Origin of the sequence: Nodosilinea sp. FACHB-141 (genome assembly GCF_014696135.1) — a bacterium.
Lineage (GTDB): Bacteria > Cyanobacteriota > Cyanobacteriia > Phormidesmidales > Phormidesmidaceae > Nodosilinea.
On record NZ_JACJPP010000018.1, the window covers coordinates 115344 to 230142 of the forward strand.

A 114799-nucleotide genomic window follows, 5' to 3' on the forward strand; every position below is an offset into this window, starting at 1 on the left:
GGTTTCTAGCAGCGGCAGCCTGACGACAAAGGTGGCGCCCAGCCCCAAGCCGGGGCTGGTGGCGGCGATGGTCCCCCCGTGCATTTCTACGATGTGGCGGGCGATCGCCAGCCCCAGCCCCAGCCCCCCAAACTGTCGGGTGGTGGCGCTGTCAGCCTGCCGAAAGGTGTCAAACACATGGGGCAGAAACTCCGGAGCGATCCCCTGACCACTGTCGGTGACTTTAATTTGGGCAGCTTGAGCCGGCAGCGCGGGGGAATCGCCGGGCGATGGGAGGGCGCTCCAGGGCCAAGGGCTGTTGTCCATCACCCGCTCTAGGGTGACCTCGACTCGACCGCCGGAGGGCGAAAATTTAACCGCGTTGGAGAGCAGGTTCCAAACCACCTGCTGCAACCGGTTCGCATCGCCAGACACCCGGCCCACAGCGACGTCAAAAACCGTTTGAATCTCCACGGCTTTGGTGTTGGCCGCCAGCTGCACCGTTTCGATGGCGGCCTGAATCGTGGTTCTCAAATCAACCGCCCGGTAATCTAGCTGCAGTTTGCCCTGAAGAATCCGTGAGACATCGAGCAGGTCGCCAATCAGCTGGGTTTGCAGCTGGGCGTTGCGCTCGATGGTCTCTAGGGCCCGATCGGTCGTGGCGGCATCGTACTGGCGCGATCGCAGCAGTTTAGACCAGCCCAAAATTGGGTTGAGGGGAGTGCGCAGCTCGTGGGAGAGCACGGCTAAAAACTCATCTTTAATGCGGTTGGCCGCCTCCGCCTCGGCCCGAGCGGCCCGCTCAGCGGCCAGGCTGCGGGTCAGCTCCAACTGAGCCTGGCGCTTGGCTGTGATGTCGCGGACGGTGATAATGGCCAAAATGATGCGGCCCTGCTTATCCTGCACCGGAGTGCCACTGTAGCTGCCAATCCAGGTCTTGCCGGTATCGCGGCGACGCACCTGAATGCCGTAATCGCTAAAGGTTTCGCCCCGCAAGGCCATCACCATCGGCCACTGCTCTAGGGAAATGGACTGGCCCTGCAAATCTTCGGCCTCAAATAGGTCTGCAAACTCGGATATGGACTGCTGCACCTGGTCGACGCTGTCGTAGCCATGCAGGGCCAGCGCCACGGGGTTAAACGTCACGATGTGGCCCTCTGGATCGGCGATGACCAGGCCCTCGGTCATGCTGTTGATCACGGCTTCGAGCTGGCCCAGGCTGGTCTCTAGGCGATGCAGGAGTTGTTCTCGTTCAAGCTCGGCCTGTTTGCGATCGCTGATGTCTAAAAAAGCCGCCACCGACCCTCGCACCTGACCCTGGTGATCGAGCACCGGTTTGGCGTAGCCAAACAGATTAAACTGGCTGCCATCGCCTCGAACTACATCGATTTCAGTTCCTTTGATTTCGGTGTTGTGAATCGCGGCGTGGCACAGGGGAAATTCGTGGGGGGCGAGTTCTCGGCCTTCTCTCAAGATTTTGTAGGCTGGTGGCGAGGTCTCGACGGGGGGGTAAGACACATTCTCCTGAGGGTCAAGCCCCAAAATTTGGGCAAAGGCCGGGTTCGACTTGACCTGCCTAAACTCGGCGTCTTGGGCGATTAAGACCCCGATAGGAATCACCTCAAAGAGGGTTTGCATGTCTTGGTTGAGCGCCGCGATCGCCTGTTCTCGCGCCTCAAGCGCCACGGCCATCTCGTCAAACGCCTGCGCCAGCTGACCTAGCTCCCCAAACTGGTCAGACAGCTCGGTGCGAGTTCCCAGGTTGCCCCCCCGCAGCTGGTGGGCGGTCTTCACCAGAGACTTGACCTTGCGCGTCAGAAAAACGTCGCCCCCAATCCAAGCGGCCGCCAGGGCTAGCGCCGTCACCCCGGCTAGCGCCAGCAGGTTTTGCAGCAGCAGCCAGTTGCTTTCGGCCACGACCAGGCTTTTGGGCACCCCAATGCGAATGTGTACCGCCTGATCGGCGGGGCTATCGCCTAGGGTGGTAAACCCATATAACCGCTCGACGCCATCGAGCCCCCGGGCCACCGCTGTACCCTCTTGCTGAGCCAGCATGATCTGGGTCATGGGCGAATCTGGTAACGATACGCCTACCCAACTGGGGGAAACTGGGTAGCGCACCAGAACAGTGCCGTTGCGATCGGTGACGGTCATGACCGCCTCCTTGGGCAGGTCCACGGCGGTAGCCAGCTGGTTGAGCCAGGCCAGATCGAGCGCGGCGATAACTACGGCCTGCACCTGTCCAGCGTCATCGAGAACGGGATAGCCAAAACTGAGGTCGGCCTGTTTTGTAATGCGCCCAACCTGGTAGTTGCCAATGGCAAAGTCACGGGTGTCGCGGGCGAGCTGAAAGTACTGGCGATCGCCCACGTACAGCGGCGACTCAGCCGGTGTACTACAGATCGTGTAGCCCTCTCGATTGGCGACGGCAAGGCCCGCGTAGGCCTGATATTGCCGGAGCAGATTAGCCAAGAGCTGATTGCAGGCCTCCGCGTCGCCCTCGCGCAGGTCGGGCATTTGGGAAAGCGCGATCAGCAGTTGCCGAGCCCCTTCACTCGTCTGCCGCTGGTGGGCAGCCGCAAATTTAGTTAGCCGCAGCAAATTTTCCTGGGCCTCGACGGCGGCCGTGCGCCGCTGCACCGCTGCCGTGTAGAGAATCAGCCCCAAGGCTGGAACTACGGCTAGGAGAACCAGCAGCACCAGGCGAGCACGGAAACTAGATATTAGGTAGCGGAACCTGGTCTGCATTGCGATAGCGATCGCTCTCCCATTGCCTGAATTGAGGTGGACTGAACTAAGGTAACAGCTGCGCTCCCGTGCATCCCAGCCTAAACTAACACCCGCTAGATTCCACCAGGATACGCAGAGAATGCCCGGTGGCCACTGGGTCAGAACGGAAGAACTTCGCCATACTCTATTAATTAGCCTGTCTGACCGCCAGCGATCGCCCGCTCCTAAGCCTTTCGCTGCCGCAAACTCCCCCTTTACTGTACTGCTACCGGAAAATCTGATGCGACTAACCGCTGGGTGTGAGCTTTTGTTCGAGACCACTGAGCCTTCGCCGCTCATCCTCATGCTGCGCCCGCGCGGTGGGGCCGCCCAGCAGGTAATTCAAGACAGCCTAGAGCTTGAGCCCAATGTGCCTGTGGTCGACTATGTCGATAGCTACGGCAACCTCTGTCAGCGGCTACTCGCCCCGGTCGGGCAGTTGCACGTGCGCAGCACCTCCACCGTTGAGGTCGCCGACGCCATCGATGTGCAGTTTGGCGCTGAGTTTGTGCCTGTGCAAAACCTGCCCGACTATGCGCTTCAGTTTTTGTTGCCCAGCCGCTACTGCCAGTCTGACTTGACGGCCGATTTAGCCAACAACATCGTGACCAACCTTGAGCCCGGCTACGACCAAGTCGAGGCGATTCGCCACTGGATTCACACCAATATTGAGTACCGCTACGGCACCAGTGATGCCTCAACCTCAGCGATCGAAACCGAACAAAACCGCGTTGGGGTGTGCCGCGATTTTGTGCATTTGGGCATTGCCCTATGCCGCAGTTTGACAATTCCGGCCCGCATGGTGGTGGGCTATTTGCACCAGCTGGAGCCCATGGATCTGCATGCCTGGTTTGAGGCCTACGTAGGCGATCGCTGGTATACCTTTGATGCTACTCAGCCTACGGCCAAAGGCAATCGCATTGTCATTGCCTACGGTCGAGATGCCGCCGATGTCGCTCTGGCCACCCAGTATGGACCTATAAACCTAACTGAAATGGAGGTCTGGGTGACCCCGTCAGAGCTGTGACTATTACAATAGAAAGTATTCCAGCTACGGCGCTATGCGTGGCGGGCATTTCTACTGGTGGCCTACAGGGGTTTAAGCCAGTACCCAAAATGTCTAAAGCGTATTGGGCATCGCCTAATTTCACTAGCTAGCTCTTTATTGGTCAAACACCATGGGCAAGGAAAAGAAAAGCAACAAAGAAGTCAAAAAGCCTAAGTCCGAGTCGAGTGGGGAGAAGAAACAGAAGAAAGACCCTAAACGCTACGACTAGATGTTCTGGCGTTGTCAGGTTTTTCAACTGCGATGATTACTGTTCACCACTTAAATAACTCGCGTTCCCAGCGGGTGCTCTGGCTGCTTGAGGAACTGGGCCTGCCCTACGAGGTTAAGCGCTACGAGCGCGACCCGGAGACTATGCTGGCTCCCCCCGCCCTGCGGCAGGTGCACCCCCTGGGCAAATCGCCGGTGATTACCGATGGCAATCGCACCCTAGCGGAATCGGGGGCGATCGTCGAATATTTGGTCGATCGCTACGGCGAGGGGCGACTAATCCCGGCCTTGGATAGCCCAGAACGGCTGCGCTATACCTACTGGCTGCACTACGCCGAGGGCTCTGCCATGCCGCCGCTGCTGCTGAAGCTAATTTTCGACAAAATTGAGCAAAGCCCGATGCCCTTTTTTGCCAAGCCAATTGCCCGAGGCATCGTCAGCCGGGTCAAAGACTCATTTATCAACCCTCAAATTACTCAGCACCTCGATTTTATGGAAGCGGAGCTGGGAAAAAGCACCTGGTTTGCCGGGGAAGACTTCACTGCCGCCGATATTCAGATCAGCTTTCCCCTAGAAGCCGCCGCGACGCGGGCGGGGCTAAACGCCAGTCGTCCTAAACTGATGGCGTTTTTAGATCGCATCCACGCTCGTTCCGCCTACCAAAAAGCGCTGGACCGAGGTGGTAAGTATGAGCTTTTGGGTTGAGCGCGCAACTTCGGCTGTAACCGGCGGGCCTTGGCAGACTCTATGGGGCAAAGCAACTCGACAGTCCTACGAGCCGGACGCTTCATAGCCTTGATGCTGGCTGCGCTCAGTCTCAGTTTGTCGATGGCTCACCTGTTAGAGCTGCCGCAAAGAATGCAATTTGACCAGCAGCTCTGGGTTGAGGTAACGATTGTTGAAAACGTCTATCGGCTGTTTGGCTCGGTGGGCGCGGTGTTTGAAATAGGGGCCATTTCATCGGCGATCGCGCTAGCGTTTTGGGTGAGAAGGCGCGGTGCGGCATTTTATTGGACCCTAGGTGGAGCGGTGCTTCTAGGGATAGCATTTGTGGGCTGGCTGCTCTTTGTTTTGCCCATGAACACCGAGTTTGCTACTTGGTTGACCCAGCCCGTGCCCGCCGATTGGACGCGGTATCGCAACCAGTGGGAATATGCCCACGCAGCGATCGCGCTGATCAAAACCCTTGGCCTAAGTTGTCTTCTCGTCTCTGTACTCCTAGATGCGCCGGGAAAACTAGCGGTGAATTCTGGGTTTGATCGGCCGCACCAAAATAGCTTGCCAGCAACCACCTTACCCTCTGTGCCTGTTAGAGCTAAGTCTGCCTGGCTATGGCCAATGCGGCTGGTGGGGGTAATCGTCGCCAGCGCAGTCTTCTTTGGTTTGATAACCTACGTTTTCCACAGCGTTTTGGTGGGGACGATTTTATCTATCGCAGGCATTCTGGGACTTGGCTCTTCCATAAATAGATGAGGCAGTTCGTTCGTCACCACCGGCAACCTTAGGTCTTTGGAGCGCGCGAACTCAGCGGGCAGTGAGGTTAAAGAGCGACAAGGGCGATCGCGCCTCAGGGTACAATCCCGCTCGTATTTTTTCGCAATCAGAGCATTCCGTGATCTAGTTAAAATACAAGCATCCCTTTCTCTCTAGCGGTTACACCGACTCCATTTGTGCAACAGCCCTCTAAACAGCCCCACCCTGACTCAGCCTGGCGAGCCGATCCTGGCTTACAGCGGATCATTACCCACCTCTCGACGACCCTGGAGCGGGATAGTCAGATCGTGGATACCACACGCGATCTACAGGAAAAACTTGGCGCTGACAGAGTGCTGTTGTATTACTTCTACCGTCCCTGGAAAGGGCGGGTGACCTTTGAAGCCCTCAGCGATCCGCAGTTTTCGATCTTTGGTTCCACTGGGCCAGATGAATGTTTCACCGACGAATATGCGGCCCTGTACTTGGCTGGACGGATAAGGGCGATCGCCGATATTGAGACAGAGCCCATTGCCGAATGTCACCGCAATTTTTTGCGCGAGCTGCGAGTGCAGGCCAATTTAGTCGTGCCGGTGCTGGTGAATGACGATCTCTGGGGACTGCTTGTGGCCCACCACTGCCAATCTCCCCATGTTTGGACAGATGGAGATATTGCGGCCATGCTGTATGGCGCAGAAACCCTGGCCATTGCACCCGCCATCCGAGGCCAATAGCGGGTGAAGGTTGGGGTTAGAACAGCCCTAAAACGCCAGCTTCGAGTTTCTGAAGCGCTCCGATGGAAGAACTGGGTCACGGTTGTGGCTTAGGAATCGGACAACGGTGCTCAGCAGTTTTTATCAGATTGGCCACGGGCTGCACTGGCAGCGGCCCCGGTTGTCGAGCGACGGTGCGGTCTGGGGCAGCACGATCGCGATCGCCCTCTAGGTTCGGCCCTTGACCATCGCCGACCAGCTGGTGATAGATCGCCTCATAGCCATCAACCATGCGCTCAATATTAAAATTGACCGCGACATGCTCTCGGCAGGCGCGGCGACTGAGGCGATGCACCTGGGTCACAGCCTCAACGCAGTCGTCAGTGCTGTGGCAGAGAAAGCCCGTCTTGCCGTCAACCACCACCTCCGGGGCCGACCCCATAGCCGCAGCAATGACTGGGGTGCCGCTGGCCATCGACTCCGTCATCACCAAGCCAAAGGGTTCTGGCCAGGTGATAGGAAACAGGGTAGCGGTAGCGTGGCCAATCAGAGCTTTTTTCTGGGGCTGGCTAACCTTCCCTAAAAACTCAATTTGCTCTCCGTCAATTAGGGGAGCCACACAATGCTCGAAAAACCCTTGGTTTTCAAAATCGATTTTTCCCGCCATTTTGAGCCGCCAGCCGCTGCGCTTGGCAATCTCGATCGCTAAGTGGGGGCCCTTTTCCTCCGACATGCGACCGAGAAAGGCTAGATAGGGCGGCTCCTGGGGTAGAGGATGAAAATCAAATTGGTCAATGGCGATCGCGTTGTGGATCGCAGCTACATAGTTCAGCCCGATCTCGGGCCGCTGCTGCGACCTAGACACCGTGACTAGGTTTTGCCGCCGATATTGGTTAAAGATGTTCTCAAAGGCGGGGGTGAGCAATCCGTGCAGGGTGTGAACCACTGGCGTCGGGCTGAGGTGGGCGTAGGGCAGCGCCACCGCATCCACATGGGAATGAATGATGTCAAAATCTCTAGCGGATTGAAAGACGTTCTCTAGCTGTCGCTGCTCATAGCGGGCATACTCTAGCGGCAGTAAGCCCAGGGGGCGCAGGGCACGATAACAGCCCGGCACTAACCGGGCCTGGGTCTGAGAATCGCCTGAGGCAAATAGCGTCACCTGGTGTCCACGGCGCACTAGCTCTTCGGTGAGCAAACTCGCCACCATCTCAGGGCCACCGTCGTCTAGAGGCGATGCTCTATTCCACAGGGGTGTAACCTGGGCAATTCTCATATCAGCCCCTCCAATTTTGGTATGACGCTAAGCGCATCAGCACTAGGTTAGAAGTCTTAGTCAAAAAGTTGTGAAAATGTGTGGTCCTAATCGCATTACTCGACCTAGAAATTTTGGTGCCAAATGATTGTCAAACCTAGGAAAAATGCGTATTTAACGTACCGTCATCCTAAGGCTCTGATCTAGCAGTAGCCTATACCATTGTGACGATTGGCCTACTCAAATATCTCTGCCCAAAGGTTTGTCTAAGCTACCCCTTTGGTACAGGAGAAATTGATTTATTCTTGATGGAAATTTAGCAACAACAGCAGAAAGATTTAGACCAAAAAATAAGGCTAAAACACAATCGTTTTTAGGGTAAGGAGCTCACCCTAAAAATGAACCCAAACTGTGCTAGGTATTGATGAATCTGTTGGGCAATACCATCAAATTTACGCTTCGGAAAACCGTAGGCCTTGGTCTAGCGCTCCAGAGCCTGATCAGCCCAGGAAGCCGGATCCTCTAAGGGTTCTAAATGGGTGAAAACAAAGGTGCCGGGTAACGATCGCGCGATCGCCGCCTCAATATCTTCACAGAGGTCGTGCCCTTGCTTGACCGTCCAGGCCCCCGGCACCAGCACATGCAGCGAAACAAACCGCCGGGCACCGGCCACCCGAGTTCTGAGGGCGTGAAACTGAATACCCTGGGCCTCAAATGGCTGCAACGCCTGGGCGACAATCTGACGTTCTGCCTTAGGCAGCCCCGTATCTAGAAGGCCTAACCCGGTTTCGCGCATCAGCTTGAGCCCAGCCCACACAATGTTTGCCGCCACTCCCAGGGCAATAATCGGATCGAGAATCAGCCAGCCCGTCAGGGGAATTAGAATCACCCCCGCCCCCACCCCCACCGAGGTCCAGACGTCGGTCAGCAGATGATGCGCATCTGCCCGCAGGGTAATGGAACGCAACCGCCGACTGGCCCGCAGCATGATAACGGCCAAGGCTCCATTGATGACGGTCGCCACCAGCGAGAGAATGAGGCCAAGACCAACCTGCTCTATAGGTTGTGGGTCAAATAGGCGACCCCAGGCGGCAAAGGCAATGCTGCCAGCGGCTATCAAAATCAAGACACTTTCGGCACCGCTCGAGAAATATTCTGCCTTGTAATGGCCAAAGGCATGGTCTTCATCGGCCGGTTTAGCGGCAAAGGTGACGGCCCAGGTGGCAACGATCGCGGCCACCAGATTCACCACCGACTCAGCCGCATCGGATAGAAGTCCGACCGAACCGGTCAGCAAATAGGCCGTTGTTTTAAGCAGGATAGTTAAAACAGCGGCTCCGATGGAGAGCAAGGTGTAAAACCGAGCTGAGCGATCGCCCATGGTCAGTCCAAAAGGCAGTAGAGAGGCTAACCCTTTCGCTAGTCTACGGCCAGTTGTCCCTCGGTAAACGGCTCCGGTTGTTTTTGCTGGGCTAGAGCGATCGCTCCGAGTTGAGGGGTTAAGCCCATGGCTACCTCACCCTCGCGTTTCAGTTCCGGTAACCGCCCCAACAACCCCTTAGCCCCTGGAGAAAATAGGAGCTGAACCCTAAGAATCCATGGCCTACCATGCGGAATTATCCCGCTGGCAGCTGAAGGATCTGGAGCGATCCTGCGGCTTTAAGAAGCATGCGATCACCCTACCCAATCACCTACTGCCCACTCTGCCCCCGACGTTGACCCTGCCACCACTCGATGGGGCGCAACGTCCTTCTGACTCTATGACCTATGAAAATCCCAACGCGCTTTCCGACTTTAGTCGGCATCAGTTTACTCACTACGGCTCTACTGGCCTGTTCCGCAAGCCCCCCGTCAACCCCACCAACGCCGCCCGAAACGCCGGCTTCTCAAACCGACCCGGCCACCCCATCCGGCTGGGCCGACCTTTTAGGGCCTGTTTCTGCTCCCCCAGAGTGGCAGGTCGAGCCCTGCGTCAACGCGGTGCTGCTGTGCGTTGAGGCCGACGGTGAACTGATTGGCACGGTAGAACGCTTTAGCCATCCAATCAGTGAGGTGCCCATGCAGGGCGGCTTACCGCTGCCTGAAGGATCAGAACTTGATTTTCTTCAAGCCTGGGTGAGCGACCACTACCGCGTCATCGAAGAAGACCGGCAGATCGCTGACCCCGCCCTCAAGTTTGTCGGAGAAGCGCCGGTAGCCATTTCTGTGGGCACCCTGCCTGGACTGCGCTACGACTACACCATTAACCATCCCAACGGAGCGTTGTTTGATCGCGGCATTGGCTATGTGACCACCGACGGCACCATGCTCTATGTGTTTGCCACCGGGGTAATTAGCGGCGACCCCAGCGGCTCGTTCTCTGACGAGGGTTTATTTGAAACGTTTTTACCCCACCTCAACACCATCATCCAGGGACTAAGACTATGATGCGAGGCAATATGAAGCGACTAAAACGGCTGGCCTATTTGGCCCTGGGTCTGGTGCTGGCAACGACATTGAGCTGGCCGGTGAATTCTCTCAAAGCTCAGGTCGACCCGACCGCACAGCAAACCAACTGGGCCCAGGCTCAAGCGGTAGATGTGGAGGCACTGCGATCGCACCTAGCCGCCCAAGACTGGCCCGCCGCCGATGCCGAAACCCGCCGTATTTTAGACCCTTGGATTCATCCGGGGGGCGATATTCTGAGCCGACCGCTGGCGACCAACATTCCCCCAGAGGTGCTGCAAACCCTCGACCGGCTCTGGGTTGAGGCCAGCGACGGTCGATTTGGCTTTAGCGTGCAGCGGAAAATTTGGGCTGAGGTGAGAGCCCAGAACCCAGAAGATTCGGCAGTGGCGGCCAAGGCCTTCGGCGATCGCGTCGGCTGGACCCGCCCTCCCGGTATGGAAGACCCCACCTTTATTGCTGGAGAATGGCTGACCGAGCTAGAAATTAACCCATCCCTAGATGCGCCCGTGGGCCACCTGCCCTGGGCCGGGGTGAGCTGGGAGCAAATTAGCAAAATTCTGTCGGTCGAAAGCTGTGGCAGCTGCACTATTGACGCCATGTATCTCCAGGGCGAACGGTTCAATCAGCATCTGCCGGTGCTGTTTAACTGGGTCGACACAGCGCTAGATCTGCCCGTTCCGGCGGTGGGCTCTTGGCAGCAACCCCAGTTGGCAAGCAGCATCGATCTAAAATCCCTCTACCCCGATTCCCCCTGCCCGATTTACACCGCGTCTTCAGCCATTAGCCCCAACGGGGCGGTGATTGCCATCGGCAGCTACAGCTACGAGCGATCATGCATTCGGGGAGAAAGCGCCCTGGCCCTATGGAACGCTGAGCGCGGCAACCGCATCATTACGCTGCACCGGGGGCCAGCCCTAGAGGCTTCCGCCCAAGGGAACCCGCCCCAGGAACCCGCAAGCCAAAGAACGCGCATCGTTGGGGATGTGGCCAATGCCGTGGCGTTTACCCCCGACAGCCAGTTGGTCGCGGCGGGCATGTCCTACGGTGTGGTGCGGCTCTGGTCTGCGACGACCGGCGAGCCGGTCCGCACGTTTCAGGGGCATCGGTACGCGGTGCGGGCGATCGCCATCAGCCCTGACGGCAAAACTTTGGCCAGCGCCAGCGCCGACCAAACCCTAAAACTGTGGAATCTCCAAACCGGGCAGCTGTTGCGGACGATATCGATGAATGCCGCTGATGGTATGGTGCACACTCTGCGGTTTAGCCCCAACGGTCAGCGGTTGGCCACGGCAACTGACCAAAACACCCTCCAGCTTTGGGATGTCACCACTGGGCAACAGGTGCGTACCCTGGTGAACCGGGCCACAAACCGCTACCCCCTGCTGCCTCTGGCTTTTAGCCCCGATGGGCAAGTTCTGGCAACGGGCGATCGCGACAACAGCGTCAAGCTTTGGAACGCCACCACTGGCGCTCGCCAGCTTACCCTCACCGGTCACACCGAGCCAGTACGGCACCTGGCCTTTAGCCCAGACTCTCAGCGTCTGGCCACCAGCGACGGTGAAACGGCTCGCCTGTGGAACCGGCAAACCTATGAGACGGTTCACACCCTTATGCTGAACCAAAGCGTGGGGCACCCCATTCAGCCGACCAATCTAGGCGAAGTGGCTTTTAGCCCCGACGGACAGACCTTGGCCACCAGCACTCTGCTGTTGCCTCTAGTGCAGAGCGAGCCCATTCCTGGTCAGGGCATTACCCTCTGGTCGGTGGCGACTGGGCGATCGCTCGCGCAACTCCACGACGTGGGCCAGTTTCAGTTCAGCCCCAATGGTCAGTTTTTGATGGCCCAGGGTCAGCGGGTGCAGCTCTGGCATCCCTATCGTGGCCTAGTGCAGTAGCTAATGTAGCCGTTGCGATCGAGGGTTAATCCGAAATCCGATTTGGTAAACCCTGGTTCATAACCAGGAACCCCGTAGGGGCGTAGCATGCTACGCCCCTACAAATTGTGGGTATTCATTTGGAATTTGATATTAGGCCGCAATCGCAATGGTTGTAGGCTAGTGCGTTACCCCAGTTTCAAGATTGAACTGGCGGGCTGAGGGCAGGTGGTACCAAGGCAGATGGGGATATTCGTGGTGCTCCCAGTGGTAGCCGAAGTAGTAACAAGTCAACAGCGACAGCACGAGCGGATAGTTGCTGCTAGTCGCATAGTGAGAATTGGCTTGCCCCGCTCGGTGCGGCAAGTAGGTGCCAAACAAAAACAGCTGCATCGAGCTTAGGACGATGGGCAACAGCCAAAACAAGCCCAGGTTGCTAACAGAAGTTTGAAATCCAATGATGAACGTTAGACCAATGGCAATTAGCTTTACCAGCATGACCATCTTTTCTCGGCCGTTGAGATAGCCCGACATAAATTTCCAATACCAACGGGCAAAGCTGCGGTGAATGCCGTCGTGAAAATCGGGATCTTGAGCTTGACCAGGATACCGATGATGCCGCCAGTGGTTGATAGTCAGTTTCTGATAGGACAAGGGGGCATATAGGCTGACAGCCAGTCGCCCAATGCCGTGGTTTAAGCGGCGATCGCCCGGCACCACGACCCCGTGAATGGCGTCGTGAGCCACAATAAATAGCCCAGTTTGAATATAAGTACGCCCCAGTATGGCCGCAACAATCCACAACAGGTTGAGCTGGGATATATCTACCAGCAAAAGCCCTGCTAAACTGCTCAGCCAGAGCGCCACAATTACTAATGCAACAAAAATACCCATGACAAGAAATGGCCTATAAAAATAGGCTATAGAGTTCAGTAATTAACACTTAGAGCTGTGGGCTAGACGCTGTCGCTGCGACCGAATCGAAAGTCGCTTAGGTTTTGCGTATAGTTCGGATCTTGGGTGCCCAGCAGCCGATCCCAAAACGTGAAATAAAGCCCATAGTGCACAGCATATTTGAGGTGGTGAATAGAGTGATGGGCGGGGCCAATCACCCACTCTCCTAGCCAGTGGTGAGGGAACAGAGCCGGTAGGCGATCTGGCCCCAAATGGTTAAGCACAGCCCACACCGTCATCGTTGTGAGCACGGCAAGCACTGTAATAAAATGCAGCGGCAGCACAAAGACAATGCCGACTAAAAAGAGCGCTTGAACAACGGCCTCCAAAGGGTCAAAGGCAAACGAAGTCCAGGGGGTAGGGTAGCGCGATCGGTGGTGTCCCCGGTGGAGCCAGGGAAACAGCTTGGGGTGGTGAAACAGTCGGTGGGTGAAATAGAAATAGGTATCTTGCAAAACCAAGACTGCGCTATAGCTAACCCCCAAATACCACAGTCCATATTGTCTTGGGTCGGTGTAGAGGCGAGTGGCTCCGTCTTCGTAGGAAGAGAGAATAAAGCCAGCGGCCAACGCAAACACCAGGGCCGACAGCGCCGAAAGATTGATATCGTGACGAATCGCTGGCCAGGATGGCACCCGATGCCGCAGCCGAGGGTTGATAAATGACCGACTGATGGGCGAGTAAAAGACCCAGTAGGTGATGCCTGCCACTAAAAAATAGCGGAACATAATGATTCCTAAAAAGGCGATGCTGTAAAACTCAAAGGATTGTTCTCTCAAGTCGATTTAGTTCCTTTTTAGGCCCTTGATGGTGCAGTGGTATCCGCCCGAGGTGCGTGTTAACGCTTTAGAGATCGCTTGGACTGCTCGATGTAGACCGAGCTTACAGCAGGTCAGCTATTGAGTCTGGCGATCGCTCGCCACACCTAAGGAGTGATTGCCGCTATCGCCAGGTCAGTTAAGACATGCTGTACATCCCTAGGTGGCGCTAGGACGGCAGCGTGCTACCTCGGTTTTTCCGGTGATAGGCACCTATGCCTCAAGCGAGTTGGTCAACCTACCCCATTGGCATTACCCTATCCTGCCAAAGACAAATTACCACCCGTCGTTTGGGCGGTTTTTAAGTTTTTATAAGAAAGATCGTCAATGAGTCTTCATGCTGCACATCCTCCAATTTGTAGCTAGCAGTTGCGTTGGCGATGCGAGCCTTTGACCCTCGCGGTGCAGCAGCCAGAGACAATAGGAAGGTCGCAGGTTGACTTACAGGCTAAAAATTAGTTGTTGATGTTGCCTGCCACCATAGCTATCTCGCATCGCGGTCTTGCACGAAGACGTAGCCCTGGAACCATCTAATCTGATTTTTAGTGCAAGTAGTTCGCTAGCAGGCGAGGGCTATATTGACAGGTCAATTTGAGATATTGCGGCCTGCATCGGCAGTTTGTTCTCTGAAGACATTACACTGCTGTGCCACTTTGCTTTGCAGCAAGGTCAGTAAGCCATACAGCTGTGCCACTTCGCTATACAGCGACGTGAATAAGCCATACAGCTGTGCCAGTTTGCTATGCAGCTGTGCCACTTTGCTTTGCAGCGACGTCAATATGCTAAACAGCTGTGCCACTTCGTTATACAGCGGCCTCAATACGCCAAACAGCTGTGCCACTTTGCTATACAGCGGTCTTAGTTTGTTAAACGGGCTGCTCAATGCGCCAAGTTGCGGGGGCAGTGTGCTTGTTTTTGGCGATCGCAGCCCCCGACGGCAAAATTTATGCAGTCAGGGACTGGCAGGATGCGTTATTCGATCAGCACGGTTTTGGTGGCGATCGCCATCCAGATCCCGGTGCCGCTGGATGCTGAGCCAAGAATGTCACTGATAGGTGGCACAGGAATAGGGTCGCTCCAGTCGTTGGGATCGGTGTAGCTGTGGGCATGGAGGATTTTGATGGTGCGGTCTATGCCGGCGAGGCTGCCGTAGAGCATGTGTCGCACTCGCTCGGGGCGAGGATGGGGATGCGCGGGCTGGGCAGGCGGAAGATTTGACGCGCCGGATGCGTCGGGATTGAGGTATTCAAACATCGGTTCTGTCTCCAGTTGTGGTTTAGGAAGACAGAACACGAAAACCTTAGCCACCCGCTGAAGTGCAAATTGGGGTGGCTAAGGTACGATCCCCTTAGCCTTGCAATCTGCCCGAGAGATTTGCGGGGTTAGCTGTTCGTAGGTGTACCACCATCTGCTTAGGAATCAACTAAATGCTATGGCTTGTTGTACCCCTTGGGGTAGTGATCGGAGTAGTTGGGTTTGGAGCAATTTATCAAGCACTTGCCACAAGTCGCGATCGCCGGAAATTTCCACCACCTGGAAAAGTAGTTCAAGTCAACGGTAAAAAGTGGCACTATCAAATGATGGGCGAAGGTCTCCCAACAGTCATTGTGGATAGTGGAGCCGGGGGTACTCACCTAGATTGGCAATCAGTACAGCCTGAAGTTGCTAAATTTACGAGAATCTTGACCTACGATCGCGCAGGCTATGGCTGGAGCGATGTCAGTTCAGAACCGCGTACCGCTGAGCAAGCTGTTGACGAGCTGCGACAACTTTTAAGAAAGGTTGAAATTGAACCACCTTATATTTTAGTGGGAATGTCTTTAAGTGGTTTATTCACCCGCTTATTTGCCTATCACTATCCTGAAGAAGTGGTTGGGATGGTTTTAGTAGATGTTGCTCATGAGCGAATGTATGAGGACACACCCGTCGAATGGGTGGAATTAAACAAGCGGCTCGAAGGACTGTTGACCTACGTAGTGCCAATTATGGGACGTACTGGTCTGCTTCGTTTGCTGGTCACTTTTGATTCTTTGCCCATGGCAGCTGGTTTATTCCAAAAGTTTCCACCTTCAATTCGCTCTCTAGCTAAAGCACTCTATTCTCAAACGCAGTTTGGGAAAACCTTTGCTCAGGAATCGGCGGCGGTATCAGTCAGCATGCATCAAGTCGAACAGGTTCGCCAGACAAAGTTGTTTCCTGATATTCCTCTCGTTGTTTTGTCGGCTGGAAAACCAGATTTTGACATAACTAAAGAGGTAGTTGAAAAGCTGCAAACATTACATGCAGATTTAGCCAACCAGTCACCCCAAGGCGTTCACATTGTTGCCCATGAAAGTGGGCACGCAATCCACCTCGATAAACCACAATTCGTTATTGATGCAATTCGTCAAGTTGTTGAAATAGTGCGTTGCAATGGTGTCCCATGACAATACCTATGCACACCAACCGTTTAAAGATCGCTTATAGGCGCTCGAGGTCACCTGCGGCGGGTGATGGACATCGTTAGCTGGTTTCACCTCGATGCATCAGTATCTGACACTCACCTTACAAGGGGGCAATGAGTCCGTAAGCACTCAGAAGGCTACCGCCAATCTCCCCTAAACCCCTTTGAATTTTGGATTCTAGATTCTGGAGTGGATGGTGTGGCATGGCTGTGAAACATGAGCGGCGGTGGATTAGGCGGTTGAGGTTGAGCCTGTGGTGCATAGTTCTGTTGGGGTGCGTGATGTTGGGGACTGGGGGATGCGATCGCTATCCCGTTCGCTCCAAAGACATCACGCCACAGACTGGGCAACTACTAATCGGTCGCTGGTTCGATTCCGCTAATAGCTTTCACGAAGGGTTGGCCCTAGTCGCGCCGGTGTTCAATCAAGGCTATGGCTACATCAATCGCGAAGGGAGACTGGTAATCCAGGCTGAGTTTGAGCTGGCTCAAGACTTTTCAGAAGGCTTAGCAGCGGTCATGAAAAATGGGCTATATGGCTTTATCAATCCGTCCGGTGATATGGTAATCAAACCTCAGTTCCAGCGAACACCGTTGCCACGGCCACAAACCATGAAGTCCATTGCTGACTACCAGTTTCAGCAGGGCATGGCCTCGGTGTACCAAAACGACCGCTGGGGCTACATCAACCGAGATGGACGATGGGTAATTCCCCCTCAGTTCGATGCGGCAGATGGTTTCGTGGATGACCGTGCGGCGGTGCTGGTGGGCGATCGCTGGGGCATCATCGATCGCACCGGGCAGTGGATCGTCTCCCCCAAATTTACAGACCTACACCCATTTCATGAAGGCTTAGCCGCAGCGCAGGACGGTGACTATTGGGGCTTTCTCGACTTAACTGGGAACTGGGTAATTCCGCCTAAATACCAATCAGCAAGCGCATTTTCCGAAGGGTTGGCGGCTGTTGCAACCCATGAAGGTGGGGGCTACATCGACACCACAGGAGCTTGGCGTATTGCTCCTCGCCCCGCTCGAACAATGGCCTTTTCCGACGGCATTGCAGTTGTAGAATCCGAAAAATCTGGCTACATCGATAAAACTGGAAAATGGATCATCAAACCTCGATTCGATGGTGCGTCGGAGTTTCGGTTAGGACTGGCGGCGGTACGGGTAGATGAAGACGAGCAGGGGTTTGGAGGTCATTGGGGATTCATCGATCGCAAAGGCCGCTGGGCGATTCGTCCTGTGTATGATGATGCCTATTCCTTTTCCGACGGGTTTGCCCGCGTCTGTTTTGGGGGCGATCATTGCGACTTTATCTACCGCTAAGGAGAAATCCGTCTACCCCAACACAAGATTTGTTTCATTATTGAAAAGGAGTATTGCCTGTATGAGCTTTGGCCCCCAAACCCTCAACCTTGGGGGCTTCAGATCCCCCCAGAATTGGGGGGCGGGAAGGCAAAGCTACGACATAGTTTTCCTCTTCGAGCCTACAACCTGAACCAATCGGCAGTAGCTCGCTAAAATGAGGTTTTCAGTTTTGATATGACAACTATCGGAACCGTCGAAAGCCTGTGGTGCTACCCAGTTAAAAGCATGCGCGGCGTGGAAATGCCCGAAATCTTTATGGGATTTTCTGGTATTTATGGCGATCGCTGCTACGCCCTCAAAAGCTCTGCTGCTCGCAAAGGCTTTCCTTATTTGAATGCGAATGTGCAACAACAAATGTTGCAATACCAGCCGCAATATCGCTACCCAGAACGAGCCTCAAAACCACCGAACTTAATAGAAGCAGCGAGCATAGCACCTGGGGTAACACCTGCTAACAGTGACCCAGAAGACATGCTTTTAGATGTTGTCACTCCGGCAGGCAAAATTATTTCTGTCGAGGACCCAGAACTGATTCAAATACTGGGTGAAGGACTCGACGCGAAGACCCAACTAAAACTTGTGCGTTCAGACCGGGCTTTAACCGATTGTCGCCCGATTTCGTTAATCAGCTTATCCACGATTCGACAAATTGAATCAGAATGCTCAATCCCAGTTGATAAGCGGCGTTTTCGAGCAAACGTCTACTTCGATTTTGCGTCAGACGAAATTGGATTTCCTGAAGATAACCTTGTCGGTCGCCGTCTACGGATTGGTTCAACCGCGATGGTTATGGTGCTTGAGCGCGACCCACGTTGTAGGATGATTTCGCTCGATCCAGATACAGGTGAACACAACCCAGAAGTCTCACAGAAAGTTGCCCAAGCAAACGGCAACTTTGCTGGAGTTTACTGTGCGGTTTTAGTCGAAGGAGTATTAAAAAAAGGCGATCTTATTGAATTGGAAGCAGCTTGATCTCAGTTGTCGGCTGCGTTTTCTGCTGGCAGTATTTAACCTATTCAAAGCTCAGGCAATACTGTAAGTTGGGCGGCGCCTTAGTAGAAGTAGGGCGGGCCAGTACCCACCCCACAGGTACTTTGCTTATGGATTGGCAGTGCGCGGCATTTGAATATAGCCCCACTTGCCACCCCGGAGCTGGCTGGAATAAAAGCAACCGTCACTTTGGGTACAGCCCGTCTGCACTCGTGTCCAAGTGCCACCCACATTGACCCGAGCCATGCCATCTGATACCCGATCAGCATCTACAAACTGAGTTGCGATCGCATATCGCCCCGTGCGGTCAATAAATCCAGCCTGTTCGCCCCGGCGCACCATGGCAAGGCCCCCCGAAAAGGGCGTCGTCACCGGGCCTTGATACTCTGAATGGGCAAAGAATTGAGGCTGAATTGCAGTTTCACCGGTGCGGTTAATGTAGCCCCAGGTGCGTCCGTCACCATTGAGGCCAAGAACGGCAGCCAACCCCTCAGAAAAAGGCTCGGCATCGTAGTACTGAGGCTCGATCACAAAAGCCCCGGTGCGATCGATATAGCCCCACAACGCACCAGCCGTGGGAGAAGGGCGCACTTTCACAGCAGCCAACCCGTCTGAAAACGCTCTGACTTGCTCAAACTGAGGCTGAATCATGATCGCCCCCGTTTTATCCATAAAGCCAGATTGACCATTAACTGAGATCGCGGCCAGCCCTTCCGTAAACGAGGTCGCGTAATAGGGCTGAGGCTGAATTGCGATCGCACCCGTCTTATCAATAAATCCAGTTAGCCCACTCGCAGTGCGGATGGCGGCCATGCCATCAGAGAAGTCGTCAGGGCGAGTCGTAAATTGCAGGGGAATGACGTAGGCTCCCGTGCGATCGATAAAGCCCCATTGAGCCCCTACCCGCACAGCCGCCAACCCGTCTGAAAACGTCCCCCCCTCGTCAAACTGCGGCGCAATTACAGTTGCCCCCTGTTGATTCATATAGCCAACTTTTCCATTGACTAAGAAGGACACTAACCCCTCTGAAAAGCGATCAAACCCTCCCATTTCAGGAGGAATCGTAAACACCGTGCGATCGCCTGCCACATACTGCACAGGCACCGTCCGAGCGAGGTTGAGGGACTGGCAGATCAAAGCCGCTACCTCGCCCCGAGTGATGGCCCGATTGGGCTGTAATTGTCGCGGGTTCGGATAGTTCACGACCAAACGCCCAACCGTTCCAGCTGCGATCGCATTTCTAGCGTAGGGTGGCACCTGCTGAGCATCATCAAAATATCGCGGCAAGACAGTTTCCGCTGCTTCCGGGCTGCTCATGTGAGTGGCATTCGCCAAAATTGCGATCGCCTGCACTCGGGGAATGGCTTCTGTCGGTCGAAACGTGCCATCCGGATAGCCCGAGAAAAATTCGCGCGCGTAGGCGTCTTGAATAGCTCGATAGCCCCAGAAGCCAGAGGGCACATCTCGAAACGTCGGCGCACTGCGAGTCGGCTCAACATTGCCAAACGAATTGAGCATGAGAACAGCAAATTCAGTGCGAGTAAGGGTTGCCTGAGGGCGAAAGCTACCCTCGGGATAACCACTCACCCGACGTTGCGCCGCTAATTGGTCAATACAGGTGGCTGCCCAATGAGACTGAGTATCTGAAAAAGCAAGGGCGCTAGAAGCAGCTAAAGCCCAGGTGACAGTTGCGGTTGCTGAAAGGGTAATGGAGCGAAGCAGTTTGAGAGCAGTCATTAAATAGTTAGGTCAATGAAATGGAATACAGCTTTAAGAATTATCCGCAGACAAAAGATGATCAACGCCTAATTGTTTCATCTGTTAAAACTATTTCAACCTCTGTAGCTGCGGTCAGGCTCAAAATGAGAGGAGATACTTCGAGAACACTCTGTTTCATCCAACCTGCTTCTAGCTGTCCCATCTCCACCTATCTCCTATGCCAGATCAAGCTGCACCAGAAATCGAGCTGCTACGCGCAGCGTACGCGGCCTTCAACGCGCGCGACATTGATGCCGCCCTCGCCCTCATGACTTCCGACGTAGTGTGGCCCAAGGCGTTCAAAGGCGGTTTTGCTCGTGGGCCTGAGGAAGTCCGTGCTTACTGGACTGAGCAGTGGAGCGAGATCAATCCACACGTCGAGCCGGTTGCCTTTCACCCTGAGGATGCTGGGCAGATCTTGGTCAAGGTGCATCAAGTCGTGCGCGATCTGGTCGGAGCTGTGCTTGCCGACGAACACGTTGGCCACCGTTTCACCATCGAGCATGGCTTGATTCAAGCCATGGAAGTCTGCCCATTTCCGTCGTCCGAACCTAGTGCTTAACCACGCCCTATAGCCCAATTTTTTAAGTTGTGCCATGGGTAAGATGTCGCAGCAGCATCGGTCTGGTTTAGTTTAATCAGATCCTATGAGGTGGATGATGTTTCCAGCCTGGTTAGTAATTGCGGTGGTGGGAGCGGCGATCGCGTCTGCGTCCAGCCTGATTAGGCCTCGCGGCATTAAGTGGTTTAAGCGGCAGCGTCGCCCCGACTGGCTAAAGTTTGAGTTTGCCATTCCTGTCGTGTGGATGGCGGTATTTATCTGCGGTGGCTGGTCGGCCTACATTGTCTGGAAACAAACCCAGAGCTGGTGGTTTATGGCTGGGTACATCGTGCTGGAGCTGCTGATTGTGAGCTATAACCCGGTCATGTGCAACTTGCAGAATTTGCGAGTGGGCACGGCGATCGGGGGAGCGGGATTTGTGTTTGGGTTAGTGCTGGCCTTGTTAGTCGCGCAGGTAGACGGCAAAGCCTTTCTCTTGTTGCTCCCCTTCCTGCTATGGAGCCCGGTAGGAACGCTGATTACCTGGCAGATGACAAAGCTGAATCCGGGCCAATAAATTTGGTGGTCTGTCCAACTTAAATGTGTAAGTTGGAGTCCGTTTTACTGCCCCTAACTCATAAGAACCCTAGTCTTTAGGGTTGATGATGTACTAGGAAAGTTGGCGATCGCCTATAGCAATTTGTTGTTTTTGGTTGTGTTAAATAGTAGTGCGATCGCCGCTAAGAACCTCAGCATTCCATCTCGTATCTGAATCTGAAAAGCTCAGTAGAATCTGTCAATTATTTAGAGCTTGCCTTCAAATTTATTTGAACTCAAACTAAAACAACTTGAGCACCAAAAGTTTGTTCTCCATTTTATTTGTCAGCCATCTTAGCTGAAACTTATACATTTAGATTATAGAAGTTATGTCTCAGGACAGAGACCAATCTCCTGCTTAAAACCCTAGACTAGTCTAGTTATTTTATAGAGAAATATCATGAAAGCAAGCTGGATGGTTTTACCGTTGGTGCTTGGACTTTCTTCCTTAACCGTTGCCTGTGATGCTGGCGGAAATACAGAAGGCGAAGAGCAGCTAGAAACAGAGCCGAACGGGACTGAGTCTCTCGAAGGTGAGGAAGAAGAAACTGAAGAGGGCGAAGGTGGCGAAGGCAACGACTAAAGGCTTCTACCCTCTTAGTTATCACACAGGTTGGGTGCGCGTTGGCAGAACTAAGTAAGACTTAGTTTGGGTTAGATTGCCATTCGTTTATTCAACCTGCTGCCCAAAAATTTATGAGTTAATTGAGAGCAACTTCATCGCTCTCTTTGTATAGAAGAATGAGCAGTACAACAATCTAGTTCTACTGCTTAAATGACCGAAATTAAATGTCAGAAGGTGAGCTAACTAATCTGACATTTTTGTATCATAACGCAATTAGAAATTAGAGTGCTGACAATGAGTCCAAAACAGGTTTGGCGACTACTCAAGGAGGCTTTTCAGGAGTGGAACCAAGACCAAGCTTCGCAGTTGGCCGCTGCGTTGGCCTACTACACTTTATTTTCTCTAGCGCCTCTGCTGATTTTAGCGATCGCGATCGCCAGTCTATTTTTTGATAATGGTGCTGTGCGTGACCAGCTCATGGGTCAGGTCGAATCTCTGATGGGTGGAGCCAGCGCTGACTTTGTGCGCACCGTGCTCGACAACGCTAATCGCCCTGGGGAAAGCTCTGGCTGGCTAGCCTCAGCCATAAGCGTTGTGCTCCTGATAGTAGGCGCTACGGGGGTACTGTCTCAACTACAACTGTCGCTTAACACAATTTGGAATTTGGAAGCTCGACCTGGCATTGGCCTGATCGACCAGCTTCGTAAACGCTTGTTGTCGCTGGGGATGGTGATCGTCATTGGCTTCCTGCTACTAGTGTCGCTGATTGCTAGTTCGGCGATCTCTGGGTTTTCAGGCTACCTCAACACGCTCATGCCGGGTTTAGACAGCCTAGTTCAGCTCTTCAATTTCCTGCTTGCCTTTGGCCTGACCACTCTGCTCTTTGCCATGATGTTCAAGTATTTGCCCGACGCAATTATCGCTTGGCATGATGTTTGGTTTGGGGCTGCTGCTACTGCTATTTTATTTTCGGTAGGGAAATATCTAATTGGTCTCTACTTAGGCAACAGCAGTTTTGGCTCATCCTATGGGGCGGCAGGCTCCGTAATAATTTTGCTGGTTTGGGTGTTTTATTCAGCCCAAATTCTGTTCTACGGGGCAGAACTCACCCAGGTCTACAGCCGCCGCTTTGGCTCACAAATTAGGCCAAATAAATATGCCGTTCAGCAAAAGCCACTGCCCGAAGAGTCCTGACTCCTATTGAAGATACTCAAGGCCCTAAAATCCATCCATAGGATGATCAATTGCCGCTGACAAGATTGTTACGCTGGATCAATTCCTCAGGGTTAATAGCAGTAGTAGCACCAGATGGTTGATTACAAGCGTTTTTGCTTTGATGTCAACTATCTGCTGCAGTCCAAACGGTATGATGCGGCCTTAAATTATGGCTAACAATAAGTCGATGAACTCACAACAATCTGATCTCGCTGATAAGCTCCTCCATGAAATAGATGCAGCGCCACCACCGTCTAACGAACCCGTAATTCACCTGCCGCCTAGTCAGGCCGAGGTTGAAGAGGCTCGCGTTGGGCAGAGCGACGACAGCGCGCACCTTGGAGCTGAGGTGACAGCTGAGAGCGCTCTGGAAACGAATAGCCCTCTGACTGGAGGCGACCCCGATGCCGTTGCAGAGCGAGCCGAGACGGTTGGTGAAGAGGCCGTGGGCGGCACTACGCCAACCCCCGAGCAAAATGATGTTGACGGTCTCACTGACGCTGTAGGCATCAGCAATCAGCCCGAGCACCCCGTTGGAGTCCTCAACGAAATGAATCGTCGGGATGACCAGCGGTTTGAACTCGATCCGGATTCCAAGGATCCTGAGTATTAATTGTCACAGCTATGGCCTATCGATTTTTCACCGACAGCACCGTTGAGGCCAATGTTCAGCGCATTCTTAATGAGCAACTTGAGAAAGCAATCCAAGAACTGAGCGAGGGCATTCAAAAAACTCCTGAGCAGGCGATCCACAGCACGCGCAAGCGGTTAAAAAAAGGGCGAGCGGTGCTGCGGCTGGTGCGAAAGTCGATAGGCGAAAAGACTTACCAACGAGAGAACGATCAGTTGAGGAGTATTGGGCAAGCTCTTGCTCCAGCTCGTGATGGTGCTGTCTATCAAAAGACTCTGAATGACCTGATCGAAATTTATGGAATATCGCTTGAGAATAAGGGACTTGCTGACCTGCAAGATAGCTTGGCAGATCTCTATAAGTCCGAACTCAAGGCACTGATTGATCGCGATGATGCGATCGCGCCCATTCTGGCTGACTTAAAAGAGAGTAGGGCTCGGCTAAGTAACCTCACCCTTCATCAGACGGGGTGGAAAGCGGTCTCCAAAAGCCTAGAACAAGTTTATCGTCAGGGACGAGATCGCTTTCACGCTGCGTACAAAGACGGTAACGACGAAACGTTTCACGACTGGCGCAAGCGAGTCAAAGATCTGTGGTACAGCTCCTGTCTGCTAAAGCAGATTTGGCCCCCCGTTATGGAAGTCTTAGGCTCAGAAGCTCACTACCTCTCCGAACTGCTGGGCGACGGCCACGACAGTGCCGTTCTGCAACACTTTTTGCGACATCACCCCTCTGAAGTGGCGCTCAGTGACACTTATTTGCAAGTGCTTATGCCCCTACTGGTTCATCGGCAAGATAAGCTGCATCAGCAGGCTAAGGGTTTAGGCAAAAAATTCTATAGCGAGGAGCCCAAAACGTTTATCAAGCGTATTCACAGCTATTGGCGGTCTGAGTTTTCGGGTTCAAATTAGTCCTAGATTAAAGACAGTCGGTAGTTTCAACTTTACTTAACCCATTACTCATTGGGTTATTTGAATTTCAAGTGGAATAAGGGCCATTTAAACAGAGCACTATGACTTTTGCCCCGCCAATGATTAGGGGCGGTGAAACAGAGTTTGCGATCGCCCACCACACTAATTTATCTAAGCATCGTTAGTCTGCTTGGGTAAGCGAAAGATATCAGAAAATATAGACTTAGGGTCAGGGCGACGCTCGTCGTCTGGTGAATCGTAGACCACCATTAATGCATCGTCGTAGCCTAGGCAAGGCACCAATGTTAGACCCTCGGCATGATCAGTACCGATGATAAACGGTATATCAAATAGAACCTTGAGTCGACCAGATTCTTGGCCCCACAGTGTATCGTTGGTGTGCTCAAGCACGTCTTCAAGGCGAAACACCTGCATAGCACCCTCCACCTCCATAGTCGGGCCGGCCAACAGCAGCATATCCCCTTCGTGCAAGCATAGTTCGCGAACGCCTTGGCCATTGAGGTCAAGAAAGTGCTTGCGATAGAGACAACCTCCCCCTAAATCTTTGAGCGTGAGCGTACCGGGCTCGGCATCTTCTACTTCAATTTCAAGAATAATTGCCCACCCGCGCAAAACAGGGCCGCGCAAACCTAAAAAGATTTTGTTGCCGCTAACGGCAATGCCTTCGACATCGAAGCCGTTGTCTTTTGAAGGCAACTGCATCTTTAAAAACAGCCCTAGGTGTTCGTCTTCGGCGAGGGCTTCTAGCAGCAAATTGTGGCCGTTCACCTGCTTTAAGCTGGCTGCGGTGAGGGTATTGCCCTTGTTATCAGAAAGGGCATAGGTGTGCACAATTTCGCCATTGAGAATTGGTAGCCGAGCCAGCAGCGATCGGTTGGGATCATGCTCGATTTCGGAAAGTCGTTGAATGTCCTTGTGCTGCTTTTTGCCCTTAGCTTGGGGACGCTTAAAGCTGTGGGAGCCCACCACCCAAAGATAGCCATCGCAGTAGTCGAGGCCTTCAATATCGATTTCAGACTCGTTATCAGAGAGCTGAATAAAGTCTTGAAGGTGAAAGGTTTTGTGGTTGCCATAGACCCCATCGCCCATAGGGCTCAGCCGCTCCAGAGTAGTAAATTCATCGGAACCGAGCCAGAGATTACCATCTGGGGCGCGGGTCACAGCGGATAGCTCAGCTAGTAAACCTTCAGAGTCAGTTTGAAACTTAAGTAGAGCGCGACTGAGCAAGAATCCATTGGGCATGGTGACCTCAAACGCCTTTTAAGACTACTACTTTATATAATTCGGCTGATGGCGCCCTCTTTCAAAGGAGAGGAATAGTTCTGCGTAGGGCTAACATTCTATACAGGGATAGAGGACTAAAAATTTATCTCTCCCGTAGGTTTGGGGAACATATTTTTTTGGGAGAGTATTTGAGCTGGCGATAGGTCACTTAGTGAAGGCATCTAAGCTGCACGCTTAACAGCACGATGTCCTGTAACAATTGCTTCAAGGGCGCAGTGTGTTATCGTGCGCTCAGCTTCTTCCCCCATTCTCGTCAGGTTCAGATCTCAAGCTTGCCCCCTAACCGCTTTAACCTTTTCCCTCCCCATGTTCAACTGGATCACGACCTGGATTGAGTCTCTTGGCTATGTCGGCATCTTTGGCCTGATGGTGCTTGAGCATCTGTTTCCGCCCATTCCCTCAGAGTTGGTAATGCCGCTGGCAGGGTTTGTCAGCCGCGACAGCTCTGACATGAACCTGGTCGGAGTGATCTTGGCGGGGTCCCTCGGCTCGCTAATTGGGGCGTCAGCTTGGTATGTGTTGGGTCGGCTAATTAGCCATGAGCAAATGATGGGCTGGGTGAGACGCTACGGCCGCTGGCTAACGCTCAAGCCTAAAGACATTGAAAAGGCGATGGATTTTTTTCAGAAGAGTGGCGGCAGCTGGATAGTAGGGGTCGGCCGCATGGTACCTGGGGTGCGCACCTATGTGTCGGTACCAGCAGGGCTGAGCCACATGCCGCTGCTGCCCTACCTGGGCTACTCTGCCCTGGGCACCCTGCTGTGGACAGGGGCACTGGCAGCGGCAGGCTACATTTTGGGCGCTCAGTTTGAGCGGGTGCAGGTGTGGCTGGGCCCAGTTAGCAAAATTGTGCTGATTAGCTGTGCGATCGCTTTTGTTGTCTGGGTTGCCGATCGCCGTCGTCGCCAGGTTTAGTCTTCTATTGAGACTTTTGACGAAAAATTCTGTTAGTTGATTTAATTGAGGCATTTTGGCAAGCGGAACCCTCTAGGGCATTGCAGTGCAATGCCCCTACGTCGAACCTGTCCTGACCCGATGGACGTTTGCAGTAGTATAAAAGCCACCACCAGATCAACTCCACCCGGCTGAATTAGGGGTTCACCAAACCGAATTTGGTATCAGTACCCTAGTTTTCGACCTCACTGCGGCTATAGAGAATCTGCACCACGCGTGAACCGGGTTCGCAGAGGGCATCGCGGGCGACTACGGCAATTTCGCCAACTACGCTGGCCCGATACTCGGCCACCACATCGCCAAAGGCATTGCGCTGGATCGCTATTGGTTGGTCAGGGATGACGCGATCGCGCAGATCTACCAGCAGCTCCAAAAAGCCGCCCGTGGTGGCGCGAATTGTCTCTAGAGCATCGCCATAGACCGTGCCCACCTCGGCGGCGGTGCGCCCCAGGGGACCATCGCTCAGGCCATAGTGCTTGAGCACGTTGCAAGTGCCCTCCACCGCCCGGGCAATTTTGCTGGCGTCGAACCGTCTGGGGCCACCAATTTCCACCGTCAGAGCCGGAATGCCCGACGCCACCAGGGCGGTTTCTAGGGTGCCGACCAACCCCGGATCATTTTGAATCTGCTCGGCTGGAAACAGTTCTGCCATTTGCCGCACCGTGGGTTGCCGCAGGTCGGCAAACAGAAATAGGGTAAAATCGCTGCCGGTTGTCACCGTGTGGTAGTCGATCACCATATCGACGTTGGTGATCAAAAGGCGATTCCACAGCAGCCCGGCGTGGCGGGTGGCAGCGTTGACGCCGGTTTCATCGCCGGGCCAAACCCGGTTCATATCCACCTGGGAGCCGCCACCCTGGGCCGTCAGCCAATGCGATCGCGTATACTCCACCGCCGGGCGCGACACCCCCAGCACCGCCACCACGCTGCCTGCCATCGCTGTGGGGTCGAGCTGGGCCATCACCCGCTGCGCCGCATCGATGCCGCTCACCTCATCTCCATGGATGCCCGCCACCAGACCGACGCAAGGACCAGGGCGATCGCCCTTGGCGACCAGCACCGGCACATACCAGTGCTGGCCCGTCGCCATCTGCACTCCCTCAAAGAAAAACCGATGGCTGTGCCCTGGAGCCAGGTCGCCCACGCCCAGGTGGCTGATCACCGGCACCCCCTGGAGAATGTCGCCGGTATAGATGGTCTTAGCAACGTCAGAGACGGAACCTGGGTTAATGAGAGTCGTCATAGTGGCTTAGCGGAGTTTATGGACACCAGCGGTTGCGTAACTGCCCTAGCCTAAAGCGCCTCGGCGGCAGAGCCAAAGGCGGTGAGCAGCTTATCAATTTTGAAGCCCGTAATGCCGTAGAGCAGCGACAGAATGGGGCTGGCGATGTTAAAAACCGCAAAGGGAAAACACAGAAATGTAGAGACTTCCAGCGTTACCGCCATGAACGCACTGCAAGAATTCCACGTCAGGGCTGAGGTAGCAGTACCCGCATCGGCGGTCAGACACGACAGATTTTGGGGCTGCGACCCTCGTTGAAACTCGATCCGAGACACGTGGAGGGGCAGCACCAGGGCAGTGTACTGGTCACCCGCAAATAGCTTGCCCTGGGGGCGCGCCCGCAGCAGCACTGGGTTAATCAGCTTGGTCAGCATGCCAAACTTTTCCATGATGGCGCCAAAAGTCATGGCCCCAATCATAGTCCACAGGGTGTAGAGCATGCTGTCTATGCCGTCACAAGAAATCAGGCGATCGCCATGGCAGTGCCAGAGGCTCCGCTAAGCCTGCGCTGGGCCATCAATGGCTGCCAGCCCAAGGAGAGTAACCGCTCCGCCCATCAGTACGACCGTAGGAAGGAGGGGACGCGGGGCGCGCGAACTGCCAGAGGGCTGGGTCATAAATGGTTTGAATAACTACACAATCGGGGTGTGGGTCTTGAGGTTGTAACGGTAGCCATGGGGCAAAATGTGCAGCTTGACATCGCATAGGGCAATGGGTTCATCCTTGAGCAACCCTTCCAGGTTGTTGTGGGTGGCGGTGGTTTCATCGACCACGGTGATGGTGCCTGCCCCCACGACTTGAAACTCATCGCCAGTGACGATGATAGCCGTGTTCTCATCGATGCCCAAGCCGAGGACAGCGGGTTGGAGCACCAGGGCCGCCAGCAGCCGACCTAGTCTTCCCCGCTGAGCAAAGTGCTGGTCGACCACAATACCGGGCAAGAACCCCATGCCTGGGCCCATTTCTACCGCACCGACGCTGGGGTTTGAGACCGAATCGCCCTCTATAATCATCTCGTCGGGCATCATGGCGGCCCCGGCGCTGGTGCCGCCAATCACGGCCCCTTCCTGACGGCGTTGCTGAATTGCGTCGTTGAGGGGGGTGCCTTTGATATATTCAACGATGCGAGATTGATCACCACCGGTAAAGAAGATGCCGGTAGCCCCTTTGATTTTTTCTAAATTGTCCTCGCGTTCAGAATCTTCTCGGCGGTCGGTGTGTACCACATCGACTCGCTTGGCCCCCAGCCGCTCAAACACGCGAGTGTAATCATCGCCCACTTCGTCGGGCAGGCTAGTGGCAGCCGTCATCACGGCAATCTCGGCATCGACCCCACCAGCGGCTCGGACAAATTCTCGCAGGACGACGCAGTCGCCTTCTTTATCCTCCGCGCCGCCAATAATGACCAGTGCGCCTAGCTGTTGTTCGGTACCCATGGTGATTCTCCTTAAGGTGTCTGTTGTTACAGAATCCCAGCATCCCAGATCGACGGGCTGGTCGTGCTATATCCACCGGCTGAGACCTGCGGTCAAATGCTGACAAAAGCAGCGTTTGACAGGCTGAGAAAGGAGAGCTTGAGCGATCGCGTCCTCCCCAGCCACCATCCCAAATAGGCACTAGCCCCTAAAATCAAGGGTGTCAAATCACCTCTGAGGATGAGTTGTGGCCCACAAGCGACTAATTATTGAAATGGGTATGGGCGTCGATCAGCACGGCCAAGACCCCACCGTGGCGGCAGCGCGAGCAGTGCGCAATGCGATCGCCCACAACGCCCTTCCCGGCGTCTGGGAAGTCGCCGGCCTCAGCCACCCCAACGAAATGCTGGTCGAAGTGCAGGTCGCCGTCCCCTTTCCCGATCAGGTGCGGCAAGATGAGGTGCTAGCGGTGCTGCCCTTTGGCCAAAAGACCCTAGTGCTCAAGGAAGGCGGCATGGTAGTAGCCGGACGCGCCATCCCTGAGCTAGACGATAAGAACGACGATATGTATGTAGCGATCGCCGCCGTTACCGTCTCGATTCCCGGTGAGTGAGGGAGTAGGGGAGTAGGCAGGTAGGCGAGTGAATAAGTAGGCAAGTAAGAGAGTGGGAAGTAATGCATCTCGATCACACCGTTACCCCATTACTCCATCACTCCTCACTTCCCATTCACTCCCTACCTCAACCTCGCCCCCCGATACCTCATTTCCTTCTTCATTGCGTTCTGCTGAGCAAAGTTAGGCATATCCCCCTGGTGGCCCATCAAAATAATCGAGTCGCCCAGGGCCAGATAGGTAGCCCGGCTGGGGTGAATGATCACCTCACCATCGGCTCGGCGCAGGGCCACGGTAATAAATGTGCCCTGGCCCTTGACCTCGATGTCGCCGATGGTGCCGCCAATTAGCGGTGAGGCGGCATCAATCACCAGCTCATTCAGCTGAATATCTAGCTCCGCCAAAAACTCATTGAGCCCGTGCTGGCCATCGGTCTGCGCCAAAAAGTCCACCGCTGACGGGTGACTAATCAGATGGGCCATGCGCAGGGCGCTAATGCTGGCGGGCAGCACCACGTGGTCGGCTCCCGCCAGCCGCAGCTTTTTCTCGGTGGAGGGCATTTCACCCCGAGCCAAAATCATCAGGTCTGGGTTCATCTCTCGCGCCGTGAGGGTAATGAATACGTTGGCAGCGTCGTTGGGCAGCACCGTCGCCAGCGACTTGGCCCGGAGAATGCCCGCTGCCTCCAGGGCGGCTTCGTCGGTGGCATTTCCCTGATAAATTAAATAGCCCTGCTCCTTGGCCAAGGCCACTCGTTCCAAATCGTTGTCAATAATGATGAACGGCTGGCGATCGCGCTTTAGCTTGCGGGCCACCAGCTGGCCAATGCGACCAAAGCCACAGATAATCACGTGGTCTTCCAGGCTGGCAATCTCGTTAGTCATGCGTTTTACATTCAGGGCTCGATGAATTTCCCCTTCGGTGATCATCTGCACGAAGCCCGACACAATGTAGGCCACCGACAGCGCTCCCGCGATAATCACAAAAATCGTAAATACCTTGAGCGGCGGCGAGGTCAGGGGCTGCACTTCCCCATAGCCCACCCCAAAGATGGTGATCACTACCATATAGATGGCGTCGAGGAAATTCCAACCCGCCACCATGTAGCCAATTACCGCCGTCACCACCGTCAGCGAGAAGAAGATAATCCCCGTGACAATCCGCCGAAACGAGCTATTTAGCATCAACACCTCAGACAGGGCTCAGGCCTCGACAGAAATCGGCTCAGTCCTCAAATAAAGGCTATGGTAATTGACAGCCTGCCCCTCAAAGAGTGCGGCACATAGCAAATTGAGATACACTATAAAGCAAACTCATAATGACTTCGACTAAACCCATTACTTACTAAAATGTTTGCCGTCTCAATGACGGCTTTATGGGCTTTGGGGCGTTGGCAAAGCCTCTCCTAAGGAGAATCGCCCGGCCCGGTCAGTTTTATCGTTTTTGTCCCTCCTACCTCCATTGATTCTGCGACTATGACAGCTACCGTTTTGCAAAACCCCCTCCTAATTGGTGCCGGTCTACCTCCCTTCGACAGCATCGACACAGCCCACATCGTGCCGGGCATCACCACCCTCATTGACGACCTCACTACCGCTCTAGAAACACTAGAAACCCAAGTTACCCCCACTTGGGACGGCCTGGTTGAGCCCCTCACCCGCATTGAAGAGCGCCTGGGCTGGAGCTGGGGCATTGTTGGCCATCTGATGGGTGTAAAAAACAGCCCTGAGCTGCGCGCTGCCTACGAAGAAGTGCAGCCGCCCTTGGTGCAGTTCGCCACCCGTCTTGGCCAGAGCAAGCCCATTTACGAAGCTTTCAAACAGCTTCGCGCCAGCGACCAGTGGGCCAGCTTCGACCCAGCCCAGCAGCGCATTGTCGAGTCCTCAATTCGTGAGGCTGAGCTGTCAGGGGTAGGCCTAGAGGGGGCCGAAAAAGACCGCTTTAACGAGATTCAGCAGAGTCTGGCCGAACTGACCAACAAGTTCTCCAACAACGTGCTCGACGCCACTAAGGCCTTTAGCCTCACCCTCACCACCGCTGAAGAAATCGACGGGTTGCCCCCCAGCCTGCTAGCCCAAGCCGCTCAAGCCGCCCGCGACGCCGGCGAAGAAAACGCCAACGCCGCTGCTGGCCCCTGGCGAATCACGCTGGATTACCCCAGCTTTGGCCCGTTCATGCAGCACAGCCGCCGCCGCGACCTGCGCGAGCAGCTCTATCGCGCCTTTGTCACCCGCGCCTCTGAGGGCGATCTCGACAACAGCCCCAACATCGAGAAAATTCTCGAGCTGCGCCACGAAATGGCCAACCTGCTGGGCTACGCCACCTATGCCGACCTCAGCTTGGCCCGCAAAATGGCCCCCTCTGTGGAGGCGATCGAAAAGCTGATGGGTGAGCTGCGGGTGGCCAGCTACGACACCGCCGTCAAGGAGCTGGAAGAACTCAAAGCCTTTGCTCAATCGAAGGGAGCGGCCGAGGCCGACAGCCTCACCCACTGGGACACCGCCTTTTGGGCCGAGCGCATCCGCGAAGAAAAGTACGGCCTCAATGATGAAGAGCTGCGCCCCTACTTCCCGCTGCCCCAGGTGCTCGACGGTCTGTTTGCCCTAGCCCACCGCATTTTTGATGTCACCATTGCCCCTGCCGATGGCGAAGCCCCGGTATGGCACCCCGACGTACGCTATTTCCAGGTGCTGAATAGCAGCGGCGACCCGATCGCCCACTTCTACCTCGACCCCTACAGCCGCCCTGCCGAAAAGCGCGGCGGTGCCTGGATGGATGACTGCATCAACCGGGGCAAGATCAACGACCAAGTACGGCTGCCCGTGGCCTACCTGGTGTGCAACCAGGCTCCCCCAGTGGACGGCAAACCCAGCCTAATGACCTTCCGCGACGTGGAAACCCTGTTCCATGAGTTCGGTCACGGCCTTCAGCACATGCTGACCAAGGTTGATTTCACCGGAGCCGCAGGCATTAGCAATGTGGAGTGGGACGCCGTCGAGCTGCCCAGCCAGTTTATGGAGAACTGGTGCTACCACCGCGATACCCTGCTCACCCTGGCCCGCCACGTCGATACCGGTGCGCCTCTGCCCGAAGATCTGTATCAGAAGATCGTCGCTGCCCGCACCTTTATGACCGGCAGCGCCATTCTGCGCCAGGTGCGGTTTGGCTGGACTGACATTGAGCTGCACCATCGCTACCGCCCCGGCAGCGGCGAAACGGTGACTACCGTCAGCCAGCGGATTGCTGAGCAGTCCTCCATTCTCAAGCCCCTGCCCGAGGATGCTTTTCTCTGCGCCTTTACCCACATTTTTGCCGGGGGCTACGCGGCAGGCTACTACAGCTACTTCTGGGCCGAGGTGCTGAGCGCCGACGCCTTCGCCGCCTTTGAAGAAGCGGGGCTAAACAACGAGGGCGCGATCGCCGCCACCGGTCGCCGCTTCCGCGATACCGTACTCGCCCTAGGCGGTAGCCGTCATCCGATGGAAGTGTTCAAGGCCTTCCGAGGCCGTGAACCCAGCACCCAAGCGCTGCTCCGCCACCGCGGTCTAGTAGCCGCTTAGGGACTACCGCTCGATCCGATCGAAAGAAAAGAACCCAGGGTTGGCAAAAACCCTGGGTTCTTTTCGGGTTTAAGAATGTTCGCCAGGGCGATCGCGCTGGTGAAACCCTTCGATCGCGCTAGGCAGCGTAAAGAAGATGTGCTCGGTGCCGATCAGCTTTAGCAGCCCACAGCGCTCTAACTGGACGTAGAGATCCTGTTTAACCCGCGCCAGGGCCAGGGTAATGCCTTGCTGCTTCAGGGTTTCGTGCAGTTCTACCAACATGTCGGCGGCGGTAACGTCAATCCCGACCATGGCCTCGGTATTGATCACAAACCACTCCACTGGCGTGGCTTCAGCTTCGATCACCGCCAGGGCGCGACGCTGTAAATTTCCAGCGTTGGCAAAAAACAGCGGTGCATCATAGCGGTAAATCACCAGCCCCGGGATGGTGGTTGCTCCTGGCCAGTCTGTCACATCGTGCAGCCCAGCAATGTTAGGCACCCTACCCATAACCGCATCGTGGGGGCGGGCAATGCGGGCAAAGAGTTCGATCACAGAGAGGCCGACGGCGATCGCCACCCCCACCAGCAAATCCGTCGCCAACACCCCTACCGTAGTTGCCAGCGCCAAGGCAAAATCACCCTGGCGAAATGCTCTCAGCCTCAGAAATTCGGGAATATCTACTAGTTTAGTGGCGGCAAAAATCACCAGCGCCCCCAGTGCCGCCGTCGGGAACATCGCCAATAGCGGTCGCAGAAACAACAGCACCCCCAGCACGACCCCAAAGGCTGCTAGCGAATACACCTGGCTCTTGCTGCCCATAGAGTCGCCAATGGCCGCACGGCTAGCGCTGCTGCTCACCGGAAAGCCCTGCATCAGCCCGCCGCCCAGATTGGCCACTCCCAAGGCAAACAGCTCCTGATTGGCATCTATGCTTTGGTGGTTGCGGGTCGCCAACGCCCGCGCCGTCAGCACATTGTCCGAGTAACCGACGATCGCAATTCCCACTGCCGCCGTCAAAATTTGTTGCGCCTCCTGGCGAGAGGTCAACGGCACCACAAAACGAGGTAGCCCCGCCGGAATTTCGCCTACGACTTTGACCCCCTGCTGCTCCAGCCCCAGCAACACCACCATGCCGGTTGCTAGCAGCACTGCCAGCAGCGGCCCAGGTAGCTGCGAAAACCGAGCCTGCACCGCAAACAAAAACACCAAAACAAAGCCCCCTACCGCCAGCGTTGGCCCGTGAGCCTGGTCCAAGTGGCGCCAAAATTCTGCCAGCTGCCCCACCACCGATTCAGCCTCAATCGGTATACCGCTCACTCGGCTGAGCTGTCCGGCGATCATAATGACAGCGACTCCAGTCATGTAGCCAATTAAAATTGGCTTTGACAGCAAATCAGCTAAAAAGCCCAGGCGGGCCACATACCCTATTAAGCACAGCACTCCCACCGCACAGGCCAGCAGAGACGCCAAAACGGTGTAGTCCGTGCCAGAGGTTGCCGCCAGAGGGGCGATCGCTACTGCCGTCATCACCGCCGTGCTCGACTCTGGCCCCACCGAGAGCTGAGGTGACGTGCCCACCAGGGTGTACAGCAGCAGCGCCGGCAAAATGGCCCACAGCCCTTGCACTGGCCCCACTCCCGCCAGTTCCCCATAGGCCATGCACTGGGGAATGAGGTAGGCAGCCACGGTGATACCCGCCAGACTGTCCTGCCGCAGCCAGTCCATAGGGTAATGGCGCAAGCGCGCTAGCCCGGGCAATAGGGCAGAGAAACGAGAATACTTGGGTTTTGCAGTCAACTTAGTTTTTGGGAGTTAAGGAAAGGACTAAGTAGCTTACCGCTTGATCCAGCCCAAAACGAAAGCCCTTAACCAAAATGCAGGATCTGACACGGCAGACGATTCCAAAGCTGCAAAAATCTTGGCTGCTGTTGCTCTCGCAGCTGCCAAAAGCTCGGCTTCTGAATGAGTAAGTTAGCCGTTAGTCCACCCTCGAAGCTAACCCAGTGCAACTCTAATTACAGCAATACCCGGTTCCATCACAAAAGCTGCAACACTAAATAGAGACGTAGCGTTACAAAACGAGTCAGACTAGGAACAAAAAATGTATGCCTATTGAAAACGAAACCGTCCTTCCATTGACCGATAAGGCTAATTGACCTGGGCTCTACCATGACAACAAGTTAAGTCTCAGGAGGACTCAAATATGGCTTTGTACCATCTCAAAGATTACTACCCTAATTATCAAGACACCCTTGCCGACGGACAAATGGGAAGTATTGATTCCTACTCCGTTTATGCCCAGGGCGAAGACAAAGTTGGCACCGCCAAAGATCTGCTCGTAGACGAATCCGGTCGTTTCCGCTACCTAGTAGTTGACACCGGCCCGTGGATCTTTGGGAAAAACGTTTTAGTCCCGGTTGGTGTAGCCCGGTTTGACTATGACAAGAGCCGCGTTTATGTGAACGGCCTGTCTAAAACTCAAGTTGAGAACCTGCCTGAATACAAAGACGATACCGTCGTAGACGAACGCTACGAAGAGCAAGTTAGAGGTCAGTATCGACCCTTGGCTCAGGGCCGCTCTAGTCGTCAGTTTCTAGGTAGCACCTATGCTGCACCTAATGACGCCTCCAACATGAATCCTCTGGATTCTGACCGGATGAATCCTCTAGAAGTAGATCAGCAGCGCACTCAAACCACTGTTGGCAATACTCAAGGGGTCAACAAGATCCGCGAGACCATGGCTAGTCAAGATGTTGCCCAGCCAGCTCCTACTACCTACGATCGCGAACCTAGCATCTATGGTCTAAGCGAAGAAGACAACCACGGTCCTCTACGGTTGTATGAAGAGCGCCTAGTAGCTCACCGCAGCCGCGCTAAAGTGGGCGAAGTAGTTGTGGGCAAACGCGTTGAAACTCAAACCGCTGAGGTCTCTGAGCCAATCGAGAAAGAGCGCGTTGTGATCGAAAGACGCGATGTTGTTGACCAGCCCGCCGTAGGCACCGACCACGTCTTTGAGAACCAAGAAGTGGCTCGCATGGAAGTCTACGAAGAGCAAGTTAATGTCGAGAAAGAGGCTTTCGTTCGCGAAGAAGTGGATGTCCGGAAGGAAACCGATCGTGAGCTAATCCGCTCACGGGAAGAGATCCGACGTGAGGAGCTGGATGTCAACACTGACGGCAACCCCAAAATTGATCGCTAGGGTTTGCACCAGGAGATAGACGTTAGTATCTCCGTCTGTTCTAAGAGGGCGTAGCCGCGGCTGCGTCCTCTTAATATCTATGACAAATATTAGTTATTAGCTTACTTGCGTCTTAAAAATGTCTCAACAACATCTAATTAACAATGACGTCTTCGATCGCTCAGGATATCTAATCGGCAATGTGGTTAGAGTTGAGCCTTCGGCCGCAGATTTTTCTCTTATCGTGCAGCTCATAGGCCGTAATGGCGGAAATAACCAGGCCACCATTCCCAGCGCCTCTATTACAGATATAGACTCTGAGAATAAGACTATTTATGTCGACCGAGATCAGAGTGAATTTTCTCCCAACGCCGGTCAGAAAATTCAGCTGGTTGAAGAGCGTTTAGTCGTTAATCGTAAGCGTGTCAAGGTAGGTGAGGTCAGCGTCCGTAGGGTAGTCGAAACCGAGATAGTAGAAGTTCCCGTTCGGCGAGAAAAGCTTGTTATTGAGCATATAGGTAGCGGCAATCCCCCTGTCGAGATGAGCTTGGGAGAGACTCAGCTTCAAGGCCATGAGATTGCTGTTCAGCCCGACAGCAATCGAGATATCACTGCTAGTGGTACCTTTGAAACTATTCAAGGCGCGATGTCTTTTCTTAGTACCGCCGAACAGAGACCAGAGCTTCACTGCGAAAAAATCAGAGTGGCCATTCTTCTCGACGGCGAAAATGGTCTTAAAGGGACCATCTATGAGTTTGAAACTCCCCAGGCTGCAATTCAAAAGCTCACGCGGTTAGAAAAGGTTCTTTTAAACCAACTTAGCCACGTTCGCCTAGAGCTGTTTTTAAGCGATCCCACTATGGTACAAACCTATCAGAACTTAATTTCTGAATGTACTTCCGTTTAAAGCTTCGTCAAAAAAACTAACCAAGGAATGAGCGGCTTAACTGCTGCTCAAGTCCACACTGTTGTAGAGACTCATAGCTTTTTCGACCCCGTCGATGAGGGCTTTTTCAATCGCGCGCAGAGTCGTGTCAACCACCCCATCTAGGGTGCTGCGTTCGGTTTTAGAAAAGTTGCCCAGCACATGGGAAACAACAGCTTGATCCCCAACTCGTTGACTGGCCCCAATGCCAATTCGCAGGCGCGGGAAATCTTGGGTACCGAGGTGAGCAATGGCCGACTTCATACCGTTATGCCCCCCAGCCGAGCCCGACAGCCGCAGTCGCAGCCGCCCTACAGGCAAATCCATATCGTCGTAGACCACTAACACTTGGCTCGGATCTAGCTTTAGCCAGTCGAGTACCGCCCGCATCGATTGACCTGAACGGTTCATGTAGGTTAGCGGTTTGAGCAAATACACCTTCTGACGAGTTGGCCCAAATCCGGCTCCATACTCGCCCTGAAACCGCCGCTCCTCTTTAAGAGAAACAGCCCAGGCCTTGGAAAGGCGATCGACTACCTCAAAGCCAATATTGTGGCGGGTGCCTGCGTACTTATCTCCTGGGTTGCCCAATCCCACAATTAGGCAGGGGAGAGCAGGCGATGCTGCGTCAGCCATAGGTCAACGGCCCCTACTTAAGCAGGAGAATCGGTTTCAGCTGGCTCAGCTGCGGGGCTGCTGCCATTGGTGTCACTCGATTCTAGTGGAGCAACCTCGGGTTCAACCTCAGCGGCAACCTCAGGGGGTGTTAGCACCTTGGGCGATTCGGGTTCTAGAGTCGCCTTCATCGGTGTAGTCACTACCTTCTCAATTTGTTGGGCTTCCTTCTTGAACTCCTCCTCAAACTCCCGAGAAGCCTCTTGAAAGCCCTTGATGGCTTTTCCCATGCTGCGACCAATTTCGGGCAGCTTTTTGGGGCCAAAGACCAATAGCGCCAGCACCATAATTAGCGCCATCTCTGGCAAACCCACACCAAACACGTTCATAGGTCAACTCCCGAGTAACGACGGCTGTGCAAACGACCTGCTACTGTGCACCAACTATGCGTGCATCAAACGGCAAAAGAGGCTGGGTAGTCAAGGGTCTACACCAGCCTCAGATTAATAAATTTTGGATGCCGTATCCAAACTGCGTTGGCAAATCTGAGGGCAAACCGTTGTGGCTTGATCCCCAAACTCCCTAGAGCCCTACGCTGCGCCAGTCCACATCAAAGCTTTCCAGCACGATGGAAGAATTATAAAGCTGCAAAATAATCAGCAGAAACACGAAGAACAGACCGATAAAAACCGCCATCACAGGGGTAGTGCCCCAGCCGGGAGCAACCTTACCGTACTCAGAGTTGAGGGGCTTTAACACGTCTCCTAACCTAGTCCGTTGTGCCATGGATCCTTCCACAATCAACACTTTATAGTTCGTAATATTATAGGATGGGGTGGTTTCCTATTCTCATAAACCCCATGGAACCTGCAACAGTTCTTATCATTTCCGTGGCTGCCGTGGTGGTAGCCGTAACTGGTTACTCAGTGTACATGTCCTTTGGCCCCCCGTCCAAGCAGTTGGCTGACCCCTTTGACGACCACGAAGACTAGGGTTTTCCAGGGCGATGCCGCTAGTTTTGGGCATCGCCCCCGTGACCTCAAGTTTTTGGGTCAAAACCATTGATTGCGCAGGCTTCTGGTGGTAGGATTAGAAACCTGTGGATTTATTTTGGCTGTCCTGCCGCAATCCGTACAGGTCAAAACTTTCAACCTCAACGAATGTTGCTCTAAACCCTATGATTAAGCTTCGACTCAAGCGTTTCGGCAAAAAGCGGGAAGTTAGCTACCGCATCGTAGCCATCAATAGCGATGCCCGTCGCGACGGCCGCCCTCTGGAAGAAGTTGGCTTTTACAACCCCCGCACAGACGAAACTCGCCTCGACGTTGACGCCATTACGCGTCGCTTAGAACAGGGTGCGCAGCCTACCCAGACCGTGCGGCACATTCTTGAAAAAGCCAATTTGATCGAAAAGCGGAAGACCAACTTCAAGACCGAAGTTAAGGCTGAAGCCTAGCTCACCCATTGCTTTTAGCCCCTGCCCCCACCATGGATAGCCCTGATTTTCCAGGACTGGTTCGGTTTTTGGTAGAGCCTTTCTTAGACTCGCCCGATTCTTTGCGTATTGATTGCGAAGAGAATGCTGCGCAGTCTAAAGTTTGGATCCGAATTGCCTTTAAGGGTGATGAGCGGGGCAAGGTGTTTGGCCGGGGCGGGCGCAACATTCAAGCCATTCGCACTATTGTGCGGGCTACGGCAGCGCTGTCGGGTTGGTCAGCCTATGTGGATGTCTACGGAGCCTCAGAGCAGGAAGCTGGGACTGACCATAGGTCTTACAGTAGCCCTGCTCAGCGATCGTCGGGCAAGCCTAAGCCCCAGCTTCGTCCAAAAGTATAGGGTTTAGGCATACGCACTCCAGGCCTGAATTATTCTGGCAATCTTTATAGATGGATTCTCCCCTGCGGATTGAACTGCCTACATCAGAGGGCGCTGTGGCCCTGGCAGGCTACCGAGACGAAAATATTAAACTCCTGGCCAGCCAAACTGGAGCATCTCTAGTACTGCGCGGCCAGGAGTTATTTATTTCGGGCACTGACAACGGTGCGGCCCTGGCTCAGCGGTTGGTTATGGCTCTAGAGCCTTTGTGGAGCCAAGGGCAGCCAGTAACTACCGCCGACATTATGACGGCTCGACAAGCCCTTGATACCGATCGCATCGACGAGCTCCAAGCCATTCACCAGGATGTGGTGGCTCGCACCCGGCGGGGTGAGGTGGTGCGGGCCAAAACCTTTCGCCAAAAGCAGTATGTCAAAGCCTTGCGCAGTCAGGACATGGTGTTTTGCATTGGCCCAGCGGGCACCGGCAAGACTTTTCTGGCAACCCTGGTGGGTATTCAGGCACTGCTCAACAACGAATTTGAGCGCCTGATTTTGACCCGCCCGGCAGTCGAAGCCGGGGAGCGGCTGGGCTTTTTGCCGGGAGATTTGCAGCAGAAGGTAAACCCCTACCTGCGACCGCTCTACGATGCTCTCCATGAGTTGGTAGACCCAGAGAAAGTTGCCAACCTGATGGAGCGCGGCATTATCGAGGTGGCCCCCCTGGCCTATATGCGGGGACGCACCCTCAACAACGCCTTTGTGATTATGGATGAAGCCCAGAACACTACCCCGGCTCAGATGAAGATGGTGCTGACCCGCCTGGGCTTTAAGTCACGCATGGTGGTGACGGGCGATGTCACTCAAACCGACTTGCCGGCAGACCAGACCTCGGGTTTGGCCGTGGCTCAGCAGATTCTTAAAGGGGTAAACGGGATTGCCTTTTGCCAGCTCAACCAGGCAGACGTGGTGCGCCACCCACTGGTGCAGCGGATTGTGGCCGCCTACGAAACCTACGAGAGCCGGGTGACCAAGCGAGAGAGCCGGCCTTGACAGCCTTGTGCCTGGCAGAAGAACGAAGATAGCAAAGCGAGGAATGCCTGACGAGCTCTGAGTTTGGGCTTTTTAGGCTTTTCTAGCTATGTTTGTCGGCGATCGCACCAACCACACTAAAACTCTCCCTTACCCACGGTTCTAGGTAAGGGAGAGTCTTTGATAGAAAACTACTGGCTCAAGTGACCCAGTTTATTAGACGGTAGCGAATTCTGGCGCAGCCGTAACCGCAGTATTGTCCATCGGCACTGAGGCGTAGACTTCGGCGGAGTTGTTGGGGCTTTCGATCAGCTTAACCTTATGGAGGCTGGCACCCAAGTCAGCAATGGGGCCTTGCAGCAGATCGCGAATGTGGACGGCGATATTTTCAGCGGTGGGAACTACTTCAGCAAAGTAGGGGATGTCTTTATTGAGGAAAGTATGATCGAAGGGTTCAACCACGTGCTCATCAATGGCCGCCTGAAGCGCTGCCAAATCGACCAGCATGCCGGTGCGAGGGTCGATTTGCCCTTTAACGGTAACTTCTAGGTGGTAGTTATGACCGTGGCCGTGGGGGCGGGCGCACTTGCCGTAAATTTCGCAGTTTTCTTCGTAGCTGAGCCGAGGCGAGGCCAAGCGGTGGGCGGCACTAAAGTGGGTGCTGACGGTGAGAAAGGCTTCCATGGCATTACCTGAGTAGTCGGACCAGAGTTCGGGGTGTTCAAACAGCTGAATGTTGACGATGGGCAAGTGGGGCGCGAGGCGATCCCAGATCACCTTGGCCAGGTATTCGGTGGTGGGCAGGGTGTGCTGAAATTCTGGCCAGACATCGTTGAGGTAGGCAAAGTCAAGTTGGGACGTGACTTCCTTTTTGATCACATGCTTAACGTCAGACAGGTTAAGCACCATGCCGTACTCGTCTAGGTCACCTTCCATGGCCACATAGAGCACATAGTTGTGACCATGGCCGGGAAAGTTGATGCAGGAGCCAAACCGCTGGGCGTTTTCGGCGTCACTCAGCTCGCCTAGCCAGTAGCGGTGGCTAGCAGAAAACTGCGCCCGGCGATTGATTATGCATTTCATAGAACTGGAAACCCATGCAAGAGGCGATGGTTACGTTAAGCAACCGTTACATACTCAGCATAGTGTAAATTGCTTGCTGTTGCGAAATCGGCGTAAGCGGCGATCGCTGCAAAGAAACAGTAAAGATTTGCCGTAACCCCATCGCCCTCCTAGCTCCTCGAACCCTTAGCTGGCAAGCTATTCCCTGAGATAGATCTTCCTTTAAATTAAATGACATGGCTTGTTGACATCCAAAGGATTTAGTAAAATTGAATACAGAAAGTACGTTGACGTTCATCTGAGGCCACCTGGAGACTACTCCACTACGCCCTAGACGGAAGTAAGGAGATTGGCTCCCGAAGGAACGCACCCTGCTTAGGCAGTTTGTTAAATCCTTTGTCAACAAGAGGCGTGACATGAAACTTTGCTATCGCGGCGTAGATTACGATTACAACCCGCCTTCTCTAGAAGTGCGTGAAAGTGAGCTAACTGGATCCTACCGGGGTCGTCCGATAAAATTTTCCTACGTTAAGCATTTACCGATAACCCAACCTATCGGTAATTACACTTATCGTGGAGTTAGCTATAGCACCAATTGCCACGGGCAAATTGAGTCTTCCACGGCGGCTTCCGATCGTCAGCCTGTGTTGCAGGCGGAGCGGACTGCGGCAGGCAAAGGGCTACCCGCCCGGCGTCACCTGCTGCAAGAAGCGGCTGAAGCTCATCGCACTAGCATTCAGCAGTCGACTCAGCATCGTATTGAAGTGGCCCGTGCCCAGGGTAACGATCAACTGCTGAAGCAGCTTGAGGCTGAGCTACACCAAGTGGTTTAAGCTTTGCGTCAGCAACTCCGTTTTTTGCTGTAGCTGGAGCAGTGAGGGACACTCCCAAGGGGGTGTCCTTTTCTTTGCAATTTTTAGAGCGATCGCCCAAAGTTTCTCGTCTGCTTTGGTATAAGAGCGATCGCCCCCATGGACTGCTACAAAGCTTCCCACATAGGGAAGTGAGCCGGGGATTGACAGCTAAAGTTCTATCCGAAACTGGGCTAGGGCGTCGTTTTTTTGACCAAAGCCCCCAATGTTCCCTCAGTTGCAGTCAGGTAGTCGTTGGGGGCCAACCACAGCATTAGGCCTCGTTTGCCTGCCGATACGGCCACCGTCTCAAAGGTGCAGATCGACTCATCCACGTAGACTGGATAAGCTTTTTTAGTGCCCAAGGCGGTGACGCCGCCGCGAATGTAGCCTGTGAGAGGCTGTACGTCTTTAAGGGGCACAGTGTCGGTTTTGCGATTGCCCGCCAGCACCGCCAGCGCTTTTAGATCAAGCTGGGCGCTACCGGGGATGACGGCGAGGCAAACACCCGTGCGATCGCCTTTGACCACTAAGGTTTTAAACACCTGTTCCGGCGGCAATCCCAGTTTTTCAGCGGTGCTCTCAGCAGCCAGGTCGTCGGGATCCACCTCATATTCCAGCAGTTGGTAGGGCAGCTTGAGGCGATCGAGTATGCGGGCGGCGTTGGTCTTGCTCACGGAACGACGGTAGAACTTTGAAAGGTCAAATTAAAAGGGTTTAAGGTACAAGGTATCAGGTTCAAGGGGTGCGCCCCAAACCGTAAACTCGACACCTTAAACCCTTGCCCTTGGCTTCTTTGACCCTACTTAATAAACAGCATCTCCTGGTAGGTGGGCAGGGGCCAGAGGTCATCAGCCACTTCGCCCTCCAAGGCATCGGCGTACTCGCGCACCTGAACCATCAGGGGGAGAATGGTTTGGGCGCAGAACTGCATGTGCTCTTCCACCGACATGAAGTGCTTGGTCAGCAAGTCGCTTAACTCGTCTACCGAGGCCATCATCGACTTAGTCAACTCAGCCACCTTGGCCACGCTGTCTTTGCCAAACTCAATGCCGAGCCCATTGAGGCTGTCAATGGTCTTGGCGAGTTCGCCCATATAGCGCACGGCGGCGGGGTAAATGATGGTTTTAGCGATGCTGATCACTAGCTTGGCTTCGACCTCAATGTGCTGAATGTACTGCTCAGAGTAGGCCTCAAAGCGGCTGCCCAGCTCCACCGGGGTGAGCACATTCTCTTTGGCAAACAAGTCTTCGATGTACTGTTCGCGCAGCACGGGTAGGGCATCGGCGGTAGTGCGCAGGTTGAGCAGCCCGCGCTCGTTGACGGCCATTTCATGCCACTCAGTGGAGTAGCCGTTGCCGTTAAACACCACAGCCCCGTGGTCGCGAATTACATCGCGCAGAATGTCGTGGATGGCGACGTTGAGTTCGACACCGCTGCCCAGTTTGGCCTCAAGTTGGTCGGCCATCCAGTCGAGCGAGTCGGCCAGAATGGTGTTCATCGCCACCAACGGCCCAGAAACCGACTGGCCTGAACCCACGGCACGAAACTCAAACCGGTTGCCGGTAAAGGCAAAGGGTGAGGTGCGGTTGCGATCGCCCGCATCCTTAGGAAACACCGGCAGGGTGGCCACACCCAGATCCATGTCGCCTTTTGCCTGGGAACCAGTGACCTCACCCGAGGCAATTTGGTCAAACACATCCTGAAGCTGGCTGCCCAGGTAGATGGAGATGATCGCCGGTGGTGCTTCGTTGGCCCCCAGACGGTGGTCGTTGCTGGCGCTGGCAATCACCGCCCGCATCAGCGGCCCATACTTATGCACGCCGCGAATCACCGCCCCGCAGAACACCAGAAACTGCGCGTTGGAGTGGGGCGTGTCGCCCGGATCCAGCAGGTTGCCCTGGGTGGCGTTGCCCACCGACCAGTTAACGTGCTTACCCGACCCGTTGATGCCCGCGAAAGGCTTTTCGTGCAGCAGGCAAACAAAACCGTGCTTTTTAGCCGTGTTGCGCAGCACCGTCATGATCAGCTGCTGGTGGTCGCTGGCCACGTTGGCGGCTTCAAAGAAGGGAGCAATCTCAAACTGGCCGGGGGCCACCTCGTTGTGGCGAGTTTTGGCGGGAATGCCCAGGCGGTAGAGCTTTTCCTCTACATCCTGCATGAACACCTGCACCCGCTCGGGGATAGCCCCAAAGTAGTGATCGTCGAACTGCTGGCCCTTGGCCGGGGCCTTGCCAAACAGGGTGCGGCCCGCCAGCAGCAGGTCGGGTCGGATATTGGCAAAGCTAGCATCTACCAAAAAGTACTCTTGCTCAGCACCGCAGCTGGAGTTGACTGGGGCAACTTCGCTGTGGCCCAGCAACTTGAGCACCCGGGTGGCGGCCTTGCTCATGGCGGCGTTGGAGCGCAGCAGCGGAGTTTTTTTGTCCAACGCTTCCCCCGTCCAGGAGACAAATACCGTGGGGATGCAGAGGGTGACGCCGTTCTCAGTCTCCATAACGAAGGCGGGGCTGGTGACATCCCAAGCGGTGTAGCCCCGGGCCTCAAAGGTGGAGCGAATGCCGCCGTTGGGGAAGGAGGAACCGTCGGGCTCACCCTGCACCAGCACTTTGCCAGAAAACTCTGAAATCACTGACCCGTCGCTCTGCACGGAGATAAAGCCATCGTGCTTTTCAGCGGTAGCGTTGGTCAGGGGGTAGAACATGTGGGAGTAGTACAGCGCCCCCTTGGAGGTAGCCCAATCTTTCATGGCCACAGCCACGACATCCGCCACCGACACATCCAGGGGAGCCCCGGTGGTAATAGTCTTTTGCACCGACTTGAACACCGACTTGGGCAGGCACTCCTGCATCTTGCTGAGGCTAAAAACGTCCTTAGCCCAGAGATCTTCGAGCCGCCCAGGAGCGCTCACTGCTACCTTGGGACGGCAGGCGATGCTAGCAATAGCCTGGGCCCGCAATTCGTTTCCGCTCATAGAAGTCTCCTAGTTGGATGAGAAATTAAGCAAAGCTATCACTGGTGCGGGGTAACTCTCGGCTACGAATATCAGAAGAACCCGCCCTGGAAATCGTGATCGATAAGATTGCTCCTGGGGCGATGGTCAAAGACCAACCCTGAAGAGTCATCGCGATCGCCTCCATTAGAAAAGTCTGAGAGGCTTGACGGCTAGGCATCCTTGGGGAAAACCACATTGCCGAGACAGAAACTGGCAACCCCGTAACGGGAAATTTCTGTTTACAATGCTGATCGCCTAGCAGACAAAACAAACCTCTCAGACAAGCGTGAAGTACCCAAAAGGCTAAGGGTGGATGGCTCATAGGCCTAGACAATGTTTTTGAGCCCTATCTAACGACGCCACCCAAACAGACCTTGAGGAATAAAAAAACCTCGATGTTTAGATCAAAACTAAACCCAAAAGCCGCACTTCTCTAACTAGCTGAAATCACCCTGGAAACTATCAGAACAACAATTTCAGTCTTTGGGTTTTGCCAGCGATCGGGTTAAAAACCCGTAGAAATTTGCATTATGGATAGTAGAGGCAAAGCCTAGGGGGCTTTTGTAGCGACGAATACATTTGTCGGTTAATTTAGGTCCCTACAGATTGATGCTCAATTGCAACTTTGCTGAGGCCAGGCTCTAAGGTGGAGCCTAGGTCCATCCAACCCAGATGATGGGTTAGGAGTATTAGCGCGGCAACGCCGGGGGCGTTATGGGTTGATCTGATGAATCGAGGCTAATCAAAGAGGATTCACCCTTAGGCCCCCGTTCAGCACCGCTCTGGGTCAGAATAGTTAACATTCTGTGTAAACCCACTACAGACCGAGCACGACTATGCCGCGCATCCGAGACATTCTGCACAAAGGCGAACCGGGTCAGAGCACCACCATCCAAGGCTGGGTGCGCACTAAGCGTGAGGCCAAGGGCGTCACCTTTGTGGATGTCAACGATGGCTCATCGATGGCGGGTTTGCAGGTAGTGCTCAATGCCGACCTAGCGGGCTACGACACCGTCGTCAAAGACCTCACCACTGGGTCGTCGGTCGAAATTGGCGGCACCCTGGTAGAATCACCCGGCAAAGGCCAGCGCGTGGAGTTGCAGGGCGATTCAATCACCGTGTTTGGTACGGCAGACGGAGAAACCTACCCGCTTCAGAAAAAGCGGCATTCCTTTGAGTATTTGCGAACGCTGGGGCATCTCAGGTCACGTACTAATACCCTCAGCGCCGTCTTTCGGGTTCGCAATGCCTGCGCCCAGGCAATCCATCAGTTCTTCAATGAGCGCAGCTTTTTGTGGATTCACACCCCCATCATTACCGCCAGTGACTGCGAGGGGGCAGGGGAAATGTTTGCCGTCACGGGGTTAAACCTGGCAAATCCGCCCAAGGATAAAGCCGGCGCAGTGGACTACAGCCAAGATTTCTTTGGCAAGCCCGCCTACCTCACCGTCAGCGGCCAGCTTGAGGCCGAGATTATGGCGATGGCCTTTACCGATGTCTACACCTTTGGTCCCACCTTTCGGGCTGAAAATTCTAACACCTCCCGCCACCTGGCCGAGTTTTGGATGGTGGAACCGGAGATGGCCTTCTGCGACCTGACCGGCAATATGGATTTGGCTGAAGAATTCCTCAAGTACATCTTCCACTCAGTGCTAGAGCAGTGCCCGGAGGATATGACGTTCTTCAACGATCGCATCGACAACTCAGTGTTGGCCACCGCCGACAACATTATCAACAACACCTTCGAGCGCATCACCTACACCGATGCGGTGAAGCTGCTAGAAAAGACAGACCGAAAATTTGAATTTCCAGTCGAGTGGGGCATCGACTTGCAGTCAGAGCACGAGCGCTACCTGGCGGAGGAACTGTTCAAAAAGCCAGTGATCGTCACCGACTACCCCACCGGCATCAAAGCCTTCTACATGCGCCTCAACGATGGCGGTGAAACCGTCGCTGCCATGGATGTGCTAGCCCCTAAGGTGGGTGAGATCATCGGCGGCTCCCAGCGGGAAGAACGGCTGGATGTTCTGGAGCGCCGCATTGTCGAGGCGGGGCTAGATCCAGCGACTTACTGGTGGTACCTCGATTTACGCCGCTTTGGCACCGTGCCCCACGCTGGGTTCGGTCTAGGTTTCGAGCGCCTGGTGCAGTTTATGACCGGCATGAGCAACATCCGCGATGTTATTCCCTTCCCCCGTACCCCGGACAGCATCGAGTTTTAGTGCCTTAGAGGCTCTGACAAAACCGGCTGAGTTAGAGGATTTTTAAGGCAATTATCTTTAAAACACCAGTACCAACTCTATCCACCAATCTTTATCCTGTCGCACGATCTGGATGTTGCGGATGAATTCGCGGAAGAAGAAGCGCCGCTCGGCTTCAGAGAGATCGAGCCAAAACTGGGGAATTGACACTGACTGGGACAGCTCCTGCAGGTTAACGGGGGGTAGCTGAGCGAGCTGCTGGTGCAGGGTGGAAATTTCGCCCCTTAGCTTGTAGCGGCGTAAAGCAGCAGTTTCAGCGTCCAGAACGCCAGATTCTTCTAGGGTGGGCAACTGGGCGATCGCGGCCTCCTTAGCAGCGATCGCACCCTGCAAACTGGTGCTGGGGGCGGGAGCACCGGGGGGAATTCTGGCCGTGAATTGGGCTACCGCCGGGGGCAACTCTTGACAGATCTGATTCACGATGCGATGTAGGGCATCGTCGTAGGGAATGGCGGGGCAGCCGGGAGACCTGGGGCAGCCGCTAGATCGCAGGTAAAGATAGCTTTTGGCCTGACCTCGGGGAGCGGTTTTGGAAATGGTCAGAGGTTGCCCGCATGATTGACAGGTGACGAGGCCGGCTAGCGATCGCGGTGCCCCAGCGGTACGTGGCGGCAGAGGGCGGTTGCGGCGCAGCAGGCGATCGATCTGGGCCGCCTCTTCGCGGCTGATAATAGCGGCATGAGTGTCGCGCAGGACGTTGCCATCCTGGTATTGCAGGTCGCCTCGATACACCGGGTGGGTGAGCCAGCGCCGCCCGGTAGACACCGAAATTCGCTTGCCCAGCTTGCCCTCGATGAACCGCACAGCCCCCCGCAGCGAGCCGTAGAGCAAAAATTCGTTGACAAAGGCGGTGACTACCGGAGCCGTGGCGCGATCGATCAGGTAACGGCCCTGGCCCCGACGGTAGCCGTAGGGTGGCTTGCCCGGGGGCGGTAGCGCCTGTAGACGGCTGCGGGCATGCCCCTCGCGCAGGCGGCGGCGGCGCTGATCGCTAGCCAGGTTGGCCCCCTGCAAGATGCTGTCTAAATCAACGGCGTCATCGGTTAGAGTGACCACTTCAGCCCCGGCAGAGGCCAGGGCCTGTACCCAGTGGCGAATGTCTTCGGGATTGTTGCCCAAGGCAGCAAGGTTGTCCACCAAAACCCGATCGGCGGGATTAGCTTGCAGGTCGGCTAGCAGGCGATCGCGCTCTGGCCGATACTCTAGCTCAGTTGGCAATGCTACATCGGTATATACCCGTTCCACCGATGCCAGCATCTCCTCCTCTAGGGTCTCAAGAAAGGGAGCGGTTGAGGCCCCAACTTCTCGGTAGCAGTAGGCGACAATGCGCATGACCTAGAACGCTTGCTTCAGCGCTTCACGCAGGGCTAGCGCTTGTTCGTCGCTGTCGCTAGCCACCACTACCATCACCGTGGTAGTGGCTGGTGGGTTCTCGACACACACAAACATTGCCGTTGCCGTCTCAGAGCGCCCCGCCACGCTGGTAGCATCGTTTTGCACCGGCTCTAATCCCTGAGATTCTAGCGCTTGTCGAGCCTGGCTCAGACATTGGGCAATATCGATGCCTAAGACCTGCCAGGCGTAGTGCATGCTCGGCGGAGCCGCCTGCATAGCGGGAATCGTGGCCACCAGACCCAGCCCCGTCAGCATCGCTGTCAGCAAATAAGTCATTGAAATCATCGGTGTTTCCTCATCGCTGCGGCTTTGATTTGTGGCCTTGGGCAGGGATGCCTCCCTGTGTCGATAATACTCTGCGGCTTTAGTTTCATACCGTTGGCTCCGGCCATTGGCTCTGGGTCGTGGCAAGATAGGTGGGTAAGCTGGGGCTATGGGCTTGCCCTCCTAGCTCCTCGCGTTTCCCAGAGGCGGTTTCTTTGCAGATTACATTTTTGGGTACCAGTTCTGGCGTGCCAACCCGCGCCCGCAATGTGTCGAGTGTGGCCCTGCGGCTGCCCCAGCGGGCCGAGGTGTGGCTGTTTGACTGTGGCGAAGGCACCCAGCACCAATTTTTGCGCAGCGAGTTTAAGTCGAGCCAAATTCGCCGCATTTTTATTACCCACATGCACGGCGACCACATTTTTGGCCTGATGGGGCTGCTGGCCAGCTGTGGCCTGGCGGGCAACCGACAGCAGCGCATCGATATCTACGGCCCCAAGCCCCTTAATGACTACCTGCAAGCTAGCCGCCGCTATTCCCAAACCCACTTTTCGCTGCCGATCAAAATCCACGCCGTGGAGCCCGGCTTGGTATTTGAGGACGACGACTTTCGGGTGACCTGCGATTTGCTAGAGCACCGGGTGCCCGCCTACGGCTATCGCATTGAGGAGCGCGATCGCCCCGGCCACTTCGATGTCAAACGCGCCCAGGCCCTAGGCATTCCCTCTGGCCCCATCTACGGTCAGCTGAAGCAGGGGCAGCGGGTCAAGCTTGATGACGGTCGCACTATCAATGGGGCCGATCTCTGCGGGCCAGATCTGGTGGGGCGCAAGCTGGTGTACTGCACCGACACAATCTATTGCGATCGCGCCGTCACCCTCGCCATCCAAGCCGACGTATTGATCCACGAGGCTACCTTCTCCCACCGTGACGCCGACTTAGCCTACCAACGGCTGCACTCTACCTCAACCATGGCAGCTCAGGTCGCCCTTAGCGCCCAGGCCAAACAGCTGATCATGACCCACTTCAGCCCTCGCTACGCTCCGGGCAACGATATTCAGCTGCCCGACCTACTGGCCGAGGCCCGGGCCATCTTTCCCAACACTAACCTGGCCCATGACTTTCTGGTCTACGACATTCCGCGCCATGACGAGAAGGTGCTGGCGTCCTCCTCCGTCTAGGTCTGGCGAGGGATTACCTTTAGCGATTGGCGGCGGGCTTACTCGGCGCCACATTTAACCGCTGTCTCAACGCTGTTAAATGGTGCTGGTTATCCACCGCGGTGCGGGGCATGGGAATCTCTGTGTTGGGCCAGGTAGCCAGGTCATTGCAGGGGCAGAGCTCCGTCATCGTACCGGCCGTGGGAATAACAATCGGCATGTCACAACGAGCACAGGGAGCCACATCCCAAGCGGGCGACAGCATCGCCGCAATGCTCTGGCTGGTGCCTTTGAGATAGCAGTCTTGGCCGCTGGTCACCATAATGCGGTGCCAGCAGTCTTCAAAGGCTTGGCTATATTGACCATTTTGAAAAATTGGGTCGGGCAGCTGCTCGCCCCGACCTTCGGCCAGCACGACCGGTTTGCCCAGCTGAAACCAGTGGGCTAAAAAATTTCTAACTTGGTCCTGGGATGCCATGGCGGTGAGGTTCCTAATTACTTTGGCGGGGCCTTCCTGGGGTCTAAACAGGCATTGATAACCTGACACAATGTGCTTCGCCAGGCAGAATGAAGCGTTGCCAATGCTCCTTTGCGCAGCCCCGGTCTATGGTTTCATCCTAGCGGCTGCCTGGCTTGGGCCACAGGTATCTACTGATATTCTTCGGAAATCAGATCTGACAAACCTGCTTCGAGGTAGGTTATTTCGCCTCTCCAGGGCTAGAGAATCTACCCTACGGTCTGCTCAATGTAGTTTTTTGCATAGCAGCCAGAAAATTCAGCTGGCAGAACAGATCTGGGAACTGCTGGCGATCGCCCTCCCTGAACCGCTGCTCAACACGCATTAACTTATGGCCCTTTGCCCTGCTTAACGAAAGTTTGCAGAGTGCCCTTGCCAGCGCTAAAAGTGCCGCGTAACCGGATAAAGTAGCCCTATGTATGACGACGATCTCTCCACACTAAACCCCGAACTGGAGTTTGCCGACCCCCTCGATGCCCTGGGCCCCGTAGACGAGGAACAAGCTCCCCAGTTCGACCCCGAGGCGATGCTGCCCCTGCTGACCGCCGCCGATCCGCAGCAGCGCATGCTAGCGGCGCGGGCCTTTTGCGAGGTAGAAGACAGGCGGGCGGTGGGCCCCCTGACAACGCTGCTGAGCGATCCCTGTCCCCTGGTGCGGGTGAGTGCCGCCTATGCCCTGGGCCGCAACCCCGATCGCTCGGCGGTAGAGCCCATCATTGCCCAGTTGACCACCGACTGGAATGGCTACGTGCGCAAGGGTCTAGTGTGGGCCCTGGGCAACGCCCACGATGCGCGATCGCTGCTGCCCCTAATCGAAGCCCTGCGCACCGATATTGCCGCCGTGCGGCTGTGGGCGGCCAGCGCCCTGGCCCAGATGGCACAGGTCAACTACGAGTCGGTCATTGCCGCCATTCCCCCCCTGATCGAAGGGCTGCGCCGCGACCCAGTTCCGGCAGTGCGCAGCAACTGCGCCTGGACTGTAGGTCAGCTCTGCCGCGAGCTGCCCTCTAACGTGGTCTATCACACGGCGATCGATGCCCTGATCGAAAGCTTCGCTGAAGAAGATGACCTGGGCGTGCGCGAAGACGCCCGCACCGCCCTGCTCAAGGTGGGCGATACGCGCGGTCTACAAACCATCGAAGAAATCGAGCAGGATGGTTTCTTTTTTTAGCAAAGGAGCGGATCAGGGGAGATACGTGAACTCAGTAGATCACAAAGTCCCCGCAGCCCCCGTCCTAAATCCCTCTCCCAAGCTGGGAGAGGGACTTTGAAAGTTTTCCGGCTCCCCTCTCCTTCCTGGGAGAGGGGCTGGGGGAGAGGACTGAATTACGGCAAGAAAGCGTGTTTGTGATTTATTAAAGCTTAGGGTTCTAGTTGAAAAGTTAACGGGTTAGAACGTTCCAACCTAAAACCAAATACTTCCCAATCCCGAACGACGATTACTTAGACGCTCGAAACAGCAGATATAGGCCAATCGCCAACCCCAACAGCGTCGGCAGCCAGGCCGACATAAACGGCGACAGCGCCCCCACCTCGCCCATAGCGTTAGTAATGAACGAGAGCAGGTAGTAGCCAAAAATAATCACAATGCTGATGCCAAAGCTGGTGGCGCGGCTGGTGCGCTGAGGCAGCACCCCAATGGAGGCCCCCACCAGGCCAAACACCACGCAAACAAAGGGCAGCGCATACTTCTGCATAATGCGAATTTGCCAGCGGCGGATCATCTTTTCGTCGCCACTCTGGCGTACCAGCTCCAGTTGCTGGGTGGCCTCAGCAATGTTCATCTCAGTGTCATTTTTGGTGCGGCCCGCCAGATCTAGGGGAGTACGGGGCAGCTGCAGCTTCTGGGTCTCAAAGGTGATGATATTGCGGAAGGAGCCGTCGGGAGCCACTACGTAGATGGTGCCGTTGTAGAAGGTCCAGGCGTTGCTCTCCACATCCCAGTTGGCTGACTCAGCGCTGACCACCTGGTTGAGCCCTTTCTGGGAAAAGTCAAGAATAGTCAACCCATGCATAGTGGTGCCGTCAAAGCGACGGGCATAGAACTGGCGCTTCAGCTCCTGGGCAGCAGGGTCGTCGCTAGCGGGCTGAAACTCCTGATAAAAGATGTTGCGCTCTTGAAACGGAGGCCGCTCTGACTTCAGCGCCTGCTCTAAGGTGATGGCAGCCCGATAGTTGGCGGCGGGAGTAATCAGCTCGTTGAACACAAAGGTGAGCCCCGTCACCAACAGACTGAGCACCACGGCGGGAGTGATGATGCGGCGAATGCTTACCCCCACCCCCCGCAGGGCAATCAGCTCGCTGTCGCTGGAGAAGCGGCTGTAGGTCATCATGGTAGCCAACAGCGTTGACATGGGAAAGGCCAGCACAATGAACTCGGGCAGCTTGAGCAGAAAGATCTGCGCCGCCAGGGTAATGGCCAGCCCCGACTCGGTAATACGGCGAATTAGCTCAAACAGCGCCCCAATCGAAATGCCAATGGAGGAAAATGCCCCCACTCCAAACAAAAAGGGCATGGTCAGCTCTTTAGCGATGTAGCGATCCATCACCGTTAGCAGCGGGGAGCCGAGGCGCTTAAAGGTAGCAGGAGCTGAAGCCATAAGTTAACGGTAAGAGGCCTGACTCTACATTATGGGCAAAGGGGGCCAGGGATGCGTAGTACCCATTGCCCGTTGAGTTTTTGGACCAGGCAGTCGAAGGATGAGGTGGCTAAATAGCGAAGTCTTTGCCCAGGTAGTGCTCACGCACCAGGGGATTGTTGGAGAGATCGTCAGCGTTGCCCGAAGCGAGAATTTGCCCGTCGCTCATGATGTAGGCGCGATCGATAATGCGCAGGGTCTCGCGCACGTTGTGATCAGTGATGAGAATACCCATGTCGCGATCGCGCAGTTTAGCCACAATCTCTTGAATTTCGTTAACGGCAATGGGGTCAACCCCAGCGAAGGGTTCATCCAAGAACAAAAAGCTGGGACCTTCGGGGCCAGAGGCAAGAGAGCGGGCCAGTTCTGTACGCCGCCGTTCTCCCCCTGACACCTGAATGCCTAGGGTGTTGGCTACTTTCTCCAAGCGAAATTCCTTAAGCAGGTCTTGAAGGCGATCGCCATACTCCTCTGGAGGGACGCGTGTCTGCTGCATTACCAGCAAAATGTTGTCGGCCACTGACAGGTTGCGAAAAATGCTTGGTTCCTGGGCCAAGTAGCCAATGCCTAGCCTCGCTCGCTGATGCATAGGCAGGTCAGTGATATCGATCTGGTCAAGGCAAACCTTACCCGCATCAGGTCGCTCCAGGCCGGTCGCCATATAAAAGGTTGTGGTTTTACCTGCGCCGTTCGGCCCTAGCAGGCCAACAATTTCGCCTTGGGCCACTGACAAGCTAACCCGGTTGACCACCTGACGCTTGCCGTAGGTCTTTTGAACGTTGTCAAGTACGATTTTCAAGGGCGCGCCTGGGCCAGTAGAGGTTGATTGAGCTGCGTAAATTGTATCAAAGCTCTTCCCTACTCTAGGCGGCGCCCCCAACAAGCCTGTTGGGGCGCTTCGCCCAAATTGTTAGACCGGTGGGCTTTGTCGAGGTGTCCTTGAGAACCCAGCCCTACACAACCACTGAGGGCCAGGAACAAACTTAGAAAACCCGCCTAGCTTTGGCCACTCTCAACAAAAAGCCGGGCTAGATGGGCAGCCTCAAGGTCGATATTGTGCCGCTGCGCGACTTTTGCCATGCCTGATTTGCCCATAGTCTCTAGCTCTGCTGGGGAGGTATCAAGGGCAGCGCGCATAGCCTTGACCAGCGACTCCACCGATCCGGGCACGACCAGCCAGCCGTTGACGCCAGTTTCGACCAGCTCAGGAATGCCGGCGATTGAGGTAGTAATGACCGGTCGCCCTATGGCCAGGGCCTCCATAATAACAACGGGCAAGCCCTCGGCAAAGCTGGGCAAGACCAGCGCCTGAGCTTTGAGTAACTGGGCCTTGACAACTTCACTGGAGACCCATCCGGTAATTGAAACGCAGTTTTGCAGTCCGTAGGCAGCAATTAACCCTTCGACCTGCGATCGCATTTCGCCATCACCCGCCAGCACAACGGTAAATCGATAGCCTGTATCGATCAGCTGCTTGACAGCCTCCAGCAGCAGCAAATGGCCCTTTTGCCCACTGAGGCGCCCCACACAGACCAGGTGGCGCTGCTCTGGAATAGGTGTAAACTCTTGGGCTAGAAAGTTTTGATCGAGTCCGCAGTGCACGACGTGGACTTTGGGCCAGTCTTCCAGGGCCGTCCAGCGGTACAGTTGGCTCTTGCCGAAGGAACTAATGGCGACGACAAAGGCAGCGCGCCTGATTTTTTCGGCTAGTGAAATCGCCCTCACTTTGTCAAACTCTTCTGGGCCATGCACCGTAAAGCTGTAGGGTGGCCCGCCTAGTACATGGCATAGCATGGCTACGGTCGTCGAGTTGGTGCCAAAGTGGGCGTGCACATGGTCGATATTGGCAGCCTTAAACCAAGCCAGCAGCACACAGGCTTCGGCCAGGTATGCCAAGTGATACAGCGGCCCCGACTCGTCCTTAAAGCCGAGCTGAAAGGCCAAGCTGAGGGCAGTTACAAACGCTATGGGTCGCTGTAGCACAACCCCGGCGATGGTGAGTAGCAGCTCAGACCAGGGATGGTCTAGCACGATCTGAGTTTTGTCTAGCTCTTTGACGTCGTCTGGGTCTACCAGCTCATCAGCGCAGGAGCGAATCGAAAACCTAGCTACCGTTAGCCCTTGGGTTTCAAGGGCAGCAATTTCACGGCGAATAAAACTATGGCTAACCTTAGGGTACTGATTAACCAGGTAGGCTATTTTTCTAGGCTCCTGCTCAGCAGCGTCAAGTTGAGCGATCGACATCTCTATATTTATTCCTAACGGATACGCTTTAACAATTGCAGGCAAAAATGATGTTAGCAAACGCCCTATTCTGAAGGTTAGTTGAGAATAATATGGGCCAAACTCCTGAGGATAAAAAGACTAAGGAGCGCAAACATCACAAACCCTAAAAGTACCAGATGCGGTAGGGAGTAATGCCAAATTCTAGCTGTAGCAGCAGGCGAGGATTTTTAGTGGGTACAGTGCCCTTATGTAGGCAGTAGGGATCTCCCGCAAAGCCCAGTCCAGCGGCACCGGTAACCACCTGAACGCGATCGCGGCCATAGGTTTGAACCAGGGTTTCGTCATCGATCGCCGCGCAGCGCTGACCCAGCCCCTGGTGGCTAAACTTTCTCGTACGGTGAGTGCCTTGCATATAGACATGGGGGCCTTCGTCCTCGCCCACTTCGGTGAGGTAAAAGAAGAATTTGATCGTTTTAAAGTCATTGATGTCACAGTGGTAAACCCGCGCTGTTTTAATTTTGTCGTCTAGGGTAGCAGGAGCCGGAAACCCCCACGCTAGCTCGCCTCGAAGGTACACCGCTGGGTGGTTGAGGTACTGACTAGCGATCGCTAAAAGGTAAGGATCATGCTTAATTTTTTGATAAGCTTGGCACGATTCATGGCTGTCTAAATAGCCAGCCACCAGCAGCGGTGTGTCCAGGTCTTTAACTATTTTGTCTTTGTTCTGAATGTAAAACGGTTGGGATGGATTGCGGTTGGCATAACAGGGCGTCGTCTTGGCAAAGGTTAACAACCCCTGCAGAATGCTGGGCTGTAGCGAAAACCCAACATAGTAGCCGTTGGTGCGAATCAGTTGTGCCACTTGGCCTGGGCTCATTAGAGGACAGGCCCCCTCCGTTGCGTGAATCACTGTCGCATCAAGCACCGCGGGGGGAAGATATCTACCGCGACGGGCAACCCACTCTCGAATTGCAATGAAACGAGCTAGCCAGCTCATTACTAAAAACTTAGGATCGCCCCAAAAGAGCCGCAGAACAATCTTTAATTTGTTGAGCGAGCGTTGCATTAGCCTGACGGCAGAAGCTTCTGACAGAAATGGAACGCAAGGAAAGTGGGTAAGCATATCGATTAGCTCAAAGAAATACTATGCGTGACGATTCCTAGGAGTAAAGACAATTTCTAAGCGCTCACAAAAAAGCGCTAGGGCTGTCTTTAGGGACATCTACAAGCCCCTAAAACAATAAGACTGCATTAGTCTAAAAAAGTGTCGAGTCACCGCAAGCTAGCTGACGCTAAAGACAGATTTAGCATCAAGCTAATATCGCAATATCACGTACTCAAAGGCCTAGAAATCACAGGTAATTTTTTCGGCCCGCACAACCTCACCAGCGTTTCATTCTGGAGGAACCGACTTAGCTTGGTTAATCGTGCAGCAGTCTCTAATAATTCAGGGAACACTTAAAGCATAGCCAGTTTGAACATCAATACCGATCTGACCGATTTGGACAGAGCTACAATACGAATCTTCTACTGCGTGTGTGCATACTTATGTTAGCTAAATCGGAGGTAATAACCTGCGATCGCGCGAAAAGGCTTCTCAAACTATCCTTGATTCGTAAGAAATTGATAAAGTTTAAGGAAACAAATTTAGCTTTACGGTATTAGGTAATTAGCAATCGAAGCTAACGCTAAACAGCTTGTCGAGCGTAACATCGTGATTGTTTACGTCAAGTGGGCCAAACCCCTCACCAATCTAGATACAGCTTTTTGGTAGCAACTGATACTTCCAAAAAGCTTTTGAGAGTTAGGAAACGGCGTTTTATTGAGCCGGATTTAAGGGCTGAGCTCCATCCTCAACGGGGCTAACATCTAGCACCACCGGAGGGCGTGGGGCAGGGGGGCGAGCGCCGGCCCCGCCGCTGTTTGACGTCGGTGCCGGCGGGGACTCAGGCAGAATATAAACCGCCTCAACCTGATCGTTGGGACGAGGGGTAGCCACAAAGCGATCTTCTTCGATCAGGTAAGTGACTACCTCGGCCCGCAGCGTGTTGCCCTTCTGCGTTACGACAACATTGCCACTGAGCACAATGCGATCCTCATTGCTGAAATAGTCAGCCTGGGCCGACGTAGCCTGAATGCCACGGGTTGGGTAATCGATCTGCACATTGCCCCGGGCGGTAATGATGCCCGTGGCCGCATTGGCCTCCTGGATGTCTGAGCGCAGGGTGATGGTGCCGCCATCCTGGGCTTGAGCCGGTGCCCCACCCAACGGAGCTAAAGAACCTCCATCTAGGGCTACCGAGGCCCCAGCCACCGCTGCTACTATCCAAACCCAGCGAGACCTACGCGCCATAGCCCAATATCCAGTTCTGTTGCGGTTCAATGCTTCCATAGCTCCCCAATCTTACTGCATCCCCCTTCTCCTCCTGCCATTCCTGGTCCACTCCCTAGCGCCGTCCACCCCTCTCCCTCAGAAAAGCTGTAGCCCAGAATACCCTGCTTCACCCCTTGATTCCCTCACGCTATCCTCAAAACACCTCCACCCCAAAGCCATCATGCTCACCGTCCCGCCGACTACCCGCCCCCTCCAGTTCGCCAGCGACAACTACTCCGGTATCTGTCCTGAAGCCCTAGACTATTTGCTGCAGGCCAATCAGGGAGATGTGCCCGCCTACGGCGACGACGAATGGACTCAAAAGGCCTCGGATGCCTTTCGCAATATCTTTGAAATTGACTGCGAAGTATTTTTTGTCTTTAACGGCACGGCAGCCAACTCCTTAACTTTGGCAGCACTGTGCCAGTCGTACCACAGCGTTATTTGCCACGAGTTGGCCCATGTCGAAACCGACGAGTGCGGTGCCCCTGAATTCGCTAGTAATGGCTCTAAGCTGCTGCTGGCCCAGGGCGACAACGGCAAGCTCGACCCCGCCGACGTGGAGCGGCTAATCACCAAGCGCACCGATATTCACTACCCCAAACCTAAAGTAATTAGCCTGACCCAGGCTACAGAGGTGGGCACTCTTTACACCACCGATGAGCTAGCGGCCCTCAGCGGTCTAGCGCGCCACCACGGGCTGAAGGTGCATATGGATGGGGCTCGCTTTGCTAACGCCCTAGTGGCCTCTGGCAAAACCCCGGCCGAGCTCACCTGGAAGGCTGACGTTGACGTGCTCTGCTGCTGCGGTACCAAAAACGGCATGGGGATAGGCGAAGCGATTCTTTTCTTTGACCGTAGCTTGGCTGAGGACTTTGCCTACCGCTGTAAGCAGGCCGGGCAGCTCTGCTCAAAGATGCGGTTTATCTCGGCTCCTTGGCTGGGGTTGTTGGAAACGGGCGCGTGGCTGCGCAACGCTGACCACGCCAACCGCATGGCCGCCTATCTTGAGCAGCAGCTGCGGCAAATTCCCGAGGTGAAGCTTCTGTTTCCGCGCCAGGCCAACGGGGTGTTTGTGCAAATGCCTCAGTCCCTCATCGACGAGCTTTATCGTCGGGGCTGGAAGTTTTATACCTTCATCGGCAATGACGGGGCGCGGCTGATGTGTGGCTGGAACACGACCATTGAAGCGATCGATGAGCTAGTCGCAGATATTCGAGATTCGGTGAGCTTATTCCGCTAGAGCCTGCAATCGCTGGTTGGCTGCGGCCAAATCAAACCATTCAGGGTCAAAATCGTAGCCGACTTTTTGCCAAAGAGCATCGATTTCCTCAGGATCATCGCCATCGCCCAAGCGATCGATCAGGTCAACGTAGTCCCACACGCCGTTGCAAAACTCCGGCGGGCATTGCCGCTCTCCGGCAGTGCAGTGGGGAAGGGGATGACCGACGGGGGCGATCGCCTCTAACGTGACTTTGTGCAGCCAGCCTTGGGCGGGAGCATAGTTGTAGATCAGCGCCTCGCCAGGCTGGGTGATGAGGGTAGAGAGCGATCGCTCTTCCCCAGCCGGCAAAACTTTACCCTGGTCCTTAAACACATAGTCAGCCTCCCCCGACCACCCCATCGCCGCTGCCAACACTCGGTGGAGTTCCGCCAAGGAGACATCGCCCCGCACAGTGACTTGTCGCCAGATGTAGGGGTCGCTGTCGAGCAGTTCGACATGTAGGTGGTAGGTTTCAGCAGTCAAGTCAGTTTCCATGGTGTCCATTAGTTTCCTTGCCGCCCTCAACTCGATAATCCGTTTCCGGCCATAGGGCTTGAATCTCCTCGGCCTGGTGGCGGGCGGCGAAGCGCTCCCAGGTAATGCCGTTAACATCCACCTCGGCAGTAAATGCCTGCGCTTCGTCATCTTCCCAGCCCAGGTGGCGTAGCTGTCCTGGCGCTATATCGGGGGTATGGCGAATTGAAAGATTCAGCGTCTCCGTACGCCACAAGGCATAGGTACCCTCAATCACTAGCGCAGGACTGCATCCCAAACGAGCTGAATAATCCGCCACGGAGGCAGCAATATCACTAGATGAGAGCGCTAGGTGGAGCTTTTTCATCGTGGTCTTTTCTGACGGTCTCTCGTCAAACCTGTAAACTAGGGTCAACCTTACCACGATGATTTCTAAACCCATCCATGACCCACGCCACCGACATTCACACCCTGGCCCGCTGGATGGCGGCAGACTTTAGCAACCAGCAGCAGGCCTTCGAAAACCCGCCGCTGTTTGCCCACATCCGTGTCTGCATGCGCCCCCTGCCCACCGAAACCCTAGGTGGCCTAGGGCTTTACATTGAGCAGGCCTACGACTTTATGATCCAGCAGCCCTACCGCGCCCGAGGCATGAAGCTCATCCCCCAGGGCGATCACATTTTGATTGAGAACTACACCCTCAAGGACGCCGAAGCCTTCTACGGAGCCTCTCGCAATCTCGATCAGCTCTCAAAACTCACTGCTGACCATTTTGAAAAAACCCCTGGCTGCGACATGATTGTCCACTGGACAGGCCACAGCTTTAAGGGAGCGGTTCAACCCGGCAAAGCCTGCATGGTTGAGCGCAACGGCAAGACTACCTATTTAGATAGCGAATTTGAAATCGACGCCGACCAATTCGTCAGCTGGGACCGGGGCCGCGACCCAGAAACCCACGAGCACCTGTGGGGATCGTTGGCAGGGCCGTTTGAGTTTAAGCGGCGATCGAGCTTTGCGGATGAAGTGAAGGAGTGATGGGAGTAGAAGGGGTAATGGAGTGATGGGAGTAGAAGGGGTAATGGAGTGATCGGGTAATGGGGTAATGGTGTTCTCACTACTCCCCACCCCCCTACTCCATCACTCCACAACACCAACTTGCCTCCCTGCCGCCACTGATCGCTATGATGGGGAACATCGCACCAGTGCAGCATTAGGAGTCAAGGACGTGGAGTCCAAATATATCCCCGCAGACATCGAGAAGAAGTGGCAGCAGGCTTGGGCCGAGCAAGGGCTAGATCGGGCGATCGAGAATCCCGATCAGCCAAAATTCTACGCGCTGTCTATGTTTCCGTACCCGTCGGGGAACCTGCACATGGGTCATGTGCGCAACTACACGATTACAGATGTGGTGGCACGGGTGCGCCGCATGCAGGGCTACCGAGTGCTGCACCCCATGGGCTGGGATGCTTTTGGTCTACCAGCGGAAAATGCGGCGATCGATCGCGGCATTCACCCAGCCAAGTGGACATACCAAAATATTGCCCAGATGAGAGCGCAGCTGCAAGAACTGGGCCTCTCCTACGACTGGGAGCGCGAGGTAGCTACCTGTGCCCCCGACTACTATCGCTGGACTCAGTGGATTTTCATTCAGATGCTGCAGATGGGGCTGGCCTATCAGAAAGAGGCGGCGGTCAACTGGGACCCCATCGACCAAACGGTGCTGGCCAACGAGCAGGTAGATAGCGAGGGCAAGTCGTGGCGATCGGGGGCGATCGTCGAGAAGAAGCTGCTGCGCCAGTGGTTCCTCAAAATTACCGACTATGCCGAAGAGCTACTGCAAGATTTGAATAAGCTGCCCGGCTGGCCCGAGCGGGTTCGCACCATGCAGGCCAACTGGATCGGTAAATCGACCGGAGCGCGGGTAGTCTTCAAAAGCGAGGCGGGGGATGCCCTGCCCGTATTTACCACCCGGCCCGATACCCTGTGGGGGGCGACCTTTATGGTGCTGTCGCCCGAGCATCCGCTGGTGGAGAAGCTGACTGCGCCCGATCGCGTTGCTGCCGTAGACGACTACCGCAAGGCCGCCGCCGCTAAAAGCGAGATCGATCGCACCGCCGAAGACCGTGAAAAAACCGGCGTGTGGACCGGCAGCTATGCCGTGAACCCCGTCAACGATGCCAAAATTCCCATCTGGATCGCAGACTACGTACTGATGGGCTACGGCACTGGGGCGATTATGGCGGTGCCCGCCCACGACCAGCGCGACTTTGAGTTTGCTCGCAAGTTTGGCCTACCCATCAAGGTCGTGGTGCAACCGGTAGGGGAAACCATTGATGGCGACACCATGACTGCCGCCTGGGCCGGGGAAGGCGTCATGGTCAACTCTGGGCCGCTCAATGACATTCCCGCGGGTAAAGGTGAGGCTGAGAGCGTCCCAGCCGCCATTCACTGGCTCGAATCTAACGACAAAGGCCAAGGCGAAGCCAACTACCGCCTGCGCGACTGGCTGATTTCCCGCCAGCGCTACTGGGGGGTTCCTATCCCCGTGGTGCACTGCCCCGAGTGCGGCATTGTGCCGGTGCCTGACGAGCAGCTGCCGGTGACCCTGCCCGAGGATGTGGAATTTTCGGGGCGAGGAGCCTCGCCCCTGGCGCAGCTGGGCGACTGGGTGAATGTGCCCTGCCCCACCTGCAACCGCCCCGCCCGGCGCGAAACCGACACCATGGACACCTTTATCGACTCGTCCTGGTACTTTTTGCGCTACACCGATGCCAAAAACCCCGAGCAGGCCTTTGCCCAAGCCCAGGCCAACGGCTGGATGCCGGTGGATCAGTATGTGGGCGGCATTGAGCACGCCATTTTGCACCTGCTTTATTCGCGGTTTATTACCAAGGTGCTGCGCGATCGCGGCCTGCTCTCCTGCGATGAACCCTTTGAGCGGTTGCTGACCCAGGGCATGGTGCAAAACACCACCTACAAAAACCCTAAGACCGGCAAATACGTCGCCCCGGAAAACGTCGCTGATCCTACGAACCCTGTGGATCCTGACACGGGCGACGCCCTAGAGGTGTTCTACGAAAAAATGTCGAAGTCGAAGTACAACGGCGTAGACCCCAAATCGGTGCTGGCTAAGTACGGGGCCGACACCGCCCGCATGTTCATCCTCTTCAAAGCGCCCCCCGAGAAGGATTTGGAATGGGATGACGCTGACGTGGAGGGGCAGTTCCGCTTCCTCAACCGCGTCTGGCGACTGGTCACCGAATACCTCGCCAGCGTAGGGGCGAATGGTGGTTCGCCCTCCGGGGATACAGCCGCCGATCTCTCCAAAGATGAGAAAACCCTGCGTCGCGCCATCCACACCGCCATTCAGGCAATCACCGAAGACATCGATGGCGACTACCAGTTCAACACCGCCGTCTCAGAGCTTATGAAACTCAGCAACGCCCTCACGGATTCTGCAGCCAAGAACTCCCCTGTCTATGCCGAGGGTGTGCGCGCGCTAGTGCTGCTGCTGGCCCCCTTTGCGCCCCACATGGCCGATGAACTGTGGCACCAGTTGGATAACACCGACTCGGTTCACCGCGCCCCCTGGCCTGTGTTTGACCCCGTTGCCCTAGTAGTCGATGAAATCACGCTGGTCATCCAAATTATGGGCAAAACGCGCGGCACTCTAGAGGTGCCCGCCGACTCCGACAAAGCGGCGCTAGAAACCTACGCCCGCGAATCTGAGGTCGCTCAGCGTTACCTGGAAGGCAAGGAGATCAAGAAAGTGATCGTGGTGCCAGGCAAGCTAGTGAACTTTGTAGTAGCGGGGTAAAGAGCCTGTTTTACAGTTCACCTTATGCAATACAGCGGCTTTCGCTGCGTGGTGCCGTTATTTAGTTTGGTTTAGCCTCTACCTGTCACGGTGGGCTTTAGCACCAGCATCATTAGCGATCGCCGTATTTCCTCAATCCTCTGGTAGGGGTTAATCGACAGCTTTCGCTGAGTCAGCATTTGTCGTGACGTATCGTGGTACTAGCCTAGTTTTTGCTGATGCTGGTCATCGAAACACTGTATTTCTGCCGCATGGACCGCACCTTTGCTGACGTTATATAAACTCATGCAACTTTCACAAAGCCTAGGGGCACAATGAGCACAATGGCGGATGCGCCAGCTAAGTGAACTGCCCCCGTTCCACAGCCCCTTAATGTCAGACTCAGTCATTCAAGTCGAGAATCTCGGCAAAAAGTACGTACTTGGCCAGCAGCAACAGGGCAGCTCTCGCTATGTAGCCTTACGCGATGTCCTTGCTGATGGAGTCAAATCTTTTAGCCGTCGCCTGCGCCATCCGCTCAAGCCCAATGTCAAACATCAACACGACGAGTTTTGGGCGCTGAAGGACGTTTCTTTTGAGGTGAAACAGGGCGAAGTTGTCGGCATTATTGGCCGCAATGGGGCGGGCAAGTCCACACTGCTCAAAATTCTTAGCCGCATTACCGAGCCTACAACGGGGCGGGTTCGCCTATGGGGACGGGTGGCTAGTTTGTTAGAGGTGGGCACTGGGTTTCACCCTGAGCTAACTGGGCGCGAGAATATTTTTCTAAATGGCGCAATTTTGGGCATGAGCCGGGTAGAAATTAATCGCAGGTTCGATGAAATCGTAGAGTTTGCAGAAGTCTCTAGGTTTTTAGACACGCCGGTTAAGCGCTATTCCAGCGGCATGTATGTGCGACTGGCCTTTGCCGTAGCCGCTCACCTAGAACCTGAGATTTTAGTGGTTGATGAAGTGCTGGCAGTAGGCGATGCCGCTTTTCAAAAAAAGTGCCTAGGAAAAATGGGTGATGTGGCCAAGCAAGAGGGTAGAACCGTTCTCTTTGTTAGCCACAACATGACCGCAGTAGAATCGCTATGCCAGACGGCGCTAATGCTGAGCGATGGGCAAGTGTCGTTTCGGGGCGATGCCCGTACTGCGATCGCTAAGTACGTCTCTGAGACCAATCTAGTTGCCTCAGCCTACGTTGACCTCTCAACCCGCTCAAAAGAGCGGTACGGCCCGAGGCAGTATGCAACCCTAAAAAGCCTCAGTCTTCTAGATGGTGACGGCAACTGTGTCACCACGCTCCAAATGGGGCAACCGGTCAACTTTAGACTTGAGATCGACTTTAAGATGCCAAGCGACAGCTATGAGATTGGCATTGCCATCTGCAATCTGCACGGCGTTAGGCTGCACTACTTAGTTTCTAACTGGGAAGATGATCTGAATGTGACTACTTCAGGTCCATATACGATTGAGGCTTCTGTACCCTCCATTCATTTGTTTCCAGGAGAATACTTGATCAATGTCTGGGTCAAAAAGCAAGGAGAATCCTACGACGACGCCGTCCATGAGGCAACAGGATTTGCCGTTCAAGAGTCGCAAATTACCAATCGCTACGCTTATTTCGAGCGGTATTCCACCAACACGCAAGTCTATACACCTAGCCGGTGGCAAGCTTTTCAAGGCGACAATTTAGACAAGACCGTTCTTGCTCAAACCGAGCTGTAACAAAAGATCGCTACATATCGAAACCATCTACCCATGAAAATTACTGAAGATACATCTATTTTAGTAACCGGCGGCACCGGTTCCTTTGGGAAAAAGTTTGTTGGCACTATCCTCGAAAAATTTCCTAATATCAAACGACTGGTTATCTACTCTAGAGACGAACTCAAGCAGTTTGAGATGGCCCAGATATTTCCTCAGTCAAAATATCCAGGCATTCGATATTTCATTGGTGATGTAAGAGATCAGCAGCGGCTAATTCGTGCCTTTGAACGGATTGACATTGTCATCCATGCGGCAGCCTTAAAACAGGTGCCCACCGCTGAATATAACCCGATGGAATGTATCAGAACAAATGTCTTAGGTGCTGAAAATGTGATCGAGGCATCCCTGAGTACCGGTGTTAAGAAGGTCATTGCTCTTTCTACCGACAAAGCAGCAGCCCCAATCAATCTTTACGGAGCTACTAAGCTTTGCTCAGACAAACTATTCATCGCCGCTAATAACATTAAGGGTATTCGCAACCTCAGCTTTTCCGTTGTTCGCTACGGCAATGTGATGGGCTCTCGCGGGTCGGTAATACCGTTTTTTTTGGACAAGCGCAGGGAAGGTATTTTGCCTATCACAGACCCCGCCATGACTCGGTTTAATATTTCCCTTGAAGAGGGAGTTGATATGGTGCTTTGGGCGATTAAACACGCATGGGGGGGAGAAATTTTTGTGCCGCGCATTCCATCTTATTTGATTACTGACGTGGCCAAGGCCATTGGCCCTGACTGTGAGTACCCAGTTGTAGGTATTAGGCCCGGTGAAAAAATTCACGAAGAGATGATTACAACCTCAGACTCTTTTACCACTGTAGACCTCGGCCATTACTACGCTATTTTGCCGATTCAGGGGGCGTACTCCATCGAAGAGTACTGTAAAAAGATGAATGCTAAGCCTGTAGAACCAGGGTTTAGCTACAACTCGGGACAAAACGAAAAATTTCTCAGCATTGGGGAGCTACAAAACCTCATCAAACTGCATATTGATCCTCACTTTTCTGTTTAACTGATGGCACCTTTTATCCCCTATGGCCGGCAGAGCATTAGCCAGCAGGACATTGATGCCGTGGTTGCAGTGCTGAAGTCTGACTGGTTAACCCAAGGGCCTGCGATCGCCCAATTTGAGCAGGCCGTAGCCAACTACTGCGGCGTTAGCTATGCCGTAGCTGTCTCCAGCGCCACCGCAGCGCTCCACATTGCCTGCCTAGCTGCAGAGCTCGGCTCTAAAGATGCGCTTTGGACTTCGCCCAATACCTTTGTAGCCTCGGCCAACTGTGGTTTGTACTGCGGAGCCACAGTCAATTTTGTAGACATTGATGCTAAGACTTATAATCTCGACGTTGCCCTACTAAAGCAAAAATTGAGCCGGGCGCAACAAGACGGCACCCTACCTAAGGTGGTCGTGCCCGTGCATTTTGCGGGGCAGTCTTGCGATATGGAGGCGATCTCTTCCCTCGCCCAACAGTACGACTTCACCGTGATCGAAGATGCTTCCCACGCTATTGGCGGGCAGTATCGGGGTAGGCCCGTGGGCTGCTGCCAGTTTTCCGACATGGCAGTGTTCAGCTTTCACCCGGTCAAAATTGTCACCACTGGGGAGGGCGGCATGGTGCTGACTAACCAAAAAGCTCTCTACGAAAAGCTCATTCACCTCCGCAGCCACGGTATTACCCGAGAGCCCGAGCAAATGCAGGGCGAAAGCCACGGCCCCTGGTACTACGAGCAGTTAGAGCTGGGATTTAACTATAGAATGACCGACATTCAAGCGGCTTTGGGAACCAGCCAAATGCAGCGGCTGCCCGCCTTTGTGCAGCGTCGTCAGATGCTGGCCGATCGCTACTTCGAACTCCTGCAAGGTTTGCCGATCATGCTGCCTGTTCAGCACCCTGAGACGGCCTCCAGCTGGCACCTGTTTGTGATTCGGCTTATGCTAAATACCCTTCAGCTGAGCCATCGGCAGGTGTTTGAAATCCTGCGGGACAAGGGTATTGGGGTAAACCTGCACTATATTCCTGTGCATACCCAGCCCTACTATCAAACCCTTGGTTTTCGGCCCGGCGACTTTCCAGAAGCAGAGCAATATTACCGCGAAGCTATAAGTCTGCCGCTGCACTACGAAATGAGCTTGGACGAGCAAGATTATATTGTCGATTGTTTACGGGCGTGCCTGACATGACGACAGCTATTATTGTGCAGGCCCGCATGACCTCAACTCGTTTACCCGGTAAGGTGCTTAAACCCGTGCTGGATAAACCGCTGCTGGCCTATCAAATTGAGCGGCTCAAGCGGGTAAAAACCGCCAACAGCATTGTGATTGCCACCACTGAAAACGATTCTGACGACCCAATTGTTGAGCTGTGCAAGGCCTTAGAGGTTGATTATTTTAGAGGCTCTGAGCAGGATGTTTTGTCGCGCTACTACGGGGCAGCTCAGGCCGCCCAAGCAGATATTGTGGTGCGTGTGACCTCAGACTGCCCACTAATTGATCCAGAGGTTATTGATGAGGTCATACAGGTTTATGTGGCCGAGTGCGATCGCTACGACTATGTCTCTAACGCGCTCAAGCGCACCTATCCACGGGGCATGGATACTGAGGTTTTGCCGACTTGGGCCTTAGAGCAAGCCTATCGCGAAGCCACCGAACCACCAGAGCGAGAACATGTGACGCCGTTTATCTACAACCACCCAGAGCGCTATTCTCTCGGCCATGTTATCTATTCCGAAGACCTCAGCCACCATCGCTGGACAGTAGATACCCCAGAAGATTTTGAGCTGATCAAGCGCATGTTAGAAGAACTTTACTCCCTCTCGCCTAAATTCGATTTGCAAGACTGTCTGCGGGTGATCGAAAGCCACCCCGACTGGTCGGCAATTAATGGCCACATTGAGCAAAAGCTGTACGGAATTTAGCTATGCAGGTTTTGTTTCGAGCTGATGCATCTACACAAATAGGAACAGGTCACGTAATGCGATGCCTAGCCTTGGCTCAAGCCTGCCTTGCTGAAGGGGGGCAAGCTCATTTTTTGATGGGGTGTGAAGGGGCTACCCTAGCGCAGCGGCTAACTGGTGAAGGAGTTGCAGTGAGCTATGGGTCTGTGCCATGGGCCAGCGAGGCCGATGCCCAAAACACCATTGCTCTAGCAAAAGATTTGCAGGCTGATTGGGTTATCGTTGATGGCTACCACTTTGGTGCAGAGTACCAAAAATGGCTTAAGGATGTAGGGACAAAACTTTTAGTGCTGGATGATTATGGCCACGCAACGCACTATTGGGCTGACATAGTCCTCAATCAAAATATTACTGCTGAGGAAGAAATTTACGCTAACCGGGAATCTTATACTAAGTTGTTGCTGGGCACTCGCTATGCATTGCTAAGAGAGGAGTTTTGGCCCTGGCGCAGTTGGAAACGGCAGATTACTCCTATAGCATCAAAGGTGCTGGTTACTTTGGGTGGATCTGACCCCAGCAACATTACTTTGGCCGTAATTCAGGCGTTGCAAAAGGCTGAGATTGCGGAGCTAGAGGCAGTTGTAGTAGCCGGAGCTAGCAACCCCCATTGTAGTGAGTTAGCCCAAGCAGTAAAAGGTTGGGAGAAAAGCATTACCTTGAAGCAAAACGTGACCAACATGCCTGAACTTATGGCTTGGGCTGATTTGGCAATTACAGCGGGCGGAAGCACCTGCTGGGAAACTGCTTTTATGGGATTGCCAAGCATGGCGATCCCATTGGTCGAGAACCAGACTGCAATCGTGAAAACTCTCTCTAGCTTAGATGCCGTTGTTAGCATTAGCTCTCATGAAGCTTTTGAGATAAATTCTTTCGCTCATTGCTTAGAGAAATACCTTAAGCAGCAGGAGTTACGTTCGAGCCTATCGAAAAAATTCAGCAATTTAGTAGATGGATATGGCTCTGAGCGATTAGCGATGGTTCTACAGGAGAGTCTTATCAGGCTCAGACCTGTAAATGAAGAGGATTGCTCACTGCTCTGGCATTGGGCTAATGATCCAGTAACTAGAGCTTCTTCATTCTCGTCAGAATTGATTTCTTGGCACGAGCATATCCAATGGTTTAATGCCAAGATTAAATCTGAGAGTTGTACAATGTATATCGCTCTAAACAATAGAGATCAACCTGTTGGTTTAATTCGGTGTGAAGTTGATGCCAAAAATGAAGCCGTGGTCTCAATTAATATCGCTAGTCAATATAGAGGGATGGGTTACGCCAGTTCAATCATTGAAAAATCTTCCTCAAAGATGCTGAGAAACTCAAAACTGCATCAGTTGAATGCATATGTTAAGCAAGATAACTTGGCATCTATTAAAGCCTTCCTAAAGGCAGGATTTAAGCAAACTGACAAGCCGTCTTCAGAGACTAGCAATAGCAAGCCAAGTGCAATTCATTTAATAAAACAAAATCACTATTTTTAGTTTGGCAAACCCATGAAGACGATAAATATTTGCAATTATAAATTGGGTAACACTGCTCAGCCATTTGTAATTGCTGAAATGTCCGGCAACCATAATCAGTCTCTGGCTCGGGCGCTAGAACTTGTGGATGCGGCAGCTAAGGCAGGGGCACATGGTTTGAAGATCCAAACCTACACTGCTGATACTATGACTCTCGATATCAAAGAGGGTGAGTTCTTTATTAAAGACCCTAATAGTCTTTGGCAAGGGAATTCACTTTACAGTTTATATCAACAGGCTCATACCCCTTGGGAATGGCACCAGCCCATCTTCGATCGCTGCAAAGAGCTTGGCCTAGTCGGCTTTAGCAGCCCTTTCGATGCCACCGCCGTCGATTTTCTTGAGACTCTCGATGTCCCCTGCTACAAAATAGCCTCGTTTGAAAATACCGACCTGCCGCTGATTCGCAAAGTGGCCAGCACCGGCAAGCCTATGATTATCTCCACTGGGATGGCAACCATCGCCGAACTAGACGAAGCAGTGTGCACTGCTCGTGCTGCCGGATGCCCAGACTTGATCTTGCTCAAATGCACTAGCACCTACCCGGCCAGTCCTGCTAACGCCAACATTATGACTATTCCCCACCTGCGCCAGCTGTTTGATGTACAGGTAGGTCTGTCAGATCACACCATGGGCATTGGCGTTGCTGTTGCCAGTGTTGCCTTGGGGGCCACCCTGATCGAAAAGCACTTCACCCTCAGCCGAGCCGATGGTGGGGTAGACTCAGCCTTTTCTATGGAGCCGGACGAACTGCACCAGCTAGTCATCGAGACTGAGCGGGCCTGGCAGTCGTTGGGCCAGGTCAGCTATGGGGCCACGAAAGATGAAGAAAAATCGGTAAGATTTAGGCGCAGTCTGTATGTGGGGCAACCTATGGAGGCAGGTGAGGTATTCACCGCCAATAACCTGCGCATCATTCGGCCCGGATTTGGTTTGGCACCCAAATATTTTGATGATTTGATTGGCAAACCCGTCAAAAAAGCCACTCCAGCAGGCACCCCCGTCACTTGGGATTTGATTTTATAAACCAGCGGTTTTATACCTATGGGCTACCCCCCTGACCTAGAGCAGCAGATCAAACGCATCAACACTTTTGAGGAAAAATACCCTGCCCCAGATGCGCACCAGTGCTACGGCTTGGGTAAATGGCTCAAGCGTCATCTAGCCTTGCGCGAGGGTATTCCTCTGCACATTCACATGGATCATGGGGTTCGCATCAGCGAGGCCATGACTAATTGCGATCTGTTTGCTACTCAGCCCATCTTTTTCACCAGTGCTGCCCAGCGGAATGAGTACGTCAAGCAAACTGGCAAGCAGGCCTACGTTAGCGGTTCGCCCTTTGTCGCCTGCCGCATCCTTAACCAAATTAAATCAGACCCAAATGCTAGAGGCACCGTCGCTTTTCCCGTCCATTCCACTCACCTAATTGACGTGGTAATCGACTGGGAAAAGTATGCCGACGATTTGCTCAACCTGCCCGCCGAGTATCAACCCGTCACAGTGTGCCTGTATTGGAAAGATCTGCTGGCTGGGCGGCATACCCCGTTCATCAAGCGGAGCATGACGGTGGTGACCACTGGGCATATGGCTGACCCTGACTTCGCCACCACTTTTTATGCCATCCTGCGGCAGCACCGCTACTGTACTAGCAATATGGTGGGGTCTTACACCTTTTACGCCGTCGAGATGGGGATTCCATTCTTTATTCACGGCATGCCGCCAGTTTTCAACAACCACGGCCACGACCACAACCGCCCAACCGGTACCTACACCGTTGACAATCTGGCAGACGATCGCGAGAAGCGCGACTTTTTAGAGTTTCAAAATCTATTTGAGCTGGATATGAATGCGGAGGTGACAATCAGCGAGCGCACTCGTGCCCTCTGCCTGAGCAAATTAGGCCTCGGCCAAGCCGATAGCAAAGCCACTCTGCGCCGGGTTATCTACCAGGCCTGGGCCAACCATGTGGCCCGGTGGCCCATCAATAAAGCCCATGGCGCTGTGAAAAAGCTGCGGCGGTTAGCCCAACCGACAAAATCGCGGCTGAACCAAGCACTCACCGGCAATATTCGTCAGCTCGAAGGAGTCGATATTCCTGCTAGCAAGATGATTTCGCCGATTATTCGGCAGACCATTAATTCAGGTGTCTACGAGTTTGGCGAGATCAGCCTGCTGAAAAAGTATTTAGACAAGCAAGATACAGTGATGGAAATTGGCGGTGGCATTGGCTTCTTGTCGGGCTATTGCGCCAAAAAAGTTGGTTCTGAGCGGGTGTTTACCTACGAGGCCAACCCGGTGCTGAAAGAGGCTATTCAAACCTTGCATGCTAAAAATGGGGTTAGCCCAACGGTGGCGATCGCGATGGTAGCCAACACCAACGACACCAGCAAAACCGAAAAGTTCTACGTCACCCCAGACTTTTGGAGTTCGTCACCAATACAACCCACTACTGAAATTGTGGATCGGGTGATCGAAGTGCCAGTCAAATCTTTTGAGCAAGAGTTGGAAAAAAATCAACCCACTCTGCTGGTGGTCGATATTGAGGGTGGGGAGTATGACCTGTTTGCCCAGGCCACCCTAAATACCGTACGCAAGCTCATTGTTGAGGTGCACTATGCGGTGCTGGGGCCAGAAAAAGTAGCGGCCCTTAAAACAACCTTTAGCAGTCTAGGCTTTGAGCTGGTTGAGGCGATCGCTAACTGTGATGACCAGATCTGGTATTTGCAGCGATCGCCCCTCTAAACGTTCACTATAGTGAAGCAGATTTCAGGCTGATGCTAAGCTAAAATTCTAAGCACTTAGCATCAAATTTTATTTATCTAAATCAAAAACTAAAGCCTATCAGGTCAGAATAGTTTGCAAGGTAAGCTTTCACTCTGCTCCAAGGGTGCTCATCATGGATACAGCTCCTACTCAAAGGCTAGAACTACTTTACAGAGAGTATGTGAGATTAAATGACAAAGCAGAAGATTTCATAAAAAGCACCTACGAAAACTTTAAGTTACTGGGTGTGGTAGGCGCAGTCATAATTATTTGGAAACCCATTTCGGAGATCATTCTACCTGCAATTCCAAGGCTTGAGTCTAGCCTATTTTTATTTCTAGGCTTTTTAAGCTTGCTTACAATCTTAGGATTGGTGGCATTCACAAATCTAATTAAGCAGTCTTATTCATGGTATTTTGTCCACAACTTACAGGCTTATGAATTAGAAATAAAAAAAGAGCTGAAAGAACTGGAAGGTTCTCAAATCTTTAATTTCAACATAGGCAAAGAAGAACCAAGATTTATCATAGCCTCGTATCGATTGGCTTTTAGATCCTTTCTCTTTTCAACGGCTGCGTTCGTTACGCTAATACCGTTCGCAATTCTTTGCTGTTCGAGTATTTTGTACGCAATACTTTATTTTTTAGTGTCGGTTCTAGGATTTCTAATCTATTTGCAAATTTCCAGAAGAGTTTTGAGGCAATACTCTAACAGTAATTTTCTTTGGTGAGCACAGCAACTCGCGAAGACGATAGATTCAATCAGTTTTGAAGAGTGTTTTTAAGCTTTACGGGTAACTTCGACCATGATTTCGGTCATCATTCCCACCCTTAACCGTGCAGACAGCCTAGCTCTGGCGCTTGAGTCAATGACTCGGCAGCAAGCTCCAGGTAATGACTTTGAGGTTTTGGTGGTGGACAATGGCTCTACCGACCACACCAAGGCAGTTGTCCAAGCCTTTGCGGATGAGCTGGCCTGGGCGCATCTGCGCTACATTTTTGAGCCTGAGCCGGGGCTGCTGTCGGGGCGACACCGGGGTGCCCAGGAGGCCCAGGGCGACATCCTCTCGTTTTTAGATGATGATGTAGAGCTTGACCCAGGCTGGCTAGCGGCTATCCAAAATGCCTTCACCGATGCGACTGTGCATCTAGTAGGCGGGCGCAACCTACCGCACTATGAGAGCGAACCGCCCCCCTGGCTCCAGTATTTTTGGCAAAAATGTCCTGGTGGGCAGCTCTGCACCGAGCTAAGCATACTTGACCTGGGCAACCAAAGCCACCTGATCGACGCCAACTATGTCTGGGGGTTGAACTTCTCAATCCGCAAGGGCACGTTGTTCGAGCTAGGCGGCTTCCATCCCGACTGCATTCCCAAACGGTTGCAGCACCTCCAGGGCGATGGCGAAACGGGGCTAACCCGTCAGGCCAACCAACAGGGCTACAAAGCTATTTACGAACCGTTGGCCCTGCTGCACCACGTGGTGCCCGCCGCCCGCCTGACGCCTGAGTACTTTGAGTCGCGCTACTTTTATCAAGGGGTGTGCGATTCGTACACGGCTATTCGCGATCGCTATCGCAGCCAAGATGCCGGAGCAGACGCCATTGGCAAAGCCCAACGGTTAAATTACTACGTTGGCAAGATCAAAGGAAGATTGGCCAGTTTGGCTAAGGGCAGCGCCGAGTACAGAGCCATTCGGCGGCGCTGCAAGGTTGCCTATACCGCTGGGTTTGCGTTTCATCAACAGCAAGTAGCTCAGCACCCAGCTCTTTTAGAGTGGGTCATAAAAGAGGATTACTGGGATTATCAGCTGCCCAACATCGTTGTTGCATCCCTCAGCTGAGGCGTTTAGTAGCAAGTGCGCCCAAGATCCTGTCGAAAAGCCGCCTTGGGTCGAGGGGTAGCCCCATCTGTTGATTTAATTAAACAGGCTACGCGATCGCAGCCATCCTGGGCAGACTAAAAGCAGCAGGCCGCCTTGCCCTTCCGCAGGCGCTGCTCCTTCTATCCTTTACCCAAAGGCGCTGCCCCCATGCCATCCTCCTCCACCGTCACTGCCGCCCAGCTCTCCCCCGTTCAGCAAATTGTTCACAATAGCGAAATGCTGGCGCTGATTCTCTCCCATCGCTTTGCGGAGCCGGGTATTCACTTCTTTACCCCCAACGAGCTATCGCAGCAGCTCGCCTACATGAAATACGACGCCGGCAAAACCATTCCGGCCCACGTCCACAACCCCGTACACCGCGACGTGTTTCACACCCAGGAAGTGCTGTTCATCAAGAAGGGAAAGCTGCGGGTTGACTTCTATAGCCAGGAGCAGGAGTACCTAGAGAGCCGCGTGCTGGAAGGCGGCGATGTGATCCTACTGGTGACGGGTGGCCATGGTTTTGAAGTGCTGGAAGACCTAGAGATGGTCGAGGTCAAGCAAGGCCCCTACATGGGCGATCAGGACAAAACCCGCTTCTCTGGGATATCGTCTAGCCAGGCCACTATTGCAGGCTAGGCAACACCATGGCGTTTATTCCTGTCAACGAGCCCGCCCTCAACGGCAACGAAAAAAAGTATCTGCTGGAATGCCTAGAGACGGGCTGGATTTCGTCGGAAGGCCCCTTTGTCGATCGCTTTGAGGCAGAGTTTGCCCAGCGGGTAGGTCGCCAGCACGGCGTCGCGGTGGCCAACGGCTCTGCCGCCCTCGACGTGGCGGTAGCTGCCCTAGGACTAGGGCCCGGGGATGAGGTGATTTTGCCTACGTTTACGATTATTTCCTGCGCGGCGGCGATCGTCCGTGCCGGAGCCAAGCCAGTCGTTGTCGATGTCGACCCCATTACCTGGAATATGGATGTGGGTCAGCTCGAGGCCTGCATTACTCCCCGAACCCGAGCGATTATGGTGGTGCACATCTACGGGCTGCCCGTGGATATGGAGCCGCTGCTGGCGATCGCCCAGCGCCACCACCTAGCCATCATTGAAGACGCTGCCGAGATGCACGGTCAGACCTACCGGGGGCAGCCCTGTGGCAGCTTTGGCGACATCAGCACCTTTAGCTTTTACGCCAACAAGCACATCACCACGGGCGAAGGCGGCATGGTGCTCACCGACGATGCGGAGCTGGCGGAACGCTGCCGCTCCCTGCGCAACCTCTGTTTTCAGCCCCAGCAGCGCTTTGTCCACGAAGAGCTGGGCTGGAACTTTCGCCTAGGCAACCTGCAAGCGGCTCTGGGAGTGGCTCAATTAGAGCAGCTCGACGGCTTTATTGCCCGCAAACGCGCGATTGGGCAGCGCTACACCGAAGGATTAGTCGGTGTGCAGGGGCTGCAACTGCCGCTGGCCGCCACCGACTACGCCGAGAATGTTTACTGGGTCTACGGCCTGGTGCTCGACGACGGGGTGCCATTCGATGCGATCGAGGCCATGCAGCGCCTCAAGGCCAAGGGCGTTGGCACGCGGCCCTTTTTCTGGCCCATGCACGAGCAGCCCGTGTTCCGTAAAATGGGGCTGTTTGAGGGCGAAAAGCACCCCGTGGCTGAGCGCATCGCCCGGCGCGGCTTTTACCTGCCCAGCGGCCTAGCCCTCACTGACGGACAGATTGATCAAGTAATTACCACTGTGCGAGAGGTGATGGCGTGAGTGTATTTAATGCCTATGCTCAGTACTACGACCTGCTGTACCAGGACAAAGACTACGCCCAAGAGGCCGACTTTATTCATCAACTGCTCAAAACCCACGCCCCTGCGGCTCAGCATTTGCTAGAGCTGGGCAGCGGCACCGGTCGCCATGCCGAATGTCTAGCGGAACGGGGCTATCAGGTCACCGGGGTCGAGCGCAGTGAAGAGATGCTGGCTCGCTGTGGTGAACGGCAGGCCGAGCAGGCTAGCAAGATCGCCCAGCAGCTCAAATTCCTTCAGGGCGATCTGCGGAAGGTGAGGCTAGAGCAAACCTTTGACTGCGTGCTGTCGTTGTTTCACGTAATTAGCTACCAGACCAGCAACGCCGATTTGGCGGCGGCCTTTGCCACCGTAACCCAGCACCTTAAGCCGGGGGGCGTGTTTGTTTTTGACGTATGGTACGGGCCTGCGGTGCTGCACGACCAGCCCCAAGTGCGGGTCAAGCGCCTGCAAAATGAGAACCTGGCCATTACCCGCATAGCCGAGCCGGTGCTACACCCCAATGACAACGTGGTGGATGTGAACTATCACGTTCTGCTACAGCAGTTGGGCACCGACACCTGGAAAGAGCTGCGCGAGCTGCACCGCATGCGCTATCTGTTTAAGCCCGAGCTGGAGCTACTGCTTCACCAAGCGGGGATGGATCTGGTAACCTGTGGCGAATGGATGAGCGATCGCCCCGCCAGTCTAGACACCTGGGGCGTCTACTTTGTCGCTGTGAAGTTATGAAGGTCGCTATCCCAGTTTCTGCCGCATTTCCGTCAGCCGGCGGTGGTTACACCTTTGAGTCAGAAATTGTGGCAGCGCTGATCGACCTAGCCTCAGAAATACACCACCAGGTCACGATTTTTAGCGGGGCCAAAGGCGACGGGCAGGAGACACCACACCCCAATCTCACTATCCTTCACCCGCCCAGCCAGTTGATGGCGGGAGCTATTCCTGCTGTGCTACGGCAGGGGATGAGTCTGGCCCACGCTAGCGGCAGTCCCAAGCTGGCCAACCAAGCCGATAAAGTTCAGGCCGCCTTTGTGCGACGCTTTATTCTGCAAAACCGCTTTGACTTCGCCTGGGTACTGGCCCCCGCCGCGCTGATCCAGTGCCCTAGACAAATTCCCTATGCCCTAACTCTATGGGATTTACAGCACCGTCTTCAGCCCTACTTTCCCGAGGTGAGCCAGGGGCGCGAGTGGGGCAAGCGCGAGCGGTTCTACCGGGCGAACCTGCCTCGAGCAACCTATGTGGTCACCGGCACTGAGCGAGGCAAGGCTGAGATCGAGCGCTTTTACCAAATCGCACCGGAGCGAATTCAGGTGATTCCATTCCCGACGCCGAGGTTGGGGGATGCCATTGCTAATCACGCCTCCACAAAAGAAGAATTCCTAGCCCAGCACCGTCTACCCAGTCAATACTTCTTCTATCCGGCCCAGTTTTGGCCCCACAAAAATCACTACAATCTGCTCAAGGCATTCAAAACCTTAGTTAGCGAGCACAAAGATGTTGCCCTGGTGTTGACTGGCTCAGACAAGGGCAACGCGAGCTATGTCAAGCAGCTAATTCACGATTTAGATCTCGTTGCCAAGGTTCACATCCTAGGGTTTGTCTCAAAGGAAGAACTAGCTAATCTCTACAAGTACGCCCTGGCGCTGGTGTTTCCCACCCATTTTGGGCCAGATAATCTGCCACCGCTGGAGGCTTTTTCCCTAGGCTGTCCGGTGATTGCATCCCAGGTGCCAGGGGCGGCAGAACAGTTGGGTGATGCGGCCCTGCTGGTCGATCAGCGCGATGCGGCCCAGATGGCATGGGCGATGAAATCTGTTTGCGGAGACGAAGCCCTGCGCCACAACCTGATTCAAAAGGGCTTGACGAGGGCGAAAAGTTGGCAACCCCAAGACTATGCGAGGCGGCTAATCGCGCTTTTGGATGAGTTTGAGAGCATTCGCTACTGCTGGCCCAACAGCACTAGCCACCCTAGCAATACCTAGTTTTCTTATGGATAATAAGGCCTATATTTTAATTCCGGTGCACAACCGTAGGGCGACTACTCTAAGCTGTTTGCAGGATCTTGATCGCAACGGCGACCTGACACGCCATAGGGTAGTGGTGATCGACGACGGCTCTACCGACGGCACTGGGGCAGCCATTCAAGCCAGTTTCCCCACCATAACCGTGCTAACAGGCGACGGTCACCTATGGTGGACGGGGGCAATTCGCCTGGGGATGGAGTATGCGATCGCCCAAGGAGCACAGTATTTAGTCTGGCTCAACGACGATTGCCGCTTGGCCCCCAACGCCCTGGATGGGTTTGTGCAGTTTTGCCATAACCATCCCAAAACTATTGTTGGTGCCCAAGGGTTTGAGCAGAATGACCGCGATCGCCTCTCCTTTGGCGGCAAACGCAAGACCTGGCAGGGCTACCGCTTTCTCACTCTGCCTCCCGATAAAACGGCACCCTGCGACCTGCTCAGTGGCAACCTAGTCTGCATGCCCAGAGCCGTGGTCGATGCGATTGGCTATCCCGATGTGGCAGCGAGCCCCCACTACGGCGGTGACTCGCTGTACCTGCTGCGCGCCCAAAACGCCGGATTTCGGCTGTTTGTCGATAGTCACTATCCAGTATTCAATCAGGCCGCCGAGGCACGGCTCTGCCCCGCCGACTGGCTAATGGCCCCCGGCGACCCTTGGCAGCTATTGCGGCTGGCCTTTAACCCTTACTCAGGGTTGAGCTGGCGGGTGTGGTGGCGGCTCAACTGGTTAGCCTACGGCCCCTGGGGTGTGGTGATGTTCCTCAAAAAATATCTCTCCGTTCTCCCTATTACCCTGCTGCGGCTACTGCCCGTTGCCACCCGCCAGCGACTCTTTCGGCCGGGACAAGTTTCCTCCAATCAGCCCATCTGAGGGACGAGCAATGGTTAATTCACCAACCCTGAGTGTTGTCATCACCTGCTACTGCGAAGGCGACCTACTGCTGGAGGCGGTGGAGAGCGTGCGTCAGCAGACTCAGCCGCCTCTGGAGATCGTGATTGTCAATGACGCTTCGCCGAGCGATCGCACCAACCAGATCTGTCGCCAGCTAGAGACTGAGCCCGATATTACCCTGGTTTGGCAGACCGTCAACGGCGGCCCCTCAGTGGCACGCAACGCTGGATTCGCCGCCGCCCAAGGAGAGGTGTTGGTGCCCCTTGATGCCGATGACCTGCTGCCCCCCGACGCTCTAAGTCACATTCAGCAGGCGTTTTTGGATTATCCCAATGCCGGGTTTATCTACGGCAGCTACCTGTGTCAGCGACACCCTGGCGACACCCGCGTGGTCAAAGCAGCACCGATTTCGCTGAACTCTCTGCTACGGGCCAGACGATTTTCGCTCAGCACCAACTGGACGCTGATTGGCACTGCTCCGCTACGCAAGTCGCTGTGGGAGGCGGTGGGTCACAGCGACCCAGATCTGGGTGCCGAAGACCTGCACGACCTAGAGTTTTGGGTACGAGCCATGGCCTTACCCTGTGGTTATTACAGCACCCCAGAGGTGATTTACATCTGGCGTAAATACTTAGGCAGCAACAGCCGCAAGGTCAACCCCATGTCGTGGTATCGCGTTGCTCAAAAGCACTTTGAGGTCTATCGCCAAAACGGGTTGGAATACCGAGCTCATGAACTGCTGCTGTTAGGCAGTAAGTGGAGTAATCAAGCGAAGGAAATTCGTCACCATCGTCGTGCTTTGCTAACCTGTGTTGCTCGCGGCAATTTTCAGCTCTCGTCGCTGATGGCTTTGGCAATACCCGCTGCTTTATTTCAGCCCATGGCTCAGCTGGCAAAACGATTTCGTTAATACCAAATCCGTGAAATAGCGCTACAGACTGTGGGTCCTCTGCAAGGCTCAGAGTGGGACGGACAGAGAGTCTATGTCCCTAAAGTGGCGGTGCCTGTCAATGTGCAGAGCAATGTGTATACCCCCGCCGAACGCCTGCGGCAGTAGTAACTGTCTAGGAAAGGGAACCTGTGGGCCAGAGACGGTGTCTATCTAGCCTGGCTTGGTCAGGGCGCAAGCGCTGGTTTTTGAAAGCTGTCTCGCCTGTTTCTGGCCGTGCTACCCTGGCCGAGAACCCGCTGCTAGGGCTAGCTCTAGTACGGCTTTCCCCTTTTCCTGGAGATGTCATTGTTATGAAACATCCATCAGCCCTTGGGGTTTCCTTGTTGATCTTAGTGGCGGTTACCGCAGCGGTGGGGCCTTCCTCGGCTAACGGTAATCAGTCGTTTGGGGTCTCCCATCAAGCTCTCAGCGCCATCTTGTCTAGGGCCAGCGCAAAGGATGTTATGGATTCATACCAACGACAAACCAACACGATTAGTCTAGATCGCGCCAATTTAGATGAGCCCCATCTGCTTTCGGTGAGCATACCGACGGGTTCGTCCCTCCAAGGTTATATCGAAATTGACGGTCACACTCGGGTACCTCTAGGTGCCAATTCAGAATTTATCGACGTCAGCCCCTATCTGAGCGAGGCGATTACCCGTGTCACCATTGTGGGCAGCTACTCGCCTCCCTCAGCCTCAGTGGCGATCGCCTTCAATGGCCCCAATACAGTGGTGCAGCAGCAGACTGGCGGCACTGGCCGTATCAACTACCAGCTAAATTTGCTGGTGCAGTAAGTGCGGTCAATATTGTGGGACGGCTGGTCTGGTAGAACTCTACTCCAGCGCGGCGGTAGGATGCTGTCGCGTCGCTAGGTAGGCTCGGTAGCCTTGGTGCGGGCTCCAGGTGATGGCGCCGTCGCGCTCGGTGCAGAAAACTTGAATGCCGCGATCGCGTAACAGCTGCTCAGTGGTCTCGTCAATGCGGGGGGCAGAGGCGATCGCCACCTGCGCCCCAATGGCAGCAATCACCTCTGCCGTTAGGGCTTCCCCATGCCACCACAGCACCTCGCTTTGCAGCCCTGGGTGCGCCGCCACCCAAGGCATTTGCTGCTCGGTGGATAGCTTGGGCAACAACAGCCAGTTTTGCCGATTCAGCAGATCTAACCGCAGCCCTCGAGCACCATCCTGCAAATACTGCACTCGCTGACGGCTTACTGGCTGCATCTGGCCTGCGATCAGCGGATGAAACTGGTTAACTGCAGGAGCCTCTGCCAAAGCTGAACTGGCTCCATAGAAATTGCGAATTGGGGTTTTGTCGGCAATGGTGCGCCAGTTGTCGCTGTCACTATCGTCGCCGTGAATGGCGCTGGTGAGCTGGTTGATGCCCGCCTGTCGCAGAAAGGGCAGCACGGTGTAGAAGGCGGTGTCGTCAGTGCCGCTGTTGATCATCAATGGGGAACGCCCATCCTGCACCACCATTACCGCGTCATTGCCCGCCGCTAGCACCGTCACTTGAGAAAGCGTTGCCCCTCGGTAGAGCAGCGGCCCCAGGGCCACCACCACAATCAGCAGGGCGACCAGTCCCCGCCGCCGCACCGCACCCCAACCCCAAATCCAGAAGAGCCCATAGAGGCCAACCATCTGCACCAGCGAAATGTGGCCTGTCGCCAGAGCACTGCCGGGTAGACCCACCTCCCACTTCACCAGGGCAATGAGAATTTGGGTCGGTAGCCACAGGGGCCAGGCTAGCAGGCTCCCCAGCCAAGGCCAGGCCGCTGCCGCTAGCCCGCTGGCCATACCGCCCAAGCTGATGACCATCACCAGGGGCGTGGTCACGATATTCAACAAAATGCTGTAGGTGGTGAGGGTGTTGAAATAGAACAACGAGAGGGGGATGGTCCACAGGTAGGCGGCTAGGGGCACCGCTGCCACTGCTGCCAGCGTGGTCGGCAGCCACTCCAGCTTTTCTGTAATTGGCGTCACCGCCACCATCAGCCCCAAGGTGGCCATGACGCTGAGCTGAAAGCCAATGTCGTCGATCCATGTTGGGTTAAACAGCAGCAGCAGGGTGACCGCCAACAGCAGACAGCCCAGAGGTTTGATGCTGCGCTCTAGGGCAAGGCCCGCTAGCACCCCAGCCCCCATAACCGCCGCCCGCATGACGCTGGGCTGTACGCCGGTCAACAGCACAAACACCACCAGCGCTGTTCCCCCAGCAATTACCTTGGTCGTCACCGGGTAGGGCAGCCGGGAGGCGATCGCTCGATGTCCCACAATCGCCAGCACCACCCCCAAGATTAGCGACACCTGAAACCCGCTGGCCGCTAGAACATGCGCCATGCCAGCTTGCATAAAAGCATCTTGAATGTCGTAGGGCACATTCACCGCCTGGCGGCCCAAGGCCATAGCGCTGACTAAAGGCCCGACCGGACTGCCCAGCCGGTCGGCTTGGGCGCGGGCGATGCGCTGCCGCAGTCGCCACAGAGCCCATCGGGGCGGCGACTGACCCTGGTCAGGCAGAATGCGATCGCCCGCAAACCCGGCAAAACAGCGCTGGCTGACTAGATACTGTCGAAAGTTAAACGCGTTGGGGTTTTTAGGCAGGGCCGGTTCGTAGAGATTGCCCTGTATCTGCACCCGCTGCCCTGGAAACAAGCCTTCACTTCGCTCCACCGGCACGGTGACGTAGAGCTTGCCTCGAACCAGGCTGGGAATACCAAGGGGATTGTTTTCGGCATCCAACCGACGCACTTGGTTGGTGGCCAGCCAAAACTGCCCTCGACCACTGCGGGTCACGCGAGGAAGGGTTTGCACCTCGCCCCAGACGATCTGCTGTGCTCCAGCCGCCTCGCCCTGACTCAGCAGGGAACTGATATCGAGAGAGCCAGGGACTGGGTAGCGTAGGCCGTAGTTGAGGGTAGCTAGAAGGGCGATCGCTCCCGCCCCCAGCCACATAGCCGCCGTCGGCCCTCGCCGCCAGCGACGGGGCAGCACCAGTGCCGCCAAACTCGCTGCCGCGATCGCCCCGATACCGGCAACAGCCACCCCAACCCAAAGGTTCAATCCTAAATGACGCACCCAAAGACTGACCCAGAGTAGGCCAACGCAGTATGCGCTAGCCCACAGCAACCCCGCAATTCCGCCCATAGAAATTTCTCTGCACTCTGCACCTGGCTATTACCTTTAGAAATCCCGAACCCCAACTCTGACTCACAGCTCCACAAGCACTGCCACCGGCTAAATCTGGCTTTGCTCTTGAGCCATAGGAAGTCCCGTAGTTTGCTTTTCTCAATTTTTAGTTGCCAACTTTTGAGAAATCAGTAGTATTAATCAGTGCTACGTCGCTACATCCAGGGAGATGAGAACCATGACGCAATTGCCCTCTGGTCTATCCACCAGACCCGAGACTTTTGCCCCCGCCAGCGAGTCGAACCTTCGCCTGCAGCGGGCGGTAGAAAGTCTCAACCTCAACCTGGATGACGAGTTGCACCGCTACCGACAAGCGCGATCGGGTCAGGTTACTCCCACCCCGGCTCGCCTACAGCTGCGGACTCAGCGCAAGCCCATCGACCTGATCACTGTCAAATCCACAGCGGCGGCAGCAACGGCGGCAGCCGCCGCTCCACCCCCACCCCCCAACGCCCGTCTGCAAGAGATTTTGGGGCAGTCATCAACACCTAGCGTGCAGGCGTACCCGCCGCAGGCCACTGTCAACCAAGTGCGCATGAGCCACGGCGGCACCCTAACCACCTATCGCCCGTCCCCAGAAGACTATCTAGAAAGTACTGAAGCGCTGTTGGGCAGCCTGCCCAACGCCGGCCAACAGCACCGCGAACCAGCATACGTGCCCTCTTTTGGGCGCCAGCTAGCCACCCCGCTAGGAGTCGGTGCTCTGCTGCTACTGCTAGTAACCAGCGCTGGGTTTGGCTACCTGGTCACGTCACCTCAGGCCATACAGCACCTGACTGACAATGCCATCACCCGCCGCCTTAAGGGCGACCCCATCCCAGCGGATAGTAATGCCGACTCCGTAGCCTTAGACGGCCTAGAAAGTCAGGCCGAATCAGGCTTCAAGCCCCTCGGTCCAGATCTGTCAGAAAAAGAGTTTGCCTCCCTCGATCTGAACAACATCAGTACCCTACCCTCCGCCGATTCGCCCAAGTCACCCGCCGCTGCAGCCGCGTCAGGAACTACTTCACCCACGATGGTCGGGGGGCAGCCCTTGCCTATCAGCGGCCAGCGCCCTGGTGAGCCAAGAACCACAGGCCCTCGCCCTGGCGTGCTTACCCCTGCGGGGGGTAGTGGTGGGGTGCTGCGAGCCGAAATTGTGACCGCTCCTAGAGCCGCAGTCAGCGCTCCTAGAGCCGCAGTCAGCCCTAGGTCGGTCGCAACCGCTGCCCCGGCGCGATCGGCCCCGGCCCCAACCACCGCGCCTGCTGCTGCTCGGGTAGCACCCCCTGCCGCCAGTGCTCAGCCACCACGGCCCCTAGCCGCAAACCGAGCCCCAGCAGCGCCCCCGGCCCCGATAGCCCCGCCTGCTGTAGCACCGCCGGCCCCCATTACCCAGGCTCCACCCCAGGCGGCAGCTCCTAGCTACTACGTGGTGACCGACTACAACGGCGCCCAGTCGCTAGAGTCAGCCCGCAGTGCGGTGGGTGATGCCTACGTACGCAATTTCTCCAACGGCACCCGCATTCAGATGGGTGCATTTTCTCAGCCGTCATCGGCCCAAAATCTCGTAAATGAGCTCCAGGGGCAGGGGATTCCGGCCCAGGTAATTTCGCCTTAGGGGGTTAGAGGAGATAAGGGGGATGGGGAGGTGAGGGGGATGAGGAAGTAGGCGGATTATAAAATTTTAGAGTTTAGGGACGTTTAAAGTCTTTGCCGCTGTCCTTCTAACCTGCCTCACCTCCCCATCTTCCTTATCTCACCACCCTTCTACCCGCCTGTTATGCTGAAGCAAATCACCGTTGTGGGAGAGACTCGATGGGGTTGTTTGATCGGGTATGGCGAGTTCTGCGGGCTAATCTAGGTAGCGCCGTCAACCAAGCCGAAGACCCCGAAAAGGTGTTGGAACAGGCGATGGCCGATATGCAGGCCAATCTGATTCAGCTGCGCCAGGCGGTAGCCCAGGCGATCGCCACCCAAAAGCGCACCGAGCGCCAGAGTTCCCAAGCCAAATCGACCGCTCAGGAGTGGTACAACCGCGCCGAGCTAGCCATTCAAAAGGGTGAAGAAGACTTAGCCCGCCAGGCCCTCACCCGTCGCCAAACCTACCTGCAATCGGCCCAGGCTATGGACGCCCAGCTCAACCAGCAGCGCGACGTGGTCAACGGTCTCAAGGACAACATGCGGCGGCTAGAGGCCAAAATCTCTGACGCCCGCACGAAGAAAGACCTGTATATCGCTCGCGCCCGCTCTGCCGAAGCTTCCCAGCGCATTCAAGACATGCTGGGGCAGACGGGCACGGGTGGCTCGATCGCTGCCTTTGAGCGGATGGAGGAGCGGGTGATGGAGCTAGAAGCTAAGTCTGAAGCCCTCGAAGAACTCAGCGGCGACCCCCTAGAACGCCAGTTTGCTGCCCTTGAAGGTGGGTCGACCACAGTGGATAACGAGCTAGCGGCGATGAAAAACCGTTTGGCAGGCCAGGGGGGCACCCCAGGTTTACCGCCAGCACCTTAGACCATGCTGGTCAGGCATCACAGCTCAAAATCTTAGGGATTGACCTGAACTGAGAAAGCACTTCTTCGGCTTCTGCTCTCTACGAATTTTGTTCATCCAGCAGACGGTCAGCAATTACGGCTGGCTGAATGTTCTTCAAAACACTGTTTGCGCTTTGGACTGTCTCTACAATGCGGCCCAAGGCGCTTTTTTACCCCCATGTCTACCACCACCGAACCCTCCCTTGTTCACGAAGGCAGCGTCAACGAGGACTATCCCCTCGAACCGGTTCCCCAGGCAGCTCGCCGGTCATTTGTTTCTCTGGCGGCCATTTTAGTAGGCTTTACGCTGTACTCTGGCACTCTGTTTGCCGGCGGGTTGATTGGTCCTTCATTTCGATTTTGGCCCGACCCGGTGCTGAGTCGATTTTATTTTGGGTTTCACGCAAATTGGCTGGTACGCCTGGAGATCGGCGCTCATGGCGCAGTTGTTCAACAGCCTGGCCGGGGTATCAGAGTCTTGGAACTGGCTAATCATCTTGTTTTTTACCTACGCCTTTTGCTCCACGGCCTATTTTGGCTATACGGCGATGGACTGGCTGAGCCGGGTGGCGGTGCCGGCTATGGTGCTGCTAATGGCCATGAGTCTGTCGGTGGCTTCGCGGGATGTCGGTGGCTTTGCGGGCTTGCAGGATCTGGCGATCGCAGATCCCCTAACCCCTAGGGGCGGCCATCACCATCATTGTCGGCACGTTTGTCTCCGGAGGCACCCAGGCCACCAACTGGAGTCGATTTTCTAAAAATGGGAAGGTCGGCTTTGTGGCCACGCTGATCGCGTTCTTTTTGGGCAATGGTCTGCTGATTTTTTCGGGAGCGTTTTGTGCCAAGGTCTACGGCGAGCCCGACATCGTCAAAGTGATGGCCCAGCAAGGATTGGTGGTAGGCGGTCTGATTCTCTTTTTGCTGAATATGTGGACCACCCAGGACAATACTATTTACGCCTTCTCCATCGCCGGGTCGAATATGTTTCGCTCCAGCCGCCGCACTCTGTTTGTGTTGGGAGGCGCAACGCTCGCGCTGTTCATGGCTTGGGGCGGCATTTACGAAGGGCTGGTACAGTATCTAATCTTGTTGGGCACATTCATTCCGCCTATCGGCGGCATCATTATGGCCGACTACTGGGTCAACCGTCGAGGCCAGTTTCCATCGCTAGATGAACGTCAGTCCGCGTTTAACTGGGCGGGGGTGATTGCCTACCTAGGGTCTTCTGCGATCGCCCACCTTACCGGCCAAATTGGCTGGGGCATTGTTCCTATTAATGGCGTTGTGTCAGCCCTGGCAATCTACGTTGTGCTGAGTCGGGTGCTGCCGTCATTGCGATCTGCATAAGCAATTGTCGCGGAAGTGTCTACGGTCATAGGGCTGTTCCTCTGGATAGAGATATTAGACGCAGCCAAGTGACTATGCTGGGAGCTTAGCATTGTCGTCACGGTAACAATTGCGATGCCTACCCCGACTGAAGTTTCGGATTCTGATGGAGAGCCTCCGCCTGTGTGGTTGTGGTGGTTAGCGGTAGGGCTATTGCTGCTGGTGCTAGTGGTGGTCAGCTATGGGTATCTCAGGGGCAGCTTTCGCCAAGCCTCAACCTGCACGATCGATAACGTACCCAGCTTAGATGACCCCTGTTTTGCCCTCTGTCTAGAAGGGTTGGCCAACTCTGCGGACACTACCGGGCGCCTGGTTGGTTTTTGGAGTGAAATAGACGATGTCTATGCCGCTCGCGATACCGCCATGGCCAGTGCCGAGCAGCTAATTCAATACGAAACCTACTTTATGACGCCGGGACGCCGGGCCGATGCCTTTGCTGAGGTGGTGGCCGATCGCGCCATGGCCGGGGTGACGGTGCAACTCCTGCTCGACCACCAGGGCACCAAGGCGATGCCCGAAAAATACTGGCGGCGGCTGAGAAACGTCGGGGTTGAAATTCAGTTCTTTCGGCCCCTCGACTGGCGCGCGCCCCTGGAATACAACTCGCGATCGCACCGCAAACTGCTGATTATCGACGGCTGCCGGGTATTTATTGGTGGGGCCGGCGTATCGGACTTTTGGGATGGAGTCGCCTTTGATCACGATGATGGCCCCTGGCTCGACTTTGAAGTAGCCTACGAAGGCGAAGTGGTAAGCCTGCTCCAGGGCAAATTTTTGCAAAACTGGTCCTGTGCTGGGGGGTGTATCGACCTCAAGCAAGGTCTACATTCGGTACAAAAGCATGGGTCTACACCGCTTTACATTACCGACAACACCTCCAGTCTCAACGAATCTTCCATGCGGCTGCTGATGCAGCTCCACATTCTGGCGGCAAAAGAGCGATTGTGGATTGGCAGCCCCTACCTGGTGCCCGATGATGACACTACCCAAGCCTTAATCTGCGCCTGCAAAAAAGGTGTGGACGTTCGCATTCTCACCATGGGAGCCTCTACCGACAAAAAAATGGTGCACATGGCCAGCCGCGGCCTGTATGGCCCTCTGCTTGAAGCCGGCGTCAAAATTTGTGAGTATCAGCCCAGCATGATGCACGCTAAGTTTGTGCTGGTGGATGATGGTTGGGTAAGTACTGGCAGCGCTAACTTTGACCCCCGCAGCTATTTTCATAACGACGAGCTGAATATCTCAGGTGCCTATCCCGAGCTGGCCCGCAAAGTCGAGCAATTTTTTATTGATGCCATGGCCAACAGCTACTGCATCACCCACACCGATTGGCAAAACCGCTCCACCTCCGAAAAGATCAAGGGCCAAATGGCGCTGCTGTTTAGGCAATTGCTTTAAGGCTTGGGCGATCGCGATTGTCGGTCTCTCCGAACCAGCCGCAGAGGCTGGCTCCAAAACTCAGAATATTCCAGGCAAGCGGCTGTAGTATTTTGTAGCATGAGTTGTAAGCGTTACAGCATAGAGCTGTGGCGGGTGCAAATTCAACTCTAGTCACTCCTTTAAGCTCCTTTAAATGATTCGCCCCACTGTTGCCGCTGACGCCAGCAATTTGATATCCCTAGCTGGCGCGACCGGCCTGTTTGAGCCCCACCAGCTCAAGGAATTGAGCACCCTGTTGGCCAACTCCTTTGACGACACCACCGCTAGCAAGGCATTTTGGCTAACCGACGACGATAGTGGGCCGGTGGGGATGGCCTATTGTGAGCTAGAACGCATGACCGATCAGACCTGGAATCTACAGCTGATTGCTATTCACCCTAGCCGCCAAGGGCAAGGGCGGGGGACAGCGCTACTACGCCACACTGAGCAAACGCTCGTGGCACGGGGTGGGCGCATGCTGATAGTCGAAACCTCCGGTTCCGCTGACTTTGAGCGCGTACGAACGTTTTACGCTAACTGCGGCTATCAAGAGGAAGGGCGGATCCGCGACTTCTACGGGACGGGCTACGACAAAGTGGCGTTTCGAAAAGTTTTAGAGGTGTGAGTTGGGGAAATCTACCCCAAATCGATCGCAAATATCCAGTCTTTATACTCGTCATCGCGCCCTTCGGTGATGGCAGTGAGCTTTTCGCGCAGGCGATCGGTGATGGGGCGATTAGTGGGCAGGTTGTATGACTCTACCTTACGCACTGGGGTGATTTTGGCGGCCGTGCCGCTGAGAAAGACCTCATCGGCAATCAGCAGCTCTGACTTATCGACCGGGCGCTCGACTACCTCAATGCCCAAATTGCGGGCCACCGTGAGAATGCTGTCGCGGGTAATGCCTTCGAGAATATCCTGCTCGTAGCCAGGGGTGATCAGCTTGCCATGGCGCACGATAAACACGTTCATGCCCGAGGCTTCGCTGACTTTGCCCTGGGCATTCATCAAAATCGATTCGTCAAAGCCCGACTCAACGGCCTCGGTTTTGGCCAGCGATGAGGTGATGTAGGCCCCGCTAATTTTGCCGCGCAGAGGTAGGCTGCGGTCTTCTTGCCGATACCAGGAGCTAATCCGGCAGGTGACGCCTTCAGGCGAGAGATAGTCGCCCAGTTCTAGCCCATAGACGAAAAAGCTTTTCTCGACGTTGTGCAGCCGGGGCGAAATGCCCAGGTCTGAGGTGTAGACAAAGGGACGAATGTAGAACGATTTGTCGGGGCTGTTTTTGCGGACGAAATCTTCAATCACCGCCTGAATTTTGTCGGCGGGCAGGTCGTAGTTGAGCAGCCGGGCGCTGGTGCTAAGGCGCTGGCAATGGCGATCGAGGCGAAAGAGCAAAATGCGTCCGCTGCCCGTCGGGTCGGGAATGCCGCGCAGCCCGCCAAAGGCCCCGGTGCCGTAGTGCAGGGCGTGGGTGGCAATGGAAAGCTTGGCGTCGCTAAAGTCGCAAAACTGGCCTTCAAAGTAAGCGACGGGTAAAAAGTTGTGCATGGCTACGGCTGGGCAAAATTCGGCATCTTTACCAGAATAGACCCAATCCACAGCCTATTAAACTAGCGCGCAGCGACTTGCCACGACGAAAGCGGGACTGGCAATGCCTTAAATCGAGCGTCTACACCGCTCTAGGTGGAGAAAGGGTAGCTCGCTGGTAGGCACAACTCACGAGGCTGTAAGCGGCGACGGCAGGGCACCTCATCTCAGTGCGAAGAATTATTGAGGTATCATGCCTTACAACAGGTTCCCTGGGCATCTTGGGAGGGAACCCATCCAGGCCGCGCGATCGCGCCTTTAGCTGCTATGAATAATGCCCTGCTTGCCTCTGTCCGTGAAGCCGACGGTCGCTACCTGAGTGATGTTGAGTTGCGCCCCTTCGAGCAAATGATGGAGGCCTTTCAAACCCGGGTGAATCTTTACAACCACGTTAGAGACCACAGCAAAGATATAGTGCTCAACACCCTGCGGCGGCTCATGCAAACCCCTCACCGCCAGGTCGTACAAGAGCACGCCCAGCAGTGCCAGCGCGATATGACCTATACCCTGGAGTACGTTGCCAAGGGTGTTTTGCTCCACGACGAAGATGGCTTCATGGAAGAATATCTGGTGTGGATGCAAAATATTATCCGCGCCTTCCATCGTCAGACGGCCTGTGTGGTGGCCTACCGTCTGCTCAAAGAAGAAGTACGCACTACGCTCCCCAGCGACCAGAGCAATCTCATGATGATGTATCTCGACAAGCTCACTGAGGCGCTCGAGAGCGGCATTTAGCGCAATGGTCAAAGACCAGTCCGAGAGGCTTTGGCACTGTCTCTCCAAAGGAGAATTGCATTCCCTGGGCAATTACATACCCACTGATCTGCAAAGGGATCCGCTACCGCCCCAGTAACAATTCCTTGCTAGAAATCATTTGACTGCCCAGGCGCCTGGTTTGAAATTAGACTAGGGTCAATCTCGTTTATTGATTTCTTGCAGAGCACTTCTATGGGAAAGTCTCGCCTTAGCCCCCGTCAGCGGTCCTACGAAGCCGACCTGATCAACCGCCTGTCGGACAACCAGCAGCTCAATCAGGCCCAGCAGCGGATCAGCGGTCTCAGCGATAAGGACCGCAACCTAGTGTCTGAGCGCCTCAGCGGTCGCACCCGAGGACGTTTGCAGCAGAACTACTAGCCCATCGCCAAATTTCTATGGCCTCAACTGTTGGACCTGGGGAAGTCGGGCGGTGGGTTTTGTCTTGGCAGCTAGGGCTGCCATAGGCAGGGCGATCGCGCAGTGTCCCCAAAGAAGAATCGCGCCCCCACCCTGGCTCGACAGGGGCAGTTCTTATCTATAGCTTGACGTGGCTACCGTCGCAGAAAGGCGCGTTTTGCGTGTACTTGCAGGCGCACAGCGCCACCTGCTTTTTCTCCTCCAGGGTAAATTTCATTGGCGTGAATTCGGTACCTTTGTGGGCACCGTTGCAGAAGGGTTGATTTGCTGACTGGCCGCAGGTGCACCAGTAGTAGTCGCCCGCCTCCAACTCCATCACTACGGGCTTAGTATCGGCAATTACAGGCTCAGCCATCGGTCTTTCCTCTCGTTAAGATCAGGTTTCGTTGCGGATATTCTGCGGCGGCAGAGGAAGTTTTCTCTGCCGCCGCAAGTTTGTTAGGCGGCCATATCAAATAGCAGCACCTCGGCCTCATCGGCAGCCCCAGTCAAGCTCAGGGTGTCGAGGTCGCTGACAGCAGCCCCATCTCCGGCGGTGAGGTCATGGCCGTTAAGGTTGACTGCGCCACGGGCTACCTGCACCCAGGCCACTCGGCCCGGAGCCAGGGTATGTGCCACTGCATCGCCATCGCTCAACGTGGTGGCGTAGAGACTGACATCCTGGTGAATGGTGACGGAACCATCACGGCCATCGCGAGAACCGACCAGGCGCAACTGACCTTGTTTGGCTTCCGGTGCGATCGAGATTTGCTCGTAGCCGGGGTCAATGCCCTCAGTCTCCGGCAAAATCCAGATTTGCAGAAAGTGCACCGGGTTGGTGTCTGAAGCGTTGAACTCGCTGTGGCGAATGCCCGTGCCTGCCGACATCCGCTGCACATCCCCAGGGCGAATAACGGAGCCAGTGCCAAGGCTATCTTTGTGCTCCAGTGCGCCATCCAAAACGTAGGTAATGATTTCCATGTCGCGGTGGCCGTGGGTGCCAAAGCCCTGGCTGGGCGTCACCTTGTCTTCGTTGATCACCCGCAGGCTGGCAAAGCCCATGTGCTTAAGGTCGTAGTAGTTGCCGAAGGAGAAGGTGTGGTGAGAATCGAGCCAGCCAAAGTTGGCGGCACCACGTTCATTAGCAGGACGAACCTTAATCATTAGAGACACCTCCTATTAGCGTCAATGGATTGGAAACATCCGAATAAATTAAAGATATACTGAATCCAATTAAAGGACAATACTCAATATTAAAGACGCATTGTCGCTTGAATTAGGACAATAATTGGCGGCCACGCTCTAGTCAACGCCAACTTCCCCACCTCCCCTATTCCCCTCCCCTCCGCAAAATGGACAAACTCGAAAGCATGCGCGCTTTTACCCAAGTTGTTGAATCAGGCGGTTTCGCTGCCGCTGCTCGCAAAATGGATCTGTCGCGATCGCAGGTCAACAAGTTGGTGATCAATCTGGAAGAGCATCTGCAAACCCAGCTCTTGCAGCGCACTACCCGCAAGGTCTCCCCCACCGATGCTGGCCGGGCCTACTACGATCGCTGCCTCGCCATCCTCACCGACCTCGAAGAAGCCGAGCTGGCCCTCACTCGTCTGCACCAAGAGCCGCGCGGCAGCCTGCGCATCAACGCCCCAATGACCTTTGGCACACTGCACCTAGCTCCCCTACTGGTGGAGTTTATGGCCCAGTACCCTGACCTCTACGTAGAGCTGGTGCTCAACGATCGCCGCATCGACCCGATTGAAGAAGGCTTTGACATCACCATTCGCATTGCTGCCCAGCCGCCTAGCCCTGGGTTGATCGCTCACATCCTGGCTCCCTGCCCGCTGGTGGTGTGCGCGGCACCCGACTATCTACAGCAGCGCGGCACCCCGGCTCATCCAGACGATCTCAAACAGCACGACTGTCTACACTACGGCCACCGCGCCCAAGACAACAGCTGGACTCTGGTAGGGGATGAGCCGCATACGGTCACGATCAGTGGACCGCTGTGCTGCAACAACGGCGAGGTGCTGCGAGCCGCTGCCCTGGAGGGCTTAGGCATCGTCATGCTGCCCGATTTCATCGTGGAGAAGGATTTAAAGGTAGAACGCTTGCGACCCATCCTTGCCGACTATCCGCCTCCGCCAATCAATATCTATGCGCTGTACCCAGTGAATCGCCACCTATCAGCGAAGGTGACTCGGCTAGTGGAGTTTTTGGCGGAGAAAATTTAGGGGGCTCGTCAAACTCGGCTGTATAAGTATGGTGCAGCCTAAAGAATCATTACCATCTCCAGGATTTTGGCTGAAGGGGTTGAAGTAATAGTTATCTAGACAGTTGAGGTGAAGTGATGTTAGCCTCTCAGCGGCATTGGCTCAAACGCTTCGGAGCAGGTGCTTTTTTGAGTTTAATAGTTAGCGGTGCGGGGCTATTTTTGGCTTCAGGCGTAGAGCCTGCCATGGCCCTTACAAATGAAGAAATAGCCGCGCGGGTGGCAAATTTTCGCCAGTCGAACGAACGCTGGTTTCAGATAGATTTGTCGAGCCAGCGGCTGACGGCTTGGGAGGGGGGTACTCCGGTCTATGCCGTCATTGTCTCGACGGGAAAGCGCTCAACGCCCACGGTGACGGGAGTGTTTGAAGTTCAGGCAATGCATCGAACGACTAGAATGCGGGGTGCAGATTATGACGTGCCCGATGTGCCGTGGACGATGTATTTTCACCGGGGCTACGCCATTCATGGGGCTTACTGGCACCACAATTTTGGTACGCCCGTAAGCCATGGCTGTGTGAACGTTGCGGTTGACCATGCCCAGTGGTTGTACAACTGGGCGGACCTGGGGACACCCGTGGTTGTGCAACATTGAACTGCTAGCCCAGGAAAGCATCACGCAGTTTTTACGGTGTCTGTACTGGGTGAATGCCCGCCCCCTTGCCTACCGGACGCAGTGGTGAATATACCAGCGTCATGATCCTCCGCCTCTTTGTGAGTGGGGAGTGATTTTAGAGGAAAGTTGAGGTAGGCGATCGCGTTTGTCCAGTCGGCCCCGGCACCACATACGATTAATCTATTGATTTGCTCTAGCCCAAGAACTGGGTTAGAGGCAAACGTGCCTAGTCTTACATCGCTAGAGGCCATGGGTATGAAACAGATTCAGCAATTCACAGCACTAATTGAACGAGACGATGATGCCTATGTGTCGCTATGTCCAGAGCTAGACATTGCTAGCCAGGGCGACACCGTTGAAGAAGCTAGAACCAATTTGATTGAAGCGATCGAGCTATTTTTTGAGGTTGCTGATCCGTCTGAAATTGCGTCGCGTCTCAAGTCTGAGGTCTTTATTACTCGGCTGGAGGTCAGCATTGGGTAAGCTTAGAACCCTCTCTGGCAAGGAGGTCTGCAAAATTCTAGAACAGCAGGGCTTCACTCAGGTGCGTCAAAAGGGCAGTCATGTTGTCATGCAAAAGCGCACCGAAGAGACAACTATCACTGTTCCTGTACCTGACCATAAGCAGCTCAAAACAGGAACCCTGTTGTCAATTATTCGACAATCGCAGCTAGCACGCTCTCTTTTCGAAAGTTAGCTCTCGGCTCGCCCACCGCACTGACCCTACTTGGCGCGGCTAAAGGCGATCGCTGCTGCAATAATTAAGCTGAGTAATGCCAAAGGTACCCAGAGGTCATTTGCCATCATCATGGGGGCTACACCGTGTAGAGCGTGGGTGAACTGCCATGACTGTATCCGACCGGGTGATCTTTTTGCAGGAACGCACACCCCTCAGCGTGCTGCCCGAGCCTACTTTAGAGCCCCTCGCCCAAGCACTCCAGACCATCACCCTCACCGCCGGAGAGACCGTCGTTGAAGCGGACCAACCACCCCAGGGTCTCTACATTCTCTGGGAGGGCAAGCTCGGCACCGAGGCCACCCTCGGCGGTGCCAGCTTCTTGCCTGGCGCGGTGTTGAACTTGGAACCGCTGCTACTGGACCAGCCCGTTGAGCGAACCATTCAAACCCTCTGCGACAGCACCCTCTGGTTTATCGATCGCGACCAGTTTCAGGCCCTAGTGCAGCAGTACCCCGACATCTTGCAAACCTTTACCCGGCAGCTGGTGGATGTAGTCAAGCGGCTGTCGTCTGAGGCTGAGCTAGAGCAAGAGCGCCAGGCTATCCTGCGCCCCTACCTGGTGGCCAAGGCCCGACGGGGGGTGATTGGCCGCAGCCGCTACGCCACTCGGCTGCGGGCTCAGCTGCGCGAAGCGGCGGGCGATCGCAAATCGGTGCTCATCTTTGGCGAGCCGGGGCTAGAGAAAGACAACCTGGCAGCGCTGATTCACTTTGGCTCTAAGCAGCGGCAGCTGCCAATTATCAAGGTCAACTGCGGCCAGCTCCAGGCCAACGGGGCCGATCTGTTTGGCCGGGCGGGGGGGCGCATGGGGCTATTGGCGGCTCTGGGCCCAGGCACCCTGGTGCTCAACAACCCCAGAGAACTGGGGGCTGAGCTAGCGGAGGCGATCGCCGAGCTCATAGAGACCGGCCAATATCGCCCCGTCAGCCGCGATGGCGAAATTGTCCCACCGGTCACCGCCGAAGCCCGCATTATTTTGCTGGCGGAACAAGCCGTGCCAGTTTTGGACGATGTGGTCGGCGAAACCATCAAGGTGCCCCCTCTACGGGTGCGCAAGGCTGACATCGAAGATTGGGTCAACTACTACCTATCACTGATCAGCCGCCGACGCAGCACCGGGCGGCTGACACTCACCCCGGAGGCCGTCCGCCGCCTTCAGTCCTACGACTTCCCCGACAATCTGCGCGAGCTAGGGAATCTAGTGGAGCGGGCGGCGGCTCAGCTCTCGGGCGGCGGTCTGATCACCGAAGAGATCATCTGGCCCGCCCAGAGCAAAAAGAAACAGCTGCGGCTCAACCTGCTTAACCGCTACCCCGATCTGCGGCGGTTCTTGCGCAGCCCCTGGTGGCCCGATCGCATCAACTACGGCATTACCCTTACCCTGTTTGCCGTCGTCATCGCCGTACTCTGGTTTGGCCCTCAGCAGCGCCACGAGAATGTAGCCTTAACCGTGTTTTGGGCCTGGTGGTGGCCCCTGGTGCTGCTGAGCTTCCCCTTTGTGGGGCGGCTGTGGTGCGCCGTGTGCCCCTTTATGATTTACGGCGAAGTCACCCAATGGATTTCACAAAAGCTGTTCCCCGGCAGGCTCAAACGCTGGCCCCGCGAGGCGGCCGAGCACTGGGGGGGCTGGTTTCTCTTTAGCCTATTCACCCTCATTCTGGTGTGGGAAGAGGTGTGGCACCTAGAGGATGCGGCCTACCTTTCTGCCTGCCTACTGCTGCTGATTACCGCCGGGGCGATGATCTTCTCGGCCCTGTTTGAACGGCGGTTTTGGTGCCGCTATCTGTGCCCCATCGGTGGCATGAACGGCATGTTCGCCAAACTCTCGATGACTGAGCTGCGGGCACAGCAGGGCACCTGCTCGGCAGAGTGCACCACCTACCAGTGCTACAAGGGCGGTCCCCAAAAAGGGGAAGGCCAAGAAACCAACGGCTGCCCCCTCTACTCGCACCCGGCCCAGCTCGAAGACAACCGCGACTGCGTACTCTGCATGACCTGCCTCAAGGCCTGCCCCCACCGCTCGGTCGAGCTAAACCTGCGGCCCCCCGGCATTGAGCTGTGGACGACGCACCGACCCCGCGCGTCTGAGGTGGCGTTGATGTTTCTGCTGCTGGGGGCGGTGTACCTGCATCGCCTGCCCGAGCTACAGACCCAGTTGGGTATTCAGCTGCCGATCGACACTGTCATTGGGCACAGCCTGGTGGCCTTTGGCGTGCTGGCGCTGCCCGCCCTGCTACCCCTCAGCGTCGAAGGCGCACACTGGCTCTGGCGCAAAACCCAGGGGCTGCCCCGGCGACCGGCGGTGAGGCTGGCCTACGGCTATCTACCCCTGGTGTGGGCAGCCAACCTGGCCCACTATCTGCGCCTAGGTCTAGGGGAAGGTGGGCGCATTTTGCCCGTGTCTTTAGCCACCTTTGGCGCCTCGGGGGTCAATCTGCCGGTTTGGGTGGCCCACCCCGCAGTGGTAGCTTTTCTCCAGGGCGTAACGCTCCTGTTGGGCATGGCGCTGTCGGTTTGGCTGACAGTCAAAATCTGTCGCCAGTCTGGCCCCCAGCGGTGGATTCAGCACACCTGCACCGGGCTACTAGGGCTAAGCCTATGGTGGCTAATTCCAGGATTTTAAGTAGATTAAGTTAGGGCTGTAGCCCCGGTCGAGTTGGTCGCACCCGCCATGTAAAGTTCAGTGTAGAATCCCTTCTAGGTAGTGCCACCCACAGTCACCCCCTGGTCAAGCCTGGTAGGGTACTGCTAACTCAGCACACGCATCTATAAACCTCAGCACACGCTCTATAGCGCTCGTCCGTCTGTCGGTCGGTCCCTCCAGGTCGTCACCTTGCCCCGAGTTCCTCTTCATCGGTTTCGCCATGTTCCAGGAAAGTTCGCTGGACTTCAAGCTGGTTCAGCGCGTCTGTTTGTTGCAGCAGGCCCTTGACCAAGCTAAAGAGTCTATAGAAGAGATGCAGGAGCAGGTGGAGAACCACCAGATGCTCCAGGCCCACCTTGCCCAGACCGAAGAATATTCAAACGTTCAGCAAAAAATTATTGTCAACCTTAAGCAGCAGCTGGATGCCAAAGACGAGTGGCAACATCAGGTGTTTGAACAGCTGTTGGTGGGGGTTAAAGGGCTAGTAGTTGATCAGCAGCTTGAGCTAGAGCGGCTGCGGGTGCGCATTCACCAGGGCCAAGCCGAGGTACAAGACTACCTGGTGCGGCTGAAGAACTATTACCAGAGTTTGGCCATGGGCCGCGCCCCCGGCCAAGACCTAGATTTGAACTCTGAGGTGATGATCGCGCGATCGCTCACGGTCAGCTTGAGCAGCCAGCTCCAGGCGGCCCAGCAGCACGTTCAGCACCTCGACAACACCCTCACCCGCCATCAGGTAACCCTGGCCCGCATGCAGGCCTACGCCAAAGGCGATAGTCAGAGCATGGGCGAGCCCATCGAACCGTCTAGCGACCCCCTCGCCTTACCCCCAACAGCCGAGGCATTGGACGACGACCCCATTGCCCTCAAAACCATAGTTGAAGCCCAGCGGCAGAAAATTGCCGAGCTGAATAACCAGCTCGGCCAGCAGTTTCACCAGCAAACCAGCCTCAAGTACCGCTGCCAAGAGATCGCCGCCGAACGCGACGGCCTGAGGCAGCAAGCCACCGCCCTCAAACTGGAAAACGAAGCGCTACAGGAACAGCTCTGGCACCAGAATTTGGATAGCGTGGGGTGAACAGGGTATAAGGGTGCAGGGTTTTGGGTGTAGGGTCTACGTTACCCCTGCTGGCGGCTACAGTTTTTCGCGGATGCTATCGGCCTGAGACAACAGCGCCTCAGCAAAGGAGAGGGATTGCTGGTGCGACTCGCCCCCGGCTAGCTGGGCCAGCTCTTCGCGGCGATCGCTCAGCGACAGCGGCAGCACCCGCACCACCGTGCGCTCTGCCTCCCCCGCTTTGGCTCCCTTGGCCAAGGCAGCTTCCACCACCTGCTTACCGACTCGAAAGTGGGCATCGGCCAGGGCCGCCACCATGGGCTGGTGGGTGACGCAGAGCACCTGGTGCTGGCGACCGAGTTGGTAGAGTTTTTCGGCGATCGCCTGGGCCACCCGGCCTGACACCCCCACATCGATTTCGTCAAAGACCAGCGTGCCCACTGGGTCTACCTGGGAAAAGCAGGCCTTCAGCGCCAGCAGAAAGCGGCTCATCTCACCGCCCGAGGCGGTCTCGGCCAGGGGTTGCAGGGGTTCGCCTGGGTTGGGGCTAAACAAAAACCGAATGCCGTCGGCCCCATTGGCGGTGGCGGTGATGGGCTTGAGCTCGACTTCGAACTGCACTCGATCCATGGCCAGGGGTTTGAGTTCGTCGACTAGGCGGGTCTCTAGCTTCTGGGCTACGCCCTGGCGCAGCTGGGTCAGTTTGGCGCAGGCCTCTGTCAAGGCGGTCTGGGTCTTCTCGACCTCGGCCTCCAAAGCTTCGATGGATTGGCCTTCGCCCGAAAGTTCGGCCAGCGCTTGGTTGACCTCGTCGCGGTAGGCGACCAGCTCGGGCAGGGTGCGGCTAAAGCGGCGGCACAGGGCCTTGAGCTGGCGCATGCGTTCTTCCACTTCTTCGAGCCGATCGGGGTCGGCCTCGACGCTGGCTCCGTAGGCGTTGATGGCGCGCCCGGCTTCTTCGATTTGGGTGAGGGCTTCGCTGACCATGCCCAATATCGAGGTAATGGCTGGGTCGTAGCGCTCCATGTCAATCAAGATGGCCTCGGCTTTGCCCAGCAGGTCGGCGCAGGCGCTCTCCCCGGCATCGCTTTCGTAGAGAATTTGGTAGGCGGCGTAGCTGTTTTGCTGCAGGTCAACGCTGTGGTTGAGGCGATCGTGCTCTTGGGCGAGGTTTTCGAGTTCTTGGGGGTCGTCGAGCTGGGCTTGCTCTAGGTCTTGGCGGTGCATGCGCAGCAGATCGAGCTGGTCGCGGCGCTGCTGGTCGGCCTTGCGGCGAGTGTCTAGGCGTTTTTTGGCTTGGGCGGCTGCGTCGTAGGCGGTGGCGACTCGCTGGCGCTGGGTCACCAGGGGGGCACCGCCAAAGCCATCGAGCCACTCTCGCTGGCGATCGCCCGAGCCCAGCAGCACGGTTTGCCCTTGGGCGGTGATTTCGACCAGCTTTTGCCGCAGCCCCTCGAGCTGGGGCCGGGTGGCGGGGCTGCCGTTGAGAAATGAGCGGCTGCGCAGGGTTTTGCCCAGGGTCAGCTCGCGCCGCAGCACGAGGGCACCGTCGGCGGCGGGGAATTCCTGTTCGGCTAGCCAGGTGTGGATTTCTTTGGGGACATCAAAGGAGGCTTCTACTAGAGCCTTTTGGCTGCCCGATCGCACTAGTCGCTGGTTGGCCTTGCCCCCCAGTGCGGCATCGATGGCGTCGAGAATGATCGATTTGCCCGCTCCGGTTTCGCCCGTGAGCACGTTTAGCCCGGCCTCGAGCCGCAGATCGAGATGATCGATCAGGGCAAAGTTCTCGATGTGCAGGGCGGTTAGCATAGGGTCGTTAGCATAGGGGCAATGAGCTAGTACTCACGTATTTTAATTGGAACCACTGTCGATACGCCTCTGAATGTGGGGAAGTAGGGTGGCTGCTGCTTAGATTGAGGCTTTCGTCATATCGTAGGGTGCATTCGCGTAGCAATGCACCATAGAGAGGCAGAGTTAGAAGGAGTAGCTCAATATTATGAGTGATGCATTGCGGCCCGAAGGCAGAATCTGTGAGGCTTTGCGCGGATTTGTAGGCCGGGAATGCACCCTACGCGTGGAGCACCCGCCGTTCGTTCTTAATAGCTGCCTTACGAGTGGAGCCCAATATGGTTACAGCAGGACTATTTGAAAGGAATTGAGATATTACTTAAGTACTGCTTCTTAGAGCTGATGCAATGACGGGAATCGAAATCGCTACCACGACTGCCATTACTGCTGCTGCTTCTGGATTAACCAAAATTGCGATTGATGTTTTTAGAGATACCAGTGGTGGTTTTCTTGAGCATCTGAGGGGTGGCATGGATGAACGAACTCGGACGTTCATTTTTCAAGCACTGCAAAAATACGTTGAGAGTTATCGGTATCGCCAATGCCAATTGAAGGTTTTAGGAATGCGTCAGCCGGTCGATCTAGAGGAGGTATACACATCGGTTCGATTGCTGAATACCCAAGACATCAAGGAGTTAGAGTCCATTGAGGCGCTAGAAAAAGCCTACCGAGAGCAAGGGCGACGGGCATCGAGTGACTCCGAGAAAAAAGCAAAGCCTGGAATCGAGCTGGCTCGGGAAAAACAGTATTTGATGGTATTAGGCAGTCCAGGCGCAGGAAAATCGACCTTCTTACGGAAAATAGGTTTGGAAGCACTCAAAGGGAATAAAGGCGATTTGAGACATCGCTGCATTCCAGTTTTTATAGAACTCAAGCGATTAACTGAGTCAACTATCGACATTAAAAAGCTGATTGTGCAGGAATTTCAAACCTGTAGCTTCCCTAAAGCAGAAGAATTTACCAACCGTGCCCTCAAACAGGGACGACTGCTTATTCTATTTGATGGCTTAGACGAAGTACCGACGGATAATCTCAACAACGCAATTCGCACAATTCAAGACTTTGTAGATCAATACAAAGCCAACCGCTTCATTGCCTCCTGCCGCACTGCTGCCTATCGTACCAGTTTTAGGCAGTTTACTGATGTGGCTATGGCCAACTTTGATAACGCTCAGATGGAGCAGTTTATTACTAACTGGTTTAGCAACCCAGAAGACAAGCGAACTAACAAAGCCCAGACTTGCTGGGAGGTACTAGAACAACCCGAAAACCAAGCAGCCAAAGAGCTAGCCCAAACCCCTTTGTTGCTAACATTTCTGTGTTTGGTCTATGGACGGGCGCAGCGTTTCCCCGAAAACCGAGCCCAGCTCTATGGCAAAGCCCTGAGAATTTTACTAGAGGAGTGGGCTGCTGAGAAAGCCATTATGCAACGTGATATTTATGATGGGTTAAGCACAGAATTAGAAGAAGTAATGCTCGCTGAGATTGCTTGCAAAGCGTTTATAAAAGATCAATTCTTCTTTAGTCGTCGAGAACTTGTAGCTGGAATCAAAACCTTTCTAGCCAGCAACTTAAATGCACCACAACATTTGGATGGCGAGGCAGTATTAAATGCTATAGCCATTCAGCAGGGAGTTTTTATAGAACGAGCGGATGATGCTTATACGTTTTCTCATCTAACCCTGCAAGAATATCTGGTAGCTCAATATATAGTTGATCATCAGCGCACCTTGGAGCTTGTTACTAAGCACATGTTTGATAATCGATGGCGCGAGGTGTTTTTACTTGTGCCAGGCTTAATGCGTGGTGGATCGAATGACTTACTCCTTCAAATTGAAGCGGAGGCATCAGCTCAACTCAATATTCCAGAGCTTCAAGCTTTCCTAGATTGGTCTAAACAGGCAACAGACGGTTCATCGGGAAGATTTAAGCCAGCAGCAAAGCGGGTTTTGGCAATTTACATTGCCCTTGCCCTTGCCCTTGCTCATTCCCAGTCCGACAGTAATTTCGGTATCGCTATTACCCATTCCCAACTCGATGCTGCTCGCAACTTAGCACGAGCACTTGATCCTCAGCTTGCCCAATCCTATGCGCTTAATCGTGCTCGAGATCTTTACCGTGCAAAGGCTCTTGCACCCGATTTGACCATTGATCTTGCCTTGTCCCTAGATAAACTTAAAATCTTCAAATTTGCAAACTTTACAGACTTGATAGCAAAAGTCTCTGCTTCTGAATCTGACTCTAAGGATGAAAGCCAGTCTCACAAGATATTCGGTGAACCAGTAAATTGTATCTTAAAAATTTGGTGGGATACACTTCAAATCGATCCTACTTCACTCATACTCAAGGACAAAGAATTGAGAGCCTTAGAGAATTATTTTTACGCCAATGAATTAATGGTGAAGTGTAAAGAAGCCGCTGTGCGGGTGACGCCAGAACTTTGGGCAGAGATTGAAGAACGAATGGTAACAGTAAGGGAATAATATTAATCGCGATAGGTTAAATCAACTCAAGCTAGAGTAAGGAGTTTTCATATAAATAATAGTTAACTTGCCACCAGTACGATCGCCCGTAGGGTGCATTCGCGCAGCAATGCACCACTCCTCAGGCAACACCGAACACCCATCATCTCTATTCCCACGAATATCGATGCACACTCGAATACGCCCAATCCCTTGGGCTCTTCACCAACCCATGCTTTACAGGATTGAAATGAACGTACTCACAATGGTTAACAAAATCTCGCTCATCCCGAATAGCATGCTCCCAATAGCGCCGCTGCCATAAATTCCCCTCCCTCCGCCGTTCCCCTGATGCGCTTTTCTCCAACGGCAGCGCCAGATCCTTGGCGCAGGCTTTCGTCACCATGAGCTTGATCAATCGCCAGCGTTTGGCATAGTCGGCATCGGTTTCTGGCAGCGTCAAAATGCAGTGAAAATGATCAGGCAACAGCACAAAGGCGTCGATCGCGAAGGGGTGTTTTCGGCGTACGGCAATGATGGCTTCTCGCAGGGCTTGTCGGCCAAGCTCAGTGCAAAGCCAGGGGTGGCGCTGATAGGTAACGTGAGTAAAAAAATAGCTACCGCCAGATCGGTATAGGCGTCGGTAATTGGGCATTAACGTGAGGCGAAGAATTTTGCTTAGGGTGCCCGCGTTGTGGTCGGGATCTTGGGCGGGGGCGGGTTGTGTATTACTTCGGAGGCGATGTCGCACCTCAGCGCAATGGGCATTATCGGAGGCGATCGCACCAAATTTGGGCGGTTTTGTCTGCGGGGGAGATTGGTGGGTGGCGGGAGTGGTGGTGCATTGCTGCGCGAATGCACCCTACTCAATAAAAAATCAGGTCTTTGGGCAAAGTTTGATTTATCTTACGATCGCATAGGTAAAAGGTGGGCGATGCCCACCCTACAGGTTGATACCCAGGCAGAGCATGAGCACCAGCCACGCGAAGCAATCGCGCCCTAGTAACAAACAATCGCATCCCAGTGATTAACAATTGCGCTCCGGTAACAAGCAATCGCGCCCCAGCAACAAACAATCGCACCCTGATAACAGGCAATCGCACCTTGGTAACAGCTAAGTACAGGGGTGGTTATGCTTCACCATCATCGCCACTTCATTCAGCGGCGCCTGTCCATATCTATTCCATAAAGCTGCCCCGTTTTTTCCGGGTCGGCGATCGCAGCGGGCACATTGCCCTGAGCGACAGGCAAGCCTCCCCAGCCCTACCGCCACCCCCATGCTTTAACCACCCTTTTGTATTGCCATCAAGGAGCACTACACCCATGCCCAGCACCGATACCACCCGCCGTTTGCGGCCCGACTATCTCGACCAGGATGTCATTTCCCTGCGCGGTGCGCGCACCATCGCCGGCTACACCTCCGCCCACCCCGAGACCACCATCGAAGGGCTCCAAAGCAGCTACGCCGAGATGATTGCCGCCCAGGATGAAGAGACTGCGATCATGGTGCGTGCCAAAGCTGCTGCCGACAGAGCCCGCCAGGCCGAGTGGCAGTTCCACCAAAACGTCTTGGCCATGAAAGAACTGGTGCGGGGGGTCTACGGCTCCGACAGCAACGAGGCCCAGGCCATCGGCTACAAGAAAAAGTCTGAGCGCAAGCGCCCTCGGCGATCGGCTGCGTAGTCATTTAGTCATTTATTTTGGTTCAAACTGCTGCCCCTCAAATCCTTTGAGATTTGGGGGGCATGCCATTGGGTGCGTCCCACGTCTGTGGCCCACTCTACGGGAAGCAAGCTACACCCTAAATCCCTCTCCCAGAGCGGGAGAGGGACTTTGAATCTGGCCCCCTTCTCCCGTTTTGGGAGAAGGGGTTGGGGGATGTAGAGCTTGCTCTTCTCGAAGAGTGGGCAAACTGCAAAACCGGCCAACCGTGGGTGAGAGCCCACAAGCTCCCCCCATTGACACAAGCCGATCGGAGGAAGTAGGGAGGTCACCACTCAGGATTCGGAGACTAAGCCGTTACAATAGTTAACGGGAGCGATTCAGGCGATCGCCTCAGCCTCCCCGACTATCAATCCCTCGGTTTTCAATCCTCTCTCTGAGCGCGCTATGGCTTTAAATACCACCCAGGATTCGGCTCAGCACTACGGTGAGTCTGTCGATATCATCGACGCTGAAGCCATTACGGTAACCGGAGAGGTGATGACCGAGCCGACCGTGGTTGCTATACCTGAGCCCGTCCTGGCTGCGCCCCGACCTCGCACCCTGGCTACCAAAGCCCAAGACCCCTTCGAGTCATTTGGCTATGACCCAGCGGCGATCGCCACCCACTACCGTCGCCGCCCGTTTCAAGTTTGGGCGCGGTTTGTCGGCATTTTCTTGCCGCTGATCAGCTTCTTTGCCCAGCTCTGGCTCGATGCCCGCGCCGGTCGCAGCGCCGAAAACGAGATTAAGCGGGCGGCCCAGCTGCGCACCATGCTCACCAATCTGGGTCCCGCCTACATCAAAATTGGCCAGGCCCTCTCTACTCGGCCCGACCTGGTGCCGCCGCTCTTTCTCGAAGAGCTGACCAAACTGCAAGACCAGATTCCACCCTTTCCCAACGTCACCGCCTACCGCTTTATCGAAGAAGAGCTAGGCGCACCCCCCAGCCAGATCTACGCCGAGATTTCTGAAAACCCGATCGCGGCGGCTTCCTTAGGCCAAGTCTACAAAGGCAAACTGCACAGCGGCGAAGACGTCGCGATCAAGGTGCAGCGCCCCGGCCTAGCTCGAAACATTGCCCTCGATCTGCACATTCTGCGCGGGCTGGCCCGTTTCGCCACCAACCGCATCAGCCAGATCCGCAGCGACCTGGTGGCCATCCTAGATGAATTTGGCGAGCGCATCTTCGAGGAAATGGACTACACCCACGAGGGTGAAAACGCCCAACGCTTTGCCAGCCTCTACAACCACATTCCCGATATCTACGTGCCCCACATCTACCCCCAGTACACCGCTCGCCGGGTGTTGACCATGGAGTGGATTGAGGGCACCAAGCTCACCAACGTCGACAAGCTAGACAGCCTAGGCATCGACGCCACCCACTTAATTGATGTGGGGGTGCAGTGCTCGCTGCGGCAGCTGCTAGAGCACGGCTTCTTTCACGCCGACCCCCACCCCGGCAACCTGCTGGCCATGGCCGATGGCAAGCTGGCCTACCTCGACTTTGGCATGATGAGCGAGGTCAAGCCCTACCAGCGCTACGGCTTGATTGAGGCGGTGGTGCACATGGTCAACCGCGACTTTGAGGGGCTAGCCAACGACTACGTCAAACTAGAGTTTCTCACCCCCGACACCGACCTAACGCCGATCATTCCGGCCCTGGCCAACGTGTTTAGCAACGCCCTGGGGGCCAGCGTCGCCGAGCTGAACTTTAAGAGCATCACCGACGAATTTTCGGCGCTGATGTACGAGTACCCGTTCCGCGTGCCGGCCTACTACGCGCTGATCATTCGATCGCTGGTGACCCTAGAGGGCATCGCTATCAATGTTGACCCCGAGTTTAAGGTGCTCAGCAAGGCCTACCCCTATGTGGCCAAGCGGCTGCTCACCGACCAATCGCCAGAGCTACGGGCCTCTCTACAAGATCTGCTGTTCAAGGATGGCAGCTTCCGCTGGAACCGGCTGGAAAACCTGCTGCGCAACGCCCGCAGCAGCGACGACTATGACATGGATCGGCTGATCGACCAGACGCTAGAGTTTTTGTTCTCAGACCGGGGCTCGTTCTTGCGCGATCGCATCGTCGGCGAACTGGTCAACAGCCTCGACAACTTTGGCCAAAGCACCGTACAAAACTTGACAACCGCCGTACAGCGCCGCTTTGGCCTCAAGAAGGATTTGCCGCCTGCGGCCGCCGCTGCCCCCAACGACCTCGACAACCTGCGTCGCATTCTTGACATTCTCAAAGACACTCCCGGCTTTGATGCCGCCCAAGTAGCAACCCGGATTCCGACGCTGTTGTTTAAGCCCGAGACCCAGGCGATGGGTCAGCAGGTAGTGGCCAAGCTGGCTCAGCGCGGCCTGGCTCGGCTGATTCGCAACCTGTTGCTAGAAGGAGAGCCTGTGGCCCAGCCCCAGCTCACCCCCTCGCGCGTCGGGGGCTAGGCAAACCCTGGTCAATCCCCTGCCGTTGCAAACATCTTTGGCAGGGGATTCCCTTTAGCAGCGACAAACTTCAGTTCAACCAGGGTGGCGTCGAGAGCTTGAATCGTAGGAGAGCAATGCACCCGCTAATCCACAAAAAGCCAATACCATAGCCCGCCAGCACATCGGTTGGCCAGTGCACCCCCAGGTAAAGACGACTCAGGCCAATGCCGCCGATTAAAAAGACCGCTCCTGCGTAAATTATTAGTTTTTGCCTAGGGAAGCGTCGCGCTAGCAGGTAGGCCGAAAAGCCATAAAGCACCATCGACCCCAGGGCGTGGCCGCTGGGAAAGCTGTAGGTGGTCTCAGTAATGATTTGGGGCCAAAGCGCAGGTCGATCCTTGCTAAACAGCAGTTTCAGCCCTGTGCTTAACACTGCCCCGCCTACGCAGTTAATGGCAAAGGCGATCGCAACCGACCGGTGGCGACGCCACCAAAGTCCGCTAAACCCTATGCAGGTCAAAGGCACTACCGTGCTGGGGTCGCCTAGGCGCGTAAACGTCAGCATCACCCGGTCTAGAGTCGGTGTGGCAAATTGATTTATCCACAGCAGAACCGACTCGTCAAAGAAAAAGGCTTCTCGCTCTAGCACTTCTTCGGCCAGGTTGGCCAGCCCCAGCAGAATCAGCAGGCAAGTCCCTAGCCAAAGCATCCCAACGGCAGCGATAAACGACATCAGCCGCGGATGGATATGCTGCATCCAGGTTTGGGCCAGCCGTTTTAGGATCTGCTGCATCGGGCCACCTCACCACAGGACTGCCACCAGAATGCCATGCAGTCCGCTTGTGTTGGCTGCCCCTCACCCCAGGTAATAGCTCATCAATTTCTGCATCAGGGGTCAGGTGCCTTACTAATCCATGACGGTTATATGTCATGGACTAGAAGGCACCTGACCCCTTTGGGGTTGAGAGGTAACTTGTTGAGCATTTGGAGCGGGTTGATTGGGAACGTTAGGCGTCGCTTACGTAAACGGAACCTTATGCCTTGAGAAGATTCAAAGAATGCAACCACGACGCCGCACCCGTGTTTGGCGTCGTGGCAAGCTATGTCGCCTCAGTTCCCTAAAAGGCGTAACGGACGGTGCAGTAGGGCATCTCCTGGTGCAGTAGCTCCTGAAACTGCTCGACGAGACTACCCTTCAGCCCTCGTTTGTAGCGCACGTTCTTGCCGCCGGTCTGCGAAAACTTGGTCTCTTGCAAGTCGGGTTGCCACAGCAGGTCTTCGCCCTTGGGATGCCAACCCATGTTGACATCGTGGAGGCGATCGTTGTGGGTTAAAAAGATCACCTCGCACTGGAGCTGCTGCTTGGCGCGATCGCTGAGGGTGTCGTCGAGTTGACGAAAGAGATCGGTGTAGTCGTCGAGCCAGCCCTCGTAGTAAACAACAGGCGCAAAGTTGAGGTGCACCTCATACCCAGCTTCGACAAAGTCGTTAATAGCGTTGATGCGGTCTGAAATAGGCGACGTTCGCACATCGATGATTTGGGCCTTAGCGGCAGGCATGAGGCTAAACCGAATTCGGGTCTTGCCCTGGGGGTCGTAGCTCAACAGCTGTCGATTTACGCACTTGGTGGCAAAGGTTGCCTTGCTGTTGGGAATGCGGCGAAACAGGGTGATGATGTCCTTCACGTTGTCGCAGATGGCCGCATCGACCGAACAATCGCTGTTCTCACCAATCTCGTAGACCCAATACTGAGGGTCAACCTGGTTGGGTTCTAGCTTGTCGCCCTGGCGCTTAGCGTGGCGCTCTAGGTAGCCCAACACTCGCTCGATATTGACGAAGACGGTAATCGGGTTAGCGAAACCTTTGCGTCGGGCCACATAGCAGTAGGAGCAGGCCATGGCACAGCCGTTGGCGTGGGAAGGAGCCACAAAATCTGAAGAACGGCTGTTAGGACGAGCCTGAAGAGACTTCTTCACCCCCAGCACTAGTACGGTGCGCTTGATACGAGTCCAGTCATCTACCGAGCCTTCGTTGCCGTGCAGGTCGGGAATGTTCCAGTGGGACGGTACCTCGATCAGCGAGGCGTTGGAATGCTGGGACAAAATCTCTTGACCGCGGGCGTACTGAAAAGCATCGGGCTCGTGATAAATCTCCTGGATGTTAAGCAGTCGCTCTAGGTGAATCTGAGGGGCCAGTCGCTGCTCGTCGCGGGTTGCTGGGCGGGCGATGGGAGTTGAGGTCAAAGTGCAGAAATCCTTAGCGGGTGATGTCTACAGTGCTTGCGCATCTGCTTTTACCGTAGCGAGTCGATGTGACGGAGGAAACCAGTTGACTGGGGTAACTGCCGCCCGTTGCAGGGCGGGTTTCTACCGTCGGAAGATACTCCTCAAAGGGTGAGGAAATCCATGCCCGCTAGAGGATTGCTCCGCTGAATCTGCTTGTCATAGTAAAAAAGCTGATCAATTCTCTCTTGCCCACACCCGCAAGCGCAGTTCCAGCGCCCCCAGCCTCATGCCTTCTCAAACCCCCGCCCAATCGATCCTCGATACCCCAAATCTTGGGCTGGTCTGCATCACGACCTCGCCCGAGGTGCGCTTTAAGACCATGACCCGCAAGCGGCTGTTGCAGCTAGATGAAGAGGCGCAGGAGCAGGCAGTGCGATCGCTCTACAGCGAGAACCTGAGACGGCTCAACCTGGCGATCGCATTTTGCCAGGCCAACCAGATTCAGCTCTACCGCTTGATATCAAACATTTTTCCGTTTTCGGATACCCCCCTGGGCACGAGAATTTTGGAGGAGTTCGCCGAAGCTCTGCGGCAGCTGGGCGATCGCGCCCAGGCCGCCAACATTCGCCTGGTGCTGCACCCCGATCAGTTTGTGGTGCTCAACTCCGACAACCCCACGGTGATCGAAAACAGCATCACTATCCTGACGGCCCACGCCCGCTGGTTTGACCTGATGGGTCTACCGCAATCCCCCTGGGCGTTGATGAATATCCACGGCGGCAAGGGCGATCGCCACGATCGCCTCATCCAGGTAATCCGCGAGCTGCCGACGCCGATTCGCTCTCGCCTCACCCTAGAGAACGACGAGCACACCTACAGCGCCGCCGCCATCCTAGACATTTGTCGAGCGACGCAGATTCCGATGGTGTTTGACGCTCACCACCACCTGATCCACGAACGCCTCGACAGCTACGACCATCCCAGCGTCGAGCAGATGCTGACGGCGGCTCGCACCACCTGGCCCGACCCAGCCTGGCAGCTGGTGCATATTTCCAACGGGTCTAGCGCCCTCCATGACCCTCGCCACAGCGACTTGATCACCGCCATGCCCAGCTCCTTCCGTCAGGCTCCCTGGATTGAGGTGGAAGCCAAGCACAAGGAGCTGGCGATCGCCCATCTGCGCCAGACTTGGTTGTCGGCTTGAGGCGACGCGAAAGGCTAAGAGGGTATAGGGTTCAGGGTTTAAGGCTCAAGGCCGACCTTACACCTTAAACCCTGAACCTTGAACCTCCGCCCCCGGCCTGTTAGAGCTTGTCACAATCAGCCCAGGCAAGCCCTGGATTTCAGTATCCTTAAGGTAAGGCAAACTAAATCGACACCCTGGGGAAACTGCTAGATGAATCGTCGTGGGTTGATTACCAGACTATTGGCCGTGGGGATGGTGGTTGCGATCGCCCTCTTTGGCCCGTTGACCGCCCCAGCTCAAGCGGCGACGGAGCTGACGGTTTACCGCAGCCCCACCTGCAACTGCTGCGGCCACTGGGTCGACCACATGCAAGCCGCCGGGTTTGCCGTGGAGGATGTAGTGACAGACGACATGGATGCGATCAAGGATCAGTACGGTGTGCCAGAGGCGCTGGCATCCTGCCATACGGCTCTAGTTAAAGGCTACGTCATCGAAGGTCATGTGCCCGCGTCGGATGTGCAGCGGTTGCTGAGTGAGCGCCCCGCAATTCTGGGAATTGCCGCACCGGGGATGCCAATGGGTTCGCCGGGAATGGAAACGGGCGATCGTGTTGACCCCTACACTGTGGTCTCCTTCTCCGCGAATGGCGACACTGCCACCTTTGCCGAACACCTGTGAGCATCGCCACCTACCCTGCTGTAGGTCACGCCGTCACGCTATGACCTACTACCGCAGTCAGCCCGAAGCCTTTTCTGCTGCCTACCTGCACAACCTGCGGGGCGCAATTCAGTCGTGCCGCTACTTTGCAACCAACAACCTCAACCGCGATTTTGTCGCCACCAAAGGGTTCTCGGTAGTGTTTAAGCAAGCGGGTCGAGCCGAGGTCGATCGCCAGTTTCCCTTTTTTAAGCCCTACCTCGACCAGGCGCTGCTGCCCAGCTGCAACGCATTTTATTTGAATCCGCTGATGTTGAAACAGGGGTCGCGGGTTGACCCCCATATTGACCGATCGCTGCGATCGTACTGCAAAACTATCGAGCCCCCCGAGCAGGTCAGCGTGCTCTACGTGCAGGTGCCCGCCGACCTGACCAGTGGCGAACTGGTGTTGCAGCGAGGGCGGCAGCGGGTGGCCCAGATTCGGCCCCAAACCGGCCTGCTGCTGCACTTCCAGGGCGATCTGACTCACTCGGTCAACGCTATGGCCAGCGCGGGCAGTCGCCTCAGCCTGGTGTGCGAACAGTACTGTCTCGATGCCGAGGCTCTGTGGGATATCCCTGAATTTCTGATCGAATCTAGAGCCTCTGCCCCCGCTAAAACCCGGCGGTAGGGCAATTGCAGCATTTATAGGTACAAATTTAGTATTCTTTAATCAAAGGTACTAGAGGGCGCTTTTCAAGCGCCTTGCTGTAGCTTTGGGCATCTACCGATCCCCCTTGCCTTTTTAAGAGGGCAGTAAAAGCCCCTTTCTTAAGGGAAATGAAGTGAAAGCTTCACTTTCGCTATTAGAAATAGAGCTTTTCAAAAGTCCTCTCAAATCTCTGTCCCAGGCAGTGAAGTGTCTGCTGAAAGGATCTAAAACGTCATCATTTGAGCACGTCAAACACTTCTTTTTTTCGTTCTTTAATCTTCATTCTTTAGCTGTATGAGTTTAATTCAAGAAATCTTTCTCGAAACCGACTGGGAAGAGGTTGAGCAAGCCCAGGCCGCCTGCGACCTGCGGGCCGCCCAGCTCAAAGCGGAGGGCCATACCTGCACCTGCACCACGCTCTACCGCATTACCGACGGGCGGCGGGTGTTTTTGCTGGAGGCGCAGCACCCCGATTCGCTAGAGCCAGAGAACAAACCCTCGCGACGCAGACTGCCCGCCCGGCGATCGGCCCCAAGAGGATGAGTCGGGGGGCCATCGTGTGCCCCTACTACTGAGGAGATTGCCCCTTCACCAAGCTTAGGGCGACGGCCTCTGCCACCCGAATGCCGTCAATGCCAGCGGACAGAATGCCCCCAGCATAGCCGGCTCCTTCGCCTGCGGGGTATAGCCCAGCGGTATTGAGGCTTTGAAACTGCTCATTGCGCTTGATGCGAATGGGCGATGAGGTGCGGGTTTCGATGCCAGTGAGCACAGCGTCATCCATGGCGAACCCGTGGATTTTGTGGTCGAAGGCCGGGATGGCCTCACGAATAGCGGCGATCGCATAGTCCGGCAAACTGCTGCTCAGATCCCCCAACTTCACCCCCGGCTTGTAGGACGGCTGCACCTCGCCAAAGGCGGTCGAGGGCCGGCTGGCCAAAAAATCCCCCACCAGCTGGCCGGGAGCTTCGTAGGTGCCGCCACCCAGCTCAAAGGCAAATTCCTCCAAACGCCGCTGGAGCGCAATGCCCGCCAGCGGCCCCTCGGGGTAATCGACCTCGGGGGTGATGCCCACCACGATCGCACTGTTGGCGTTTGACTCATCCCGCGCATATTCGCTCATGCCGTTGGTCACCAGGCGGCCCGGTTCTGAGGCTGCCGCCACCACCTTGCCGCCGGGGCACATGCAAAAGCTGTAAACCGATCGCCCGTTTTCGCAGTGGTGCACCAGCTTGTAGTCAGCGGAGCCCAGGCGGGGGTGCCCGGCCTGGTCGCCCAACCGGCAGCGATCGATCAGCAACTGGGGGTGCTCAATGCGAAAGCCAATGGAAAAGGGCTTGGCCTCGATGTAAACCCCCCGCTCGTAGAGCATGTGAAAGGTGTCGCGGGCGCTATGGCCCACGGCCAACACCACGTGGTCGCTGGCTAGGTAGTCGCCATTGTCGAGCCGCACACCGCGCACCTGGCCCTGGTCGATGTCAATGTCGGCGACGCGGGTCTGAAAGCGAATCTCGCCGCCGAGAGACTCAATCATGGCGCGCATATTCTGCACGATTTTGACCAGGCGGTAGGTGCCGATGTGGGGCTTATTGATATAGAGAATTTCGGGAGAAGCACCGGCATTCACCAGCTCGGTGAGCACCTTGCGGCCGTAGTGGTGGGGGTCGCTGACCTGGCTGTAGAGCTTGCCATCGGAGAACGTGCCCGCGCCGCCTTCGCCAAACTGCGCGTTTGACTCAGGGTTGAGGGCCTTTTTGAGCCAAAAGCCGAAGGTGTCAACGCTGCGATCGCGCACCGACTTGCCCCGCTCGAGAATAATGGGCCGAAACCCCATCTGCGCCAGCATCAGCCCCGCAAACATGCCGCAGGGCCCCATGCCAATCACAATGGGGCGATTCTGAAATTCCTCGGGAGCTTGGGCCACCGGGCGATAGGTCAGATCGGGCGTCACGGTCACCGTGGCGTCTTTCTTAAACC

104 protein-coding genes, 1 pseudogene and 1 riboswitch (2 of these 106 only partly in view) are annotated in these 114799 nt (G+C 55.2%); of the genes and pseudogenes, 66 read left to right on the forward strand and 39 right to left on the reverse strand.

Annotation, left to right across the window (positions count from 1 at the left end; genetic code table 11):
* On the reverse strand, nt 1–2679 hold the 5' portion of the coding sequence (locus H6F59_RS18830; protein WP_190703787.1) for an ATP-binding protein. Its footprint begins 450 nt before the window's first position; the window shows 2679 of its 3129 coding nt (coding positions 1–2679); it begins with the start codon at nt 2677–2679; the stop codon falls past the left edge of the window.
* A gap of 310 nt (nt 2680–2989) precedes the next feature.
* On the opposite strand from H6F59_RS18830, the gene H6F59_RS18835 reads away from it, so the two are divergent.
* From H6F59_RS18835 to H6F59_RS18850, 4 genes are all read left to right on the forward strand, one after another.
* On the forward strand, nt 2990–3775 hold the full coding sequence (locus H6F59_RS18835) for a transglutaminase family protein (RefSeq protein WP_190704297.1): 786 nt from the start codon (nt 2990–2992) through the stop codon (nt 3773–3775).
* A 282-nt stretch (nt 3776–4057) separates the two neighbouring features.
* Entirely contained in the window at nt 4058–4729 is a 672-nt protein-coding gene (locus H6F59_RS18840; protein ID WP_190521140.1) for a glutathione S-transferase, read from the forward strand.
* 30 nt (nt 4730–4759) lie between these two features.
* Complete coding sequence (locus H6F59_RS18845; protein ID WP_206755221.1) at nt 4760–5497, forward strand: hypothetical protein; 738 nt, start codon at nt 4760–4762, stop codon at nt 5495–5497.
* Nucleotides 5498–5694: 197 nt separating this feature from the next.
* Nucleotides 5695–6231, forward strand: coding sequence for a GAF domain-containing protein (locus H6F59_RS18850; RefSeq protein ID WP_190703791.1), 537 nt, complete (start codon nt 5695–5697; stop codon nt 6229–6231).
* Nucleotides 6232–6307: 76 nt separating this feature from the next.
* Here H6F59_RS18850 and H6F59_RS18855 read toward each other — a convergent pair whose 3' ends face one another.
* Together H6F59_RS18855 and H6F59_RS18860 are read right to left on the reverse strand one after the other, a co-directional pair.
* Nucleotides 6308–7486, reverse strand: a complete 1179-nt coding sequence (locus H6F59_RS18855; protein WP_190703793.1) for a glycosyltransferase family 4 protein — start codon at nt 7484–7486, stop codon at nt 6308–6310.
* Nucleotides 7487–7946: 460 nt separating this feature from the next.
* Nucleotides 7947–8846: a cation diffusion facilitator family transporter gene (locus H6F59_RS18860; protein WP_190703796.1), complete on the reverse strand. Its 900-nt coding sequence runs from the start codon at nt 8844–8846 to the stop codon at nt 7947–7949.
* 386 nt (nt 8847–9232) lie between these two features.
* Here H6F59_RS18860 and H6F59_RS18865 point away from each other — a divergent pair, with 386 nt between their 5' ends.
* Nucleotides 9233–9892, forward strand: a complete 660-nt coding sequence (locus H6F59_RS18865) for a hypothetical protein (RefSeq protein ID WP_190703798.1) — start codon at nt 9233–9235, stop codon at nt 9890–9892.
* 11 nt (nt 9893–9903) lie between these two features.
* Complete coding sequence (locus H6F59_RS18870) at nt 9904–11808, forward strand: GUN4 domain-containing protein (protein ID WP_190703800.1); 1905 nt, start codon at nt 9904–9906, stop codon at nt 11806–11808.
* 159 nt (nt 11809–11967) lie between these two features.
* Here H6F59_RS18870 and H6F59_RS18875 read toward each other — a convergent pair whose 3' ends face one another.
* From H6F59_RS18875 to H6F59_RS18890, 4 genes are all read right to left on the reverse strand, one after another.
* The gene (locus tag H6F59_RS18875) at nt 11968–12681 is read right to left on the reverse strand and encodes a fatty acid desaturase (RefSeq protein WP_190703803.1); all 714 of its coding nucleotides are present in this window, start codon (nt 12679–12681) and stop codon (nt 11968–11970) included.
* A 62-nt stretch (nt 12682–12743) separates the two neighbouring features.
* A complete protein-coding gene (locus tag H6F59_RS18880; RefSeq protein WP_242021562.1) occupies nt 12744–13520 on the reverse strand; it encodes a sterol desaturase family protein in 777 nt (258 codons plus the stop codon).
* Between the two features lie 625 nt (nt 13521–14145).
* A complete protein-coding gene (locus H6F59_RS18885; RefSeq protein WP_190703806.1) occupies nt 14146–14400 on the reverse strand; it encodes a hypothetical protein in 255 nt (84 codons plus the stop codon).
* Between the two features lie 131 nt (nt 14401–14531).
* Nucleotides 14532–14813, reverse strand: coding sequence for a hypothetical protein (locus H6F59_RS18890; RefSeq protein WP_190703809.1), 282 nt, complete (start codon nt 14811–14813; stop codon nt 14532–14534).
* 173 nt (nt 14814–14986) lie between these two features.
* Between H6F59_RS18890 and H6F59_RS18895 the strand changes: the two genes are divergently transcribed.
* The 3 genes from H6F59_RS18895 to H6F59_RS18905 all read left to right on the forward strand — a co-directional run bounded on the left by H6F59_RS18895 (nt 14987) and on the right by H6F59_RS18905 (nt 18345).
* Nucleotides 14987–15985, forward strand: coding sequence for an alpha/beta hydrolase (locus tag H6F59_RS18895; protein ID WP_190703812.1), 999 nt, complete (start codon nt 14987–14989; stop codon nt 15983–15985).
* A gap of 221 nt (nt 15986–16206) precedes the next feature.
* Nucleotides 16207–17331 (forward strand): WG repeat-containing protein, encoded by a 1125-nt coding sequence (locus tag H6F59_RS18900; protein ID WP_190703815.1) that lies wholly within the window; start codon nt 16207–16209, stop codon nt 17329–17331.
* Nucleotides 17332–17547: 216 nt separating this feature from the next.
* Nucleotides 17548–18345 (forward strand): MOSC domain-containing protein, encoded by a 798-nt coding sequence (locus H6F59_RS18905; RefSeq protein WP_190703818.1) that lies wholly within the window; start codon nt 17548–17550, stop codon nt 18343–18345.
* Between the two features lie 126 nt (nt 18346–18471).
* Here H6F59_RS18905 and H6F59_RS18910 read toward each other — a convergent pair whose 3' ends face one another.
* The gene (locus H6F59_RS18910) at nt 18472–20100 is read right to left on the reverse strand and encodes a WG repeat-containing protein (protein ID WP_190703820.1); all 1629 of its coding nucleotides are present in this window, start codon (nt 20098–20100) and stop codon (nt 18472–18474) included.
* 199 nt (nt 20101–20299) lie between these two features.
* Here H6F59_RS18910 and H6F59_RS18915 point away from each other — a divergent pair, with 199 nt between their 5' ends.
* From H6F59_RS18915 to H6F59_RS18940, 6 genes are all read left to right on the forward strand, one after another.
* The gene (locus tag H6F59_RS18915; protein WP_190703823.1) at nt 20300–20683 is read left to right on the forward strand and encodes a nuclear transport factor 2 family protein; all 384 of its coding nucleotides are present in this window, start codon (nt 20300–20302) and stop codon (nt 20681–20683) included.
* Between the two features lie 94 nt (nt 20684–20777).
* Nucleotides 20778–21239, forward strand: coding sequence for a tryptophan-rich sensory protein (locus tag H6F59_RS18920; RefSeq protein ID WP_242021563.1), 462 nt, complete (start codon nt 20778–20780; stop codon nt 21237–21239).
* A gap of 420 nt (nt 21240–21659) precedes the next feature.
* The gene (locus H6F59_RS18925; RefSeq protein WP_190703826.1) at nt 21660–21842 is read left to right on the forward strand and encodes a hypothetical protein; all 183 of its coding nucleotides are present in this window, start codon (nt 21660–21662) and stop codon (nt 21840–21842) included.
* A 276-nt stretch (nt 21843–22118) separates the two neighbouring features.
* Complete coding sequence (locus tag H6F59_RS18930; RefSeq protein ID WP_190521117.1) at nt 22119–23018, forward strand: YihY/virulence factor BrkB family protein; 900 nt, start codon at nt 22119–22121, stop codon at nt 23016–23018.
* Between the two features lie 208 nt (nt 23019–23226).
* A complete protein-coding gene (locus H6F59_RS18935) occupies nt 23227–23652 on the forward strand; it encodes a DUF6335 family protein (protein WP_190703829.1) in 426 nt (141 codons plus the stop codon).
* Between the two features lie 11 nt (nt 23653–23663).
* Complete coding sequence (locus H6F59_RS18940) at nt 23664–24581, forward strand: CHAD domain-containing protein (protein WP_190703831.1); 918 nt, start codon at nt 23664–23666, stop codon at nt 24579–24581.
* Between the two features lie 171 nt (nt 24582–24752).
* Here H6F59_RS18940 and H6F59_RS18945 read toward each other — a convergent pair whose 3' ends face one another.
* Nucleotides 24753–25844, reverse strand: a complete 1092-nt coding sequence (locus tag H6F59_RS18945) for a DUF3616 domain-containing protein (protein WP_190703834.1) — start codon at nt 25842–25844, stop codon at nt 24753–24755.
* A 348-nt stretch (nt 25845–26192) separates the two neighbouring features.
* On the opposite strand from H6F59_RS18945, the gene H6F59_RS18950 reads away from it, so the two are divergent.
* Complete coding sequence (locus tag H6F59_RS18950; RefSeq protein WP_190703836.1) at nt 26193–26801, forward strand: DedA family protein; 609 nt, start codon at nt 26193–26195, stop codon at nt 26799–26801.
* Nucleotides 26802–27012: 211 nt separating this feature from the next.
* Here the strand turns inward: H6F59_RS18950 and H6F59_RS18955 are convergent, their stop codons facing one another.
* From H6F59_RS18955 to H6F59_RS18965, 3 genes are all read right to left on the reverse strand, one after another.
* Nucleotides 27013–28083, reverse strand: a complete 1071-nt coding sequence (locus tag H6F59_RS18955; protein ID WP_190703840.1) for a succinylglutamate desuccinylase/aspartoacylase family protein — start codon at nt 28081–28083, stop codon at nt 27013–27015.
* Nucleotides 28084–28133: 50 nt separating this feature from the next.
* Complete coding sequence (locus tag H6F59_RS18960) at nt 28134–28589, reverse strand: Na+/H+ antiporter NhaC family protein (protein WP_277882439.1); 456 nt, start codon at nt 28587–28589, stop codon at nt 28134–28136.
* 165 nt (nt 28590–28754) lie between these two features.
* The gene (locus H6F59_RS18965; RefSeq protein WP_190521104.1) at nt 28755–29558 is read right to left on the reverse strand and encodes a cyanophycinase; all 804 of its coding nucleotides are present in this window, start codon (nt 29556–29558) and stop codon (nt 28755–28757) included.
* 226 nt (nt 29559–29784) lie between these two features.
* On the opposite strand from H6F59_RS18965, the gene H6F59_RS18970 reads away from it, so the two are divergent.
* Nucleotides 29785–30150: a Lin0512 family protein gene (locus H6F59_RS18970; RefSeq protein ID WP_190703845.1), complete on the forward strand. Its 366-nt coding sequence runs from the start codon at nt 29785–29787 to the stop codon at nt 30148–30150.
* 122 nt (nt 30151–30272) lie between these two features.
* Here H6F59_RS18970 and H6F59_RS18975 read toward each other — a convergent pair whose 3' ends face one another.
* Complete coding sequence (locus H6F59_RS18975; protein ID WP_190703850.1) at nt 30273–31334, reverse strand: TrkA family potassium uptake protein; 1062 nt, start codon at nt 31332–31334, stop codon at nt 30273–30275.
* A gap of 291 nt (nt 31335–31625) precedes the next feature.
* Between H6F59_RS18975 and H6F59_RS18980 the strand changes: the two genes are divergently transcribed.
* Complete coding sequence (locus tag H6F59_RS18980) at nt 31626–33710, forward strand: M3 family metallopeptidase (RefSeq protein ID WP_190703853.1); 2085 nt, start codon at nt 31626–31628, stop codon at nt 33708–33710.
* A 69-nt stretch (nt 33711–33779) separates the two neighbouring features.
* Here H6F59_RS18980 and H6F59_RS18985 read toward each other — a convergent pair whose 3' ends face one another.
* Complete coding sequence (locus tag H6F59_RS18985) at nt 33780–35492, reverse strand: SulP family inorganic anion transporter (protein ID WP_277882437.1); 1713 nt, start codon at nt 35490–35492, stop codon at nt 33780–33782.
* A gap of 406 nt (nt 35493–35898) precedes the next feature.
* Between H6F59_RS18985 and H6F59_RS18990 the strand changes: the two genes are divergently transcribed.
* Both H6F59_RS18990 and H6F59_RS18995 read left to right on the forward strand, forming a co-directional pair.
* A complete protein-coding gene (locus H6F59_RS18990) occupies nt 35899–36894 on the forward strand; it encodes a DUF2382 domain-containing protein (RefSeq protein WP_190703860.1) in 996 nt (331 codons plus the stop codon).
* Nucleotides 36895–37012: 118 nt separating this feature from the next.
* The gene (locus H6F59_RS18995; protein ID WP_190703863.1) at nt 37013–37780 is read left to right on the forward strand and encodes a YsnF/AvaK domain-containing protein; all 768 of its coding nucleotides are present in this window, start codon (nt 37013–37015) and stop codon (nt 37778–37780) included.
* 36 nt (nt 37781–37816) lie between these two features.
* Here the strand turns inward: H6F59_RS18995 and pth are convergent, their stop codons facing one another.
* From pth to psbH, 3 genes are all read right to left on the reverse strand, one after another.
* Nucleotides 37817–38434, reverse strand: a complete 618-nt coding sequence (gene pth, locus H6F59_RS19000) for an aminoacyl-tRNA hydrolase (protein WP_190703866.1) — start codon at nt 38432–38434, stop codon at nt 37817–37819.
* 17 nt (nt 38435–38451) lie between these two features.
* Complete coding sequence (locus H6F59_RS19005; RefSeq protein WP_190703869.1) at nt 38452–38802, reverse strand: TatA/E family twin arginine-targeting protein translocase; 351 nt, start codon at nt 38800–38802, stop codon at nt 38452–38454.
* A gap of 193 nt (nt 38803–38995) precedes the next feature.
* Nucleotides 38996–39199, reverse strand: a complete 204-nt coding sequence (psbH, locus tag H6F59_RS19010) for a photosystem II reaction center phosphoprotein PsbH (protein WP_073607619.1) — start codon at nt 39197–39199, stop codon at nt 38996–38998.
* A 74-nt stretch (nt 39200–39273) separates the two neighbouring features.
* Here psbH and psbN point away from each other — a divergent pair, with 74 nt between their 5' ends.
* From psbN to H6F59_RS19030, 4 genes are all read left to right on the forward strand, one after another.
* The gene (gene psbN, locus H6F59_RS19015; RefSeq protein ID WP_073607618.1) at nt 39274–39405 is read left to right on the forward strand and encodes a photosystem II reaction center protein PsbN; all 132 of its coding nucleotides are present in this window, start codon (nt 39274–39276) and stop codon (nt 39403–39405) included.
* A 185-nt stretch (nt 39406–39590) separates the two neighbouring features.
* Entirely contained in the window at nt 39591–39869 is a 279-nt protein-coding gene (gene rpsP / locus H6F59_RS19020; protein WP_190521087.1) for a 30S ribosomal protein S16, read from the forward strand.
* A 32-nt stretch (nt 39870–39901) separates the two neighbouring features.
* Nucleotides 39902–40249 (forward strand): KH domain-containing protein, encoded by a 348-nt coding sequence (locus H6F59_RS19025; protein WP_190703872.1) that lies wholly within the window; start codon nt 39902–39904, stop codon nt 40247–40249.
* Nucleotides 40250–40299: 50 nt separating this feature from the next.
* Complete coding sequence (locus H6F59_RS19030; RefSeq protein WP_190521082.1) at nt 40300–41280, forward strand: PhoH family protein; 981 nt, start codon at nt 40300–40302, stop codon at nt 41278–41280.
* Between the two features lie 195 nt (nt 41281–41475).
* Here H6F59_RS19030 and H6F59_RS19035 read toward each other — a convergent pair whose 3' ends face one another.
* Nucleotides 41476–42342 (reverse strand): 6-carboxytetrahydropterin synthase, encoded by an 867-nt coding sequence (locus tag H6F59_RS19035; RefSeq protein WP_190703875.1) that lies wholly within the window; start codon nt 42340–42342, stop codon nt 41476–41478.
* Nucleotides 42343–42610: 268 nt separating this feature from the next.
* Nucleotides 42611–42692: riboswitch (Glutamine riboswitch) on the forward strand.
* A gap of 45 nt (nt 42693–42737) precedes the next feature.
* Here H6F59_RS19035 and H6F59_RS19040 point away from each other — a divergent pair.
* Entirely contained in the window at nt 42738–43154 is a 417-nt protein-coding gene (locus H6F59_RS19040; protein WP_190703878.1) for a DUF4278 domain-containing protein, read from the forward strand.
* A gap of 212 nt (nt 43155–43366) precedes the next feature.
* Here the strand turns inward: H6F59_RS19040 and ybaK are convergent, their stop codons facing one another.
* Both ybaK and H6F59_RS19050 read right to left on the reverse strand, forming a co-directional pair.
* Nucleotides 43367–43849: a Cys-tRNA(Pro) deacylase gene (gene ybaK / locus H6F59_RS19045; RefSeq protein ID WP_190703889.1), complete on the reverse strand. Its 483-nt coding sequence runs from the start codon at nt 43847–43849 to the stop codon at nt 43367–43369.
* A 125-nt stretch (nt 43850–43974) separates the two neighbouring features.
* Nucleotides 43975–46146, reverse strand: a complete 2172-nt coding sequence (locus tag H6F59_RS19050; protein WP_190703893.1) for a glutamine synthetase III — start codon at nt 46144–46146, stop codon at nt 43975–43977.
* A gap of 857 nt (nt 46147–47003) precedes the next feature.
* Here H6F59_RS19050 and asnS point away from each other — a divergent pair.
* Nucleotides 47004–48389, forward strand: coding sequence for an asparagine--tRNA ligase (asnS, locus tag H6F59_RS19055; protein ID WP_190703896.1), 1386 nt, complete (start codon nt 47004–47006; stop codon nt 48387–48389).
* A gap of 57 nt (nt 48390–48446) precedes the next feature.
* Here asnS and H6F59_RS19060 read toward each other — a convergent pair whose 3' ends face one another.
* Together H6F59_RS19060 and H6F59_RS19065 are read right to left on the reverse strand one after the other, a co-directional pair.
* On the reverse strand, nt 48447–49760 hold the full coding sequence (locus H6F59_RS19060; protein WP_190703901.1) for a recombinase family protein: 1314 nt from the start codon (nt 49758–49760) through the stop codon (nt 48447–48449).
* A gap of 3 nt (nt 49761–49763) precedes the next feature.
* The gene (locus H6F59_RS19065; protein WP_190703903.1) at nt 49764–50108 is read right to left on the reverse strand and encodes a hypothetical protein; all 345 of its coding nucleotides are present in this window, start codon (nt 50106–50108) and stop codon (nt 49764–49766) included.
* A 194-nt stretch (nt 50109–50302) separates the two neighbouring features.
* Between H6F59_RS19065 and H6F59_RS19070 the strand changes: the two genes are divergently transcribed.
* Nucleotides 50303–51265 carry a ribonuclease Z gene (locus H6F59_RS19070; RefSeq protein ID WP_190703908.1) on the forward strand — a complete coding sequence of 321 codons (963 nt, stop codon included), beginning with the start codon at nt 50303–50305 and terminating at the stop codon, nt 51263–51265.
* A gap of 19 nt (nt 51266–51284) precedes the next feature.
* Here H6F59_RS19070 and H6F59_RS19075 read toward each other — a convergent pair whose 3' ends face one another.
* The gene (locus H6F59_RS19075) at nt 51285–51722 is read right to left on the reverse strand and encodes a hypothetical protein (protein WP_190703912.1); all 438 of its coding nucleotides are present in this window, start codon (nt 51720–51722) and stop codon (nt 51285–51287) included.
* 454 nt (nt 51723–52176) lie between these two features.
* On the opposite strand from H6F59_RS19075, the gene H6F59_RS19080 reads away from it, so the two are divergent.
* Nucleotides 52177–52932: a HEAT repeat domain-containing protein gene (locus tag H6F59_RS19080; protein WP_190703916.1), complete on the forward strand. Its 756-nt coding sequence runs from the start codon at nt 52177–52179 to the stop codon at nt 52930–52932.
* A 268-nt stretch (nt 52933–53200) separates the two neighbouring features.
* Here the strand turns inward: H6F59_RS19080 and H6F59_RS19085 are convergent, their stop codons facing one another.
* The 5 genes from H6F59_RS19085 to H6F59_RS19105 form a co-directional block, all read right to left on the reverse strand.
* Nucleotides 53201–54307 carry an LptF/LptG family permease gene (locus tag H6F59_RS19085; protein ID WP_190521421.1) on the reverse strand — a complete coding sequence of 369 codons (1107 nt, stop codon included), beginning with the start codon at nt 54305–54307 and terminating at the stop codon, nt 53201–53203.
* 163 nt (nt 54308–54470) lie between these two features.
* Nucleotides 54471–55199: an LPS export ABC transporter ATP-binding protein gene (gene lptB / locus H6F59_RS19090; protein ID WP_190521059.1), complete on the reverse strand. Its 729-nt coding sequence runs from the start codon at nt 55197–55199 to the stop codon at nt 54471–54473.
* Between the two features lie 197 nt (nt 55200–55396).
* A complete protein-coding gene (locus H6F59_RS19095; RefSeq protein ID WP_190703919.1) occupies nt 55397–56644 on the reverse strand; it encodes a glycosyltransferase in 1248 nt (415 codons plus the stop codon).
* A gap of 145 nt (nt 56645–56789) precedes the next feature.
* Entirely contained in the window at nt 56790–57503 is a 714-nt protein-coding gene (locus H6F59_RS19100) for a hypothetical protein (protein WP_190703922.1), read from the reverse strand.
* A 942-nt stretch (nt 57504–58445) separates the two neighbouring features.
* Nucleotides 58446–58979 (reverse strand): LptA/OstA family protein, encoded by a 534-nt coding sequence (locus tag H6F59_RS19105; protein WP_190703925.1) that lies wholly within the window; start codon nt 58977–58979, stop codon nt 58446–58448.
* Nucleotides 58980–59181: 202 nt separating this feature from the next.
* On the opposite strand from H6F59_RS19105, the gene H6F59_RS19110 reads away from it, so the two are divergent.
* A complete protein-coding gene (locus H6F59_RS19110) occupies nt 59182–60243 on the forward strand; it encodes a low specificity L-threonine aldolase (protein WP_190703928.1) in 1062 nt (353 codons plus the stop codon).
* Here the strand turns inward: H6F59_RS19110 and H6F59_RS19115 are convergent.
* Nucleotides 60232–60768, reverse strand: a complete 537-nt coding sequence (locus tag H6F59_RS19115) for a plasmid pRiA4b ORF-3 family protein (RefSeq protein ID WP_190703931.1) — start codon at nt 60766–60768, stop codon at nt 60232–60234. The two genes, H6F59_RS19110 and H6F59_RS19115, sit on opposite strands and share 12 nt — an antisense overlap.
* A complete protein-coding gene (locus H6F59_RS19120; protein WP_190703934.1) occupies nt 60749–61105 on the reverse strand; it encodes a hypothetical protein in 357 nt (118 codons plus the stop codon). Before H6F59_RS19120 ends, H6F59_RS19115 begins: the two co-directional genes overlap by 20 nt.
* A 77-nt stretch (nt 61106–61182) precedes the next feature.
* On the opposite strand from H6F59_RS19120, the gene H6F59_RS19125 reads away from it, so the two are divergent.
* The 17 genes from H6F59_RS19125 to H6F59_RS19205 all read left to right on the forward strand — a co-directional run bounded on the left by H6F59_RS19125 (nt 61183) and on the right by H6F59_RS19205 (nt 81847).
* Nucleotides 61183–61773 (forward strand): chromophore lyase CpcT/CpeT, encoded by a 591-nt coding sequence (locus tag H6F59_RS19125; protein WP_190703937.1) that lies wholly within the window; start codon nt 61183–61185, stop codon nt 61771–61773.
* Nucleotides 61774–61963: 190 nt separating this feature from the next.
* Complete coding sequence (leuS, locus tag H6F59_RS19130; protein ID WP_190703940.1) at nt 61964–64555, forward strand: leucine--tRNA ligase; 2592 nt, start codon at nt 61964–61966, stop codon at nt 64553–64555.
* 372 nt (nt 64556–64927) lie between these two features.
* Complete coding sequence (locus tag H6F59_RS19135) at nt 64928–66265, forward strand: ABC transporter ATP-binding protein (protein ID WP_190703943.1); 1338 nt, start codon at nt 64928–64930, stop codon at nt 66263–66265.
* A gap of 33 nt (nt 66266–66298) precedes the next feature.
* Nucleotides 66299–67315, forward strand: a complete 1017-nt coding sequence (gene pseB / locus H6F59_RS19140; RefSeq protein ID WP_190703960.1) for a UDP-N-acetylglucosamine 4,6-dehydratase (inverting) — start codon at nt 66299–66301, stop codon at nt 67313–67315.
* Between the two features lie 3 nt (nt 67316–67318).
* Complete coding sequence (pseC, locus tag H6F59_RS19145; protein WP_190703973.1) at nt 67319–68485, forward strand: UDP-4-amino-4,6-dideoxy-N-acetyl-beta-L-altrosamine transaminase; 1167 nt, start codon at nt 67319–67321, stop codon at nt 68483–68485.
* Nucleotides 68482–69219 (forward strand): cytidylyltransferase domain-containing protein, encoded by a 738-nt coding sequence (locus H6F59_RS19150; RefSeq protein ID WP_190703976.1) that lies wholly within the window; start codon nt 68482–68484, stop codon nt 69217–69219. Before pseC ends, H6F59_RS19150 begins: the two co-directional genes overlap by 4 nt.
* Nucleotides 69220–69221: 2 nt before the next feature.
* Nucleotides 69222–70736, forward strand: a complete 1515-nt coding sequence (gene pseG / locus H6F59_RS19155) for a UDP-2,4-diacetamido-2,4,6-trideoxy-beta-L-altropyranose hydrolase (protein ID WP_190703979.1) — start codon at nt 69222–69224, stop codon at nt 70734–70736.
* A gap of 12 nt (nt 70737–70748) precedes the next feature.
* The gene (pseI, locus tag H6F59_RS19160; RefSeq protein WP_190703982.1) at nt 70749–71801 is read left to right on the forward strand and encodes a pseudaminic acid synthase; all 1053 of its coding nucleotides are present in this window, start codon (nt 70749–70751) and stop codon (nt 71799–71801) included.
* A gap of 18 nt (nt 71802–71819) precedes the next feature.
* On the forward strand, nt 71820–73517 hold the full coding sequence (locus H6F59_RS19165; RefSeq protein WP_190703985.1) for an FkbM family methyltransferase: 1698 nt from the start codon (nt 71820–71822) through the stop codon (nt 73515–73517).
* 826 nt (nt 73518–74343) lie between these two features.
* Nucleotides 74344–75378 carry a glycosyltransferase family 2 protein gene (locus H6F59_RS19170; RefSeq protein ID WP_190703988.1) on the forward strand — a complete coding sequence of 345 codons (1035 nt, stop codon included), beginning with the start codon at nt 74344–74346 and terminating at the stop codon, nt 75376–75378.
* 189 nt (nt 75379–75567) lie between these two features.
* Nucleotides 75568–76038: a hypothetical protein gene (locus H6F59_RS19175; protein ID WP_190521015.1), complete on the forward strand. Its 471-nt coding sequence runs from the start codon at nt 75568–75570 to the stop codon at nt 76036–76038.
* Between the two features lie 8 nt (nt 76039–76046).
* Nucleotides 76047–77162, forward strand: coding sequence for a DegT/DnrJ/EryC1/StrS aminotransferase family protein (locus H6F59_RS19180; protein WP_190703992.1), 1116 nt, complete (start codon nt 76047–76049; stop codon nt 77160–77162).
* On the forward strand, nt 77159–77929 hold the full coding sequence (locus tag H6F59_RS19185) for a class I SAM-dependent methyltransferase (protein WP_190703995.1): 771 nt from the start codon (nt 77159–77161) through the stop codon (nt 77927–77929). The genes H6F59_RS19180 and H6F59_RS19185 overlap by 4 nt, the downstream gene beginning before the upstream one ends.
* Complete coding sequence (locus H6F59_RS19190) at nt 77926–79182, forward strand: glycosyltransferase family 1 protein (protein ID WP_190704000.1); 1257 nt, start codon at nt 77926–77928, stop codon at nt 79180–79182. The genes H6F59_RS19185 and H6F59_RS19190 overlap by 4 nt, the downstream gene beginning before the upstream one ends.
* A gap of 7 nt (nt 79183–79189) precedes the next feature.
* Entirely contained in the window at nt 79190–80095 is a 906-nt protein-coding gene (locus H6F59_RS19195; protein ID WP_190704003.1) for a glycosyltransferase family 2 protein, read from the forward strand.
* A gap of 10 nt (nt 80096–80105) precedes the next feature.
* The gene (locus H6F59_RS19200) at nt 80106–81026 is read left to right on the forward strand and encodes a glycosyltransferase family 2 protein (protein WP_190704008.1); all 921 of its coding nucleotides are present in this window, start codon (nt 80106–80108) and stop codon (nt 81024–81026) included.
* Nucleotides 81027–81358: 332 nt separating this feature from the next.
* Nucleotides 81359–81847, forward strand: a complete 489-nt coding sequence (locus H6F59_RS19205; RefSeq protein WP_190704011.1) for a hypothetical protein — start codon at nt 81359–81361, stop codon at nt 81845–81847.
* Between the two features lie 39 nt (nt 81848–81886).
* Here the strand turns inward: H6F59_RS19205 and H6F59_RS19210 are convergent, their stop codons facing one another.
* Nucleotides 81887–84199, reverse strand: coding sequence for a ComEC/Rec2 family competence protein (locus H6F59_RS19210; RefSeq protein WP_190704016.1), 2313 nt, complete (start codon nt 84197–84199; stop codon nt 81887–81889).
* A gap of 220 nt (nt 84200–84419) precedes the next feature.
* Here H6F59_RS19210 and H6F59_RS19215 point away from each other — a divergent pair, with 220 nt between their 5' ends.
* From H6F59_RS19215 to H6F59_RS19235, 5 genes and pseudogenes are all read left to right on the forward strand, one after another.
* Nucleotides 84420–85841 (forward strand): SPOR domain-containing protein, encoded by a 1422-nt coding sequence (locus H6F59_RS19215; RefSeq protein ID WP_190704021.1) that lies wholly within the window; start codon nt 84420–84422, stop codon nt 85839–85841.
* 197 nt (nt 85842–86038) lie between these two features.
* Nucleotides 86039–86734, forward strand: coding sequence for a PspA/IM30 family protein (locus H6F59_RS19220; protein ID WP_190704024.1), 696 nt, complete (start codon nt 86039–86041; stop codon nt 86732–86734).
* A gap of 198 nt (nt 86735–86932) precedes the next feature.
* Nucleotides 86933–88101 (forward strand): annotated as a pseudogene (gene codB / locus H6F59_RS27710) (cytosine permease).
* A 114-nt stretch (nt 88102–88215) separates the two neighbouring features.
* Nucleotides 88216–89538, forward strand: a complete 1323-nt coding sequence (locus H6F59_RS19230; protein ID WP_190704029.1) for a phosphatidylserine/phosphatidylglycerophosphate/cardiolipin synthase family protein — start codon at nt 88216–88218, stop codon at nt 89536–89538.
* A gap of 175 nt (nt 89539–89713) precedes the next feature.
* Nucleotides 89714–90184 (forward strand): N-acetyltransferase, encoded by a 471-nt coding sequence (locus H6F59_RS19235; protein ID WP_190704032.1) that lies wholly within the window; start codon nt 89714–89716, stop codon nt 90182–90184.
* An 11-nt stretch (nt 90185–90195) separates the two neighbouring features.
* Here H6F59_RS19235 and H6F59_RS19240 read toward each other — a convergent pair whose 3' ends face one another.
* Complete coding sequence (locus H6F59_RS19240; RefSeq protein ID WP_190704035.1) at nt 90196–91110, reverse strand: branched-chain amino acid transaminase; 915 nt, start codon at nt 91108–91110, stop codon at nt 90196–90198.
* Between the two features lie 306 nt (nt 91111–91416).
* Here H6F59_RS19240 and H6F59_RS19245 point away from each other — a divergent pair, with 306 nt between their 5' ends.
* Complete coding sequence (locus H6F59_RS19245; protein ID WP_190520990.1) at nt 91417–91884, forward strand: hypothetical protein; 468 nt, start codon at nt 91417–91419, stop codon at nt 91882–91884.
* Between the two features lie 213 nt (nt 91885–92097).
* Nucleotides 92098–92283, forward strand: a complete 186-nt coding sequence (locus H6F59_RS19250; protein ID WP_190704038.1) for a hypothetical protein — start codon at nt 92098–92100, stop codon at nt 92281–92283.
* A 157-nt stretch (nt 92284–92440) separates the two neighbouring features.
* On the opposite strand, the gene H6F59_RS19255 is transcribed toward H6F59_RS19250, so the two are convergent.
* Nucleotides 92441–92677, reverse strand: coding sequence for a CDGSH iron-sulfur domain-containing protein (locus H6F59_RS19255; protein WP_190704041.1), 237 nt, complete (start codon nt 92675–92677; stop codon nt 92441–92443).
* Between the two features lie 83 nt (nt 92678–92760).
* A complete protein-coding gene (locus tag H6F59_RS19260; protein WP_190704046.1) occupies nt 92761–93465 on the reverse strand; it encodes a pirin family protein in 705 nt (234 codons plus the stop codon).
* Between the two features lie 188 nt (nt 93466–93653).
* Here H6F59_RS19260 and H6F59_RS19265 point away from each other — a divergent pair, with 188 nt between their 5' ends.
* The 6 genes from H6F59_RS19265 (at nt 93654) to H6F59_RS19290 (ending at nt 99646) form a co-directional block, all read left to right on the forward strand.
* A complete protein-coding gene (locus tag H6F59_RS19265) occupies nt 93654–94532 on the forward strand; it encodes a LysR family transcriptional regulator (RefSeq protein ID WP_190704049.1) in 879 nt (292 codons plus the stop codon).
* A 116-nt stretch (nt 94533–94648) separates the two neighbouring features.
* Nucleotides 94649–95164 carry a L,D-transpeptidase gene (locus H6F59_RS19270; protein ID WP_190704050.1) on the forward strand — a complete coding sequence of 172 codons (516 nt, stop codon included), beginning with the start codon at nt 94649–94651 and terminating at the stop codon, nt 95162–95164.
* Between the two features lie 276 nt (nt 95165–95440).
* The gene (locus H6F59_RS19275) at nt 95441–95668 is read left to right on the forward strand and encodes a type II toxin-antitoxin system HicB family antitoxin (RefSeq protein WP_190704304.1); all 228 of its coding nucleotides are present in this window, start codon (nt 95441–95443) and stop codon (nt 95666–95668) included.
* Complete coding sequence (locus H6F59_RS27715; protein WP_190704053.1) at nt 95661–95882, forward strand: type II toxin-antitoxin system HicA family toxin; 222 nt, start codon at nt 95661–95663, stop codon at nt 95880–95882. The genes H6F59_RS19275 and H6F59_RS27715 overlap by 8 nt, the downstream gene beginning before the upstream one ends.
* Before the next feature lie 148 nt (nt 95883–96030).
* Nucleotides 96031–98547, forward strand: a complete 2517-nt coding sequence (locus tag H6F59_RS19285) for a cyclic nucleotide-binding domain-containing protein (protein WP_190704057.1) — start codon at nt 96031–96033, stop codon at nt 98545–98547.
* A gap of 241 nt (nt 98548–98788) precedes the next feature.
* Nucleotides 98789–99646: a hypothetical protein gene (locus H6F59_RS19290; protein ID WP_190704061.1), complete on the forward strand. Its 858-nt coding sequence runs from the start codon at nt 98789–98791 to the stop codon at nt 99644–99646.
* A 57-nt stretch (nt 99647–99703) separates the two neighbouring features.
* Here H6F59_RS19290 and recN read toward each other — a convergent pair whose 3' ends face one another.
* Complete coding sequence (recN, locus tag H6F59_RS19295) at nt 99704–101434, reverse strand: DNA repair protein RecN (RefSeq protein ID WP_190704064.1); 1731 nt, start codon at nt 101432–101434, stop codon at nt 99704–99706.
* Between the two features lie 386 nt (nt 101435–101820).
* Between recN and H6F59_RS19300 the strand changes: the two genes are divergently transcribed.
* Nucleotides 101821–103956 (forward strand): NACHT domain-containing NTPase, encoded by a 2136-nt coding sequence (locus H6F59_RS19300; protein WP_190704068.1) that lies wholly within the window; start codon nt 101821–101823, stop codon nt 103954–103956.
* Between the two features lie 148 nt (nt 103957–104104).
* On the opposite strand, the gene H6F59_RS19305 is transcribed toward H6F59_RS19300, so the two are convergent.
* On the reverse strand, nt 104105–104590 hold the full coding sequence (locus tag H6F59_RS19305) for an REP-associated tyrosine transposase (protein ID WP_190704072.1): 486 nt from the start codon (nt 104588–104590) through the stop codon (nt 104105–104107).
* 668 nt (nt 104591–105258) lie between these two features.
* Between H6F59_RS19305 and H6F59_RS19310 the strand changes: the two genes are divergently transcribed.
* Together H6F59_RS19310 and H6F59_RS19315 are read left to right on the forward strand one after the other, a co-directional pair.
* Nucleotides 105259–105618 carry a hypothetical protein gene (locus H6F59_RS19310; RefSeq protein WP_190704075.1) on the forward strand — a complete coding sequence of 120 codons (360 nt, stop codon included), beginning with the start codon at nt 105259–105261 and terminating at the stop codon, nt 105616–105618.
* A gap of 426 nt (nt 105619–106044) precedes the next feature.
* Nucleotides 106045–108081 (forward strand): AarF/ABC1/UbiB kinase family protein, encoded by a 2037-nt coding sequence (locus tag H6F59_RS19315; RefSeq protein ID WP_190704078.1) that lies wholly within the window; start codon nt 106045–106047, stop codon nt 108079–108081.
* A gap of 70 nt (nt 108082–108151) precedes the next feature.
* Here the strand turns inward: H6F59_RS19315 and H6F59_RS19320 are convergent, their stop codons facing one another.
* Nucleotides 108152–108856, reverse strand: coding sequence for a phosphatase PAP2 family protein (locus H6F59_RS19320; protein ID WP_242021568.1), 705 nt, complete (start codon nt 108854–108856; stop codon nt 108152–108154).
* Between the two features lie 325 nt (nt 108857–109181).
* The gene (locus H6F59_RS19325; protein ID WP_190704311.1) at nt 109182–110246 is read right to left on the reverse strand and encodes a spore photoproduct lyase family protein; all 1065 of its coding nucleotides are present in this window, start codon (nt 110244–110246) and stop codon (nt 109182–109184) included.
* Nucleotides 110247–110574: 328 nt separating this feature from the next.
* On the opposite strand from H6F59_RS19325, the gene uvsE reads away from it, so the two are divergent.
* The 4 genes from uvsE to H6F59_RS19345 all read left to right on the forward strand — a co-directional run bounded on the left by uvsE (nt 110575) and on the right by H6F59_RS19345 (nt 113365).
* Entirely contained in the window at nt 110575–111492 is a 918-nt protein-coding gene (gene uvsE / locus H6F59_RS19330) for a UV DNA damage repair endonuclease UvsE (RefSeq protein ID WP_190704081.1), read from the forward strand.
* A gap of 192 nt (nt 111493–111684) precedes the next feature.
* Nucleotides 111685–112152 carry a DUF411 domain-containing protein gene (locus H6F59_RS19335; RefSeq protein ID WP_190704084.1) on the forward strand — a complete coding sequence of 156 codons (468 nt, stop codon included), beginning with the start codon at nt 111685–111687 and terminating at the stop codon, nt 112150–112152.
* A gap of 40 nt (nt 112153–112192) precedes the next feature.
* The gene (locus H6F59_RS19340; protein ID WP_190704088.1) at nt 112193–112801 is read left to right on the forward strand and encodes a 2OG-Fe(II) oxygenase; all 609 of its coding nucleotides are present in this window, start codon (nt 112193–112195) and stop codon (nt 112799–112801) included.
* A gap of 315 nt (nt 112802–113116) precedes the next feature.
* The gene (locus H6F59_RS19345; protein ID WP_190516248.1) at nt 113117–113365 is read left to right on the forward strand and encodes a hypothetical protein; all 249 of its coding nucleotides are present in this window, start codon (nt 113117–113119) and stop codon (nt 113363–113365) included.
* A 25-nt stretch (nt 113366–113390) separates the two neighbouring features.
* On the opposite strand, the gene H6F59_RS19350 is transcribed toward H6F59_RS19345, so the two are convergent.
* Nucleotides 113391–114799: the 3' portion of an NAD(P)/FAD-dependent oxidoreductase gene (locus H6F59_RS19350; RefSeq protein WP_190704092.1), read on the reverse strand. The gene runs 208 nt beyond the window's last position; 1409 of the gene's 1617 nt are visible here — the last part of the coding sequence; its start codon lies off the right edge, out of view; the stop codon is at nt 113391–113393.

Coding starts and splice junctions, on each gene's coding strand:
- H6F59_RS18835 (WP_190704297.1), top strand. CDS start 2,990: ATGCGACTAACCGCTGGGTGTGAGCTTTTGTTCGAGACCACTGAGCCT.
- H6F59_RS18840 (WP_190521140.1), top strand. CDS start 4,058: ATGATTACTGTTCACCACTTAAATAACTCGCGTTCCCAGCGGGTGCTC.
- H6F59_RS18855 (WP_190703793.1), bottom strand. CDS start 7,486: ATGAGAATTGCCCAGGTTACACCCCTGTGGAATAGAGCATCGCCTCTA.
- H6F59_RS18860 (WP_190703796.1), bottom strand. CDS start 8,846: ATGGGCGATCGCTCAGCTCGGTTTTACACCTTGCTCTCCATCGGAGCC.
- H6F59_RS18865 (WP_190703798.1), top strand. CDS start 9,233: ATGAAAATCCCAACGCGCTTTCCGACTTTAGTCGGCATCAGTTTACTC.
- H6F59_RS18870 (WP_190703800.1), top strand. CDS start 9,904: ATGAAGCGACTAAAACGGCTGGCCTATTTGGCCCTGGGTCTGGTGCTG.
- H6F59_RS18875 (WP_190703803.1), bottom strand. CDS start 12,681: ATGGGTATTTTTGTTGCATTAGTAATTGTGGCGCTCTGGCTGAGCAGT.
- H6F59_RS18890 (WP_190703809.1), bottom strand. CDS start 14,813: ATGTTTGAATACCTCAATCCCGACGCATCCGGCGCGTCAAATCTTCCG.
- H6F59_RS18895 (WP_190703812.1), top strand. CDS start 14,987: ATGCTATGGCTTGTTGTACCCCTTGGGGTAGTGATCGGAGTAGTTGGG.
- H6F59_RS18900 (WP_190703815.1), top strand. CDS start 16,207: ATGGCTGTGAAACATGAGCGGCGGTGGATTAGGCGGTTGAGGTTGAGC.
- H6F59_RS18905 (WP_190703818.1), top strand. CDS start 17,548: ATGACAACTATCGGAACCGTCGAAAGCCTGTGGTGCTACCCAGTTAAA.
- H6F59_RS18910 (WP_190703820.1), bottom strand. CDS start 20,100: ATGACTGCTCTCAAACTGCTTCGCTCCATTACCCTTTCAGCAACCGCA.
- H6F59_RS18915 (WP_190703823.1), top strand. CDS start 20,300: ATGCCAGATCAAGCTGCACCAGAAATCGAGCTGCTACGCGCAGCGTAC.
- H6F59_RS18920 (WP_242021563.1), top strand. CDS start 20,778: ATGATGTTTCCAGCCTGGTTAGTAATTGCGGTGGTGGGAGCGGCGATC.
- H6F59_RS18925 (WP_190703826.1), top strand. CDS start 21,660: ATGAAAGCAAGCTGGATGGTTTTACCGTTGGTGCTTGGACTTTCTTCC.
- H6F59_RS18930 (WP_190521117.1), top strand. CDS start 22,119: ATGAGTCCAAAACAGGTTTGGCGACTACTCAAGGAGGCTTTTCAGGAG.
- H6F59_RS18935 (WP_190703829.1), top strand. CDS start 23,227: ATGAACTCACAACAATCTGATCTCGCTGATAAGCTCCTCCATGAAATA.
- H6F59_RS18940 (WP_190703831.1), top strand. CDS start 23,664: ATGGCCTATCGATTTTTCACCGACAGCACCGTTGAGGCCAATGTTCAG.
- H6F59_RS18945 (WP_190703834.1), bottom strand. CDS start 25,844: ATGCCCAATGGATTCTTGCTCAGTCGCGCTCTACTTAAGTTTCAAACT.
- H6F59_RS18950 (WP_190703836.1), top strand. CDS start 26,193: ATGTTCAACTGGATCACGACCTGGATTGAGTCTCTTGGCTATGTCGGC.
- H6F59_RS18955 (WP_190703840.1), bottom strand. CDS start 28,083: ATGACGACTCTCATTAACCCAGGTTCCGTCTCTGACGTTGCTAAGACC.
- H6F59_RS18965 (WP_190521104.1), bottom strand. CDS start 29,558: ATGGGTACCGAACAACAGCTAGGCGCACTGGTCATTATTGGCGGCGCG.
- H6F59_RS18975 (WP_190703850.1), bottom strand. CDS start 31,334: ATGCTAAATAGCTCGTTTCGGCGGATTGTCACGGGGATTATCTTCTTC.
- H6F59_RS18980 (WP_190703853.1), top strand. CDS start 31,626: ATGACAGCTACCGTTTTGCAAAACCCCCTCCTAATTGGTGCCGGTCTA.
- H6F59_RS18990 (WP_190703860.1), top strand. CDS start 35,899: ATGGCTTTGTACCATCTCAAAGATTACTACCCTAATTATCAAGACACC.
- H6F59_RS18995 (WP_190703863.1), top strand. CDS start 37,013: ATGTCTCAACAACATCTAATTAACAATGACGTCTTCGATCGCTCAGGA.
- pth (WP_190703866.1), bottom strand. CDS start 38,434: ATGGCTGACGCAGCATCGCCTGCTCTCCCCTGCCTAATTGTGGGATTG.
- H6F59_RS19005 (WP_190703869.1), bottom strand. CDS start 38,802: ATGAACGTGTTTGGTGTGGGTTTGCCAGAGATGGCGCTAATTATGGTG.
- psbH (WP_073607619.1), bottom strand. CDS start 39,199: ATGGCACAACGGACTAGGTTAGGAGACGTGTTAAAGCCCCTCAACTCT.
- psbN (WP_073607618.1), top strand. CDS start 39,274: ATGGAACCTGCAACAGTTCTTATCATTTCCGTGGCTGCCGTGGTGGTA.
- rpsP (WP_190521087.1), top strand. CDS start 39,591: ATGATTAAGCTTCGACTCAAGCGTTTCGGCAAAAAGCGGGAAGTTAGC.
- H6F59_RS19025 (WP_190703872.1), top strand. CDS start 39,902: ATGGATAGCCCTGATTTTCCAGGACTGGTTCGGTTTTTGGTAGAGCCT.
- H6F59_RS19030 (WP_190521082.1), top strand. CDS start 40,300: ATGGATTCTCCCCTGCGGATTGAACTGCCTACATCAGAGGGCGCTGTG.
- H6F59_RS19035 (WP_190703875.1), bottom strand. CDS start 42,342: ATGAAATGCATAATCAATCGCCGGGCGCAGTTTTCTGCTAGCCACCGC.
- H6F59_RS19040 (WP_190703878.1), top strand. CDS start 42,738: ATGAAACTTTGCTATCGCGGCGTAGATTACGATTACAACCCGCCTTCT.
- H6F59_RS19050 (WP_190703893.1), bottom strand. CDS start 46,146: ATGAGCGGAAACGAATTGCGGGCCCAGGCTATTGCTAGCATCGCCTGC.
- asnS (WP_190703896.1), top strand. CDS start 47,004: ATGCCGCGCATCCGAGACATTCTGCACAAAGGCGAACCGGGTCAGAGC.
- H6F59_RS19060 (WP_190703901.1), bottom strand. CDS start 49,760: ATGCGCATTGTCGCCTACTGCTACCGAGAAGTTGGGGCCTCAACCGCT.
- H6F59_RS19065 (WP_190703903.1), bottom strand. CDS start 50,108: ATGATTTCAATGACTTATTTGCTGACAGCGATGCTGACGGGGCTGGGT.
- H6F59_RS19075 (WP_190703912.1), bottom strand. CDS start 51,722: ATGGCATCCCAGGACCAAGTTAGAAATTTTTTAGCCCACTGGTTTCAG.
- H6F59_RS19080 (WP_190703916.1), top strand. CDS start 52,177: ATGTATGACGACGATCTCTCCACACTAAACCCCGAACTGGAGTTTGCC.
- H6F59_RS19085 (WP_190521421.1), bottom strand. CDS start 54,307: ATGGATCGCTACATCGCTAAAGAGCTGACCATGCCCTTTTTGTTTGGA.
- H6F59_RS19095 (WP_190703919.1), bottom strand. CDS start 56,644: ATGTCGATCGCTCAACTTGACGCTGCTGAGCAGGAGCCTAGAAAAATA.
- H6F59_RS19100 (WP_190703922.1), bottom strand. CDS start 57,503: ATGAGCCCAGGCCAAGTGGCACAACTGATTCGCACCAACGGCTACTAT.
- H6F59_RS19105 (WP_190703925.1), bottom strand. CDS start 58,979: ATGGCGCGTAGGTCTCGCTGGGTTTGGATAGTAGCAGCGGTGGCTGGG.
- H6F59_RS19110 (WP_190703928.1), top strand. CDS start 59,182: ATGCTCACCGTCCCGCCGACTACCCGCCCCCTCCAGTTCGCCAGCGAC.
- H6F59_RS19115 (WP_190703931.1), bottom strand. CDS start 60,768: ATGGACACCATGGAAACTGACTTGACTGCTGAAACCTACCACCTACAT.
- H6F59_RS19120 (WP_190703934.1), bottom strand. CDS start 61,105: ATGAAAAAGCTCCACCTAGCGCTCTCATCTAGTGATATTGCTGCCTCC.
- H6F59_RS19125 (WP_190703937.1), top strand. CDS start 61,183: ATGACCCACGCCACCGACATTCACACCCTGGCCCGCTGGATGGCGGCA.
- H6F59_RS19135 (WP_190703943.1), top strand. CDS start 64,928: ATGTCAGACTCAGTCATTCAAGTCGAGAATCTCGGCAAAAAGTACGTA.
- pseB (WP_190703960.1), top strand. CDS start 66,299: ATGAAAATTACTGAAGATACATCTATTTTAGTAACCGGCGGCACCGGT.
- pseC (WP_190703973.1), top strand. CDS start 67,319: ATGGCACCTTTTATCCCCTATGGCCGGCAGAGCATTAGCCAGCAGGAC.
- H6F59_RS19150 (WP_190703976.1), top strand. CDS start 68,482: ATGACGACAGCTATTATTGTGCAGGCCCGCATGACCTCAACTCGTTTA.
- pseG (WP_190703979.1), top strand. CDS start 69,222: ATGCAGGTTTTGTTTCGAGCTGATGCATCTACACAAATAGGAACAGGT.
- pseI (WP_190703982.1), top strand. CDS start 70,749: ATGAAGACGATAAATATTTGCAATTATAAATTGGGTAACACTGCTCAG.
- H6F59_RS19165 (WP_190703985.1), top strand. CDS start 71,820: ATGGGCTACCCCCCTGACCTAGAGCAGCAGATCAAACGCATCAACACT.
- H6F59_RS19170 (WP_190703988.1), top strand. CDS start 74,344: ATGATTTCGGTCATCATTCCCACCCTTAACCGTGCAGACAGCCTAGCT.
- H6F59_RS19175 (WP_190521015.1), top strand. CDS start 75,568: ATGCCATCCTCCTCCACCGTCACTGCCGCCCAGCTCTCCCCCGTTCAG.
- H6F59_RS19180 (WP_190703992.1), top strand. CDS start 76,047: ATGGCGTTTATTCCTGTCAACGAGCCCGCCCTCAACGGCAACGAAAAA.
- H6F59_RS19190 (WP_190704000.1), top strand. CDS start 77,926: ATGAAGGTCGCTATCCCAGTTTCTGCCGCATTTCCGTCAGCCGGCGGT.
- H6F59_RS19195 (WP_190704003.1), top strand. CDS start 79,190: ATGGATAATAAGGCCTATATTTTAATTCCGGTGCACAACCGTAGGGCG.
- H6F59_RS19200 (WP_190704008.1), top strand. CDS start 80,106: ATGGTTAATTCACCAACCCTGAGTGTTGTCATCACCTGCTACTGCGAA.
- H6F59_RS19205 (WP_190704011.1), top strand. CDS start 81,359: ATGAAACATCCATCAGCCCTTGGGGTTTCCTTGTTGATCTTAGTGGCG.
- H6F59_RS19210 (WP_190704016.1), bottom strand. CDS start 84,199: ATGGGCGGAATTGCGGGGTTGCTGTGGGCTAGCGCATACTGCGTTGGC.
- H6F59_RS19215 (WP_190704021.1), top strand. CDS start 84,420: ATGACGCAATTGCCCTCTGGTCTATCCACCAGACCCGAGACTTTTGCC.
- H6F59_RS19220 (WP_190704024.1), top strand. CDS start 86,039: ATGGGGTTGTTTGATCGGGTATGGCGAGTTCTGCGGGCTAATCTAGGT.
- H6F59_RS19230 (WP_190704029.1), top strand. CDS start 88,216: ATGCCTACCCCGACTGAAGTTTCGGATTCTGATGGAGAGCCTCCGCCT.
- H6F59_RS19235 (WP_190704032.1), top strand. CDS start 89,714: ATGATTCGCCCCACTGTTGCCGCTGACGCCAGCAATTTGATATCCCTA.
- H6F59_RS19240 (WP_190704035.1), bottom strand. CDS start 91,110: ATGCACAACTTTTTACCCGTCGCTTACTTTGAAGGCCAGTTTTGCGAC.
- H6F59_RS19245 (WP_190520990.1), top strand. CDS start 91,417: ATGAATAATGCCCTGCTTGCCTCTGTCCGTGAAGCCGACGGTCGCTAC.
- H6F59_RS19250 (WP_190704038.1), top strand. CDS start 92,098: ATGGGAAAGTCTCGCCTTAGCCCCCGTCAGCGGTCCTACGAAGCCGAC.
- H6F59_RS19255 (WP_190704041.1), bottom strand. CDS start 92,677: ATGGCTGAGCCTGTAATTGCCGATACTAAGCCCGTAGTGATGGAGTTG.
- H6F59_RS19260 (WP_190704046.1), bottom strand. CDS start 93,465: ATGATTAAGGTTCGTCCTGCTAATGAACGTGGTGCCGCCAACTTTGGC.
- H6F59_RS19265 (WP_190704049.1), top strand. CDS start 93,654: ATGGACAAACTCGAAAGCATGCGCGCTTTTACCCAAGTTGTTGAATCA.
- H6F59_RS19270 (WP_190704050.1), top strand. CDS start 94,649: ATGTTAGCCTCTCAGCGGCATTGGCTCAAACGCTTCGGAGCAGGTGCT.
- H6F59_RS19275 (WP_190704304.1), top strand. CDS start 95,441: ATGAAACAGATTCAGCAATTCACAGCACTAATTGAACGAGACGATGAT.
- H6F59_RS19285 (WP_190704057.1), top strand. CDS start 96,031: ATGACTGTATCCGACCGGGTGATCTTTTTGCAGGAACGCACACCCCTC.
- H6F59_RS19290 (WP_190704061.1), top strand. CDS start 98,789: ATGTTCCAGGAAAGTTCGCTGGACTTCAAGCTGGTTCAGCGCGTCTGT.
- recN (WP_190704064.1), bottom strand. CDS start 101,434: ATGCTAACCGCCCTGCACATCGAGAACTTTGCCCTGATCGATCATCTC.
- H6F59_RS19300 (WP_190704068.1), top strand. CDS start 101,821: ATGACGGGAATCGAAATCGCTACCACGACTGCCATTACTGCTGCTGCT.
- H6F59_RS19305 (WP_190704072.1), bottom strand. CDS start 104,590: ATGCCCAATTACCGACGCCTATACCGATCTGGCGGTAGCTATTTTTTT.
- H6F59_RS19310 (WP_190704075.1), top strand. CDS start 105,259: ATGCCCAGCACCGATACCACCCGCCGTTTGCGGCCCGACTATCTCGAC.
- H6F59_RS19315 (WP_190704078.1), top strand. CDS start 106,045: ATGGCTTTAAATACCACCCAGGATTCGGCTCAGCACTACGGTGAGTCT.
- H6F59_RS19320 (WP_242021568.1), bottom strand. CDS start 108,856: ATGCAGCAGATCCTAAAACGGCTGGCCCAAACCTGGATGCAGCATATC.
- uvsE (WP_190704081.1), top strand. CDS start 110,575: ATGCCTTCTCAAACCCCCGCCCAATCGATCCTCGATACCCCAAATCTT.
- H6F59_RS19335 (WP_190704084.1), top strand. CDS start 111,685: ATGAATCGTCGTGGGTTGATTACCAGACTATTGGCCGTGGGGATGGTG.
- H6F59_RS19340 (WP_190704088.1), top strand. CDS start 112,193: ATGACCTACTACCGCAGTCAGCCCGAAGCCTTTTCTGCTGCCTACCTG.
- H6F59_RS19345 (WP_190516248.1), top strand. CDS start 113,117: ATGAGTTTAATTCAAGAAATCTTTCTCGAAACCGACTGGGAAGAGGTT.